The organism is Blautia sp. MSK.18.38, from assembly GCF_024460535.1.
Lineage (GTDB): Bacteria > Bacillota > Clostridia > Lachnospirales > Lachnospiraceae > Blautia_A > Blautia_A fusiformis.
This window is the reverse complement of sequence record NZ_JANFYP010000017.1, coordinates 1-90,707: the sequence shown is the minus strand read 5'-3', so window position 1 is coordinate 90,707 and position 90,707 is coordinate 1. Positions and strand designations below refer to the sequence as shown.

Genomic DNA, 90,707 nt, shown 5'->3' with positions numbered 1-90,707 from the left:
CATGGAATCGAGGTGTCTTTCTTTTATGCAAAATCACGAACTTGCTCATTTATAGTTAAATATCTGTAATGTCATCGCAGTTCTTTTTTCACTGACTACATTGATCTGCTTAAATGGAATTCATAGAAAAACATTTTCCTCAGTTCTTTCAACACTGTGTGTTCTGTTTCTAATCATGGCATTGTTTGAATTTTCTATTTATATGTACGGAGATCTGGATTATTCCAATCTGGAATACCTTGGAAGTACAGGCAATTCAGCAGATATATTCTGGGCAGATATTATGCTGACAGGACTTGGTGCAATTATGGATGTGACGGTGACGATCAGCGCAGCAGTAGGAGAGATCGTGCGGAAAAATCCATCGGTTTCTCTGAAAAGACTGATACATTCCGGTCGTGAAATCGGATATGATATTATGGGAACCATGATAAATGTACTGCTGTTTGTTCTGGCAAGCGGCATGATTCCCATGTTCATACTTAAGATGAATAATGATATGAGCTTTGTAACGATCGTGAGATACCACATTCCATATGATATCTGTCGTTTTCTGATAGAAAGTATTGGAATTGTACTGGCAATACCGGTATCTGTTTTTATTGCTTCAGTGATTATGAAAATACCATCACGGAAAAGGGGTGTCAGAGAATGATCATTTTTCTTGCATTGATTTTAATTTTTCTGGTGATCTTGATTGGCGGAGAGCGTGGAGCCATGTCAATTATGACACTGGCGGGGAATATTGTAATTTTGTTTTTTTCAATTATGCTGATGTCTGCCGGTTTTCCTGTACTGCTCCTGATATTGGTGGCAGGTGCAGGTGTCTGTTATATTTCTCTGTTTTATCAGAACGGAAATAATCCAAAGACGCGGGCGGCTTTTCTGGCTACACTGCTGGTAATGTTACTTTTGTTTATTCCGATTTATATTATTACATGGAGATCAGGAAGCTACGGGTTAAATGAGCTGCAGATTTCGGAAGACGATTTTATGTATTATTACAGTACGGACCTTCATATTAACATGCTTCATGTAGGAATATTTGTAACTGTTTTCAGTACTCTTGGGGCTGTTATCGATACAGCATTATCTGTAACATCTTCTGTATATGAAGTCTGGACTCATAAAAACAGTCTGACAGCGAAAGAGCTTACAGCTTCCGGCTATCAGGTTGGGAAAGAAATTATCGGTACAACGGTAAATACGTTGCTGTTTGCTTATCTTGGAGGAACTATTTTATTATTTTCATACATTCAGACACAGAAATATAGCCTGGAGATCATTCTTAATTCCCAGTTCCTATTCCAGGATGTTGCAGTCATGCTATCTGGTGCGGTAGCCTGCCTTATTACCGTCCCGGTATCGATCAGATGTATTATTCGACAGATCTCATGAAGCATATCTCCACTGCACTGAATACGGAATCCATGGTCCCGATACAGATGTTCTTTACTGTATTCAGCAGACGTGGGCTCTCTTTTATGAAAGCAGTTATTATATTTATGTATTTATGGGAGTGCTTTTACAGGCAGTTCCATTTCTGATCCTGGGAGTCCTTCTATCTTCGGCGCTTCAGACATATGTATCGGAAAAATGGATCGTAAAATTACGGAAAATGTGAAGAAAGTGTGAAATTAGCACTCGCCTATTGACAGTGCTAATAATGCGTGTTATAGTACATACAGAACAAAGGAAGAGAGAAAAAAGAAATCTTCCGGAGAAAGTTCTTACAGAATTTGCAGATGTTTTCAGAAACAGTAAATTAAAAACGCCTGCGCAGCACGCAGCGAATATAGATCAGGAGGAATGAGTTATGTTAATGCCAAGTATTTTCGGAGAAGATTTATTTGATGATTTTATGGGATATCCGACAGGCCGTCAGGCAGCTGCCAATGCTTATCCTCAGGTGAAGGATATGATGAAGACAGATATCCTTGATGTAGATGGCAATTATGAACTGGAGATCGATCTTCCGGGATTTAAGAAAGAGGATGTGAAGATCCAGCTGAAGAATGGTTATCTGAACATTCAGGCAACCAGAGAAGAGAAGAAGGACGAGAAGGATGATAAAGGTAAATATGTTCGCAGAGAACGTTATACAGGAACCTGCAACAGAAGCTTTTATGTAGGCTCGAGCATTAAGCATGAAGATATCCATGCGAAATATGAGAACGGAATCCTTCATGTAACCTTCCCGAAGGAAGAAACCAAGAAAGAAGCAGAAGAGAAGAAATTTGTTTCTATTGATTGATCAGCATTTATTGTGAAGCCCCGGTACTGGATTGCAAGCTCCGGGTGATGGGATATAGCATAATAACAATATCCGGAACAACCCAAACGGATATTGCAAATATTAAAGCTCCAAATTGCACATTGCATTTGTTTATATAAATGAATATAACCCCCTTTTTTCCACCCCTCTGCCAATGTCCGGCAGAGGGGTTCTTTACGTTTCAGCCTGAAGTACAGAGGTGAATTCTGATTACTGTTTACTGGTAATATTCCGCGAAGCGTGTTGCTGAGAACGGAGTGAACAGTAACGAATTCTGATTAACTTTACACTCTTTCCTCACTCTGTTATACTTGGAACAGGTAAACAGCGGAAATTCGGCAATACTATAAAATTGGGGAAAGAGTTTTTACAGAGGTGAATATATGGGAGATAAGATCAAGGTTATCATGGACTGTGATCCCGGAATCGATGACGGGATCGCACTGGCATATGCGGCAGCACATCAGGATGAACTGGAGCTGCTTGCAGTGACGACATCTGCAGGAAGTACCAGGATAGAAAGAGTGACCCAAAATGCACTGGAGCTGGTGGATTTTTACGGACTGAAGGTTCCGGTGGCAGGAGGCCAGGACCGTCCTCTTGTGAAAGCGGCAATTTATGCGGAAGAATTCCACGGAGAGACAGGGCTTGGCCATTGCGTACTGCCGGAAGCAAAATCAGAGGCTGCTTCTGATAATGCAGTGCTTTTTATACGTGACATTCTGAATGCCATTCCGGAGGGCGAGCAGGTAGTAATGATCGAAACTGCACCAATGACTAATCTTGCACTTCTGTTAAAGGTTTTTCCTGAAATAAAGAATAAGATCAGAAAAATTGTTTTTACAGGCGGCGCAGCAAAAGGCGGAAACATCACACCGGCAGCGGAATTCAACATCTACGCAGATCCGGAGGCGGCAAAGATCGTATTCGATTCCGGAATCCCACTGATCATGTGTGGACTGGATGCTACCCTGAAATGTAATCTTACCAGAAACCAGATCATGAAGCTGTGCCAGTCCGGTGATCCGGCAGCCAGAGCCTGTGGAGATATGGCTGGCTACGTACTTGAAAATTTTTCCAAATATCGCTGTGTGGCAAGTATCCATGCTGCTGTACCGTTTATGTATCTCATCCATCCGGAGTTCTTTAAAACAGAAAAAGTATTCCTGGATGTGAATTGTTCAGACGGTGCCGGACGGGGTGCCACATTATGCGATTTCCGCTGGTGGCTACACGAAGAAGACGAAATGAAAGATATGATTCTGACAGATGCAGATACAGAAAGCTTCCAGCAGGAGCTGTTTGAAGCGATTTATTCTGTGTCCGAATGCAAAAATATGAAATAGCCGGACAACGATCCGGAAACAGCTGCATTTATGAAGCAGCTGAGCAGTCAGATAAGAGGACAGAAAACCCATGAACTATATTGTATTTGACCTGGAATGGAACCAGAATCCGGATGGAAGAAGACATCCGGATAGTCGGCTCCCGTTTGAGATCATAGAGATCGGGGCAGTAAAATTAAATGAAAAAAGAGAGATCGTTGATACCTTTCAGTGCCTGATCAAGCCCAAAGTGTACCACTGGATCCACGACAGTATCCATGAAGTGATCCACGTGGATTATCATGAACTGGAAAAAGGCATCCCTTTTCCAAGGGCAATCCGCAGATTTCTGGAATGGTGCGGGGAGGAGTATCGCTTTTTTACCTGGGGAGACCAGGATGTGATGGAACTCCAGCGCAATATGAAATACTATAATCTTCTGAAGCTGATGCCAGGGCCGGTGCATTACTACGATGTGCAGAAACTTTTCAGCATAAAATTCGAGGATGGAATATCCAGGCGTTCCCTGGAATATGCTACAGACTACCTGCAGCTTCCCAAAAACCGGGATTTTCACCGGGCACTGGCAGATGCCAGCTATACTGCCAGGATACTCCTGGAGATCGATGAAGCCTGCATGATCCGCCATCCGTCCCTGGATGTATATCAGAATCCAAAATCCAGAGACAGCGAGATCTATATTTCCTATACAGACCATGACAAGTTTGTGTCCAGGGAATTTGTATCAAAGGAGCGTCTGATGAAGGATCGTACCATGGTAAGTACCATGTGTCCTATTTGCAGATGCCCTGCCAAGAGGAAGATCCGCTGGTTCAGTACCAACAATTCCAAGGTGTATTACAGCCTTGCCCTTTGCCATGAGCATGGACCTGTTGCCGGAAAGATCCGGATCCGAAAAACCGATGAGGGAAAATATTTCGGGGTGAAGACCCTGAGAGCAGAAGATACAGAAGCGGCGGATGAGATCCGTGAAAAGCACGAATCTCTCCGCCGCAGGAAAATGTTACGAAGCCAGGAGAAGATCTGATACGATGTTTCGTTCGTATTGCATTCCCCATCCGACCATTTGTTTCTTATAATAATATTTGCTTTTCAGACGCAGTGGGCCGACAGCATTCTGAAGAACGGCCTGGCGTTTGTTAAGCTGTGATTTTTTGATACCTTTTGGAAGAGTCACATAAACCTTTGTCTGATAATAAAACGGATAGGTGTTTCCGTTATTCTTAAGGATATATTTGTCACAAGGGAGTACCTTAAACGGGACTGGCTCCATGGACACCTTCATATCCACCTTTTCAAAATTTTCAAAACCATAATTAAAAAGAGAAGCGGTATCGCTGTAAGCATTTGCCGCGGAAGTAGAATTCAGGATCACGGCTACCAGCGTTATATTTCCTCGTTTGCAGTAGGTGACAAGTGTGTTGCCGGATGCATCCGTGTAGCCTGTTTTTCCGCCACGGACGCCTTCATAATAATATTCGCCGTTTTTCATCATCTTGTGATGATTGAGCAGCTGGCGGGCTTCCGCAAATTTATTGGTAGGCGGGATCTCGTAATAACGTTTGGTGCAGTATCGCCGGAAAAGAGGATTCAGCCAGGCGGATTTGGCGATCTTTGCCATGTCGGAGGCTGTGGTGTAATGATTCTCATCCGGAAGACCGTTGGGATTGTTAAAGTGTGTGTTCTTGCAGCCAAAAAGCTTGGCGCGCCAGTTCATGAGTTCTGCGAATTTCTTTACAGAGCCGGAAACTTCTTCCGCAACGGCGACAGACATTTCATTAGCGGACTGGAGCATGACAGCCATCAGGGCCTGATCCCTGGTGAATTCTTCACCGGGAGCAGCATAAATACTGGAATCTCCGGCAGTTACACTGGTGGAAGCGTTCTCAGATACGGTAATGTTTGTCTTAGTATTCAGATTTTCGCAGGCAAGCAGTGTAGTCAGGATCTTCGTGATGCTGGCAGGGTAGAGCTGTGTGTCCGCATTTTTGGAATAAAGAACGGCTTCTGTATTTACGTCCATAAGGACTGCAGCCTGTGCTTCGATGCCGGGACCTTTGGGCCATCCGTCAATGGAATCGGTGTCGGCAGCCTGTGAATAATAGCTGGAGTGAGCAGGCGTGACTGCTGCGGCCTGACCATCAGGAACCGGTGTGGCAGTGACGATAGGATCACCATATTCATCGTATCCATAGGCAGCCGCCGCGCAGGGAGCTGCGCCTGTGAGCAGGATCCCTATGCCGAGAATGCCTGCAAAGATCCGGCGCAAGGATCGTTTTTTCATATTTTTCATAACAAGATACCTTTCAGTGATAAATCCGGGCGAGAAGGTTATTATTCATTTGAGGATCAGTAACCGAAAAAATCTTGCCCGTTTTGTGATGAGGTGCAGTATTTCATTAATTATAGCATTGTATTAATGAAACGCTGTATTTTTGCCCTCAAGATTCTGTAGTAGTATACCACTTTCCTCCCGGAAAAACCACTTGCAGTCTGTGAAAATTCCATTAAGAAGAAGTGAACATACATATAAAAAGAAAAATCCATGAAAACACTTGACATATGGATTTTCCCCAACCTATAATAGACAGCGTATATAGAAAAAGCTGTGATGGAGACAGTAGGCCATATGGAAAGCTTGTAGCGAACCGGGGATGGTGGGAGCCCGGGACGAGTAAATATGGCGGAATATCACTCCTGAGCTTCAGTTCCGAAGTTGTCCGGCAACAGCCGGAAGAATATCTGATATACAGATGATCATTAAGTAAGAACTGACGGATTTCCTCCGTTACAGGGAACATATATCGGCAGATACAAAGAATTGTCCGCCATGAACAGACATGGAACAACAGCCCGCGCCATAACACAGAGCATAAGAACACAGCAGAAGACGCAGGGATCCGGACACAGGCCCGTATAATGTAACAGGTGGTACAGCGAATCAGACTTCGTCCTTTTACAGGATGGGGTCTTTTTTTATAAGTGCCCGAAGTATTGGCACGAACAGGTATCTGTGAAGAAACAATCCGCTGTGGCCTTACAAATGAGGCAGCAGCCAGTAATCAGACACAGGAGGTAAATATTGTGTATCGTAAAGTTGACACGAATCTGAATTTTGTTGACCGTGAAAAAGAAGTCGAGAAATTCTGGAAAGACAACAAGATTTTCGAAAAGAGTATGGACAGCCGTAAAGAGGGCGAGACATACACATTCTATGACGGACCGCCTACCGCAAATGGTAAGCCACATATCGGACACGTTCTGACACGAGTTATCAAGGATATGATCCCGAGATACCGTACAATGAAGGGGTACATGGTTCCGAGAAAAGCAGGATGGGATACTCACGGACTTCCGGTTGAGCTTGAGGTTGAGAAGAAGCTTGGCCTTGACGGCAAGGAGCAGATCGAGGAGTACGGAATGGAGCCGTTCATTCAGCAGTGTAAGGAGAGCGTATGGAAATACAAGGGAATGTGGGAGGATTTCTCATCTACCGTTGGTTTCTGGGCTGACATGGAGCATCCGTATGTAACATACGACAACAATTTCATCGAGTCCGAGTGGTGGGCGCTGAAAGAGATCTGGGAAAAAGGTCTTCTTTATAAAGGCTTTAAGATCGTTCCTTATTGCCCACGCTGTGGAACTCCGCTTTCCGCACAGGAGGTTTCTCAGGGCTACAAGACTGTTAAAGAGCGCTCTGCGATCGTACGTTTCAAGGTTGTTGGTGAGGACGCATACTTCCTGGCATGGACAACAACACCATGGACACTTCCGTCCAACGTTGCACTTTGTGTAAACCCGGATGAGATCTACTGCAAGGTAAAAGCAGCAGACGGCTATACCTACTACATGGCAGAGGCACTTCTGGACAAGGTTCTCGGCAAGCTTGCAAAGGATGATGAGCCTGCATATGAGATCCTTGAGAAATATAAAGGAACAGACCTTGAGCGCAGAGAATATGAGCCGCTTTTTGCATGTGCAGGAGAGGCAGCAGCAAAACAGCACAAAAAAGCTCATTTCGTAACCTGTGACAACTACGTTACCATGAGTGATGGTACCGGTATCGTTCATATCGCACCTGCATTTGGTGAGGATGACAGCCGTGTCGGACGTGAGTATGACCTTCCGTTCGTACAGTTCGTAGACGGACAGGGTAACATGACCAAAGAGACACCATACGCAGGTGTATTCGTAAAGAAAGCGGACCCGATGGTTCTCACAGACCTTGACAAAGAGGGCAAGCTTTTTGACGCACCGAAATTCGAGCATGATTATCCGCACTGCTGGAGATGTGACACACCGCTTATCTACTATGCACGTGAGTCCTGGTTCATCAAGATGACTGCAGTAAAGGATGATCTGATCCGTAACAACAATACTATCAACTGGATTCCGGAGAGCATCGGTAAGGGACGTTTCGGTGACTGGCTTGAGAATGTTCAGGACTGGGGTATTTCCAGAAACCGTTACTGGGGAACACCACTGAATATTTGGCAGTGTGAGTGCGGACATATGGAATCCGTAGGAAGCCGTCAGGATCTCTATGAGAAGAGTGGTGACGAGCGCGCGAAGACCATCGAGCTTCACCGTCCATACATTGATGATATCACCATGAAGTGTCCGGACTGCGGCAAGACCATGCACCGTGTACCGGAGGTAATCGACTGCTGGTTCGATTCCGGAGCAATGCCTTTTGCACAGCATCATTATCCATTTGAGAACAAAGACCTGTTCGAGCAGCAGTTCCCGGCAGACTTCATCTCCGAGGCTGTTGACCAGACAAGAGGATGGTTCTACTCCCTTCTTGCTGAGTCCACACTCCTTTTCAACAAGGCTCCGTATAAGAATGTAATCGTTCTGGGACATGTACAGGATGAGAACGGACAGAAGATGAGTAAGTCCAAGGGAAATGCAGTAGATCCGTTTGATGCACTGAACAAATACGGCGCAGATGCAATCCGCTGGTATTTCTACATCAACAGTGCTCCGTGGCTCCCGAACCGTTTCCATGGCAAGGCAGTTGTAGAGGGACAGAGAAAGTTCATGAGCACTCTGTGGAACACCTACGCATTCTTCGTACTGTATGCGAACATTGACAATTTTGATGCAACTAAATATACTTTAAATTACGATAAGCTTCCGGTTATGGATAAATGGCTGCTCAGCAAGCTGAATACCATGGTGAAGACTGTCGATGCGGATCTTGATTCCTACAAGATTCCGGAGGCTGCAAGAGCACTCCAGGAATTTGTTGACGATATGAGTAACTGGTATGTAAGAAGAAGCCGTGAGCGTTTCTGGGCAAAGGGCATGGAGCAGGATAAGATCAATGCTTACATGACACTTTACACAGCACTGGTAACAGTTGCCAAGGCTGCAGCTCCGATGATCCCGTTCATGACTGAGGATATCTACCAGAACCTTGTAAGAAGCATTGATGCAGACGCTCCGGAGAGTATCCATCTTTGCGATTACCCGGAGGTAAACGAGGCATGGATCGACAAGGATCTTGAGGCAAACATGGAAGAGCTTCTTGAGATCGTTGTTCTCGGACGTGCATGCAGAAATACCGCAAACATCAAGAACCGTCAGCCGATCGGAACCATGTATGTAAAGGCTGAGAAAGCTATGGATAAATTCTACACAGATATCATCGCAGATGAGCTTAACGTAAAAGAAGTGAAATTCGCAGATGATGTAGAGTCCTTCATTTCCTACAGCTTCAAGCCGCAGCTTCGTACAGTAGGACCGAAATACGGCAAGCTTCTGAACGGCATCCGTACCGCACTCTCCGAGATCGACGGAACCGCAGCAATGAAAGAGCTGAGAGATAATGGTGTTCTCGTTCTTGACATTGACGGAAACAGAGTCGAGCTTGCAGAGGAAGACTTATTGATCGAAACAGCCCAGAGCGAGGGCTATGTGACAGAGACAGACGGTGAGACATCCGTTGTCCTTGATACAAACCTTACACCTGAACTGATCCAGGAGGGCTTTGTCCGCGAGATCATCAGCAAGGTTCAGACCATGCGTAAAGAGGCTGGTTTCGAAGTCATGGACAAGATCATTGTCTATGCAAAAGATAACGATAAGATCATGGATATCATGAAAGCAAACCAGGATGAGATCAAACGTGAAGTACTGGCAGAAAACATTATTCTGGGAGAAGCAGAGGGTTACACCAAGGAGTGGAACATCAATAAAGAGGCTGTAACACTGGGAGTATCCAAAGTACAGGAGGAAAACTAATGATTGACAAGCAGTTTGAGAAAGAGGAATTCAAAAAAAGTGTAAAAGAAAACGTAAAATTCCTTTATCGAAAAACACTGGAAGAGGCTACACAGGAGCAGATCTTTCAGGCTGTAAGCTACACTGTGAAGGACGTGATCATTGACAACTGGCTCAAGAGCCAGAAGGCGTATGAAAAACAGGATCCGAAGATCGTATATTATATGTCCATGGAGTTCCTTATGGGCCGTGCCCTTGGAAACAACCTGATCAACCTTGGTGCATACGGCGAGGTTAAGGAGGCTCTTGAGGAGCTTGGACTTGACATTAACTGCATCGAAGACCAGGAGCCGGATCCGGCTCTTGGAAACGGTGGACTCGGAAGACTGGCAGCATGCTTCCTGGATTCTCTTGCAACTCTCAACTACTGTGCATACGGATGCGGAATCCGTTACCGTTATGGTATGTTCAAGCAGGAGATCCGTGACGGTTATCAGGTAGAGGCACCGGATAACTGGCTGAAGAACGGCTATCCTTTCGAGCTCCGTCGTCCGGAGTATGCAAAAGAGGTTCATTTCGGCGGATATGTACGCGTTGAGTGGGATCCGGTGAAGAACGAGAATAAATTCATCCATGAAGGATATCAGGCAGTTAAGGCTGTTCCTTACGATATGCCGATCACAGGTTATAACAACGATGTTGTAAACACACTTCGTATCTGGGATGCAGAGCCGATCGTAGACTTCAACCTTGACTCTTTTGACAAGGGTGATTATCACAACGCAGTAGAGCAGGAGAACCTTGCACGTACTATCGTTGAGGTACTTTATCCGAATGATAACCATATGGCAGGTAAAGAGCTTCGTCTGAAACAGCAGTACTTCTTCGTATCTGCCAGCCTTCAGGCAGCGATTGCCAAATATAAGAAAACACACGATGACATTACCAAGCTTCATGAGAAGGTTGTATTCCAGATGAATGATACTCATCCGACAGTTGCAGTTGCAGAGCTGATGCGTATTCTTATCGATGAGGAAGGTCTTGGCTGGGATCAGGCATGGGATATCACAACAAAATGCTGTGCTTACACCAACCACACCATCATGTCCGAGGCACTTGAGAAATGGCCGATCGAGCTGTTCTCCAGACTGCTTCCGCGTGTATACCAGATCATCGAGGAGATCAACCGTCGTTTCATTCTTGAGATCCAGCAGAAATATCCTGGAAACTTCGAGAAGATCAAGAAGATGGCGATCATCTATGACGGACAGGTTAAGATGGCTCACCTTGCGATCGTTGCAGGCTACTCTGTAAACGGTGTTGCACGCCTTCATACCGAGATCCTCAAGAATCAGGAGCTGAAGGATTTCTATGAGATGATGCCTGAGAAGTTCAACAACAAAACAAACGGTATCACACAGAGACGTTTCCTTGCTCATGGAAACCCGCTTCTGGCTGACTGGGTAACGGACAAGATCGGACCGGACTGGATCACAGATCTTTCCCAGCTTTCCAAGCTTAAAGTTTACGCAGACGATGAGAAGGCTCTTCAGGAGTTCATGACCATCAAGTTCAAGAACAAAGAGCGTCTTGCAAAATATATCCTGGAGCACAATGGTGTTGAGGTTGACCCGCACTCTATCTTCGATATCCAGGTTAAGAGACTTCATGAGTACAAACGTCAGCTTCTTAACATCCTGCATGTGATCTATCTGTACAACCAGATCAAGGCACATCCGGAGATGGATTTCTATCCAAGAACATTTATCTTTGGTGCAAAAGCTTCCGCAGCTTACGCACGTGCAAAGAAGATCATCAAGCTGATCAACTGTGTGGCAGATGTTGTAAACAATGATGCTTCCATCAACGGCAAGCTGAAGGTTGTATTCATCGAGAACTACCGTGTATCCAACGCTGAGATCATTTTTGCGGCAGCAGATGTTTCCGAGCAGATCTCCACAGCAAGTAAAGAGGCTTCCGGTACAGGTAACATGAAATTCATGCTGAATGGTGCTCCGACACTTGGAACCATGGATGGTGCTAACGTTGAGATTGTACAGGAGGTTGGCGAGGAGAATGCATTTATCTTCGGTATGAGCTCCGACCAGATCATCAACTATGAGAACAACGGCGGTTACGATCCGGACTTCATCTACAACACAGATCCGGAGATCCGTCAGGTACTGATGCAGCTGATCAACGGAACCTTCTCCAGCGATACAGAGATGTTCCGTGACATCTACAATTCACTTCTCGACAAACGCAACATGCCGAGACCTGACCAGTACTTCATCCTTGGCGACTTCCGTTCCTATGCAGAGGCACAGAAGCGTGTTGAGGAAGCATATAAGGATGAGAAACGCTGGGCTAAGATGGCACTTCTCAATACAGCATGCAGCGGTAAGTTCACATCCGACAGAACTATCCAGGAGTATGTAGATGATATCTGGCATCTGGATAAGGTTATTGTGAAAGAGAACTAAGATATAGAAAGTAATCTGCAAAGTATTACCATAAAATAAATTTCCACACAAAAACAGGGCTCGTCAGGAGTAGCGACGGCCCTGTTTTTTGTGTGGAAATTATGCCGGATTGATGACGATCCGGTTCCGTCTGGCCAGTGCAATGGCGATATGGCAGCCTTCCGCGATGGCGCAGGCTTTATCGGCAAAGCTGATGATCCAGGCTTCCCTATTGCGTGGAAGAGGTCCCAGAGGGAACATATGTGAGAGTATCGCATCCAGCTCTCTGTCTGTGACATCAAAGTGTGCGGCACTGTTGTCTGCGGCAGCCTTCGGGTGATAAAACGCCTGATGCTCACCGGTCGGTGTCTCCGCCCTGAAGTCATAGGGACAGAAATCGTGGAGAAGCCCTGCCCTTGCGGCGGCTTTCTCGTCACATCCCAGCTTCCTGGCAATGAACCAGGAGAGGTAAGAAACATTGATACTGTGCATGAGCCGTGTGGTCCACTGGTGGTGGGTGTACAGGCTCAGCTTCAGGAACTCTCTGTTACAGAGGATGTTCTTCACAAGCGCATGATATTCCTGTGAGACCTCATCCGACACCGTGATATCCATCGGCAATCACCTTCTTTCTTTTGTTTATAATTTCATTATGACGATTATGGAGAAAAATGCAATAAAGTTTATATTTTTTTTATAAATTAGTTGAGACAAATTTTTTCAGAATGGAATCTTCTGTTTTTCATCTGTTTTCCATGACCGGAGATATGGTATAGTAATGAACAGAATTGGTGTCAGTGAAAATATTATGAAAAGACGGAGGAGAGAGAACGAATATGAAACCAGAAAAACTGATTGAAGTACTTTCTGTTGCAGAACGATTAAAAGATGCAGTGCGTCATTGCTATACATCCGGAGGCAGGCGGGAGAGTGTTGCGGAGCATTCCTGGAGAATTTCTCTGATGGCATATTTTGTCAGCGACGAGTTTCCGGAGGCAGATCTTCTGAAGATCATGAAAATGTGTCTGATCCATGATATGGGAGAAGCTTTTACCGGGGATATCCCAGCTTTTGAAAAAACAGTAAAAGATTCAGAAAAAGAAGCCGATGTGCTGGGTGAATGGGTGAAAACTCTGCCGGAACCATTTGATAAAGAGATGGCAGAACTGTATCAGGAAATGGAAGCACAGCAGACTCTGGAATCCAGAATCTACAAAGCTTTGGACAAACTGGAAGCGCTGATCCAGCACAATGAATCCGACATCAAAACCTGGATCCCACTGGAATATAACCTGCAGATGACCTACGGAAATGAACAGGTGAAATTCTCAGATTATCTGACGGAGCTTCGGGAGCAGGTAAGAGAAGATAGTGTGCGGAAGATTGAAAAATCTGTACACTAATTTGCACATCTCCATCAGAAACATTAAAAAAGAGGGAACCATTTTACGTGGTTCCCTCTTGTAAAAATTCCGATTTTATGCGGATTTCTTATTTACCAAAGTATCTCTTAAGCAGACCTGCGAATGCTTTTCCGTGTCTTGCCTCGTCCTTAGCCATCTCATGTACTGTGTCATGGATTGCGTCAAGGTCAGCTGCTTTCGCACGTTTTGCAAGGTCGAATTTACCTGCTGTAGCGCCGTTTTCAGCCTCTACACGCATCTGAAGGTTCTTCTCTGTGCTGTCTGTTACAACCTCACCAAGGAGCTCTGCGAATTTAGCTGCATGCTCTGCTTCCTCGTAAGCTGCTTTTTCATAGTACATACCAACTTCCGGATATCCTTCTCTGTGAGCAACTCTAGCCATTGCAAGATACATACCAACCTCAGAGCACTCGCCCTCGAAGTTCGCTCTCAGGTCTGCAAGGATGTCCTCGCTGACACCTTTAGCTACACCTACAACGTGCTCAGCTGCCCATGAGAGCTCGCCTTCCTGTTTCTGGAATTTAGAAGCTGGTGCTTTACATACTGGACAGGCTTCCGGTGCCTGCTCGCCTTCATAAACATATCCACATACTGTACATACCCATTTAGCCATAGTAATGATCTCCTTTTCTTTTTTGAAATATATTGTTTGTTTTTGTTTCTTCTAAATTAATAATAGTAATTATTACTATTTTATAATACCATGTGATCTTTGTTTTGTCAAGCTTGTTTTTCTTCTTTTTTCAGGCATTCCTTGCAGATCCCATAGAAGCTTGCATCTACGTCAAAGACTTTTCCGTGGATAAATTCTGCAGCTGCCTGTTCAAGAATTCCGTTAAGGCTGTCTGACTGCATATCGATCACCCGGTTGCATCTGGTACACATGAAATGTGAGTGTGGTGCGACCCTTCCATCGTAGCGATCCGCGCTTCCGAAATTGGTCAGCTTCCGGATCTCACCGATGTCACTGAGAAGAGAAAGATTACGGTAGACAGTTCCGAGACTGATATTCGGGTAGATCTGTCGAAGATTCTCGTATACTGTATCTGCCGTTGGATGATCTGTTCTGGATCTCAGAAATTCCTTGATGGATTCTCGCTGACGGCTGTATTTAAGTGCTGCCATAATGTTTCCCCCTTTCAGTAATAGTAATTATTACTGATATTATAATACATGGCAGAGGGAAGTTTGTCAAGAGGTTTGGATATGATTATCCTGAAATATTTTCATTTTATGAGCTGGATGTAAATGAGTATTTTTACGCTGCGGGTGTAGGGGATATTTGCAACCCTGCAGAGGACTTACTTGATTCGGTTAAATGGTGAGAACTGGCAGTCGGATGTCTGACAGAGTGTTTATTATAAGGAATATTGTGCCCTTAATGATAGGATTTTATCAGTAAAAATTCTCAGTGAAAATTTATAAAAATAAGTTGACAGAGACTAACTTTGGTAGTATATTTACAACAGTTAGAGAAATCTAACTAACATGTAAAGGAGAATGCAAATGACTTGTGAAAAATTTGAATCTGTCATGGGTTATCATTGTTCCCCTGTATTAATGGGAATGAAACCGGCGAATCTTGTTTCCTTTTCCAAGGAAAAAATGCCGGAGCTGCCGGAGATCATTTCGGATTATGAGGAGAGTCTTGAACGGGAAGGTATCCGTATGGAGATCATCTGTGGATGCAGGAAGCATTATCTTCTTCTGGTGTACCGGCCGGATATGCTACAGGAATATCTTAAGCAGGATGAAGCCAGGAAACTTTTGCTTCAGGATGGGTATAATATAGATAGTTCTTTGGATGAGATGATCGCCCGTTTGAAGGAGAGATTTTTTCATAAGACGGAGTTTCCTCATGAGATCGGACTTTTCCTGGGTTATCCCATTGAAGATGTGAAGGGCTTCCGGAAGTTCGGAGGCAGTGGCTGCAAGATGTGTGGTTACTGGAAGGTTTATGATGATGTGGAGCAGGCTCGCAGGATTTTTGACAGCTACGATAAGTGCCGGGAGTTTACTGCGGCGCAGATCCGTGCGGGGTATTCGATTTTGCAGGTTGTTGGTATGAAGCATCTCTGTACATCTCAGATGTGCGTATAATATAAAGTTTAAAAACAGGAGGTTTTTGAGATGAGCAAGGTAGGAATTATTTACTGGTCTTCTACAGGTAACACAGAGGCTATGGCGCAGGCTGTTGAGGAAGGTGCCAAGGCTGCCGGTGCGGATGTTGAGATTATGGAAGTGGCTGATGCGGATGTGGATAAAGCGCTTTCTTTTGATGTTCTGGCTCTTGGTTGTCCGGCTATGGGGGATGAGGAGCTTGAGGAGGGTGAGTTCGAGCCATTCTTCTCTGATCTGGAAGGCAAACTTTCCGGTAAGAAAGTTGCGCTTTTCGGTTCCTATGACTGGGGCGACGGAGAGTGGATGAGAACATGGTGCGGCAGAGCAAAAGACGCAGGCGCAGAGCTTGTTGAGGATGAAGGACTCATTGTAAACAACACACCTGATGATGAAGGACTTGCAGCTTGCCGTGAACTTGGCGGAAAACTTGCATAAGATCTATTAGATTTCAAATAAATAAAAACTGAGCAGAGCATTGGATTTTCAAACACAAACACCATCCGGACAGAAGGGATAGATATCTTTTTTGTCCGGGTGGTGTTTTATTTTGAGCGAAAATATCTGCTTATTACTTTGAGAAAATATAGAAGAAATGAATATTAAGACAAAAAATCCTTGTTGATTTTAATATTTACGTGTCCTAAAATAGATAAAAATGAAATAAAGCAGGAAAGTGAGGGATGCCGGATGACGCGGGAGGAAGCGGAACAGTATTTATATTATGCGATGACAATTGGTGAACAGCTTCTTTGCTGCGGAGCAGAGGTTGGACGTGTGGAAGATACCATACGGCGGATCTGCCTGGCATATGGAGCCACCCGGGCAGATGTTTTTTCTATCACATCCAGTATTGTGACGACTATTTATGGAGAGGATTTCGGTATTTGCACCCAGACGCGGCGTGTGCCGGGAATGTCCAATGATCTGGGACGGCTGGATGACCTGAACCAGCTTTCCAGATACATCTGTGAGTATCGGCCGAAGCCGGAGGAGATTCAGAAGGGGCTGGAAAAGATCCGGGATAAACAAGGATATTCTTTTAAAACGCAGATTTTGATCTATGCTGTAATTTCAGGCTCTTTTTCCGTGTTTTTTGGAGGAGATGTCAACGATATGATTGCTTCTGCGCTGATTGGTATCGCCCTGAAGCTGTTTGAGGCTTTTGTAAAAAAGGGCGCATTAAACTCGCTGCTGACAGTGCTTCTTTGCTGCGGAGCCGGCGGAGTACTTTCCAATCTTACAGTTCTGATCGGGCTTGGACATCATGCGGATCTGATCAGTATCGGAAATATCATGCTTCTGATACCGGGAATTGCATTTACCAATTCATTACGCGATATGTTTTCAGGAGATACCATTACAGGTTTGATCCGATGTATGGAGGCGCTTTTGCTGGCACTGGTCGTGGGCCTTGGTTTCACGGTGGCGAATCTGTTGTTTTAACCGAATCAGGGAAGTTCTCTTGAAGGTTACGAAAAGCAATAAGCAGTGAATGAGGAGTTCACATACTGCATCAATTGCGGAGTAGCGAAATGCAGCAGATAATGGGAGTATTTGAGAGTAGTTATGATTTATTCAGGAGGAAAATATGCGGGAAATCATACAGCTGGTCGTATCCTTCACAGGATCCCTCGGCTTTGCGGCATTATTTAATATCCATGGAAAAAAACTCTGGTTTGCGGCATTGGGTGGATGTCTGTCCTGGGCTGTATATCTGGCAGTAGAGTTCATAACGCCAAGTCCGTATGCGTGCGGTTTCTGGTCAACAGTAGCTATTACTTTGTATGCAGAATGTATGGCAAGAATTCATAAAACGCCGGTAACTGTATTTCTGGTTTCCGCGACAATTCCGCTGATTCCGGGAGCAGCACTTTACCGGACAATGAACTGGATGTTGATGAAGGACTGGGCAAAATTCCAGAAAGACGGAATCTATACGATCCTTTTTGCGGTGAGCATGGCAGCAGGAATGACGCTGACAACCATTGCGTTCCGGATGGCGTGGCGGTGGATGTACAGGCAGAGGAGAATGTAATACAGTATCGAAATTCCCCGTTTACAAACCATCGGAAATGTGTTACGATTTTCCCATATGGAAAACTCATGGAAGAAGAGAGTACATGTGTACACCGTACTACAGGGAAATCCCCGGAGGACTTTTTAGATGCAGGCTGTGACGCAGTTGATGTCATAGATCTGCGGCAGAGTGAATGGTAAAGGTTCACTTTATGCAGGAGTTCCGAGACTGAGAGGGATGTGCAGGCGCAGATGGAAGATGGCTTCGGAGAGGCATTGCTGAACCGGTTTAAACGCGATAAGCGAAGTGCGAATGTCCGATTTAACGGACACCGGCAGGCAGTGACAGGACCGCCTGTTATAGCGGAAGGGTATAGAGCTTGCTGTACCTGATGAGGTTTTTGCCGCGAGGCAGGAACGAAAAGAAGTGGTAACACGGGTAATAACTCGTCTTCTCATATCATTATGGTATGAGAAGACGTTTTTTTATGTCGCTGAGAATTACTTGGTAATCTTCCAATGTCCCCGGACAGGAAATTTCCTGTTTTGACGGAATATATTTTCAGTCCGTTATGAGTAAGTACACAATTTATTTTTATATTTATGGAGGAAAGAAAAGATGGAAAAGCAGAGATATTATATCAGCACTGCCATTGCGTACACATCCGGTAAACCGCATATCGGAAATACCTATGAGGTCGTTCTTGCGGATGCGATCGCACGTTTTAAAAGACAGCAGGGTTATGACGTATATTTTCAGACAGGTACTGATGAGCATGGCCAGAAGATCGAGCTGAAGGCTGAGGAAGCTGGTGTTACACCAAAGGAATTCGTAGATAACGTTTCCGGTGAGATCAAACGCATCTGGGATCTGATGAACACATCCTATGATAAATTCATCCGTACAACAGATAAAAACCATGAAGAGCAGGTCAAAAAAATCTTCAAAAAAATGTATGCAAAGGGAGATATCTACAAGGGTCATTATGAAGGAATGTACTGTACACCATGTGAGTCCTTCTTCACAGAGTCCCAGCTTGTAGATGGCAAATGTCCGGACTGCGGACGTCCATGCGTACCTGCCAAGGAAGAGGCATATTTCTTCAAAATGAGTAAATATGCAGATAAGCTTATTGACTACATCAACACACATCCGGATTTCATCCAGCCGGAGTCTCGTAAAAACGAGATGATGAACAACTTCCTTCTTCCGGGACTTCAGGATCTCTGTGTATCCAGAACATCCTTTAAATGGGGAATCCCGGTAGATTTCGATCCGAAGCACGTTGTATATGTATGGCTGGATGCCCTGACAAACTATATCACAGGTATCGGCTATGACTGCGACGGAAACAGCAGCGATAAATTCAACAAATACTGGCCGGCAGATCTTCACCTGATCGGAAAAGATATCATTCGTTTCCATACCATTTACTGGCCGATCTTCCTGATGTCTCTGGATCTTCCGCTTCCGAAACAGGTATTCGGACATCCATGGCTGCTTCAGGGCGATGGAAAAATGAGTAAATCCAAAGGAAATGTAATCTATGCAGATGAGCTGGTTGAGTTCTTCGGTGTAGATGCTGTCCGTTATTTTGTACTCCATGAAATGCCATTTGAGAATGACGGTGTGATCACATGGGAGCTGATGGTTGAGAGACTGAATTCCGACCTTGCAAACACACTTGGAAATCTTGTAAACCGTACAATTTCCATGTCTAACAAATATTTTAACGGAGTCGTTGAGAATAAGAATGTTACTGAGCCGGTTGATGAGGATCTTAAGAGCTTCATCCTTCAGGTTCCGAAGAACGTTTCCGCAAAAATGGACAAGCTTCGTGTGGCAGATGCTATCACAGAGGTATTCTCTCTGTTTAAACGCTGCAACAAATATATCGACGAGACAATGCCATGGGCACTTGCAAAGGATGAGACAAAGCAGGATCGTCTTGCAACCGTTCTCTACAACCTGGTTGAGGGAATCTGCATCGGCGCATCTCTTCTGAAATCCTTTATGCCGCGTACAACAGAGCGTATTCTTGTACAGCTCAACGCAAACGAGAGAACTCTTGAGGAGATGGAGCAGTTTGGTCTTTATCCTTCAGGAAACCGCGTAACCGACAAACCGGAGATCCTTTTTGCGAGACTTGACCTGAAAGAGGTTCTTGAGAAGGTTGAGAAGCTTCATCCGAAGAAAGAAGAGCCGAAAGAAGAGCCGAAGGAAGAGGTAGAAGAGGAGAAAACAGAGAATGTGATCGATATCGAGGCAAAGCCGGAGATCACTTTCGATGATTTTGAGAAGCTGCAGTTCCAGGTTGGTGAGATCATTGCCTGTGAGGAGGTTAAGAAATCCAGAAAACTTCTCTGCTCTCAGGTTAAGATCGGAAGCCAGGTTCGTCAGATCGTATCCGGAATCAAGGCTCATTATTCCGCAGAGGAAATGGTGGGCAAAAAGGTTATGGTCGTTACAAACCTGAAGCCTGCCAAGCTTGCCGGAATCCTCAGCGAGGGTATGATCCTCTGTGCAGAGGATGCAGACGGAAATCTTTCCCTGATGGTACCGGAGAAAGAGATGCCTGCAGGCGCTGAGATCTGCTAAGTATAGACAGATATGGAATTGAATCATTTTGATAAAAACGGCAATGCTGTTATGGTGGATGTGTCCGACAAACCGGTCACTCACCGTACGGCAACAGCCACGGGTTCCATTCAGGTAAGCCCGGAGATCATGGCCGCGGTAAAAAGCGGAAATGTGAAAAAGGGTGATGTACTTGGTGTGGCCCGTGTGGCAGGTATCATGGGTGTGAAGCGTACTTCTGAGCTAATCCCCATGTGCCATCCACTTCCCATCCAGAAGTGTTCTGTGGATTTTGAGACCGATGAGGATGCGGGAGTGATCCGTGTATTCTGCACGGTAAAAACAGAGGGAAAAACAGGCGTGGAGATGGAGGCGCTGACAGGTGTTCAGGTGGCGCTTCTTACCATTTATGACATGTGCAAGGCAATTGACAAGCACATGGTCATGTCTGATATCCATCTGGAAGAAAAAACAGGAGGCAAAAGCGGAGATTTTCGTTTTGAGGAAAAATAATGATAGACAGGTGCGGAAGAAATATTGATTATCTCAGGATTTCCGTAACTGACAGATGTAATTTGCGGTGTATTTATTGTATGCCGGAGGAGGGAGTGCAGCATGTGGAGCGCTCCCTCATTTTGCAGGAAGAGGAAATTTTGAGGATCTGCCGGGTGATGGCAGAGCTGGGTATCCGGAAGATCAAGCTGACCGGCGGGGAACCGCTTGTACGGCCGCGGATGCCTCAGCTGGTGGAAAAACTGAAAAATATGCCGGGGATCGAGAAGGTGACTCTGACTACAAATGGTGTGTTTCTGAAAGATCAGATGAGTGATTTTGCCCGGGCGGGGCTGGACGGATTGAATATCAGCCTGGATACGCTGGATGAGGCCTGCAGCAGGCGGATCACGCGGCGGGATGAACTGGGGCGGACGCTGGAAGGGATTTCGGAGGCAATGAAGTATCCGGAGATTTCACTGAAGATCAATTGTGTGCCTCTTGGGATCCCGGAGCAGGATCTTTGCCGGGTGGCGCTTTTGGCCAGGGATCACAGGGTGCATGTGCGGTTTATTGAGATGATGCCCATTGGGATGGGAAAAGAATTTCATGGGGTGTCGGAGGAGGAACTGCTTCGGATCCTTGGGGAAAAGCTTCCGCGGTTTTCGCCGTATGTTGGGGAGCCCCTTGGGAATGGACCGTGTCATTATTATGATGTGGATGGTTTTTCCGGAAAGATCGGGTTTATCAGCGCGGTGAGCCATAAGTTCTGTGGGAAGTGTAACCGGATCCGGCTGACTTCTCAGGGCTTTTTGAAGACCTGTCTGCAGTATGCGGCGGGAAGGGATCTTCGGGAGGTGATCCGCAGTGGTGGTTCGGATGAGGTGCTGAAGGCTGTGATCCTGGAGGCTTTGGCGGAGAAACCGGACGGGCATGTTTTTGGCGGAGGTCTGGAGAAACAGAAGGATGATAAGACGGAGAAGCTTTGTATGGCTCAGATCGGAGGTTGAGTGATGAAGAGAGTTGCTGTGATCACTTCTAGTGATAAGGGGTACAGAGGAGAGCGAGAGGATCTTAGTGGTCCTGCTGTGAAGGAGATTATGGAGGCGGCCGGGTATGAGGTTGTTTCTGTGGATGTTTTGCCGGATGACCGTGGGATGCTTGGGAGCCGGATGACTGAGATCGCAGATCTGGGGCTTGCGGAGCTGATCCTGACTACGGGTGGTACCGGGTTTTCTCAGAGGGATGTGACACCGGAGGCTACGGAGGATGTGATCGAGCGGCGTGTGCCGGGGATTCCGGAGGCGATGCGGGCGTTTAGTCTGACGATCACGAAGAGGGCGATGCTGAGCCGGGCTACGGCCGGGATCCGGAAGGGGACGTTGATCGTTAATCTGCCGGGGAGTCCTAAGGCTGTCAGGGAGTGCCTGGAGGTTATTATTGAGGCGTTGGGGCATGGGATTGAGATTTTGACTGGCGAGACTGGAGAATGCGGACGGTAGTGTGCGGTGTATACTTGTATTAACGAACGGACGCCCAACGGAGGCAAGGCCAGTACGGTGACACGCTGCGCGGCCTGTTCGGCTGCGTCGCTGGTTTGCTACCATTCGCGCCAACTCGCCTGCGGCTCAAACAGGGCGCTCGGTGGCAGCAGCTATACTCGCCTTTCGACGGCCACTCCGCTAACGTCACCGTACTGGCCCTGCCTCCGTTGGGCTGGTTGTTGAATGTGGTAGGTTTTATGATTAAAATTCATCTCCAGCGATTCATAATTCCTGAGGCTTGAGAGTTACATGTGGTAGGTTTTGGAAATCAATATTGCTGGTGTGATATAGGAATAAATTTGGTAATGATGTGTGATTAATAGGAGTTTGCTATGGGAAAAGTACTTGCGGTTTGTATCAGTGAGAAGAAAGGAACACAGAAGAAGAATGTCGGGTCTGCGGTTTTTGTGGAGGACTGGGGGCTTGAGGGGGATGCTCATGCTGGGAAGTGGCATCGGCAGGTGAGTCTTCTTTCCGGTGAAAAGATCGATGCATTTCGTGCAAAGGGCGCAGAGGTTGAGGATGGTGCTTTTGGTGAGAATCTGGTTGTGGAAGGGATTTATTTTGCAAAGCTTCCGGTTGGCACCAGATTTCGTTGTGGTGAGGTTGTGCTGGAGCTGACTCAGATCGGAAAGGAGTGCCACAATGGCTGTGCTATTTTTCAGAAGATGGGTGAGTGCATCATGCCCCGGGAAGGTGTGTTTACAAGAGTGCTGAAAGGTGGAAAAGTTTCCGTCGGTGACGAGATGACTGTGGATAAAGCTATGATTTTTGATACTCATGCACATTACGATGATGAGGCTTTTGATGAGGATCGTTTTGCCATGCTGGATAGTATGCAGGAGAACGGGATCGGGCATATTGTGGATGTGTGTGCTTCTGTGGGACATTTTGACCGGGTTTATGATCTGGTTGAGAAGTATCCTTTTGTTTATGGCGCAGTGGGTGTTCATCCGGATGATGCGGATAAGGTGGATGCAGCTGTGCTGGATGAGATCCGCAGATATTGTGACATGGAAAAAACGGTAGCTGTAGGCGAGATCGGCCTGGATTATTACTGGCATAAGGAGAAGGAAGAGCATCTTCTCCAGCAGAAGGTATTCCGCCAGCAGATGGACATTGCCCGTGAGAAAAAGCTTCCGTTTATCATTCATAGCCGTGACGCTGCGGAGGATACGCTGAATATCGTGAAAGAATATATGAAGGACGAGATGTATGGTGGAATTATCCATTGCTTTTCCTATAGTAAGGAGATTGCAAGAGAGTATCTGAATATGGGACTTTATCTGGGAATCGGTGGAGTGGTTACTTTTAAGAATTCCCGGAAGTTGAAAGAGGTGGCAGAGTATGCGCCGCTGAATCAGATCCTGCTTGAAACCGACTGCCCCTACATGGCACCTGTGCCGAACCGTGGAAAAAGAAACAGCTCCCTGTATCTGCCGGAGGTTGTGAAGACCATTGCGGAGATTAAGGGAATCAGCTGCGAGGAGGTTGTGGCTGTGACGGAGAGTAATGCGTTGAAGGTGTTGAATTTAATTTGATAAACTTGGGAAAAAGTGCTTTGTTATGAGCAAATAGCCGAATGTTCATTTGAGTTTAGTAATATGAAATGAAGAAGGAGCCGTTGTATAGTAGATGAAACATCTGTTTAACAACGACTCCTTTTCAGATCAACAAGGAAATCACCCGGCAGGCGTGCCATTCTCCTGCATCTCTCAGAACTTAAAAGAAAGCTCTTGTCAGTACCGGCGGCGCATGGTTGACACGAAAGTTTACCACCACGGGGAATTTCTTTTGTCAGGGTTCCAATATGGGGCTATTATAGAAATTATAGATTAATAGTTAACAATCTAAATTTACATTCCAAAATGTTAATCCTATTCTTTATATATTATATATGATATAAGCATAAAATTAAAGAAAAAAATATTAGTGCCATTAGAATGTTATCTATTTTACGTATTGATTTAGGCTGTGATATATGATATTTTAGAAGAAGGAAAACAATTTAATTAATTACCATAGAGGGGAGGAACAAGATGAATGAATTAAAATTGGAATTTCAGCTGGAGACAACTGAAATTCCGGCAGAACTGGACAAGGTTTTGGTAAGCTTTCTGAAAGCAACAATAGAGAATTATTCTCCGGCACTTTTTGAAAAGCTTTATAATAAAAATTCGTCCATATTAAAAAAATATACCTGGGCAACATACCTGCCTGGGGCAAGATTTACACAGGAAAAAACATTACTTAACCAGAACCGATTTACTATGACATTTTCAGATGCAGACATAGGGGAACTGATTGAATTTTATAATGCATTTATACTTATGAAATATAAGCCATATTCTATGAATCAGAACTCTATGCGATTGATGGCAGTAAAGATACGAAACATTCCAGAAATACAGGATACAGAACTTATTATAAAAATGAGGAGTGCACTTATTGTTCGTAAGCATGATTCTATAAATAATAGTGATAAGTATTACACATGTAAAGATCTGGAATTTGGAGAAATGGTGAAGGAAAATCTGAGTATTTTTCTTGAAAAATTGAATTTGGAAATGGATATTAGTGATTTTTCAATAACCCCATTGAAAGGGAAAAAAGTGGTAACAAGGACATGGGGTCGCTTAGTAGATGGAAGTATCGGGATATATAAGATAACAGGAAATTTAGAACTATTGAATTTTCTGCGTGCGGCAGGATTGGGAACAAGAAGATCGATTGGAAAAGGGATGTGGGAAGTCATATATTAGGAGGTAAATTATCATGGAAAAATATGTGATTACTCTTGGTGATTTCCTGAAGAATGCCGGAATTGTGGGATTTCATTACATGCTTGAAACAGCAGGGGCGAGAGAAAATATTGATTTTGGTCATTCCGAGGATGATCAGGCATTGTGGGTCAGCATGGATTTTGCACAGAATGCTGACTGGACGGATATGTATTTTAAAGCCTTTATCAGGTATTTTGGACCATTCAGCACGTATCAGGGAATTAAGGATAAAATTCAAATATGTATTGAAAAAATAGAAGCTGAAAATTGGAATCCGGGAAAACAGGAAAAAGATGATTTAAAATTTATCAATGACAAGCTGCAGTCAAACAGCTATCAGGCTGGTTTTGCAAATATTCAAAAGAAAATTGAAAATCCGGAAATCTATGAGAAATTAAAAAAAAATAAACTTAGTGATAAACTGTCAGCAGAAGAACTGAAAAACAGATTAGAAGAACTTCTGGATTTTATAAATCAGCCGGAATGCAGCGAAACTTTTGCAATGAAAAGTATCATATATACTTATATAAATCGGTTCTGGAATGGAAAATGTTTTCTTTTACGTCCTAATGCAAAAAAAGATATGCGAGAGGTGTTTGAAAAAGATTTTTCCGAACCATTTCGAAAGTATCTGAGTGCGGATCATAAGAAGTCAAAAGATCTCTGTATTGATTGTGGTGATCCAATAGGACCGAAAGAAAAGGTTTCAATAGCATTTATGAATGAAGTTGGAGATGATTTTACAAGAAAACGATCTGCGTTTTGGAATTGTAAAGTAGATGCTTTTCTTTGTCCGGGTTGTGCTTTTATATATGCGCTCAGTCCTCTGGGATTCCGGTTGTATGCAAACAAATTTGTTTTTGTAAATATAAATGATAGCATTAGTACTTTGTTATATGCAAATCATAAAAAAGGAAGAATAGATGAAGAAGGAGAAAAAACTGAAAATAAAAAATATTCTCAGTGGTTTGCAGAGACAATCAATATTTTACTGAAAGAGAAACAGAAGGAATTATCAAATGTCCAAGTAATCTTACGCGGAGTAAGTGCAGATGCCAGATATGTATTGAGCATTATTCACAGAAGAATAATAGAAATTATCCGGGAACCAAGAATATCTGATGCATTAACTGCTTTAGCCAAAGCTCCGGTTACGAAAGTTAGAGATAATTTTGTAAATATACATGAAACAGTGGTTATGAATCTTTTACAACATCGGGAACAGTATCAGTTGTTAAATTGTCTATTTAAAGAAAATATAAAAGAAGAATCGAAGAATTTTTATATTTTCTGGGTATATGAGGTGCAACTTTGGACGGAACTTGTAGTAGCATATTCTTCGGATAGAGATAAAAGAAGGGAGATTTCTATGAGCTGTGGAGCTATGAAAAAAAGTGGAGCGGATTTGAGAAAAGCAATTATGGTTGCAAAGGGTATGACTTCCAGTGAAGGCTTGAGAGGTATTGAATATCAGTTGTTAAATGCTTTAGCTGTAAGAAACGTAAATAAATTTATGGATGTTGTAATGCGTTTGTACAGTGCATATGGTTCCAAGAGAAATGAGGATGGACATGAACTTTTGATACCGACTGGATTTGTTCAGATGTTAAATGACAAACAGAAATTTACAGAATATGGATATGCGTTTGTAATGGGATTAGTAGGATCTTACGAGCCTAAGAAGGAGGAAGCATGATTATGAAAAGAGAAGGTTTAACATTTACAGTAATTTTTCTGGCAGAAAGTGCGAACTATGGGGAAGGAATTGGAAATATTTCATCACTGAAAAAAATGACCAGAGGAAACTATGAAGAGTATTCTTATATTTCCAGGCAGGCACTGAGATACAACATGGTACAGCAGGCAAAATGGGATACAACGCCTGTAGATGGAAAAAGTGGAGTAGTACAGTTTGCTCCCTCTGCAACAATTGAAGATTACCCGGAGATTGATCTGTTTGGATATATGAAAACAACATCCAAAGGAGAAGACCAGAATGGTGGAGCTTCTACAAGAAGTGCAGTTGCTAGACTCAGTAATGCTATTGCGCTGGAACCATTTCAGGGAAATCTTGAATTTTTGACAAATATGGGGCTTGCTTTGAGAGGAAATCTGCCGAATGGAATTGCTCAGAGTGAGATGCATCGTTCTTATTATTCTTATACTATGTCTATAGATCTGGACAGAGTTGGTGTAGATGGTGAAATTAATATTGCAGAAGAGGATAAAGCGGAAAGAGTGAAAGTTCTCCTGGATTCTGTTCATTATTTGTACAGAGATATTAAAGGAAGAAGAGAAAATCTCAGTCCATTATTTATAATTGGAGGCAGATACAGCAGAAAAAATCCATTTTTTGAGAACAGAGTAAAAGTAGATGCAAATAAGATTAATGTAAGTACACTGCAGGAATTACTTGAGGATGATAATATCAGAAATTATACGTATGCAGGTGTTACAGCGGGTATTTTTGATAATGAAGATAAATTAAAAGATGTATTAAAAGCAGAATCAGTAGATGCAGTATTTAATCATCTGAAAAAGGAAGTGGAGCAGTATTATGGAGAGGGCAATCAGGATTAAGTGTTTCCAGAATCTTGTAAATTATAGAAAACCCGGAAGCTTTATTATTAAAGAGACGTTTCCTCTTCCGCCATATTCTACAGTTCTTGGGATGATCCATGCAGCTTGTGGTTATACAGAATTTCATCCAATGAAGCTCTGCATACAAGGAACAAATAGTGGGACGGTATCAGAACTTTATACAAGATATTCATTTTCAGCAGGTACGAAATATGAAGAAGGACGACATCAGATCTGTGTTGAAGATGGAGAAAAATATGGAATTTTCAGAGGAATTGCCAATGTTGAACTGGTCTGTGACAATGATATGGTGATACATGCAATTCCAGAAGAGGAAGATTTTGAGAAAGTATATAATTCACTGAAATATCCGCCAAGATATTTATCACTTGGACGATATGAAGATCTGCTGGATATTGAGCGGGTGGATATTGTGAATATTCATCAGGAAGATGAAGTGGCAATAAAGAGAGATATGTATATACCGGTGAGTTACGGAAGTGAGTTGGGGGCCAGACGCGGAACAATATATAATCTTACAAAAGAATATGAAATTACAAAACAGGGGTTGCGCCGCTGGAAAAAAGAAAATGGAAGAGTAAAGGCTTATTATTGTTCTGAAGGAGTAGTAATAGACGAAGGAGCGTATGTGGATGATTTTGAGAAAGATGCAGCGCTGATATTTTGCTGATTAACAAATAAGAAAGTTATCAGCAATGAGATTGGTTTGGAAATGCGGTGGATTATGGATAGGTTTACAAGGAGGCAGGACAAATATCCTGCCTCCGGAAGGAGAAAGCTATGGAGTATTATGCAAAATCCAGACAAAAGATCTTGACTCAGGGAGAGATAGATAAAGTCAAAAATGAACTAGAAGATCTTATAATGAATCTTGAAGGTGAATTTACAGAAACAGATCTTAAAATTATCAGAAATAATATATCTCATTTGCAGGATACAGAAGAAGAGGGACAGAAAACGTTAAAGGAACATCAGAATGACATTGTAAAATGTGCAGAGTTGTTTTTTGAGGAATATGGCGAATATTTTACAGAAAAAGAAAAATGTTTGGTTATAGAAGCTTGTAGAATGCATGATTGGGGAAAAGCGAATCTGATTTTTCAGGGGTTAGTAAATTCAGCTCAGGTTAAAGAACAATATTCTGATATAGGACGGATTACACAGATTCCGCATGGATTTTTAAGCGCAGTTACCATATCAAGAAATGAATTCAAAAAATTATCGGAATTATTTTCAGAAGCAGATTTCAGACCATTTATCACAGCGGTATATCATCATCACGATAGAGAAGACATTTATGAGGGAGATGAAATCCAGGAATATGCAGCAAAATACTATGCAGAACAGATAAGCGAATATTTAAAGAAGGATATCAAAAAATTATATTGTAGTAACCAGAATAAATTGTTGTATCGCAATAATTCTTATGCCTGTGAAACTCCAATTGAACCTAAGATGTGGGAAGAGTATCTTTTGATCAAGGGCTTGCTTAATAAATTTGATTACACAGTAAGTGCAGGGTATGAGAGGGCAGAAATTGCGCCAGATTTGCGAGAGAAAAAACTGAAAAAAAATATAGAAGTTTATCTTCAGAATAAAGAATTGCGGCCTTCACAGAAATTTATGATGGAACACAGAAATGAAAATTTGGTTGTTGTAGCACCTACAGGTTCTGGTAAAACAGAAGCAGCATTGTTATGGCTTAATGGAGAAAAAGGATTTTATACTCTTCCATTGAAGGTATCTTCTAATGCAATTTATTCTCGTATTAAAAATAATTATTCTTATGAGAATGTTGCGTTGTTACATTCTGACAGTATGGCAATGTACTTAAAAGAGTATAAAGAAAATGATTTAGACATTAATGAAAAATATGATCGTGCAAGAATGCTTGCACAGCCATTAACCGTTTGTACGGTTGATCAGCTTTTTAAATTTGTTTATAAAGCATTAGGGACAGAAATTTTTGCAGCAACTTTGAAGTATTCTAAATTAATTTTGGATGAAATTCAATCATATGAACCGGCAGTTATTGCGATTATTATATATGGATTAAAGACAATCCAGGAAATGGGAGGGCGTTTTGCAATTATCACGGCAACATTTCCGCCAGTTCTTAAGCATTTTATGGAAGAAAATGGTTTGATAGAAAATAAACAGTATATTTTTAAGGATTTTACAGGAGAAGAATACTTAACAAATCAGGTTGTGCGACATAAGATTCGGATTAGAAAATCAGAAATGGATATTGATGAAATATTAGAGCAGGGCAGAAATAAAAAGATTTTGGTTATCTGTAATACAGTTTCCCGAGCACAAAAGATTTATAAAGAAATGCAGGAAAAATCAGAAAATGTTTATTTGTTGCATTCGCGTTATATAAGAAGAGACAGAGCTTTTCTGGAAAGACAGATTATGGATTTTGCGGAATCAGAAGAAGCTGGCATATGGATAACAACGCAGATTGTGGAAGCGAGTCTGGATATAGATTTTGATGTACTTCATACGGAGATGTGTACAGCAGATAGTCTTTTACAGAGAATGGGGCGTTGTAACAGAAAAGGAAGATATTTTCCGGAAGAAGCAAATGTTATCATATATGATAATAGAAATGGCGTTGGAAAAAATGGCATTTATGATTCGGTTATGTATGATCGTTCGCTTAAATTGCTTGCTCAGTATGAAAATTTAGAGTTTGTAGAAAGCATGAAAACGATATATATGAATCAGGTTTATGATTCAGATGAAATAAAGGGAACAGGCTATTATGAAGAAATTGAGAAATGTCTGAACAAACTTTCGGAGATTCATCCTGTAGATTATAAACTGAAGGATGCTGAAATAAGGAAAATCAATAGTGTAACAGTTGTACCGGAAGAGATTTATCAAGAAAAAATGGATTTGTTTGAATGTGGAACAGATTTTCTGAGAAAATCCAATGTGAGTAAAGAAACTAAAAGTCTTATAAGATCTAAGTTGGAGGATATGACATTAAATTTAAGTATTTACAGGAATAAATATCCGGAAAATGTAGATAGAGTTTCTGTTGGTTTTAAAAATTGCAAAAAAGTTACAGATATTCATCGTACAGAATATAAATATGAATTTGATCCTAAAACAGGAAAAGGTCAGGGATTGTTGACATCTGAGATTCTTGAGCAGTGTGGATATTTTATGTAGGAGAAAATGTATGGATGAGAGAATCACTGGTGTGATGATTTATTATTATTTCGTCTGTAAGCGGAAATTATGGTATTTTTGTCATGATATTCGGATGGAAACGGAGAATGAAGATGTAATGCTTGGTAAGATTCTGGATGAGAGCAGTTATAAGAAAAAGGATAAACATGTAAATATCGATGATATTATAAATATTGATTTTATTAGTGAGCATAAGGAACTGCATGAGATTAAGAAGAGTAAGGCGGTGGAAGATGCTGGAATCTGGCAGGTGAAGTATTATCTTTATTATTTGCAGAAACGAGGGGTGAGCGGACTTAAAGGGAAGATTGATTATCCGTTGCTGAAGAAGTCGATAATTGTTGAATTGTCGGAAAAAGATGTGGAAATTCTGGAACGGATTATTACTGAGATTACAGATATTAAACATCAGGAGATTATGCCGGTTTCTGGTAATAGTAAATTATGTAAAAAATGTGCTTATTATGATTTATGTACTATATAAACTCTGGATTTGTATCGGGGGAAAAGCATGAAGCAAAGTTTTTATGTTTATAATAACGGGGATTTGAAACGGAAAGATAATACGCTTCAGTTTACAAATTATGATGGTGAGAAGCGGGATATTCCTATTGAGCGGATTTCAGATATTTATGTTATGTCTGAGATGTCGTTTAATACGAAGTTTATTGATTACATATCTCAGTACGGGATTCCGATGCATTTTTTCAATTATTATAATTTTTATATGGGAAGTTATTATCCGAGAGAAAGTCTGCTGGCGGGCCAGCTGTTGGTGAAGCAGGTCAGCTATTATACAGATTATGAGAAAAGGCTGGTTCTTGCAAGAAAATTTATAGAGGCGGCAGCAGATGGTATTTATCGGAATCTCCGGTATTATAATGGACGGGGAAAAGATGTGTCGGAATATCTCAGAGATGTGGATTCTCTTCGTAAACAGCTAAGTAGTGTGACAACGATTGAAGAGCTGATGGGAATTGAGGGGAACATCAGGAGAAGATATTATGCTGCGTGGAATGTGATTGTTAATCAGGAGATTCAGTTTGAAAAGCGTGTAATGCATCCACCAGATAACATGATTAATTCTTTGATTTCTTTTGTAAATACACTAATTTATACGAAAGTGCTTAGCGAGATTTATCATACACAGTTGAATCCTACGATCAGTTATCTGCATGAACCTGGAGCAAGACGGTTTTCATTGAGTCTGGATATTGCGGAAGTGTTTAAACCATTGATTGGTGACAGGTTGATTTTCTCGTTGTTAAATCGGAATCAGATTACGGAGGATAGTTTTACGAAGGAACTAAATTTTCTTCATTTGAAAAAAGATGCTTCTAAACTGATTGTATCTGAACTTGAAAAGAATCTTAAAAAAACTGTGATGCACAAGAATTTGGGAAGGCAGGTTTCTTATCAGTATTTACTTCGGTTGGAGTGCTATAAGTTGATAAAGCATCTGCTTGGTGAAAAAGAATATGAAGGTTTCAGGATATGGTGGTGAATTATGTATGTAGTTTTGGTTTATGATGTAAGTCAGCAGGAAAATGGTTCGAAGCGTTGGTCGAGGATTTTTAAGATTTGTAAAAGGTATTTAACGCATATCCAGAATTCTGTTTTTGAAGGTGAAATTTCTAAGGCTCAGTTGGCACAGTTACAACAGGAATTTAAGTTCTGTATAGATAAAGAATTGGATTCTGTGATTATTTTTAAATCAAGGCAGGAAAAATGGTTGGATAAGGAATTCTGGGGACGGAAAGATGATGCAACCAATTTTATTTTGTAATTGTCAACCTACGATATGGGAAAAATCCCGGGAGGTTGACAAAGCCTTTATTTATAAGGAAAATGGAAGTTTTATAGAGTGTTATAATATCTATTTTGTGTATAAAATAATTGTAAATGACAAGGTCGACAGAAAATGGTAAAATAAACGATGTATTATAGGTGAATGTGGAGCACGGGTATTAATAGAAACATTGTGGAATGTAAAGAAGCTTACAGTAATCTCAAGATGTTCACCAAACACGTATTAATAGAAACATTGTGGAATGTAAAGTGTTGTAGTTTACGCCCTGGATAGCTTCCCTGGTTTCGTATTAATAGAAACATTGTGGAATGTAAAGGTCCGTTTTTTCTCTGAACCGGTTCGCCTGGATAACGTATTAATAGAAACATTGTGGAATGTAAAGTATATAATCACTTCTTTATTTCCCCAGTCAATATCTGTATTAATAGAAACATTGTGGAATGTAAAGTCGGAAGTACCTGCTGCCTGGCCACTTCCAGAAGCTGTATTAATAGAAACATTGTGGAATGTAAAGCATCATCCACCATTGTCAGCAGTCCTCTTCGTCTCCATGTATTAATAGAAACATTGTGGAATGTAAAGCAGGGCATGGAGAACAGACGAAAAGAAATGAACTTAGTATTAATAGAAACATTGTGGAATGTAAAGACTCTTTCTTTGACTGTCCACTCGTGCCGCTGCTAGTATTAATAGAAACATTGTGGAATGTAAAGTCAGTAGACCATCTACAGGTGGATTTTTCTTTGCGTATTAATAGAAACATTGTGGAATGTAAAGTCGGGATTGCTTTGACCTGTCTTGAGTGTTCCGGCTAGTATTAATAGAAACATTATGGAGTGTCAAAGATCAAGAACAATTTTTTACATAGGCATTCTTCCCCATTTCCCCCCCTTAATGTTAACCCCACGTTAAACCTTCGCAAAGTCCATTGTATTCCAATTTTTCCATCCCGATAATATACGCAGATAAAGCAGTTTCAGGAGTTGATGAGATCTGAATCTGAAGAAGCTGGCTGGCAGATCAGAGCTCATATATCAGAGTTCGTGTAAGGGAAGAGAGATGGATAGCAGTATGGACAAAGTTCTGACGGTGATCGTACCTGTCTACAATATGGAAAAATATATCCGGCAGTGTCTGGAATCTCTGGTAATCGGGGAGGTGCTGGACCGGATCGAGGTGCTGGTGGTGTTGGAGGGCTCCAAGGATGGTTCTGCGGAGATCGCGTATGAGTTTGTGGAGCAGTATCCGGATACCTTACGGATCATTTATAAGGCGAATGGTGGTCATGGTTCAGCGATCAACACAGGTCTTATGATGGCGTCCGGTGAGTATGTGAAGATCCTGGACAGTGATGACTGGGTAGAAAGGGATGCTTTCTGCAGGCTGGTGGACTGCCTTGAAACGGAAGGGACGGAGCCTGCCAGACAGGCGGGGCGGAAGATCGATGAAAACTGCTACTACGTTGATGTAGAATTTGTCATGTATCCCATCACTGAGGTAGAGCCGAGTCTGTCAGGCACCGGAGACATAAAACAGGGGATCCGGAAATCCAGGATCGTATTGTATTGTTTTTACAGCGATTTCAGCACTTTAACAAGCCGTGAATTATCCTCCGGCATCATAATACAGAATCGTACAAATTCCCCGTCCAGGCACTGGAAGGAAGAACAGTCACGGATCATCATGCCTTGTCTGATGCAGGCTTCAAATACGTCATAGGAGGTCAGTCCGTTTTTCAGGATTCGGAGCAGGATAAAGTTTGCATAGGCGGGATAGATTTTGTAGGTGTCTGTATCCCTCAGCTCCCGGATCATCCGGTCGCGTTCGGAAAGGACCAGATTTCTGGTTTCTTTAATATAATCTTCATCCTGCAGCATGATCTCTCCTGCAAAGGCACCAAGGCTGTTAAGTGACCATGGTGTCTGTTTTTCGCGCATTTTTGCAAGAAATTCCATATTTCCGGTGATGCCGTAGCCCAGGCGCATTCCGGGAGCAGCGAAGAATTTGGATACGCCGCGGAGTACCATGAGATTGGTGAATTCCCGTGTCAGCGGAACTGCGGTGATGGCGTTGATATCCGGGGCAAATTCCACGTAGGTTTCGTCGATCATCACGAAGATATTTTTTTCTGCACAGAAACCGATAAGTCTGCGAAGCTCTTCCTGGGTGATGGCAGAGGAGGTCGGATTGTTGGGGTTGCAGAGGATGAGAAAATCATAGCCCTGCTCCAGCTTCCGGCAGAGATCTGGAATGTCCGGCTCGAAATCATTGCTTTCCTGAAGGTGGTAGTATTCCTGGGTACTTCCGGAGAAGGAGAGCTCTCTGGAGTATTCAGAATAGGTAGGCCCAAGGATCAGAGTGTGCTTCGGGGCACGCTCCTGGATCAGAAGGGAGATCAGCTCACTGGAGCCGTTTCCCGGAAGGATGAAATCAGCGGGAATATTGCAGTAGCTGGAAATCGTATTCCGAAGGGATGTGTATTCTCTGTCCGGGTAGGAGGAAAGGATATCCACGTGTTCTGCAATGGCTCTGCCGGCTTTTGGGGAAAGTCCCAGAGGATTGACATTTGCACCGAATTTGACGATGTTTTCTTTTTTCAGATTGTAGTAGCTGCAGATCTTTTCTATATCACTTCCGTGAAAAACGGGTTTGGTATCCATTTTTGTCACCTCACATTTTTATTTTTTTGTAAAAAATTTATATCCAGTATACATCAGAATCCGGGACAAAAAAAGACGGGATAAAAAGTTTCTGTATTTTTTTCGAATAGGATATTATTGAAAATTGATTTCTGGAAATGTATGGGAATATTTGATACAATGAGCAGGTAGCGAATGTAGATTGTGAATATCCATGCTGTTTGTTAATGCGGACCGCGAATATCCACATTTTTTCCGGGGCGGGTAAGTTTTCAGGGAGAAACAGCAGGAAAGGAAACAGAAAATATGAATACAGAAGAGAAAAAGATCGCAGTGATCGGAATTGGTGGTGTTGGTGGTTACATAGCCGGGCTGCTGGCGAAGGCGTATCCGCATGTGACGATGGTTGCACGTGGCGCCAGGGCAGAGAGCATCCGGAAAAAAGGCCTGGTGCTTCACAGTGATTATAAGGGTGAGATCGTGGCGAAGCCAGAGCGGGTAGTTCCAATTCAGGATATGGGACAGCAGGATTATATTTTTATCTGTGTAAAAAATTATTCTCTGGCTGAGGTGTGCGAAAGTATCCGGGACATGGTCACGGATGACACAGTGATCATTCCTGTGATGAATGGTGTGGACCCGGGAGAAAACATCCGCCGTCTGGTTGGTAAGGGAACGGTAGTGGATTCGCTGATCTATACGGTGGCTTTTGCCAATGAGGATTTTTCCATTTCCCAGCAGGATACGTTTACGTGGCTTTGTATTGGAATCAAAGATGCGGATGAACGGCAGCAGAAGAAAGTTGCAGAAGTGGCAGGGATCCTGAAAGGTGCGGATATTGACTATAAGGATCAGGGGGATATCGAGGTGGAGATCTGGAGAAAGTATATCCTCAACTGTGCCTTTAATGTGATGACTGCTTTTTATGATAATACCATCGGGGAGCTCCGCAGAGATCCGGTGAAAGCGCAGCAGTATGAGAAGCTTGTATGGGAAGCTGCCAGTGTAGGTCAGGCCAAGGGGGTTGCGCTGACGGATGAGCACATCAATGAGGTGATCTATAAATTCCGCCATGTACATGCAGATAATGCAACCAGCTCCCTGCAGAGAGATTTTCGCATCCGGAGAAAACAGACGGAGCTGGAAACCTTCAGCGGCTATATTGTGAAAGAAGCGAAGAGACTTGGTGTTTCCATTCCGCTTTCCGAAAAAATATATCAGGGACTTATGGAAATGGCAGAAAAATTCTGACCGAAAAGGTGAGTTTTTCTGGTGGAATCCTGTATGCTCTGGTACAATGGGGATATAAAAAATTCTGTATCGCAGGCTGAAAGGTTATCTGTGATACCGGAAGGGAGGAAAAGAGATGAAGAAAGTATTTTTGGCTGTTATTGCAGTGATCGTGGTCCTTGCTGGAGGACTTATGCTCAGTTACAACGGGCTTGCCGGAAGTAAAGAAGCTGTGGAAACTGCAGAGGCTGATGTGGATACCATGCTGCAGAGACGTGCAGATCTGATCCCGAATCTCGTCAGCACGGTAAAAAGTTACACGAAGCATGAGACGGAGGTTGTTGACAGGGTTCTGGAGGCGCGGGACCAGCTGATGAATGCAGATACCGTGGAAGAGAAATCTGAGGCAGATCAGCAGATGGACAGTGCACTTTCCGGTCTGAAGGTTGTGGTGGAAAATTATCCGGAACTGAAAAGCAATACTACTTATGTGGGCCTGATGGATGAACTGTCCGGAAGTGAAAACCGGATCTCTGTAGCGAGAAAAGATTATAATGAGGCTGTGAAAGCTTATAACACAAGGCTTGTGAAATTCCCCGGGAATGTATTTGGTTCCATGCTTGGCTTTGAGAAGGCGTCATATTTTGAGGCCGATGATTCAGCAGCAGATACGCTGGATGTAGGGGATATGCTGGCAGAGTGATAAGATCAGACCATTGTTCTGATGAAATGAAAGAATGGATAGAGGGAGAATATCCTATGAAAAAATGGATCGGACGGATGGCTGTGCTGCTGGCTTTTGTATTGACGCTGTCCGGAAGTACGCTGGCAGCTTTCGGGGAGATCCCGTCTGCCACAAAAGAATTCTATGTTAATGATTATGCAGGGGTTTTCAGCGATACCTGGAAGGAAGAGCTTTGCAAGGCTGGTGAGCAGCTGTATGAGGATACCACAGCGCAGCTGGTTGTCCTTACCGTGGATACCACCGATGGGGAAGACATCAGTGATTATGCAGTGGAAACCGGCCGCAAATGGGGAATTGGTTCAAAGAAGAAAAATAATGGTGTCCTGATTGTCCTTTCGGTTTCGGACCGTAAAGTCTGGGTATCTGTCGGCTACGGTCTTGAGGGAAAGCTGCCTGATTCAAAGACCGGACGACTTCTGGATGAATATGCAGTTCCTTCCTATAAAGACAATCAGTTTGAAAAAGGTACCGTGGAGCTTTATTATGCACTGCTAAATGAGATCCGTGAGGAATACGGCCTGGAGAAGATAACAGCTCCCAGATATGAGAAGGTGCAGCAGGATGTGGACGACGATGAGGATGAGGGAACTGTCTGGGAGATCGCGCTGGGGCTTGTGATGATCGTTTTGCTCATGGTGGGCGCATATCTGCTGTGCGTGATGCTGCCTGTATTTCTTATCGTAACTATGGTTCTGGTTCTGAAGGGCCTGATAATGAAATTGTCGGGAAAGGATACCGCAGACTACTGGAAAAAGAATTTCAGCCGTATGAGTGTACTGCACCGGCTCTTTAATTCCCTGTTTCCGCTGAGCTGGATCCTGGGAAGAGGGGGAAAAAGCAGCGGCGGAAGTTCCGGTAATGACGATGACAGAGATGATGATTATGACAGCTACGACAGCGGAAGCTCCGGAGACGGAGGAAGCTTCGGCGGTGGCGGTGCAGGCAGGGATTTCTAGTGGTGTCGGCAGGAATCGCCGGTTCTCTTGTACAGCACAGGCGGAGCTTTCTAATGCTCTTGACAAAATTTCTCAACTTTGCTACAATGACGAAAATCAATTCCGTGAGGGAGTAATTCGCGTGTAGACGTGGTTTGTCAACATACTGGTGCATGCACCTGGCAAATCTTAAAGAATGAGACTCATGTATATTTTATTTCTGTTACAGAGATAGAGTATACGTGGGTCTTTTTTTATGGCTTCGGAGCGGATGAATATGCAAAGGAGAAGAAAAATGCTGTTATTTATGAAAGTGCTTTTTACCCAGTTTATTGCGGAAATGGGTGACAAAACACAGCTGATGCTGGTGGCAATGACTTCCAGGTTCAAGCTGAAGGATATTTTGCTTGGAACCGGTGTTGCTGTCCTGGTGCTCAACGGACTGGCAGTGCTTGCAGGAGGTATTATCAGTACCGTGGTCCCTACCTGGCTGATCCGTCTGATCGCAGGTGCAGCGTTCCTGTTTTTTGCGGTGACAACGCTGAAGGGTGACGATGATGAGGAGGAGAATGTTAAGGATCGCAAGATCAAATTTGCACCGCTGTCTGTATTCTGTACATTTTTTGTTGCGGAGCTGGGGGATAAGACACAGCTTACCGCAATTACATTTGGTGCCAATGAGGGACTGAGTTCAGCGGTTGTGGTATGGCTTGCCTGTTCACTGGGACTTTTTGCAGCGGATGTGATCGGACTTCTGATCGGATATCTTCTGAAAAGCAAGGCACCGGAGGGAATCCTCAATACAGTTGCATTTGTTATTTTTTCCATCTTTGGAATCCTAACGCTGAGACAGGGCTTTGGCCTTCTGCTCGGGGCGGGCTCTTCTATGATCCTTCCGCTTACCGTAGCGGTTACGGTTGTGTTTGTGATCGTCTGTCTTGTGCTTTATAAGCAGGCGAAAAAGAATTAAATTATTATAAGGAGCTTTGCACAGAATAGGGCTCATACCTGAAAAAGCCTCCGCATACACTGTAAAAAAGCGTCTTCGGGGGCTTGGCAGTGAAGGATTATATTGAAGAACGTGCAGTTGAGATCGCAGGATATATTGTTGAAACAAAGGCTACGGTGCGGCAGGCAGCTAAGAAATTCGGGATCAGTAAGAGTACGGTACATATGGAAGTAACAATATAGAACGGTTCGTTTGGGTAATAGAATAAGAAAAACCAAGGAGGAACGAACCATGAAGGATTTGAAAACAAGAATTACGGAGAATGGCATTGATTATGTACTTGTCGGGGATTATTATATCCCAGACTTGAAGCTGCCGGAGGAAAAGCGATCTATCGGTAAGTGGGGACGAATGCACAGGGAGTATCTGAAAAAGCAGTGCTACGGTAGATATTCCAGTTTACTGCTGACCGGAAAACTTTGGAGCTATCTGGAGGATTTGGACGAACAAGCGGAGGAACGGTTTACGTGTATTGTTGATCAGATGAAAGCGGCTGAGGGAGTGACGGAGGAATTGAAGCGGAAAGATGCTATGCTTTGGGTACAACGGTGTAATAATATTAGAAACAGAGCAGAAGAAATTGTACTGAACGAAATGGTTTATATTTAGTATGGAGCAGTCAGCCGAAAGGCTGGCTGTTTTTCTTTTCCTAGCGACAGAAAATGATTGACAATGTTATAAGACTGTGGTAGTCTGAAAACAAGAACAGACTACTGTAGTCTTATAGGAGGCGAAACAAGTGACAGAGGAAAATATCAAACTTTTTGATTCGGAATTAAAGGTAATGGATGTTCTGTGGAAGGATGGTGACGTGCCAGCGAAATATGTTGCAGATACTTTAAACAGAGAAGTCGGCTGGAATAAAAACACAACGTATACATTGATTAAGCGGTGTATCAATAAAGGCGCGATTGAACGAACGGAACCGGGATTTATGTGCCATGCGCTTATAGCAAAAGAACAGGTACAGGATCTGGAAACAGATGAACTTATTGATAAGATATATGATGGATCTGTTGACAAGTTGTTTGCGGCACTTCTTGGCAGAAAAAAACTTTCTATGGAGCAGATTAAGAACCTGAAGCAGATCGTCAGTGAATTGGAATGAGGTGATGTATATGAGCCTGCTGCAAATGAGTTTTCTGGGAACGGTTATTATTTTACTTATTGTGGTATTAAGGGCTGTGCTTATCAACAGATTACCGAAGAAAACATTTTTGATTTTATGGTGGATTGCATTAATACGGTTATTAGTTCCATTTTCCATAAAATCAGTCACAAGTATTTATTCTCTGTTGCAGAGTATTTATTCTGATATAAACCCAGTGAGAACGGCGCAAACGACAACATTTTTACCCATTCATGGGAATATGCCTGAGATAGCAAATGGATTATCAGAGGCTATGGTACAGAGAACAGAATCCATTTCGATTTTGAGTGTAATATGGCTGGCAGGTCTGTTACTTTGTTTTGGATTTTTTGCGGTTTCCTATATAAAATGTTATCGGGAATTTCGATTTTCGCTGCCTGTTGAAAATGATATTTTGGAAGCATGGAAGGAAAAACATCCACTAAAAAGGAGTCTATCCATCCGGCAGACAGAAACCATAGCTGCACCACTTTCTTATGGTGTGATTCGCCCAGTTATTTTAATGCCGAAAAATACAGAATGGAAAAATATTTATCAGCTTCGTTATGTGTTGGAACATGAATATGTGCATATCAGACGGCTTGATATGCTTACAAAGCTGATAATGATTGCTGCAGTATGCATTCATTGGTTTAATCCTCTTGTGTGGGTAATGTATATTCTTTTTAACAGAGATTTGGAATTATCCTGTGACGAAACCGTAGTCCGTAGATTTGGAATGGATATAAAGTCGGTATATGCAACTGCTTTAATATCTATGGAAGAAAAAAAGAGCGGACTGACACCATTATGTAACAGTTTCAGTAAAAATGCGATTGAAGAGAGGATAAGAGCAATTATGAAGATAAAGAAGACATCTAAGTTTGCAGTAATTATAAGTGCAGTATTGGTAATTTGCGTGACAGGTGGATTTGCAACTTCCGCATCATCCTTGGAGAAAAAGACAGAGACAGCGCAAGAAAACGGTGAAACAACAGTTGCTTTAAACGAAGTGAATATCCGGGAAGATGAATCACTTTCAAGTTCGGATGTGGAATGGTGGACAGCAGAAGAGTATGCGAAATGGCTGGACGAGGAAAAAGAAGTTCTGCAGTCTATGATTGGTGAAAAAGCTTATACAGGCGGCGACGGATGGTTTGTATGGACACAGGAAAAGGTAGATGAGACGATTGCACTTTATGAGGATAATCTTCAAAAAATAAAAGATGGGATGAAGTTGTCGAAATCATCTGATGATGCAGTGGGAATTACAATGGCATATTCTCCGGAAAATATAGAATATGCGAAGCAGGAAGCAGAAACGGTCACCGAAAATAAAGACAGTAATGAAAATGTATTCAGCGAAGAACAGCTTTCTGAATATGCAAAAGCGGGAATAACTTACCAGAAAGAAACAGGATTTCTGATGTATGATGGAAAGACCATTGGATATTTCCGGGATGAGTTTAAGCCGGGTACTTATACAATAAGTTCCAAACGTGGAGGTACGCTTCGAGTTGAAGTGCAAAGGGAAAACTATGGCACCATCACAGACGTAAAGGCAGAACCGTTATCAGATGATTTTTGGTCAGAACCGGCAGTATTGGTTGAAAGTTCCGGCGGAGAAGCTGTAACTGCAGATGAAATGAAAGGATCTGTTTTTGAAGAAGGAGGAAGTGAGAACATAGCGGCTGATGACATGGGCGAATATAGCAGTGAAGAGGGAAAAGGTCTTAATATTGCTGTTCCACAGGAGTATGCTGATTATGGAGTATCTTGTGATGCTCAAGGAAACTGGGTTTATAATGGTAAGATTATAGCAGATTTATATGATGAGGGAAGGGGAATCTTTTCTAACAGCAACGGAACTATGTACATTGAAGTAACGAGAGACAAAAGTGGAAAGATCAGCAGCTTTCAAAAAGTAAGCAAAAATAGAATGCAGGAATTATTTACTGAATTTAATCCGGAAGCGGAAACATTTGATGGATATACTTCAGAGGCGAAACATTAAGTTAGTATTAAATGAAACGAGGACGATTAGGTGGGAAAAATATTGCTGGTATCATTCGAGGGAGCTGAGGAAGATTTGGTAAATTCTGTTATTTCTGTGTTAGATTCCGGCAGAGAGAAATTTCTTTTTCAGGAAATACAATTTCAATCGAAAATATGGCATAAGGGTATAGCGATTGATTTGAAACGGAGAGAAGTCGTTCGTGATAATAGAAAAATAGAATTAACTTACACCGAGTTTGAAATCCTGCAGTTATTAGCACAAAATCCAGGAAGAGTATTTAGTAAAGAACAGATTTATGATATAGTCTGGAAAGAATCCTATTTTGGCGATTACAATATAGTAATGAGCCATATCAGTCATATTCGTGAGAAAATAGAAGATGATCCGGGTAACCCGGTATATATTCAAACCGTCTGGGGTGTAGGATACAAGTTCAATGAGAAGGCAGGCAGCGAGTAAATTCGCTGCCTTTCCTTTACAGGGATGGATTCAGATTTTGCTGAGTTTTAAGATAATATTGCTCTGCTGATACAACCAGTCTGTGAATTCTGTCGGACTGGTTGTTCCTGCCTTTACAGCTTTCTTACGCCGCAGAGCTTCTTTCTTAAAAAGGTCAAACGCAGTTTTCATTTCTTCCAGACGTTCAATCGGAAAATCAGCAGTTTTTTTGGATTTATTGATTTTATTACGCCAATTCTGGCATTCATTTTTATAAAGCAAATCATAGTTATTTTCTCTGGCTCGTTCATCAAATTCCCTTTTATTTTGAAGTGCCTGTGCTTTACGGCACTTATCACTGCATAGTTCATAACGCTGGTTTTTTGCCAGAAAATATTTTCCACAGACTTTGCACTGACGGAAACAAAGGCCCCAGTCATTCAGCCGATTCAAGTAATAAGTGATAAGCGGATAAAAAGAGCTGTAGGCAGCTACGCATTCTGTTCTGCGCCTATTATCCGGAAACCAAAGTTCAAGTCGAGTGATTTCAGCAGGAGTGTTGCGGAAATAAAGACTGCCAGTATGAAAACGTTCTGGTTTTCCGGTATCAGAATTAAAATTCATGACATTTTCTGTTTGGAATGCCTGAGTCAAAATTTGGATTTTTTCTATAAAACGATCACAGGCAGTATTACGGTCACGATATTCCCTTGTAACAAGATATTCATTCCAAATACGGAATGTAGCATACATTCTCACCGGATCACCGGTGAGATATTTTTTTGCCAGAAAATCACCAGCAGTCTGTTCCAGTGCAGGCTGTTTCCAACGGTTAGTGTGCAATGCATCACGTAGGGGAGCAAGTCCATATATATTCCAGTTCTTTTCTTTATCATATTCAAAATCTATCAGAAAACGTCCTAGAGGACGTGTTATATCATATATGACATCGTTATCTTTATTTCCGTCCAGTCGAAAACGGATTTGCTGTTCTGTTCCGATTAAAATTCGCTCCTTCATTTTGCCCCTGTCCAGTGCCAGAACGAAGAGGATGCGGTCATAGCAAGGCTCTTGCCTTATAAATTGATAAGCCATTTCTATTTACTCCTGCCTTATATGGTAATTTTAAAAACTATAATATTAGTTACATTTATGGTATCTCGGAAATATTGAAAAGTCAAGATAAGATTGATATGATGCGGATGCGTGGTAATTTTGTACTATGCAGTATGTTTTGACAACTTTATAACCGTCTAACCTGAGATAAACCGCCATGACCTTCGATAAAAGAAGCGAGCGCATCCGAATGGATGACGTGTTGTATGCCTTGATAGCAGTATGACTTAGGAAACAGGAAAGATAAAACGGCAACGAAAAGCTAAAAAAATGAAATCAAAAATGGAGGAACAACATGAGTGAAAATAAGAGATTAAACAATTATGATGAGCTGCCTCTTGTACTGGATGTGGTTGATATTCAGCGGATTATGGGGATTTCCAGAGTAACGGCTTATGAACTGGTTCATACACCCGGTTTTCCGGCATTTCGAAGCGGCAGACTGATTAAGGTTAGTAAAATTGCTTTTTTCGAATGGATGGCAAAGGGGAATGGAAGGGTGCCGGAGAATAGTAACTAAATCTGGAGCAGAGCGGAGAGCGAAGTCTTTTGTGCAGGTTAAGGGCGGCAGCCATTGCCCAGTGAGTTGATGCGTGCGTCTACTCGTACTGGGTATTACCTGACGCAAATTCACGCAGGTTTGCAGCTTCGCTGCCTTATTTAATTTGGAAAAACGTGAAAAAGGAGGGCAAGAAAATTATTGAAAGCAACAAGACACAATGGACGCTCCGGGAAAAATGGCACTTATAATCCCAGGCATAATGATCGCCGTTTCGACTTGGAAAACAGTGAACATATTGATGCTGGAAGAGTCAGAGAAAATATTTACTGGGACTGTTACCGTGGCTATACCACAATGCAGAACAGGGAAGAAGATTCTCAGGATATCAGTTTTGAGAAAATTGAATGTACTTTTTATCAGGAACATTATGGAATGCATATAGAAGCGCAGAATGAAAGAAATGCAAGAACCCGTCATACAGAGCGTAACCGATCTGTGGAAGATTTACTAAAAAACAATAAAACCTGTCCAGAGGAAACTATTTTTCAAATAGGAACAGTAGAAGAATCTGTTTCCTATGAAATATTGCTTGCGGTCGTACAGGACTTTACAAAGCAGTTTACAAATCGGTTCGGTTCTCATGTACATATTCTGGACTGGGCACTGCACTTGGATGAGGGAACACCGCACATCCATGAACGTCATGTATTTGATTGTGAGAATAAGTACGGGGAAATCTGTCCTCAGCAGGAAAAAGCACTGGAAGAATTAGGGATTCCACTTCCAAAACCGGATAAACCCAAAGGCCGCAATAATAATCGAAAGCAGACTTTTGATGCTATTTGCCGGACAATGCTTTTTGATATAACCCGAAAATACGGGTTGCATCTGGAAGAAGAACCGTCTTATGGAGGGCGTGACTATCTTGAAAAACAGGATTATATCCTGTTTAAGCAAAAGGAACAGATGAAAAACCAGACGGAAATACTGGATAGACTTACTTTGAAAGTTGAGGATGCGGAAGCTCTGATCGATGAAGTTTCAGATATTGCTTACGACAAAGCTGTGGAGGTTGTGACGGATGAGGTCAGAGTGGAAACCCATAAAGAAGACATTCGTCTGGTAGAACAGTCAAAGGCGTGGGTGCTTTCCCCTGAGCGCAAGGCTTCCCAAAAAGAAAGGACTTATGCTGCAAGCCGATTGGATGGAGTAATTACCAAAATTACAAAAGCTATGCAGACAGCAGTTAAAACAATTCAGACCACGCTGATAAAACCAGAAGTCAAAAAGGCGAATATCGAGCAGATTAAGAAAAAAGCCAGAAGTTCCATTCTGGATAGGCTGACAAAAGCGAAAATTACTGCGGAACAGGAGAACCGGGAGCGATGGGAACACGAAGGAAGAATTAAATTAGGAAGAAACGATATGGAGTTGTGATGTAAAGGAAAGAGGAAAAGGATGAATATATTTGAAGCGGTTAAACAGTCTGTGACTACCCGGCAGGCTGCAGAATGCTATGGAATACGGGTAAACAGGAACGGAATGGCAGTCTGCCCGTTTCACCGTGACAAGAATCCAAGCATGAAAGTGGACAGGCGTTTTCATTGTTTCGGATGTCAGGCAGATGGGGATGTGATTGATTTTACGGCACACTTGTACAATTTAAAACCGAAAGAGGCGGCAGAGAAACTGGTAAGGGATTTTTCTGTACATTATGAGAACATGGGGCACAGCCCGCCACAGAGAAAACAAATCAAACGACAGCTAACACAGGAACAGAGGTATCTGCAGGCAGAAAATAGATATTTCCGTGCATTGGCGGATTACCTGCATTTGTTGAAACAGTGGAAAGAAGAGTATCCGCCGAAACAGATGGAAGATGTCTGGCATCCGCTGTTTATGGAGGCATTGGAAAAAATATCAGAAACAGAGTACCTGCTGGATATATTATTAGCAGGCACATTAGAAGAACGAGTTGCCGTAGTGGTAGCTCATGGGAAGGAGGTGACAGCGATTGAACAGAGAATTTCAGACTTTAACACCACAGACACGACAGGAATTGTGCGAAGTAATGGAGATAATGGAAGCGGAGTTGACAGTAGAGGAAATCAGAGAACAACTGGAAATGACACAGAAGGGTGCTGTGAAAAACAATCGGCATAACTGTAAGCTAATTTTAGAACATGATCCTCTGTTAAAAGGTGTATTCCGGTATAATATTTTGACTGAGCAGACAGACCTTGTAAAACCTGTGTGGTGGGAACGGATAAGCCCGGCATTCACAGATATGGATTTGAACTATATTATGCTTTATCTGGAAGAAACGTATGGTTTGACGATGGATAAGGTTGTGCAGAAAAGTATTGTCCATCAGGCAGATCGGAACAAATATCATCCTGTCCGGAATTATCTGAATAGTTTGCAATGGGATGGACAGGAGCGTATCCGCTATGTGCTGCATCATTTCTTGGGCGCACCTGTGGATGAGTTGACGTATGAAAGTATGAAAATGTTTTTGCTGGGAGCTATTGCCCGTGCGTTCCGCCCTGGAATTAAGTTTGAATATATGCTTTGCCTGGTTGGTGGTCAGGGTGTAGGAAAATCTACATTTTTTCGGTTCATGGCGGTAAAGGACGACTGGTTCACTGATGACATTGGCAAGCTGGATTCGGAAAAAGTTTATTGCCAACTTCGTGGTCATTGGATGATTGAAATGTCTGAAATGGTCGCAACGGCACGCTCTAAGAGTATTGAGGAAACCAAGAGCTTTCTGAGCAGGCAGAAAGAGACTTATCGGGATTCTTATGCAGTATATGCTCTTGATCGTCCGAGACAATGTGTATTTGGAGGAACATCCAATATTAAGCGATTCCTGCCGTTTGACCGTACCGGAAATCGAAGATTCGTTCCGGTTCAGACGAACCGGGCAGAGATGGAGGTTCATATCCTCGAAAATGAGAAGGAATCCAGACAGTATATTGATCAGGTGTGGGCGGAAGCAATGATGTTGTACCGTAATGGGAATTTTAAACTGGCGTTTTCAAAGGAAACAGAAACACAGCTTGATAAACTGCGGCAGGAGTTCATGGCGGATGATACGGAAGCCGGAATGATACAGGCATGGCTGGATGAACATGAAGACAGAAAAGTCTGTTCATTGATGCTTTTTAAAGAGGCACTGGACAATCCTTATGTAAAGCCGAAGAAGGCGGAGACAGACCGCATCTGTGAAATCATGAATACAAGCATTGTGGGTTGGAAACAGGGGACGATGACAAGATTCAAGGATTACGGTACACAGCGTTCGTGGGTATGTGTAAACGAAAACTGTAAACGAGACGCAAAAGACTTAAAAAATGAAAATGACTGGCATCCGGTTACTGAGGAGGAAGCCCGGCAGATGGAGTTATCCTTCCAGTAAAATGCCAGTCAGGTTTACGGTAGTTGGCGTGTTGTTTACGCTTTTATCTATGGTTATTGCTTTGAGTTGTAGAATTTGTAAACAGTAAACAGATATATAAGAGTAATTTGGTATTGAGGAAAGAAAACTGAAAAAACAAAAAGAATTAGATTTTTTGGAGTTTGTTTACAGCGGTGGTTTACAACAGGGATGCCCCTTTGACTGGCATCTATTTAAGTTGAACAGGAATGACATTTAGCAGGACTATTTCAAAGAACATTTTCATAGTTATGGACAAGGATATACGGGAGGAGGTGGGAATTCCGCTATGAAAAAGAGAAAACTTAATTATCGATTCCATAATCCAAACACTGCGGAAGTAACCGCCGACTATCTGTTAAAGATATTGATTGAAGCAAATGCAAGTAAGGTGGAACAGGCAATACAAGAAGCAGCGGATGAGCTTCCCAATGAACCAAAACATGATGGAGGGTGTCCTGCGTAGCGCGTGGGATGCCTTTTATTTTTTTGCTATTGCTTGTGTTCTGTCTGAAAATCAGTTAAAATTAGTTCTAGAAAGTCATAGATTAGTCATAGAATTTAGTCATAGAAAATTTTGAAAGGCGGAAGAATATGATATATACGGATAGCCAATTAAAAGAAAAGATTGTTCGCATGATAGAATCCTTTGAAAATGAAGTTGTAGAATTTAAAGAAGCACGCACAAATTATTCGTTTAATGACATTGGTAAATATTTTTCTGCACTTAGCAATGAAGCAAATCTTCGGGGATTACAGGAGGCGTGGCTGATTTTCGGAATTTCGGATGATAAACGATATGTAGGAACGGAATTTCGGAAACAGGGAAGTCTGCAAAGTTTGAAAAAGGAAATCGTAAATGGAACCAATGAACGATTGACATTTCTGGAGATATACGAACTGACAATGGAAAAATGTCGAGTGATAGCATTTCAAATTCCTCCAGCTATTAGGGGGATTCCGACAACATGGCAAGGGGCAGCGTATGCCAGAGAGCATGAATCTGTATCGCCGCTTCCGATGAATAAAGTAGATCTACTTAGAAATCAGATAGGAATGGATTGGTCAAAAGAAATTGTAGAAGATGCTACCATAGAAGATTTGGATGAAGAAGCGATTAAAAGAGCAAGAGAACTTTTCTCAAAACGTCAGAGTGATCGAAAAAAAGCACAGGAAGTTTTAAAGAAACTGTCTGATATTGAGGTTTTAAATAAAGCTGGTATTACAATAAAAGGAAAAATAACCAGAACGGCGTTATTGTTATTAGGAAAAAGTGAGGCTAAATATTTCTTTGATGGCTTTATTCCTAGAATTACCTGGACACTTTATAATGCAGATAATTCGGTAAAAGCTTATGAACATTTTGATATACCGATGTTAATGGCAGTGGATAAGGTATATTCCAGGATCAGAAATGTAAAGTATCGCTATATTGCCGGACAGCAGACTTTGTTTCCGGATGAAGTAGATCAATATGAACCAGAGCTGATCAAAGAGATTATTAATAACTGTATTGCTCATCAGGACTATCGCTTGCGTGGAAAAATCAACGTAGAGGAATTTGAGGACAGACTGGTATTTATCAATGAGGGGGCTTTTATACCAGAAACTATTGAACAAGCACTGGAACCGGGATATAAACCACCGTATTATCGAAATGTGTTTTTGTGTAACGCAATGGTAAATCTGTATATGATTGATACAAATTCAATGGGAATACCAATGATGTATCAGATACAGCGTGATAAATGCTTCCCATTGCCGACATATGATTTGAACACAATTAATAGAGTTACAGTGACTGTGTACGGAAAGATATTGGATAAGAATTATACTCAGCTTTTATATTCCAATGAAGATTTAGATATGAGAACTGTATTTTTGTTGGATAAAGTTCAGAAACAGGAAGTAGTTTCTAAAGAAAGCTTTAAGGATTTGAAGAAAAAAGGTCTTGTGGAAGGACGTTATCCTAATGTTTTTGTATCTTTCAAGGTGGCAGATATTGTCGGACAGAAAGCTGCTTATGTTCGAAATAAAGGGTTAGATGATGATATTTGCAAGCAGTTAATTATAAAAGCACTTCAGTCAATGGGAGAAGCCAGCAAAAGAGATTTAATGGAAGTACTGGAAAAAGCATTGCCAGAAGTACTTAGCGATGAACAGAAATCGAAGAAGGTTTCTAATTTGTTACAGGCAATGAAAAAGGATGGAATTGTTGTTACAACAGGAACTAATAGGTATGCAAAGTGGTACTTGATAAAAAAATGATTGATTTACAAAAATGCGAGGGGGATGAAAAATGAAATATATTACACAAGATTGGACATCTACTAAGGATGGATATTTATTTTTTGTTCAAAGACTACAAGAAATGTTGTTTCATTATTCAGATGATATTGTTAAAGCGCCTGTTCATAATACACAAACATTATTAGAAGAATATGTTGATACTGAAAAAGATGTGGTGAAAGGGAGTATTAAGCAATATCAATTAGATATAATTGCAAAAGAGATTAAGTCGAGTTTAATGACAGACGTTATTGTTCGAGAGTTGTATAAATATGAAGTTATTGAAGAGATGGCAAAATTTTTAGATAAAGATCAAAGAACAGCGGTACATTATATATTCAATAAGATACCAAAGAAAAAGTACTATGAAATATGTTGTAAATACTTGAAAGAAAATTTGTCGGAATCAAACCGTAAAACAGAAATTGAAAAAGGACTTCGTGCTTGGCTTGCTTTTTTGCTATGGCATGGATATTCATCGGAATATATATATAGATTCCTGAGAAATATATTTGAGGAAAGTATAAATGATCCAGAAAAAAAAGCACAGATTTTTTTGAATAGGTTTGATTTTGAAATTGGTAAATACAAAGTGTACTTTGTTTTTTATGAAAAATTAAAGCCATATCAAAAGTTGTTAAATGAAAGATTGCATATTTCGTTTGAAGATGATGGTTGCTTTAAACAGATTAAAAGAAAGCAAAAGTCCTTTATAGGGGTTATGGAAACAAAGGCATATGATAATTATTCAGCAATGAAACGAGCGTATTCTGCATTAGAAATTTTTTTGAGATATTTAGAAGTTTTTTTGAATGATAATATCAGTGTAATAGGTAAAAACGGATTGGTAATTCGACAAGATACCCAAGAGGGAATAATTCTTCCCGTAAAAGCGTTTGGGTATAAAAGTATCAAGCCTGAGCCACGAGAAAATTTTAAAACTGAAATAGATACAATTGTTTTGGGATGCCAAGAAAAAGGAAAGGAAACTTATTCTCAGCTTAATAAGATTGTTGATTTGCATAATGCGGCATTAAATCAACAAGACTTAAATGATGCATTTCTTAATTTGTGGTCAGCGTTGGAGGTTGCAAGTGTTACAGATAGTTCAAAATCCAAAATTGAAAGCGTTACTGATAATATAGTTTCCATTCTACAAAATGACTATTTCGAATGCATATTTTCTAATATACTTGACGATTTGAAAAATAATTTAGGTAATCGAAAAGTAAGTTTGTTGCTTAAAGATATAACAGAATTCGATAAAGAGATTTGTAAAATCGCAGGCTTTATATTTCTTGAAAAATATGAGAAATATCGAGAAGATTATTTTGCGAATGAGCTTAAGTATTATCCCAATATACGTTATAAAATATATAACTTATATGAGCAAAGAGAAAATCGCGAAAAATTATGGCATCTTTCCGAAAAGTATTGTCAAAGAATTGAATGGCATCTTTATCGCTTATATAGGCTTAGAAATGCTATTGTTCATGCAGGGGAAAGCCATAAACGAATACAAATGTTAGGAGAACATTTGCATATCTATGTGGATCGTGTAATTCTTGAGTTGATGGTTAAATTAGCAAAAGATAAATGCCTTGGGACGATACAAGATGTTTTTACAGATACATATTTGTTATTGAATAAAAAGAAAAAAAATTTAAAAGAACCAGGTAATGTTGATGAACAATCCATTATGCTATTGTTAGAAAATTTTTTTATCGAAGAGTAATGCATATAAGGAATATTCTGAAGAAAGGGTATTCCTTATTTTGCTATTTACAATTATATTTTAGATGGTACAATAAAGTTGTAACAGAACGACTTAAATATAACAGAAAGGTATTAGATATGAATATAGCTGCTTATTGTCGTGTCTCCACTGATAAAGCTGATCAGCTCAACAGTCTGGAAGCTCAAAAGCAATTTTTCTCTGAGTACACCCAGCGTACTGGTGACAACTTAGTTAGATTATATGCAGATGAGGGTATTTCAGGCACGAAAATAAAAAATCGAAAAGAATTTTTACGCATGATGGCTGATGCTGAACATGGACTATTTGATATGGTAGTAGTAAAGGACATCTCTCGCTTTGCCAGAAATACTGTAGACCTTCTGCAGAATGTCCGCAAACTGAAAGCATTAGGAATCGAGACACAGTTTTTGACGGCCAACATGACCAGCATGGGAAACAGTGAATTTGTTCTGACAATCTTCGGTGCATTGGCGCAGGAAGAAAGTGCCAATACTTCAAAGCGTGTGAAATTCGGCAAGAAAATGAATGCTGAAAAAGGACGAGTTCCGAATATTGTGTACGGATATGATAAAACCATTGGAGATTACTTTAATTTGGCAATCAACGAGGAAGAAGCAGCTGTTATCAGGCAGATTTATAAATGGTATATCGAAGAAGGATATGGTGCCGCCAAGATTGCAAACATGCTGAATGCGAAAGGTATCCGAACAAAGCGTAATTGTCAGTGGAGCCAGAATGCGACGTGCCGGATTTTAACGAATGAACTTTATACCGGAAAAATTATCAACGGCAAGCAGGAAGTAGCTGACTTCCTGACTGGACAGAGAACGGAAAAAGACGAGACGGAGTGGATGGTAACAGAACGTCCGGAACTGCGGATTATTGAGCCGGAAATGTATGAAAAGGCACAGGAGATTTTGGAGTGCAGAAGCAAGACTTTTAAATTAACAAAGGAACGGCAGAGCAATAAGTATTTGTTTTCTACTCTGATTAAATGTAAGGAATGTGGCTGGTCATTTCGACGAACTGTTCGTACTTATAAGAATACTTATATTCGCTGGGTATGTTCCGGTCATAATGGACGTGGGGCGGATAGCTGCCCGAATGCTCAGACAGTGGACGAGGAAGAGTTGATTGAAGTTCTGTCCGAATACTTTTCCGAGCTGCTGAAAGCAAAGAAAAATGTAATTCGTCACGTAACAGGCGAATTCCAGAGGGTTTACAAAGCCAAGGATGAGAACCTGAATTACGAAAAGGAATTGAACGCACAGCTTCACAAGCTTCAAAAAATGCGTCAGAAATACATGGATATGTACACCGATGACCTCATTACACGTGAGGAACTGAATGAAAAAATCGGCGGCACAAAACAGGAAATCGAGCGTCTGGAGAATGAGTTGAAAATGGTTGCTTATCACCTGACAAAAGGTGAACAACTGGAAATAATCTTGAATCGCACGTTTAAAGAGATTGAAGATATTTCCGATGTTCACCAGATGACCAATGCACAGCTTAAACGGATTATCCAGAAAATTGAAGTAGACAAGGATGGTAACGTAGATATTTACTTACGAATCTTCGGTGATTTAGGCTTAGATGAAACCGTTCTAATTAGTGACAACCAAACATAAGGATTGCGTAGAACGCCTGAAAGTGATCAATCCGGCTCTGGCCATAGAAGTTCGCAAGGTACTGGATGTAAACAAGCAGGAGCGACATATCCGGGGAGGTATCGCTACCCGGGAAAAATATCTCCATGCTCACATGCGGTGAACAGGCGGGCCGGGTTAAATGCTGATCATAAAATATCAGTGTTTATGGAGCCGGGTAAACTAAAATATGAATGTCTGTGTTATTATCCGGCTTGCTCTGGTTGACATACCTGATAAGATGTGCGAAGATTTATCATACGATAGAACAGCAAAATAAAGCACATAGGAAAGAGAGGATTTTATCATGCTGAAACAGTTATCCATCTATGCAGAAAATAAAAAGGGTGTTATGCAGAACATTACCGGTATCCTGAAGAACGAGGATATCAACATTCTGGGCTCTGTGACTAATGACAGCGCAGAGTACGGAATCGTACGAATGGTAGTTTCGGAGCCGGATAAGGCAATGGAGGCTCTGATCGCTGCAGGATATCTCTGCCACGTGATCGAGGTGATCGGAGTGGAGGTTGAGGATAAGACTGGAAATCTGAATGATCTGCTTCTTACACTGAAGGACAGTAATGTGAGCGTGGATTATCTGTACCTCTCCTTTAACCGTGATTCCGGCAAGCCGATCATGGTATTCCATACCGAGGATATCATGGAAGTGAGATCCTGCCTGAAATCCAGAGGCTATACCGTTTTATAAAAACAGGATTTTACCGTGTGGTAGAGGCTTTTATCCGTTTGATAAATATTAAAATATTCTATATTATAAACACGAAATATCAATTTTACAAATGTATATGGCCATGCTATCATATATCCATAATAGTTCTTAACCTGTAAACAGCCACCTCAGGATATGTGAATATCCGTATCATACAGGCTGGGAATTAAAAAACTCATCACATAAAGTTAATAATTACACCCATGAAGAGATCTGTGGATCAGCGTACACAGATTCCTTCAGAAAGAAGCTGTTACGTCGGCGGAGTTTTCTGTGTCTCCAAGGATGTGACAGCTTTTTTCTTTTGCTCTGAAAAAATTCGCAGTAATTTCACAAAAACATGATACAGTAGGAAAAAACGACGGAAAAGAAATAACAGTATTTCAGAAAATAACAGCCGATAGATAATTCAGCTGTCCAGAACAGAACGGCCTGGAATTGCTGCAGACAGACGAGGAAATGAAATGAGACCAATAAGAATACAGAAAGCGGAAAAAAACAAAAAACAGGGAAACAGAGGGTGGATCTATCTCCTGGCGTTTCTGTTTCCGGTGCTGATCTTTACGCTGGGCTTTGCATTGAAGGGTGTTTATCCTTTTGGAGAGAATTCGGCGCTGGTGGTAGATGGAGTCCATCAGTATACAGCCTTTTACAGGGAACTTTCAGAGCAGCTTGGAAAGGGAACGGGCTGGACCTGGTCCGCACATGCCATGGGATATAATTTTTACGGATTGTTTTGCTATTATCTCTGCAGTCCGTTCAGCTTCCTAATACTGCTGTTTATGAAATTCATGTATGTAAACGAGGCTATTACTGCGGTGATCCTGATCAAGGCAGGGCTTTGCAGCGTATCCATGGCATGGTATTCCGGGAAAAAATATCCGGGCAGAGGAAGTATGGCAGTTTCTCTTGGCTGTATGTACGCACTGTCTGATTTTCTTATAGGCTATTACAGCAATGTGATGTGGCTGGACTGTATCATGCTTCTTCCGGTGCTTGCATATCTTATTGAACAGCTGGTGCATACCGGAAAATGGCGAGGGTATTGTCTGGTGCTGGGGTACTGTATTTTAACCAGCTATTATATGGGATTTATGTTATGCACATTTGCTGCTTTTTATTATCTGGCAGAGCTGGCTGCGGCAGAATCCGGTCGGCGGCCGGAGAAAATCCGTTTTTCATTATTGAAATTTGCCGGGGCGTCTGTTGCCGGAGCCGGACTTGCAGGAATCACGCTGATCCCCGGAATTGCTGCGGTATCCAGAACAGCAGCGGCGGAAGAGGCAGGCACCGGACTTTCGGGAGTGTACGGAGATATCTGGAAACAGCTGGGCGCATTATTCGAGGATTCCCTGTCCTTTGTAAAATCCGGCGACCAGGGAGATGTGAACCTTTACTGTGGCTGTGCAGTGCTGCTTTTTGCCGGGATTTATTTTCTGAATAAAGAAATCCGCACAGCAGAAAAAATCGTAACAGGTATATTGATCGTTTTGTATTTTGCGGGGATCCATATCACAGCGCTGAATCTGCTTTTTCACGGATTGCATAAACCTGTGGGAATCCCCAATCGTTTTGTGTTCATCCTGATATTTCTGCTGTTGAAAATGTCCTGTGATGCATGGGGAAATGTGGAAAATGAAAGCACAGGAAGAATTTTTGCCGGACTGATCGCTGCAGAGGGCTTCTGTATCGTTGTGGGGATCAAAAGCGGAAATATCTGGGGACTTCTGCTTACAGCAGGGGTTCTTGCAGTATTCTTTCTGGTTATGTGGACGGAACGGTGTATCTGTGGAAAACTGTCCGGTCATGCCTTCTGCTGTGTGGAGATCCGAAAGCTGGGATGTCTGGTGCTGGCAGTGCTGATCCTTGCAGAGACAGGAATTCACGGAATCGTCAGTATTACAGATAATGGAACCGCAAACCGTGATATTTATGTGGAAAGTGAGCAGGAGGTTTGTGGATTACTGGAATCTGCCGGTGTGGATCAGGTGGATTACCGTGCCGCCATCGTAAATCCTCTTGTGAGGAATGAAGAGATGCTGTATCAGCTGAACGGGATATCTATGTATTCCTCTACTAATACAGAGGAAATGTGGGATTTTGTAAAAAACATGGGCTTTGAAAATCTGGAAAATCGTTTTCAGTATGCAGGATCCACGGAAGTGACGGATATGCTTCTGGGAATACGATATCTGTTTTGCAGGAATACAAGAAAGCTTCATATTGTTTATAAAAAAATCGGAGAAAGCCAGTCCTTTGATCTCTATGAGAATCCGAGAGCACTGAAAGCAGGATATATGGTCAGTGATTCTGTACTGGACTATGTAATGGAAGGAACAGATCCACTTGAAGTTCAGAACCGGCTGCTCAGCGGTATTGCGGGAAAAAGACTGTACAAAATGCAGACGGTGTCTTCAGAAGCAGTATGGGCCGGGACTGTGGATTTTGATATTTCGCTGAAAAAAGGGGAGCATGGGTATCTCTATATTCCGGGGACAGAGCCGGAAACTGTAACGATCAACGGCCAGGAGCAGAAATCCGATTACTGGAATAATAATTTCCTGGATCTTGGCACTTATGATACGGATACGGTTGTGCATGTAACTGCGGAAACCGGAATGCAGGAAGCGGTTCTGGGAACTTACCGGGAATCGGACCTGGATGAGATCTATGAAATGCTTTCTTCCCAGCAGATGGATCTGAAGAATGGAAAGGGTACCATAGCTGCAGCAAAGGATGGAATGCTCCTTCTCAGCATATTTTATGATCCTGATATGCAGATTTATGTAGATGGGAAAAAGGTCGATGGGAAAAGCATCCAGGGGCTTACCGGTGTAAAGCTTTCGGCCGGGCCACATACGGTTACTATGAAATATCGGACTCCGGGGCTGCAGGCGGGAGCAGTTCTTTCTATATTAATAGCAGGAATACTGGGAATACTCTGGTATATCAGCAGAAGAAAAATGGGTATTTCCGGCAGGTTGTGACATCTATGGAGAAAACCGTGTAAAACCCCTGTAAAATCAGCAAAAATTCTTTATAAAACACCTTGACAAGCCCTGTATTTACGGTCTATAATGAGCAAGCGTGCGAATGAAACGTTATATTTTTGCATGCCGTAATTTGTAAATAGCAACCGCAAGGCCCCATGGGAAAGCCCATGGAGAAATAAATCGGGAGGTGAAATGGAATGCCAACATTCAACCAGTTAGTAAGAAAGGGCCGTCAGACAGCTGTTAAAAAATCTACAGCACCGGCTCTGCAGAAAACATACAACTCTTTAAGAAAGAAAGCAGTTGATCAGGCTGCTCCACAGAAACGTGGTGTTTGTACTGCTGTTAAAACAGCTACTCCTAAAAAGCCTAACTCAGCTCTTAGAAAGATCGCCAGAGTTCGTCTTTCCAACGGTATCGAGGTAACAAGTTATATTCCAGGAGAGGGTCACAACCTTCAGGAGCATAGCGTTGTTCTTATCCGTGGAGGAAGAGTTAAGGACTTACCTGGTACAAGATACCACATCATCAGAGGTACTCTTGATACCGCAGGTGTCGCTAACAGAAAACAGGCTCGTTCCAAATACGGAGCTAAGAGACCTAAAGTTAAAAAATAATTTTTGTAGATCAGAAATCTACGCCGCTTCCTGATTGCAGATAATCAGGAGGATTACAAAGATATTATTCATCTAATGTATTACAGCGGAAGACTATAAGGATTTGTACGGTATTCCATATACCCTGTCGGTTGCGGGTTAAATATAGGACCTTACCAGTGCGAACATGCAATAGTTTTACTGCGTGAGTACCGATGATATAATCAATATGATTAAGGAGGGAAGTAACGTGCCACGTAAAGGACATACTCAGAAAAGAGACGTTCTGGCTGACCCGATGTACAATAACAAAGTGGTTACCAAGCTTATCAATAACATCATGTTAGACGGTAAGAAAGGTGTTGCTCAGAAAATTGTATACGGTGCATTCACCAGAGTAGAGGAAAAAGCTGGTAAACCAGCAATTGAAGTATTTGAAGAGGCTATGAACAACATCATGCCAGTTCTCGAGGTAAAAGCAAGACGTATCGGTGGTGCTACTTATCAGGTTCCGATCGAGGTAAGAGCAGACAGACGTCAGGCACTTGCTCTTCGTTGGCTTACAATGTTCTCACGTAAGAGAGGCGAGAAGACAATGGAAGAAAGACTGGCTAATGAGCTTCTGGACGCAATGAACAACACAGGTGCATCCGTTAAGAGAAAAGAAGACATGCACAAGATGGCTGAGGCAAATAAAGCATTTGCTCACTATCGCTTCTAATTCGAGGAGGAAAATTCATTGGCTGGAAAAGAAGGAAGAGAATATCCATTAGAGAGAACCAGAAATATCGGTATCATGGCGCATATCGATGCTGGTAAAACAACTCTTACAGAGCGTATTCTTTATTACACAGGTGTTAACTACAAGATCGGTGATACTCATGAAGGTACAGCGACAATGGACTGGATGGAGCAGGAGCAGGAGCGTGGTATCACAATCACATCCGCTGCTACAACATGTCACTGGACTCTTGAGGAGAACTGCAAACCAAAGCCAGGTGCTCTTGAGCATCGTATCAACATCATTGATACACCAGGACACGTAGACTTCACTGTTGAGGTTGAGCGTTCCCTTCGTGTACTTGATGGTGCTGTCGGCGTTTTCTGTGCTAAGGGTGGTGTTGAGCCGCAGTCAGAGAACGTATGGCGTCAGGCTGATACCTACAATGTACCTCGTATGGCATTCATCAATAAGATGGATATCCTTGGTGCAAACTTCTACGGTGCAGTAGAGCAGATCAAGACTCGTCTTGGTAAAAACGCTATCTGCCTTCAGCTTCCGATCGGAAAAGAGGATGACTTCAAAGGAATCATCGACCTTTTCGAGATGAAAGCATACATCTACAACGATGACAAGGGCGACGATATCTCTATCGTTGATATCCCGGAGGATATGCAGGAAGATGCAGAACTTTATCATACAGAGCTGATCGAGAAGATCTGCGAGCTGGATGATGACCTCATGATGGAGTATCTTGAGGGAGATGAGCCTTCTGTAGACAGACTGAAAGCTGTCCTCAGAAAAGCTACATGTGAGTGTACAGCAGTACCGGTTTGCTGCGGTTCCGCTTACAGAAACAAAGGTGTTCAGAAGCTTCTGGACGCAATCCTTGAGTATATGCCGGCTCCTACAGATATCCCGGCTATCAAGGGTGTTGACCTTGACGGCAACGAAGTTGAGAGACATTCATCTGATGATGAGCCGTTCTCCGCTCTTGCATTCAAGATCATGACTGACCCATTCGTAGGAAAACTTGCTTATTTCCGTGTTTATTCAGGAACAATGAACTCCGGTTCTTATGTACTGAATGCCACAAAAGATAAAAAAGAGCGTGTTGGACGTATCCTTCAGATGCACGCTAACAAACGTATGGAGCTGGATAAGGTTTACTCCGGTGATATCGCTGCAGCGATCGGATTCAAATTCACTACAACAGGTGATACAATCTGTGACGAGCAGCATCCGGTAATCCTTGAGTCCATGGAGTTCCCGGAGCCAGTTATCGAGCTCGCGATCGAGCCTAAGACAAAAGCTGGACAGGGCAAACTTGGTGAGGCACTTGCTAAGCTTGCTGAGGAGGACCCGACATTCCGTGCTCATACAGATCAGGAAACTGGACAGACCATTATCGCTGGTATGGGTGAGCTTCACTTGGATATCATCGTTGACCGTCTTCTTCGTGAGTTCAAGGTTGAGGCTAACGTTGGTGCACCTCAGGTTGCTTACAAAGAGACAATCACCAAGCCTGTTGATGTAGACAGCAAGTATGCTAAACAGTCTGGTGGTCGTGGACAGTATGGTCACTGTAAAGTTAAATTCGAGCCTATGGATGCCAACGGAGAAGAGCTGTACAAGTTCGAGTCCACAGTTGTTGGTGGTGCTATTCCGAAGGAATACATCCCGGCAATTGGCGAAGGTATCGAGGAAGCTATGAAAGCTGGTATCCTCGGAGGATTCCCGGTAGTTGGTGTACATGCAAATGTATATGATGGTTCTTACCATGAAGTCGATTCTTCTGAGATGGCATTCCACATTGCAGGTTCTCTTGCATTCAAGGATGCTATGCAGAAAGCAGCTCCGATTCTTCTTGAGCCAATCATGAAGGTCGAAGTTACTACACCAGAGGATTACATGGGTGACGTTATCGGTGATATCAACTCCCGTCGTGGACGTATCGAAGGTATGGAAGATATCGGTGGCGGTAAGATGATCCGTGGATATGTTCCGCTTTCCGAGATGTTCGGATATGCTACAGACCTTCGTTCCAGAACACAGGGACGTGGTAACTACTCTATGTTCTTCGAGAAATATGAGCAGGTTCCGAAGTCTGTACAGGAGAAGATCCTTTCCAAAAAGGACTGATCTGATATAAAATAATAAAATGCTTGCAAATAACCTTGGTTTGCAATATAATCAAGGTTAGCAAGTTTAAATCTGAAAAAATGCTCTAATTTTGATAGAGCCAAGTTTTAAGGAGGACATTTTAAAATGGCAAAGGCTAAGTTTGAGAGAACAAAACCGCATTGTAACATTGGTACCATCGGACACGTTGACCATGGTAAAACAACATTAACAGCAGCTATCACTAAAGTTCTTGCAGAGAGAGTTCCAGGAAACGTAGTAGAGAACTTTGAGGATATCGATAAAGCTCCAGAGGAAAGAGAGCGTGGTATCACAATTTCTACAGCTCACGTTGAGTATCAGACAGAGCGTAGACATTACGCACACGTTGACTGCCCAGGACATGCTGACTACGTTAAGAACATGATCACAGGTGCAGCTCAGATGGATGGTGCTATCCTTGTTGTTGCTGCTACAGACGGTGTTATGGCTCAGACTAAAGAGCATATCCTTCTTTCCCGTCAGGTAGGTGTTCCTTACATCGTTGTATTCATGAACAAATGTGATATGGTAGACGATGAGGAGCTTCTTGAGCTCGTTGAGATGGAGATCCGTGATCTTCTTTCCGAGTATGACTTCCCAGGAGATGACATTCCGGTTATCCAGGGTTCTGCTCTTAAAGCTCTTGAGGATCCGGCTGGCCCATGGGGAGACAAGATCATGGAGCTTATGGATGCTGTTGATGAGTACATTCCGGACCCACAGCGTGACACAGATAAACCGTTCGTAATGCCTGTAGAGGACGTATTCTCCATCACAGGACGTGGTACAGTTGCAACTGGTAGAGTTGAGGCTGGTGTTCTTCACGTATCTGAGGAAGTTGAGATCGTTGGTATCAAAGAGGAGACTCGTAAAGTTGTTGTAACTGGTATCGAGATGTTCCGTAAACTTCTTGATGAGGCTCAGGCTGGTGATAACATCGGAGCACTTCTTCGTGGTGTTCAGAGAAACGAGATCGAGCGTGGACAGGTTCTTGCTAAACCAGGAACACTTACATGCCATACAAAATTCACAGCTCAGGTTTACGTTCTGACTAAAGACGAGGGTGGCCGTCATACACCATTCTTCAACAACTATCGTCCGCAGTTCTATTTCAGAACAACAGACGTAACAGGTGTTTGCAACCTTCCAGAGGGAACAGAGATGTGCATGCCTGGAGATAACATCGAGATGACAATCGAGCTGATTCATCCGATCGCTATGAGCCAGGGTCTTACATTCGCTATCCGTGAAGGTGGACGTACTGTAGGATCAGGACGTGTTGCTACAATCATCGAGTAATCGTTAATTAGTATAACATCCTTATTTAATATATATTGCGTACCGTTAGGTACATTGTGTCCAAGCGTAAGATGCCCGTAGAACTTCGGTTCTACGGGTTTTTCTGTTGGAAGGATAAATATTTTTCGCAAATCCAATAATAGAGAGAGTAGATTTACCTATGAAGCAGAAATGTGATTAAGGATTATGTCAGATTATACGTTTTAATGACATTATCTCAAGTTTCATGTCCTGCATTTGTCAAGGTATTTTGATTCCTATCATTTACATAAAATAAAGCTTTCTTTTACGAAAAGACAGATGATATAATGAAGATTGTTGAGGGAGAGAAAATATGAAAAAGCTAGAGTTTAGAGGTGGCGGAAGAGATGATTATATGGTGAAAAGACCACAGGAAAATATTCTGATATATTTTGGAAAAATGTATCGAAAGGTTTTTATTGTTGGAGTAGTAGCCATATTATATTGCGTGATATATTTAATATTCAAATGCAGCTCAATAATTAGTGCTTTCAATGTTGTAAATTGGTTGTGGGATGTGGGAGAATTTCTTTTTAATATAGCTATTTCTTTAATTGCTGCAGAAATATTTTTTATTTTTCAGGTTATCATACCAGAGTATAAAAAGGCTCCAGCAGTGAATGAGGCACTATGCCAGGAACTTTACCGATATGTTATAACACCATGTTTTAAACTAAGGGAAAATTATAATAATGATTTGGCTAAGGATTATGAGATAAGAGAAGAAATAATAAATTCTATTCAAAAAATTTTAGTTGTATATACAATTCAAGTTGACTTGTTTGATACATTAATGAATTTAAAAGGCTGTGGATATTTGGAAAGAGCAGCAATAGAAAATACAGAGGATTACATTATTGAATATCATAGAACAGGAAAGGAACTGTTAGAAGAATTTGATTCATATTGCATGATAATTTCTCAATATTGTAGAGAGCAGCAGGAATGGATACGTGTTAGTTCGATAGAGTATAAAAAATTGATCAGTAGAAGAGTTGGGCGTAAAAAATGAAGAATAAAAAGATGATTATTAAGAAGACCCTCGGAACCGTAAGATTTCCGGGGTTTTTCTGTTCTATAAAATATGCTAAAATAAAAAAGTATATTTAAAAATCTAGGTAAAGAAGAGAATATTTATAATATTTAATATTGTTTGGAGAGAATGCTGTTAAATATATTTGGTGCTAGAGAGTTTATATAACAGAGGGGTAATATGAGTATAAAATCAAAAACTGGCTTTTCAGGAAAGCTTCTTTATATAAATAAAGTAGAAATGGATAGTAGGGCAGAAATAAGTATTAATAAATTTTATCAAGGTATGATTACGCTTTACAGAGTTTCAAGAGATATTGTAAATTTGGTGAGAGAAGAAATAAACCAATATTTGGTAATTGAATTAGAAGAAGGAGAAATGATAACGGCAGTTGGATTGAATTTCAAATCAGCGTCAGGAGGAATGGATAATTATTTTAAACTTGAACTGCAGGCAGATATATTGTTTAAGGGTGAAAGGGCTTATACAAATACATCTAAATTTCAAGAGATTCGCTTTGAAATAACGGAGGGAAATGAGTTAATTGGTTTATGCCCGTATGACATGAATAAAAATTATATGGATATTTTATTTTATCATAAAATTGATATACCAATTAATATAGAAAATAAAGTTGTGCAGTTAGAAAACGGGGAATTAACATTTTGTGTTTATCCGAGATATCAATATAGAAAAGAATCTTTTTCCATTGGATTTGCACATTATATTATATGGAAGTTTAATTCAGCTATAGATATGGAGGAGATAAAAAGAAATTTATATATAATAGTGGACTTTTTTTCGGTATTGGCAGGAGAAAATGTTACTGTTAATTCTTTAAATTGTACTGAAAGTAATAAAATGGTAGAAGTTATAGGAATTTGTAATTTTCCGAAAGAAAAGCTAAATGTATTGAAAAATGATACGATGGATTCTATATCTTTTAAAAGGAGTAGTTTATATAAGATAACAGATTTTCAAAATTTAGAGCAAGCAATGAAGTATTGGTTCTCTAATTATAGAAAAATATATAATGCACAGCAAGCGTATGGAAGAATTCTACTTGATGAAGATGTGAAAATTGTAACAATAAACAAATTTTTAGCTGCAATGCAATTGATTGAAGGGTATACTCAGGCATATACAGATGAGGAAAAAGAAATTAAAGAATTTGAAGAAAAGAAGAAAGAATTAATGAGTAAACTTGAAAATGAAGACGAAAAAGAATTGGTTGAAAAGGGGCTTGGATATTCAGGTATATCATTTAGAAAAGCGGTGAAAGATTATTTATATAAAGGTTGCAATTGTTTTATAGAAATATCTAAAACTAAATTTGTAGGGGAAAAGGAAAAACTTATAAATGATATTGTGAATGATAGGAATTTTTATACTCATTCTTCTAATAGAGTACCGGTGACAATGAAATTTGATGATTTATTGAATGTTGCCAGTCTGTGTAAGGAATTGTATAGAATCATAAGCTTAAGGGATATGGGACTCGATACAGAGAAAATTAAACAAAGATCACAAACTAATAGGATGTGTTCTTGGTTGATGAAAAGTATAATGAAAGTTGAGATTGAAAAAGATACTTTACAATGCGGAGAGTTTGATAATGCGATGCGTCTTTTTTCAGAAAGTAAATAGCATGAGAACAGGAAAAGAACTATGTGCATACCATACAATACATTAGTCTGGTTTTGCAAGGCAGGGGAAGTAGTATTATGAAATCCTAGTAGATAAGAAAAATTTGGCATGGATATATTATGCAATTCGAAAATAAATGCAGATAAGTATATAATAGGAACCTAAATGATTTGAGTTCCTATTTTAGTTTCTTGAATAATATTTGAGTTCCTTGAATAAACTTAAATATAATGTTAGAATATGAAAAAAATGGAGGAACTAAAATGACAAACGAAGAATTAATTGAAAAATTAGAATTGATTCAGAAATTTAAGTGTGAAACTCCTACATTAGAGATAAAAAGTGCAGAACAAGGGTGCCCCAAACATTTGTATGATTCATTGTCTAGTTTTTCCAATCAGGATGATGGAGGAATTATTATTTTTGGTGTGGATGAAAAGCAAAATTTTAAAGAAGTGGGAGTATATGATCCGCAAGATATCCAGAAGAAAATAAATGAGCAATGTTTGCAGATGGAACCAGTTGTTAGACCACAGCTTACAGTTGCAGAAAAAAATGGAAAATATTTTGTTTCTGCTGAAATACCTGGTGCAGATATTTCAGATAGACCGGTTTTTTATCGTGGAAGGGGAAGAGTAAAGGGCTCGTTTATACGTGTAGGAGACAGTGACGAGCCTATGACAGAATATGAAGTATATAGTTATGAGGCTTATAGAAAAAAATATCAGGATGATATAAGGGTAATTGAGAGGGCTTCATTTGCTTCATTGGATCAGGTGCTATTAGCAGAATATATTGGATTATTGAAGAAAGGAAAAGCACGCTTGGCAGTTATACCAGACAATGAGATTTATGAGTTGATGAGTATAAAACGGAATGATGGGATTACATTAAGTTCTGTAATGAATTTTAGCCCATATCCCCAAGCTTATTTTCCTCAATTATGTATTATTGCAACAGTTATTCCAGGAAAAGAGATGGGAGAAATCGGTGAGCAAGGAGAGAGATTTTTAGATAATCAAAGAATAGAAGGAAATATATCGGACATGCTTGAGGGAGCAATGAAGTTTGTAAGTAGAAATATGCGAATGAAGACCATTATTAATCCTTTGACAGGAAAACGTGAGGATCGAACGGACTACCCAATTACAGCAATTAGAGAAGCAATATTAAATGCTTTAGTACACCGTGATTATAGTATTCATACAGAGGGCATGCCGATACAATTAATAATGTATGAGGATAGAATTGAAATCAAAAATCCAGGTGGATTGTATGGAAGAATACGAATTGATCAGTTGGGAAAAGTGCAACCAGATACCAGAAATCCAGTAATTGCCTCGGAATTAGAGGTGATGAAAATTACAGAAAATCGATATTCTGGAATTCCAACAATTCGCAGAACGATGCAGGAGTACAATTTACCACAACCTGAATTTTTAGATGAAAGAGGTTGTTTTATTGTAAAACTGTATAAATATGGAGAAGAAAAAAATATTCCTGAATCAGTAGAAAATAGGGAATTAATTCTTTTTTGTAAAACGCCGCGAACAAGAAAAGAAATATGTAATTATTTAGGTTTAAGTTCTGTTACTTATGCAATTCAAACGCATATAATGCCTTTAGTTGATAAAGGAATAATAAAAATGAGTATACCAGATAAACCTAAAAGTCCTAAGCAGCTGTTTTATACGGAGCTGTTTGATTGAAAAATATATAGAAATAATGTTGGTATTGGTGGCGGCAACGGATGTTATTCCACCGGCAGCCACACAACCGCTTTCGCACCAGCAGGGACATTCTGGCAGAAGAGGGTCTTTCCACCGTGGGCTGTGGCAATCTGTTCTACGACGTGGAGCCCCAGAATGTGCGGTGTATTATCGGGTGTTTCGTCAGAATGAAGAGTTGCGAGAACTTCCGGAGGATAGCCTTTTCCGTTATCTGTTACTGTCAGGCGGAAAAGATTCTCTGCTATTTCTATCTCTGTGTGAACAGAAATTTCCACAAGACCAGAAATTTCTATAAGATCAGTATTATGCCGGATGCTGTTATTCAGAAGATTTTCCAGCAGGCGACTGAGAAGGGCGCGGTCTGCGGAAAGTTGTGCGTGTTCAGCAGCATCGGACTGTACCAGAGAAATTTCGCAGTTTTCAGCCAGAGGGGTGTCATAAAACTGTGCGATCAGATTACGGAATAATGGACCGGCAGCAAAAGCTTCTTTTCTGAGAGGCTGTGCGCCGTATTCCAGCTTGCTGGTCAGGTTCAGATCATCAATCAGGCTGCGTAATTTTTCGCACTGGGTGCGGATATCGGCAGCTTTCTGACGGGCGGCATCAGGGAGCGCAACATCATGCTCCAGCTGTTCTCCACATCCAAGGATCAGGGCCAGAGGTGTGCGGATATCGTGACTGACACCTGCGATCCACTGTGTTCTTGTATTATCACGTCTTGTAAGCATTTCATTTCTTTTTTGCAGCTGCGCACTGGTCTGGTTTAATTTTTCAGCCAGTTCTCCGGTGAAGCCGTTCGTTGGCAGTTGTACTGTCTGTCCTTCTGCAAGGGAATCTAATCCCGTTGCCACAATTTTCAAGCGTTTTGTCCCGCGCCATCCAAGCCAGAGACAGAAGATCAGTCCCAAAAGCAGCAAGCTCAGAAACATCATAGGAACGTTATGGGCTATATCGCGTAGGACTTCCGGAGAATTATAAAGACTGTATTTCCAGAGACTTCCTTTTGGAAGACCGATCACAAACAGTCCATAACTTTCCTTCCAGCAGAATACGGGATAATCATCCAGGTACCAGCGGGCGAAACTTGCAATATCACCGGAAGTATAGTGGTGGTTTAATTTGTCAGGCAGCAGATAATTCCATTTCACATAACCATCAATTACCATAGCCCAGGAGTAACCATCCATCCACTCTTGAGGAGTATGAGCAGAACCAAAGCTAAGCCCGTTCTTGTTTTCCGCCATGGAATCAGCGATTTTGCTGGCGGTATATTCCTGTTGTGGCAGACGGCTACCTTCCCGCCAGCTGATCCAGACGATCATCCCGGTTCCAAGAAATAAAAACAGTAGAACAACAGCTATAGCAGTCAGTACATAGCGCCGGATCAGGCGGATAAAAGTTTTCATGTCAGACCTCCTTTGCCAGTTTGTAGCCAATGCCACGTACTGTGATGAGATAATGAGGCTGGCTGGGGTTTTCTTCCAGCTTCTGGCGCAGGTGTCGGATATGTACGCCAAGGCTGTTTTCATAGCCATAATAATCGGCGCCCCAGACAGCGGAGCAAAGCGCGTCGTAAGTTACAATATGGCCGCGGTTTTCTGTCAGTTTACGCAGCAGAGAAAGCTCCGTGGCGGTCAACGCAGTGCGGCTTCCGTCCGGTAAAAAAACAAGAGCATCATTGAGATTTACACTTCGGTCGCCAAGTTTCAGCGTTATCATTTGGGCGGAAGAGAGTTCTGTGCGGTAAGAACGCTGAAGAATATGCTGGACACGAAGGAGGAGCTCCTGTATCAGAAATGGTTTGGTAAGGTAATCGTCTGCACCCAGACCAAGTCCGAATAAACGGTCTGCGTCTGCATCACGGGCGGAAAGAAATAATGCCGGAGTATCAGCTTTAGCCCGCAAAGTTCGAAATAAGGAAAAGCCATCGCCGTCCGGCAGGTTGATATCCAGGATCATCAGCTGAGGCTGTTCATTCAGGAAAGCAGCTTTTGCGGTTGCACAATTTGTGGCAGTTTGGATATGCTGGTAGCCTGCGCCGGATAGCTGTTCACAGAGCAGATGGAGAAGGTCTTGGTTGTCATCTACGATTAAAATTTGAGTTTCATATATAGTGTTCATTGTTGTGGTCCTCGTCTTTCCTGGTGGAATAAAATGCAAGTTAAAGAAAAACTGCGTATTGGCAAGCGGATATACCAGGAGGAGTACAAAATCTTCCTGATAAGCTCAAAATGGTTGTCTGATAAGAACTACGTAGTGAATGTAGATTGAGAATATCCAGTCATGTTGCTTTAATATGTACTGGTTTTACTATAACATACTTTATGATTAATACTATCTATCCCACAAAAACTTAAGCCAAATTTAAGCTAAGCAACAACTGAGATTAAGGCAACAGATATAAACTAAATTCATTCCAAAAAACAAAAACAATCAAAAAACAGGAGTGAACATTATGAAATCTGTTATTGAAACTCACAATCTCTGTAAAAGTTACAATGGCCGAATAGTCGTAGACCATCTGAATCTCTCCGTTCCACAGGGCTGTGTGTATGGCTTTCTGGGACCGAACGGTGCAGGGAAATCTACCACTATGAAGATGCTTCTTGGTCTGGCGCATCCTACCAGTGGAAGCGTTCAGTTGCTTGGAAAAACCATGGATCAGGAAAATCGTATAACATTATTGAAACAGACAGGAAGCCTGATCGAGTCTCCATCCGGATATCTGCATCTCACAGCACGGGAAAATCTCTCTATTATTGCAGACCTGAAAGGAATCACCCACAAAGACATTGACCGGGTATTGGAAGTGGTTGATCTGACTTCTGATGCAAACCGGAAAGTCGGTCAGTATTCTCTTGGCATGAAACAGCGTCTTGGTATTGCAATGGCACTACTTGGAAAGCCAAAACTTCTGATCCTGGATGAACCAACCAACGGTCTTGATCCGGCAGGAATTCAGGAAATGCGAAGTCTGATTGCTTCCATGTCGGAGAGAACGGGAGCGACTGTCATGATCTCCAGTCATCTATTGGGGGAGATCGAGCAGATGGTCACACAGATCGGAATCTTAAATCATCATGGAAAAATGCTCTTTGAAGGCTCTCTGAAGGAACTTCAGAAGCACAGCCGGGGTGGTATTCTGCTTCGTGTTCTTGACGTCCAAAGAAGCATCACTATTTTGCAGAAGCAGGGAATCAAGGCAGTTACAGCAGAGCACCAGCCAGACGTTTTACAACTGCCACCTCTTTCTGACCAGGTTCTGGCAGCCCTTGTCAGCGTTCTGGCGCAAAGTGGCGCGGGAGTTGTGGGAGTAACTTCCCAGACAAAAAATCTGGAGGAAATTTTCCTCAGTCTGACGCAGGATCGTGGGGAGGTGGCGTGACATGACCAAAGCATTTCAGGTAGAACTTAAGAAAGCCCGCCACAGGCACGACCTTCTGCTTTGTCTGTTGGTGCCGGTGCTTATGATAATCTGGGTAGGCGGCCTGTCACCGTCCAGTCCGGAGGAACTGGCTAATGGATACAGCGCATTATTTTACAGCGTTCCTGTTATCAATACGATCATTTTGCCCGTCATGATGTCATTGCTGTCCAGCCGGTTGTGGGATATGGAGGTTAAGGGAAATACCACGAAACTGCTTTATACGCTGCAAAGCCGCAGAAATTTATTTATGGGGAAAGCATTGTTCGGAATCCTGGAGATTCTGTTGATAACAACTCTGGAAATGGGAAGCGTAGTTTTTCTTGGAAAAATCCATGGATATACGGAAGTATTTCCTGTAGACCAGTTTCTTTATATGACAGTGTGTATCCTGGCAGTGAACCTGATGCTTTTTTTCTTGGAATTTCTTCTTATATTAATATCTGGGAATCCGGTGCTGGCGCTTTGCGTTGGAATTGTGGGTGCATTGGTGGGACTGTTTTCTGCATTTATGCCGCAGATTGTTAGTTACTTTGTGCCGTGGGGATATTTTGTTCCGCTGGGGGCTTACGAAGTGGCAAACTGGGATAAAATTACTCATATGGTTACTTATGGTACACGGCCATTTAACTGGGGCCTGCTGATCTTTACCGTTGTGCTGGGAGCCGTGTTGTTTTATGTGGCATGGCGAAAAGTGCAGAAACAGGAGGTGTAGAAGATGTTAAAACGATGCATTGCAGCAGAAAACCGGAAACTTCACGCGTCCCCGATCTGGGCGATGTTTTTTCTCCTGCCGGTGATCTCTGCCGGATATGGAACTTTCAATTATTTGCAGAATCTGGAAATCCTCAAGGACGGATGGTACAGTCTGTGGACACAGCATACGTTGTTTTATTCCATGTTTTTCTTTCCAGCCATGGTTGCGGCCTATGCAGCATATCTGTGGCGGCTGGAACATCTTGGGCATAATTGGAATCTGATCATGGCAAGTCCGGTAAAGCCGCTGGACCTGTTCATAGCGAAATTTGCGGTGGTGGCAAAACTGGCTCTGCTTACACATATATTTGTATTTGTACTGTATGTATTTTGTGGAAAAATCTTCGCACATCTGTCAGGCTGGCCATCAATGAGACTGCCATTTTTTCTTCTGAGAGGAGCTGTGGGAGCGCTGGCTGTTATTGCTGCACAGTTGGTTCTTGCTATGATGATCCGAAGCTTCGCAGTGCCGATCTTTCTGGGATTGGTGGGAGGTGTTACCGGCATGTTTGCAGGATCGAAAGGTTTTGCACTGGCCTGGCCGTATTGTCTGATGCAGGCTGGGATGAATGCGAATAAAAAAGAGGATGTGCTAAGCGGCGGTTATGGACTGTTTGTTCTGAGCTGTGTTTTGTGGCTGATGGTGTTGTTTGTACTGGCCGGGTGGATCTTGAAGAAGAAGGATGTACGGGCGTGAGGATGTGCGTCAGGATTGCAAAAAGTCTCGAGATTATAAAAATTTCGGGGCTTTTTGTTTTTTCTGATGCACCGGCTATGCAACCATGTTACAATTATAGAAATCTGGGAAATTAACCGAACTAGGAAGGGTTACTGCTACAATTGTGAAGAAATATAAGCAATGGCTTAGGCGTACATATTTTTTATATAAACTGCGGAAAAGTTATTCGGTTATGAGCAAGCAGCGAATGCGGATGATTTTATCCGCTTATTGGAAAAATATGTTAAAAGAGTTATTAACAGATATAAAGAAAGCAGGTGAACCATGAACACAAAAGCAAAGAAAAATCCTGAAAGTGATCGGCATTATCATTCTTGCGATCGTGCTGATCCTGGCGGTGTACATTATCTATCTTTATGCCAGCTACCACCGCATCGAGGACAACCAGGAACTGCAGGTTGAGACAATTTCAGACAACACATCATTAGGTGATGCCATTACAACCGGGGAAAAATACTCCGCACTTACATATAATATCGGTTTTGGTGCCTACACCCCGGATTTCAGCTTCTTTATGGATGGCGAAAAATCCTCCTGGGCGAAAAGCAAGGACAGTGTAAAGGAAACGATCAAGGGTGCCGGTGGATAACGGAAAAGAACTGGTGATCTTTGAACTGCATATGTCTGCTTACGGAAACAGCGATGCTATCCGGGAAGGCCAGATCCGGATGCTCAGTGAAGATATGCAGAAAGAGTATGAGGCTGGGAATTATGTGATCTGCGGTGGGGATTTCAACCATGATCTGAAGGCTGCGGATACGCAATCTGCAGAATCGAAAGAATCAGATGAAGCCAACGAAAGCAGCGATACGCAGGCAGATACTGACGATTCAGAGGAAGCAGAACCTGAATCCTGGGCCTACCCATTTCCGCGGTCAGAACTCCCGGAGCATTTTTCCTTTTGTCTGGATCAGCTGTCCGAAGATGAAAAAAAAGATCTCTGGAACAGTGCCCGCAACGCAGATATGGAATATGTACCCGGTGAGACGTATACCGTGACGCTGGACGGATTTATTATTTCAGATAATGTGGAATGTACAAAATATGAAAATGTAAATACCGGATATTCCTATTCCGATCACGATCCTGTATACATGGAATTTTATCTGAAGAAATAAAAAATATTTTTTATGCAAAATAATATATGAGCCGGTGGCGAATGTAGATATTTTATCCGCATTTGTTGCCGGCTCATTGACTTTCCTGAAAAAAAGTCTTAAATTATATGAGAAAAATAATCAAATATTTCACATAAAGAATGGAGGCTTTTTAAAATGTCTGGAGCAGCGGAGGACAGTCATTTACAAAGTAACAGAAAATTACCGGTGATCAGAGGAGAACTGGCGCTGGTAATCGTGATCCTGATCAACAGCCTGGGAGTAGTGCTTATGCTTTATTCCGGGTCGGGCATTTCAGCGATATCAAGTGTGCCTTATGCTTTTTCGGAAGTATTTCCACATGTTACACTTGGAACCTGGACGTATATTTTTCAGGGACTTCTGATCTTATCACTGATGATCATGCGGAAAAAATTTGTGGTACCATATTTGTTCAGTTTTGTTGTGGGATTTGCATTCAGCGAGATGCTGGATCTCTATGAATCGGAGATCAATATACTGCCGACGGCAATGGGATTCAGAGTGCTTTATTTTGTGATCAGCTATCTTCTGATCTGTTTTGGAATTGCTCTTTCCAACCGGTGCGGTCTGCCGATCATCCCAACCGATCTGTTTCCGAGAGAACTTTCGGATATCACGAAATTCAAATATTCCCAAATTAAGGTCAGCTTTGATGTTACCTGTCTTGCAGTAACCGGACTTATGACAGGCATTATCTTTGGTCATCTGGACGGACTTGGGATCGGTACGATCCTTGCGGCTTTTACTATGGGAAAAGTGATCGGATTAATAGGGGATGAGCTGGATCGTCATGTGAGATTTGTATCTTTTCTGACAAAGAAAACAGCCTGATAAGCGGGATGCTTATGTTAATAGAAAAATAAAACCGAAAAAAAGTCTGAACTTCAGCTTACGTAAAAGAAACGTAAGATGGAATTCAGACTTTTTTTATATATAAGCATCTCATTATTGAGCGCAAATAAACACCCATTTCAGATATTTCAATGTTTTATGGCCCAAAATCCGCTGGATTTAGCTATATCCGCCCACAAAATTGCTCGAATTATATATTTTTTTGTGAAAATCACCAAAACCCTCTCGACTTTACACCACGTTAATGCTATACTTATACAGATGTTTAACGTTTTAAAGCAAAAAATAAAAGCGAAAATACAGGAAAGAAGATAGAAAATGAAGATCGTTGTATGTATGAAGCAGGTACCGGCAACTTCCAAGGTTGATATCGATCCGGAAACCGGTGCCATGAAACGTATGTCCGGTGAGACAAGGACTAATCCATATGATCTGTTTGCACTGGAAACAGCCCTTGCGATCCGGGAAAAAACAGGCGGAACTGTAACCGTTCTTACTATGGGACCGCCTCAGGCGGAAGAGATGATTCGGGATGCTTATACCATGGGTGCTGATGAGGGCGTGATCCTTTCAGACCGAAAATTTGCGGGAGCGGATGTTCTGGCAACCTCTTATGCGTTAGCACAGGGAATCCAGGTGATCGGCGGTGCAGATCTGATCATCTGCGGAAGACAGACCACAGATGGTGACACAGCCCAGGTTGGACCGGCCATTGCAGAGCATCTGACCATCCCACATGCTGCATGGGTAGCTGAGATCATGGACGTCAATGAAAAAAGCATTCAGGTCCGTCAGGATCTTGTCAGTGTTTCCCAGGTTTCCGAGATTCCGTATCCATGTCTTTTAACCATTGACAAGGATACCTGCGTGCCACGTCTGCCATCCTATTTATTAAAGAAGGCAACTGCAGACCGTCCGGTACGGATCCTAAGCTTTGAAGATATGCCGGATCAGGATCTGAGCCGTTACGGACTGATCGGTTCCCCCACCTCTGTGGAAAAAATGTTTGCGCCGGAGGAAAGCGAAAAACAGGTTTATCTGGAAGGAACTGCAAAGGAAAAGGCAGACAAGCTTGTTGCTCTCCTGACCGGAAAGAAGATCATATAGGGGGAAGCGGAACATGGAATTTTTAAAATTTGATATAAACAAATGCGTACTCTGCGGAGTATGCGTGGAGAAATGTCCTTTTGGGGCCCTCACCATAGAGGGAAATGGAATTGTTGTAGGCGATGCCTGTCGTATGTGTGGGCTTTGCGTTCGTAACTGCCCGGAGAAAGCTATCCGGTTTGAGCAGAAGGCGAAATCCTTTGACAAGGATAAATGGAAAAACTTTCTTATCTATGTGGAGCAGGAGAGAGGAGAAATCCATCCGGTTACCTTTGAGCTGATCGGGGAAGCGAGAAAGATGGCGGTCAAAGTCGGTTATCAGGTTAACTGTGTGATCGTCGGAGGAAAAGGAACAAAAGAAAATGCGGAAAAGCTTCTTCCATATGGCGTAGACAATGTGTACGTATATGAGCATGAAGGCTTCGAAGGCTTCCGCGCAGATTGTTACACAGATGCAGTTGCAGACTGTATCGCAGCAAACAAGCCAAGCTCTGTGCTGATCGGAGCTACTGCGCTGGGACGTTCCCTTGCGCCGAGGCTTTCAACCAGATTCCATACGGGACTGACTGCAGACTGCACAACTCTGGATATCCGTTCCAACACCGATATGATCCAGATCAGACCGGCTTTCGGCGGAAATATCATGGCTCAGATCGGCATCACCAAATCACGGCCACAGTTTGCCACGGTCCGTTATAAGGTTATGGACAAGGCAGAAAAAGTAAAAAATCCGCATGGTCAGGTGGTCGTATGTCCGGTAAACGAAAAAATGGCAGATTCCAGGATCAAGATTCTGTCATCCAGGGTCATTGATAAGGTAAAGAGCCTTGAGGAAGAGGATGTTCTGGTAGTAGCAGGCCGTGGTGTCCGGAATGAAAAGGATGTGGAAATGTGCCGGGAGCTGGCAGATGCCCTTGGCGGACAGCTTGCCTTCACCCGTCCTATGGTAGAAAACGGATTCGGAGATGTTGCACATCAGATCGGACTTTCCGGAAGAACTGTCCGTCCGAAGCTGATCATCACCTGCGGCGTATCCGGTGCCATCCAGTTTACCTCCTGCATGACAGGATCTGACTGTATCGTGGCGATCAACAATGATCCGGAGGCACAGATCTTTAATGTTGCAGATTACTGCATCGTGGATGATCTGTATCAGGTTGTACCGGAGCTGACAGAGCTGATAAAGAATCGGAAGGAGGATTAAGTCATGGCATATCCCTATAAAAAAATGGCTTCAGAAGATTTTGACTACATCCGTTCTGTGACTGCTTCAGATCGTGTATGGGTCGGCGATGAGATCGCAAAAGAATATTATCGTGATGAGATGCCGGAGTACGGAGTTTTTCCTCCGGAGCTTTATGTGGAGGTTTTAAATAAAGAAGAGATCTCAGCCATCATGGCTTACGCATATAAAGAAAATATCCCGGTGGTATGCCGTGGCGCAGGAACCGGACTTGCAGGCGGAGCAACCTGCAAATATGGTGGAATCATGCTTTCTGTGATGCGCATGAACAAGATCTTTCCGATTGACAGAAAGAACCAGACCATCACAGCGGAGCCGGGAGCACTTCTCATCGATATCCAGGCGGCAGCAGCGGCAGGAGGACTTTTTTATCCGCCGGACCCGGGCGAAAAAACAGCTTCCATCGGCGGCAATGTTATCACAAATGCCGGTGGCATGAAAGCGGTACGATATGGACTGACCAGGGATTTCGTCCGTTGTATCGAGGCAGTTATGCCGGATGGTTCCATCATGAATTTTTCATCCAACGTTGTGAAGAACACAACGGGATATGATGTAAAAGATCTGGTGATCGGCTCGGAGGGAACCTTATGTATTCTGACTCAGGTAACGCTGAAGCTTCTTCCCGCACCGACCTGCACCTGTACCCTTGTAATGCCGTTCAGGAGTCTTGAGGAATGTGCAGACATGGTCCCGAAGGTTCTGGAGCTGCCGTTTGTGCCAACAGCCATCGAGTTTCTGGAAAGAGAACTGATCGATATCGTAGAACGCAATCTGAACAAAATGTTCCCAGTAAAACAGGGAGAAGCAGTGCTGATCGTTATGTATGATGCTTCCAGTAAGCAGGAGCTGGACAGCGCAGTGGAGGCAGCAGCGGAAGCAGCTCTGGCAAACGGAGCCCTGGACTGCTGTATCGCAGGCACACCGGAGCGTGCCGGAGCCGTATGGAGTGTCAGAGGCGGGATCCTGGAAGGAATGAAAGCAGATTCTGTCGCACAGGAGGAGTGTGACGTAGTTGTTCCGCGTGCAAGGATCGCAGAGTATGTAAAAGCAGCCAAAAAGATCGCAAGTGCACATGGCATCCGTGTAGAGCCCTGCGGACATTGCGGAGACGGAAATATCCATACAGAGATGCTCCGTGGACCGGAAATGAGTGACCAGGAGTGGAAGGAAGCCACTCACGCAAGTCTGGTAGAGCTGTATGCACTGTCCAAGGAACTGGGCGGACAGCTTTCCGGTGAGCATGGCATCGGAAACGGACGTCTGGAATTTCTGGAAGAATTTGCGGGACCGAGAATGATCGCTCTTTATAAAGCCATCAAGCTGGCTTTCGATGATAAACTGATCCTGAATCCGGGAAAAGTCATCGAATATAATAAATAAAAAATGGGGGAAAGAGAGATGAGTCAGAATAAATCATTACAAAGTAAAATGCCTCTGGCTATGGGACTTGCGTTCGTCGCATTTACCACACAGTTCGGAGGCGGATTCGCATCAGGAGCGCAGATCTATCAGTACTTTATCAACTACGGTATCTGGTGTCTGATCCTGCCGGCAGTGACACAGGGATTGTATGCACTGTTTTTCTGGTATGGAATGCGCTATGCTTATAAACACAAAACCTACGATTACAGAAGCTTTTCCGACAGTCTTTACGGAAAAACGAAACCGGTTATGTCCAATCTCTATGAGATCTGTTACCTGATCATGATCGGAACTGCATCAGCAGCAGCCTTTGCAACCGGCGGTTCCACACTGCAGACACTGTTCGGGATCCCATACTGGCTCTGTACACTGATCATTGCAGCATTTATCTTTGTGATCGCACTTTTCGGAACCAATGTTGTAAGAAAATGTGCTTCTACCTTAAGTGTGCTGATCATCATCGGTCTTGTACTGGTACTTGTTCCGAATATCATTGCACAGTGGGGAGATATCACAGCTTCCATCCATACTATGTCCTCCGGAGAAATGACTGTACTTTCCTCCGAGAGCGGAGCCTTTGGACCGGCGCTCTATTCAGCAGTCCTTTATTTCTTCTTCCAGCTGGCATCTGTTTCTGTTATGTACCAGCACATGGAGGATGTAACGGACGAAAAACAGATCAACAAAGCAGCGATCTGGATGTTTGTATGCAATTTCTGTGCAATGGAGCTTTCCATCCTCGGACTTCTTGCCATTGCATATGTAAATGAACTGGCATCTGCATCGGTACCGATGCTGGTACTGGTCCAGAACGGTGTAGGCGCCGGTATCCTGACACCGATCATTTCTCTGCTGATCATCCTTGGAGCTATTTCCACAGCAGTAAATATGATCTCCGGTATCGTAACACGTTGCGTAAACGCAGTAGAACGCCGTATGGACAGCCCGGAGAAAAAATCTCAGGGACATCTTGGAAGAAATGCAGTTTTTACAGCGATCTTCACATTTCTGGCATTTGCCATCGCACAGTTTGGTCTGATGACAGTTGTCAAAAAAGGTTACGCATACCTTGGATATGCGGCATTTATCACATTGTTTGTACCGTTTGTAGTACATGCCATTGCTACAAAAGGAAAAGAGATCTGAAGAATAAAAAGCTGAACAGAAAATCCCCCGTTGATCCGTCTGGCAGGATCATCAGGGGACTTTGTCAAAGCTCACAAAAATATTATAAATATTTTATTAAATATTCCAGATAGACAACATATATTTTTTCTGATATTATTACGTACAGTTATTAAATAGTTACGAATCAGAAGGATTGTTACTGAAATATTTATTTATCGTCAGGCAAGACCTTATAGTAGTATAGGAATAGGTTTTCTATATACTGTAATGGTCTTTTTTTATTTGTCTGGCAGCGGGGGAACAGGAATATGGTTATCCATAAGATTTTGAATAATAATCTGATACTGTCCAGGGATGGACAGGGACATGAAGTTATTGTAAAGGGCTGCGGAATTGCCTTTCAGAAAAAGAAAGGACAGCAGGTGGAGGAGTCCAGGATCGAGAAGATCTTTACTGCGGAAAATGCCCAGATCAGCAAGGAGATACAGGGTTATCTGACTGCTATTCCGGAAAAATATTTGGATTTTGTGGAAGCTTTTGTAAATGAAGTGAAGGAAAAAGAGGGGATGAAATTAAATGACAGTATTTATTTTTCCCTTAGCGACCATATCATGGGTGCGATCTCTAGACTTGAAAACGGGATCCGCCTTCAGAATATGCTGCTTCTGGATATCAAGCAGCTTTATCATAAGGAATATGAGATCGGCTTGGAATTACTGAAAAAGGTAAATGAGATGTTCGAGGTAGATCTTTCTGCAGATGAAGCAGGATTTTTTGCATTGCATTTTGTGAATGCGGAAGATGGCGGCAAGACGGACAGCTATCAGATTTCCATTATCGTACATCAGATCCTGGACATCGTGGAGAAGTATTATGACAATATGGAATTTCAGGAGGATAATCTGTATTATCAGCGGTTTCTCACGCATCTGAAATATTTTGCCCAGAGATTCCTTCATAAAGAGCTTCACTATGATGAGAATCAGGAGCTTTTCAAGATCATCAAGGAGCAGTATAGAGAAGCTTACGGCTGTGTAAAAATGATCTATCTTATGATGGAAGAGGAATATAAATACGCTATGACTGAGGACGAAATGCTGTATCTGACGATTCATATCCAGAAGATCACAGAAGACCATAAACGTCTGAAAAATCTGTGAAAAGAGATTGTTTTATAAATTAGGTGTTAATGGATTGTTACTGAAATACGTGCCATGTGCGTATCTTTTCAGGCAAGACCTTTAATATAAATTTCAATATTTATTATTAAAGGAGGTCCCCAAATGAAAAAGGACTATGCAAAAACTGCAGACACACTGATTGCAGCGCTGGGCGGAAAAGATAATATCACCCGTCTGTTCCACTGCATGACAAGGCTTCGTTTCTATGTGAAAGACAGATCGAAGATCAACGAGAAAGAGATCTTAAAGCTTTCTGAGATCTCCGGCGTTAACTGGCATGAAGACCAGTTCCAGGTTATCGCAGGAAACGAAGTAAACGCTGTTTACAAGGCATTGGAAGACAAAGGCGTTCCTACCGATGATGCACCGGCAGCGAACTCTGACAGCTCAAAGAGTGTTGTTTCAAAAGTTATCGATGCCATCACCGGATGTATGACCCCGATGATCCCTGCCCTGACTGCAGCCGGTATGATCAAAGTTGTACTTACCCTGCTGACAACTTTTCATCTGGTATCAGAAACAAGCAGTACCTACCAGGTGATCAGTTTTATCGGAGATGTTACTTTCTACTTCATGCCGTTCCTGATCGCAGCAAATGCTGCCAAGGTTTTCCGCGTGAACCAGTCACTGGCGCTGTTTATTGCCGGTGTTTACTTAAGCCCTACCTTTGTAACTATGGTAGCTGGTGATGCGGCCATCACACTGTTTGGTCTGCCGATCACAAAAGCAACTTATTCTTATTCCGTTATTCCGGTTATCCTGATGGTATGGATCACACATTATATTGAGATTCTGGTTGATAAGATCACACCGAAAATGGTAAAACTGATCCTGAACCCGACACTGGTAATTCTGATCAGTGCACCGATCGCCCTGATCGTAGTTGGACCGATCGGAACAATTATTGGTAACGGACTTGCGGTAGCCATCAACTTCCTGTCCGTAAAACTTGGTTTCATTATTGTAGGTATCCTTGCAGCAACCTTCCCGTTCATCGTTATGACCGGTATGCACCATGCGCTGACACCGATCGGACTGAATGCCATTGCAACCGGTGGTACCGATACACTGATCTTTGTATCTCAGGTATGCTCTAACCTTGCACAGTCCGGAGCTTCTCTTGCAGTAGCTGTAAGATCCAAGGACAGCAACATGAAACAGCTGGCAAGTGCAGCCGGTGTTTCCGCTCTTATGGGTATCACAGAGCCTGCTCTGTATGGTGTTACACTGAAACTGAAAAGACCGGTTGTAGCAGCTTCTATCGCAGCCGGAATCGGTGGTATCGTAGGAGGACTTCTTCAGGTTTCTCTTTACATTGCACAGAATTGTATCATGGCGATCCCGGCGTTTATCGGCGAGAAGGGATTAATCAATCTGATTTATGGAATCATTATGATCGTGGTATCTTTTGTAGCTGCTTTTGTTCTTACGCTTATCTTCGGATTTGAGGATGTAAAGGCTGAGACAGAGGATGAAGTGCAGAACACAGATACAGAAAAACAGCCGGCACAGCAGAACGCTCCGCTTGTAGATAAGATCGAGCTTTGTGCACCGGTAGCAGGAACTGTAAAAGCACTTTCCGATGTTCCGGATAAAACTTTTGCTGATAAGGTTTTAGGTGACGGAGCAGCAATCGTTCCATCAGAAGGAAAGGTTTATGCACCGGCAGATGGTACGGTGGCAAATATCATGGACAGCAAACATGGAATCATGTTTGTGACAGAAAGTGGAGCAGAAATTCTGATCCACATCGGACTTGACACTGTAAATTTAAATGGTAAATATTTTAAATCCCATGTTTCTGATGGAGATAAGGTAAAAAAAGGAAAGCTTCTTGTGGAATTCGATATGGATGCCATTAAGAAAGAAGGATATGATCTGATCACACCGGTTGTTGTGACCAATATTTCTGATTATATCAAAGCAGTATGCATGGAAAAAGAAGATGCAGCTGTAAATGCAGGAGATAAATTCCTGACTATTGTATAAGAATAACAACGAAACATCAGGCGGAGATAACAGATCCGCCTGATATTTGTAAAAAGGAGAAAATTAAAATATGAAAAATTATAACCGTATGCCGGAAAACTTTCTCTGGGGCGGAGCAACCGCTGCAAACCAGTATGAAGGCGGTTGGGATGAGGATGGCAGAGGCCCGTCCATTGCAGATATCCTGACAGGAGGAAGTGTGGATAAGGAACGTCGTCTTACACCGCCGGCACCGTTACCGGAAGAATTTTATCCCAATCACCAGGCGACTGATTTTTATCATCACTGGAAAGAGGATATTGCTCTTTTTGCAGAGATGGGATTTAAGGTATATCGTTTTTCTATTTCTTGGTCCAGAGTGTTCCCAAATGGGGATGAGGAAACTCCAAATGAGGAAGGCCTTAAGTTCTACGACAATGTGATCGACGAACTGAGAAAATATAACATTGAGCCGCTGATAACGATCTCTCATTATGAGAATCCCCTTCATCTTTCTCTGGAGTATGGCGGATGGAAAAGCCGTAAGATGATCGATTTCTATCTTCGATTTGCAAAGGTTTTATTTGAGAGATATAAAGGTAAGGTAAAATACTGGTTGACTTTTAATGAGATCAATATGCTGACGCAGGACTTTGGTGCGGTATTCTGTGCAGGAATGCTGGACCCGAAGGATGTATGTGAGCAGAGCCGTTATCAGGCAATGCATCACCAGCTGGTAGCAAGTGCACTTGCAGTTTCCATGGCTCATGAGATCGATCCGGAGTTTATGCTTGGCTGTATGCTTGCTTATCACAATGGTTATCCATATACCTGCCATCCGGATGATATCTTATATGCACAGCAGTTTGGGCAGATCCACAATTCCATTGCCGGTGATGTTCATGTAAGAGGATATTATCCGGGATTTGCAGCGAGATACTTTGAGGAGCACGGAATCCAGCTGGAGGTTCTTCAGGAGGATAAAGAGATCCTCAAGAAGGGTACGGTGGACTTTTTCACCATCAGCTATTATTCCAGCAGCTGTGTCAGCGTGACAAAGGACGGAGAGACAACGGCCGGAAATGGAAGTGACAATCTGAAAAATCCATATCTGAAAGCTTCCGACTGGGGCTGGCAAATCGATGCAACCGGTCTTCGCTATGTTCTGAACCAGATCTATGACCGCTATCAGATTCCGATCATGATCGTGGAAAATGGTCTTGGGGCCGTGGATCAGCTGACAGAGGATGGAAAGATTCACGACGATTACCGTATTGAATATATGCGCCGCCATATAGAGCAGATGAAGGAAGCAATCCATGACGGAGTAGATCTGATCGGCTACACCTGTTGGGGCTGTACAGATCTTGTCAGTGCCTCCACCGGAGAATTCAAGAAGCGTTATGGTCTTATCTATGTAAATAAAAATGATGACGGGACCGGAGACTTTTCCAGAATCCGCAAAGATTCTTTTTACTGGTACAAAAAAGTGATTGAATCCTGCGGGGAAGAGCTTTAACTGAATCAACTGCGAAACAGTTATCTGGTGTAGAATTATGTAGCGAATGCGGCTGCTTTTATCCGGTTGACGACAAAATCCTGGAGTATGACAATATACTCCGGGATTTTTTTGGAAGGTTGACTTTTACATGGTAAAGTGTAATACTTATTACAAGCGACGAATGTGAGGAGTGGTTTTTATGCCGGATGAAAAAGTACTGCAGGTGGCAATACTTATATGGGGATGTGCATTTTGCGCCATAGCAGCATTATGTATATTTCTGAGCAGTAATTATAACAGGGAAAAGCGGCGGTATCTTGTCCTGATGGAGAGTTTTGCTTCCCTGTTATTGCTGATGGATGCCCTGGGGCATATTTTCAGCGGATATCCCGGAGTTCCGGGCAGTGTGATGGTCCGTATTTCGAGTTTTCTCGTATTTCTTTTAAGTGACGTAGTCCTGGTGTGTTTTCATATTTATATGTGTGTTTATCTGTTTTCGAAAAAAGAGCGGAGAACATTAAAAAGAGTAAAAGCCGGATATGTTATTGCTGCCGTGGAGGCTGCTTTTGTGGTGCTCTCACAGTTTACTCACTGGTATTATTACATAGATGGGGATAATTGTTATCATCGGGCACCGTTATATATTATGTCAATCCTTCTTTCGGCAGCAAGCTTGCTCATTGATCTTACGCTTCTGCTCCAATACAAAAAGAGAGTCAGCCGGAAGCTTCGGTTCTCTATGCTGTCATGCGTTGTACTTCTGGCAGTGGCGGCAGTTGTGCAGGTATTCTGGTATGGAATATCGCTGATCGATTTTTCTGTTGGTATTTCCATGATCATTATGTTTATCGTGACGATGACGGAGCTGAATCAGGAAATGTATCAGCTGATAAGCAGAGAGGGCAAGATAAAGGAAAGACTTGAGATCGCAACGATACTGAATAAATGTATTGCGGAGCTGATATCAGGAGAAGATGAAGATGCGGCGATTTCCAATCTGCTGCGTATTATCAGCGGGTATTTTGATGGAGATCGCAGTTATATTGTTCAGATCGATGAAAAGAGGAATGTCTGTACAAATACCTATGAGTATGCCATGAACGGAGTGACTGCTGAGAAGGATAATCTTCAGGAGGTTCCCATGGAAATGCTGGATATCTGGATGGACAGCTTTCGGAAAAATGGCCTGTATTATATTCCGGATATTGAGGAGGAGCAGGGGCAGCCGTATTATGAGACTCTGAAGATGCAGGACATTACCAGGCTGCTGGCCGTTCCTTTAAACAGTGACGGAAAGATCATAGGATTTCTCGGGGTAGATAATCCGAGGCTGCATTATGAGGATCATACGCTGCTGTCGTCCATACAGTACTTTTTAACGGACAGCCTGAAAGCCAAGGAGCGAAAGGCGCGTCTGCAGTACATGAGCTATCGTGATATGCTGACGACCTTGTATAACAGGAACAGGTATATTCAGGTTCTGGAAGGCATGCAGGCAAAAACAGTGATAAAAACAGGAGTAGCATATATTGATATCAATGGTCTGAAACGGGTGAATGATCTTTACGGACATGAGGCTGGAGACAGGCTGATCATAAATACAGCGCGTTCCATGCTTGCGATTCTGCCGGAAAATGCTTACCGGGTAGGTGGCGATGAATTTGTACTCATCTGTTTTGACATGGATGAGAAGATTTTTCGGAGTAAGGTCAGGGATATCTGTGACAGCATTGCTGCTAAAAAGATCAGTGTTTCTGTTGGCGTTGTCTGGGAGGAAAGCTCTTCGGAGCTTGAGACAATGCTGAGAAGAGCGGATGATCTTATGTATGCGGAAAAAAAGAAATATTATGAAAAGCATGGAACGATGTGAAGGTATGCAGCAGAGTGTAAGAGGAGGTCAGAAGAAAATTCTGATAATGCTGTGCCCGGTATTTTTATACCGGGCATTTCGTTTGTGCTAAAAGAAACGCCGGAATAAAAATATCGGACGAAATTTTGAAAGATTTTCTGTAACGTTTTTGAGATCAGTGCGTCTTATAAGTGAGAAGGGAGGAAAGAGAAAAACCGATGAACATAGAGGAACTTTACCGGACATATTTTGACATTGTATATCGGTATATCCGTTCTGTCTCACGTGATGGAGCGCTGGCTGAGGAAGTGACCCAGGAGACGTTTTTTAAAGCGCTGAAAAAAGCAGATCAGTTCCGCGGAGACTGTGATGTGCGGGTGTGGCTCTGCCAGATCGCAAAGAATACGTTGTACGATCATTTGAAAAAGCAGAAAAAGCAGCTTCCCGGAGAGGAGCAGCCGGAAATAGCAGAAAGCCATGGCGGAGAAATTTTTGAGGAAAAGCTGGCACAGCGGAGTCAGGCTATGGAGATCCACAAAGTTTTGCATGGCCTTTCGGAACCGTATAAAGAAGTTTTTTCCCTGCGGACATTCGGAGAGCTGAACTTCCATGAGATTGGAATGCTTTTTGGAAAAAGTGAAAACTGGGCGCGGGTGACTTATTATCGTGCAAGAGTAAAGATCAGAGAGGAGCTGGAACATGAAGATCACATGTGATGTAATACAGGATCTGATGCCGTCTTATATAGATGGGATCTTAAGCGAAGACAGCAAGGCGCTGGTGGAAGAACATATGGGTACCTGTCAGGAATGCAGAAAAATGTTGGAGATCATGAAAGAAGAGCAGGGAAAAGAGCAGGCCCGGATAAGATCATCTGTAGCTTCTGTAGCAGGATGTGGAACTGGTGGGACGGAAAATACTGAAAGTAATGCAAATACCGGAAGCGTAGCCGCACTGAAAAAAATCCGGAGAAAATTAATAATACGCAGAGTGCTGACAGCAGCAGTGGCAGTTATCCTGACACTCATCGCTGCGGCAGCAGGCTACAATCACTGGTATTTCAACGAAAAATACATGACCCTGGAAAATAGCGGAATGTACGTAAAAAATAATAGATTGTATTCTTCCAATAATCTCATCAACCGAATGAAAGTACAGTACACGGAAGATGGAAAAACAGAGTTCGTCTACGCCATTGACGCGCCATATGCAGGAACTCTGGAACTGAAAGGCGATGACATGCTGCTTCAGGATTTTTCCAAAAAGACAGAGGAAGTATCACCGGAAGATGATAGCATCCCGGAAACGGTAACAGAGGTTTATTATATGAGTGAGGAGGCCGGAAAGAAGAGTCTGGAATTAACAGAGCTGGAAGCAAAGGGAGATCTGGATGCAGCGGAGAAAATTGTGGATGAGATGAAACAGGAATCGAAGCTGATATGGTCGGAACAAGAGGATAGAAATACCGCATCGTCTATGTTAAAATAAAACCTGGACAGTACAGTGAAAAAGTTCTATAAAAATTCTGTGCTGTAGGCAAAAAAAAAGACAGCAGTGAATTTACGTATTTACTGCCGAAGAACAGGGGGACATAAGATGTTATTTGTATGCTATCCAAAATGCAGTACCTGCAAAAAGGCTCAGAAATGGCTGGATGAGAGTGGCGCAGAATATACTTTGCGTGATATTAAGACGGACAATCCAACTGCAGAGGAACTGAAAGCCTGGTGGGAAAAAAGCGGTCTTCCGCTGAAGCGTTTCTTCAATACCAGTGGAAATATTTATAAAGAGATGAAACTGAAAGATAAACTTCCGGAGATGAGTGAGGAAGAGCAGCTTGCGCTTCTTGCAACAGACGGGATGCTTGTGAAACGACCAATCCTTGTTGGGAAAGACAAGGTGCTGGTGGGCGCTAAAGAAAAAGAATGGGAAGAGTATCTGAAATCATGAAAAAGAAACTGAATTATGCGGATATCGTTAAGGAAACCGTGATTCTCACCGTAGCAGTGGCGATCATCGCAGCAGCGGTATATTTTTTCCTGGTGCCAAGCCATACGTCGGTCAGCAGTATTTCCGGTCTTGGAATCGTGCTTTCCAACTTTGTGCCGCTGCAGCTGTCGGCGATTACCATGATCCTGAATGTGGTATTGCTGATCATTGGATTTTTTACCTGTGGAAGAGAGTTTGGAGTTAAGACGGTTTATACCAGTGTAATGCTGCCGTTGTTTCTGGGATTGTTTGAGATCATTTTTCCAAATTTCGGTTCCATGACAGATAGCCAGGAACTGGATGTTCTGTGTTATATTCTGGTAGTGAGTGTGGGACTTAGCATTCTTTTTAACCGGAATGCATCCTCAGGCGGACTGGATATCGTGGCGAAGATCATGAATAAGTATCTCCACATGGAACTTGGAAAAGCCATGTCTCTTTCCGGTATGTGCGTGGCACTTTCCGCGGCGCTTGTGTATGATAAAAAGACGGTGGTCTTAAGTATTCTGGGAACGTATTTTAACGGAATCGTTCTGGATCATTTTATTTTTGACAATAATATCAAGCGGCGTGTCTGCATCATCACGAAAAAGGAAGAGGAGCTGAGGCAGTTTATCATTCATGACCTGCACAGCGGAGCCACGATCTATGAGGCCATCGGAGCCTACAACATGGAAAAACGCCGTGAGATCATCACCATCGTAGATAAAGGTGAATATCAGAAGCTGATGAAGTTTATAAACCAGGAGGACCCGAAAGCGTTTATTACGGTTTATAATGTATCGAATATGCGGTATCAGCCGAAGAAATAAGAATATTTTGCTGGAATAAAAAAACTCCCGGGACAAAACTCCCGGGAATTTTTTTGCCATATTTTACAGGAAAATATATTTCAGGATAAACAGCACTGCCAGTACATACATCAGAGCGCTGATCTTCTTTTCTTTTGCCTTACCTGTGATCAGGTTGATGGCTACGTATGTGATAATTCCCATGGAGATACCTTCGGAAATGCTGTAGAAGAACGGCATTGCGATGATACATACATAACATGGGATCGCCTCGGACATATCGCTGAAATCAATGCTGATAACATTGCTGAGCATGTACAGACCGACGATCACCAGAGCCGGAGCTGTGGCAAAGGACGGGATTGCCAGGAAGATCGGAGACAGGAACAGGGACAGGCCAAATAAGATGGCAGTTGTCACTGCGGTAAGTCCGGTTCTTCCGCCTTCGGATACACCGGAAGCACTTTCTACGAAGGTAGTGGTTGTGGATGTACCAAGAACTGCACCGGCAGTTGTTGCAACTGCATCTGCAAGAAGTGCGCCCTTGATGTTAGGAAGCTTGCCATTTTCATCCAGCATGCCTGCTTTAGAAGAGACACCAACGAGAGTTCCAAGAGTATCAAAAAGATCTACAAATAAAAATGCAAACAGGATAACAAGGAAATCCAGTGAGAAAACTCCGTCAAACTGCAGCTTCGCAAAGATCGGAGCAAGACTCGGGATAGAGAGTCCGTTGCTGAAATCCGGGAGCAGGCTGTAGAAGCCGATCTCCGGGTTCGGAACATAAAGTCCGGCGAACTGACAGATGATTCCAAGTCCCCATGTGATCAGGATACCCCAGAGGATGTTTCCCTTTACATTCTTAACAACCAGGATTCCAGTTACGATGATACCGATCAGAGCCAGGATAACGGTGATCCCAACGTTGTTGAAGGAAGCCTCCACACCCTTGGCTGCGTTGTAGCCATCTACAGAGAAAAGCTGCAGCAGAGTGGAGCCGCCGATCACGATATTGGCATTCTGTAATCCTACAAATGCGATGAAAAGACCGATACCAACGCTGACTGCGGATTTCAGGTTCAGAGGGATCGCATTGAAGATCGCTTCACGTACATTGGTAAGTGAAAGAACGATAAATACGATACCTTCTGCAAAAACTGCGGTCAGTGCATACTGCCAGCTGTATCCCATACCGATAACAACTGTATAGGCAAAGTATGCGTTCAGACCCATTCCGGGTGCCAGTGCGAACGGGTAGTTGGCGAAGATCGCCATCAGCAACGTTCCCAGGAAGGCTGCCAGTGCGGTAGCTGTGAATACAGCTCCGGAATCCATGCCGGTTGCGGACAGGATGTTCGGGTTAACTGCCAGGATATAGGCCATTGTCATGAAGGTGGTGATACCTGCCAGAACCTCTGTTTTGGCGTCCGTTTTATTTGCGGACAGCTTGAAGATTTTTTCTAACATATTTCTTTCCCTTTCTTAAATATGTTTTTGGACAACATGTCTATTTTATCATATAAAAATTTCGTATGCAATCGTTAGTGCTTAACAGATATTGTTATGTAAGGTAATTTTTTGCAAAATACTTTTACAAGCAGGTAATTTGTGTGTAAAATACAGAAAAGAGAGTATTCGATTTACAGACGGGTTTATTTTGCAATGAAAGGGGGATGGATAATGTCTGAGAAAAAACTGCGGAATATTACAGATGTGCTCTGCTTTTTGATGATCCTTGGGTACGTGATGTATCTTGTGGCCACCTGGGGAAATCTGCCGGAGAGGGTGCCGATCCATTTTAATGCGCATGGGATCCCGGACCGGTATGGAAAGAAGGGCAGCCTTCTTCTGGAGCCGATTTTGGGGCTGCTGATCCTGGCACTTCTGATGTTCTGTCAGAGATTTCCACAGTGGTGGAACTATCCAGTTGAGGTGACAGAGGAAAACAGAGAGCATATCTTTGAGATTGCGTCAAAAATGATGTCTGTGATCAAGCTGTTATCCATTGGAGTATGTCTTTATGCCGGGATCAGCGGGAATCTGGGAACGGCACCTATGTGGCCGGTGTGGATACTGATCACAGGGATTTTCGTGACATTGATCCTGGGGATCCGGGGGATATATAAGGCTGGTAAAGAAACTGGCATGGATGAGGATGATAAATCGTGAAGCGGTTGCGTTTGTGATCATGCAGAAGAGTGGAAGGGAAATGTTCGATTTATTGTACTGAATATGGATGGAACCAGCGAAAGCGGATCGCGAATATCCGCTTGGCGAAATTATAATAAAAACAGGAAAGGAATCTCAGGAGCATATGGCAGATACAAGAACAGATGAGCTTTACAGAGCGCTTCAGGATAAGGGCTATCCCGATGAGCTGTGCCGGGAAATCGCCTATAAACATATGAATACCGATTACACAGCTACACGGATGCTGGGGTATTTATACAGGGTGACAAGTCCCAGAGTGGAGGATGTGATCGATGAGATGCTGGCGATCTTAAGTGACAGGGAAGCCATCGTCCGGAAGAAAGAGCTGGAGCACGCCCAGGCTACGATCAACAGCGTGTATCGGGAGGGTTTGTAACGGAAATCCCGGAGCTTTGCCAGTGCTGGCGGATCAGAAGCTTCATCCTTTAAGGAAAATCAGGAGATCATGGCTCTGGAGCATCATCTCCTTCCGCAGAAATTCATCATTGATAACTACATCAATATGAACGCACACTTTAATTTTATCCGTTTCTTTTAAACAGTATTGTTATTACGGTAGTGATTACTCTGATCGTAATTTATGCAAGTAATTGAAGATGGACAAAATAGTAATTGTATTAACTGATAAACCATAGTATAATACAAATATGAACACAACATATAAATCAAACAACAATGTCGTCTATTCCTG

Annotated in this window: 78 protein-coding genes, 4 pseudogenes and 1 CRISPR repeat array; of the genes and pseudogenes, 73 read left to right on the top strand and 9 right to left on the bottom strand. The window is 42.4% G+C overall.

Going from position 1 to position 90,707, the window contains the following annotated elements; translation table 11 throughout:
- Positions 1-61: 61 nt before the first annotated feature.
- From NE638_RS11745 to NE638_RS11725, 5 genes are all read left to right on the top strand, one after another.
- Positions 62-655, top strand: coding sequence for a YibE/F family protein (locus NE638_RS11745; RefSeq protein ID WP_330603445.1), 594 nt, complete (start codon positions 62-64; stop codon positions 653-655).
- Positions 652-1,398, top strand: a complete 747-nt coding sequence (locus NE638_RS11740; protein WP_173746231.1) for a YibE/F family protein — start codon at positions 652-654, stop codon at positions 1,396-1,398. The genes NE638_RS11745 and NE638_RS11740 overlap by 4 nt, the downstream gene beginning before the upstream one ends.
- Before the next feature lie 418 nt (positions 1,399-1,816).
- On the top strand, positions 1,817-2,254 hold the full coding sequence (locus NE638_RS11735) for an Hsp20/alpha crystallin family protein (protein WP_021650081.1): 438 nt from the start codon (positions 1,817-1,819) through the stop codon (positions 2,252-2,254).
- A gap of 404 nt (positions 2,255-2,658) precedes the next feature.
- Positions 2,659-3,621, top strand: coding sequence for a nucleoside hydrolase (locus NE638_RS11730; protein ID WP_114002475.1), 963 nt, complete (start codon positions 2,659-2,661; stop codon positions 3,619-3,621).
- A 70-nt stretch (positions 3,622-3,691) separates the two neighbouring features.
- On the top strand, positions 3,692-4,648 hold the full coding sequence (locus NE638_RS11725; protein WP_021650273.1) for a 3'-5' exonuclease: 957 nt from the start codon (positions 3,692-3,694) through the stop codon (positions 4,646-4,648).
- On the opposite strand, the gene NE638_RS11720 is transcribed toward NE638_RS11725, so the two are convergent.
- Positions 4,625-5,914, bottom strand: a complete 1,290-nt coding sequence (locus NE638_RS11720; protein ID WP_173746230.1) for a D-alanyl-D-alanine carboxypeptidase family protein — start codon at positions 5,912-5,914, stop codon at positions 4,625-4,627. The genes NE638_RS11725 and NE638_RS11720 overlap by 24 nt on opposite strands.
- Before the next feature lie 791 nt (positions 5,915-6,705).
- Between NE638_RS11720 and ileS the strand changes: the two genes are divergently transcribed.
- Together ileS and NE638_RS11710 are read left to right on the top strand one after the other, a co-directional pair.
- Positions 6,706-9,870: an isoleucine--tRNA ligase gene (ileS, locus tag NE638_RS11715; RefSeq protein ID WP_114002504.1), complete on the top strand. Its 3,165-nt coding sequence runs from the start codon at positions 6,706-6,708 to the stop codon at positions 9,868-9,870.
- The gene (locus NE638_RS11710; protein ID WP_059086602.1) at positions 9,870-12,332 is read left to right on the top strand and encodes a glycogen/starch/alpha-glucan phosphorylase; all 2,463 of its coding nucleotides are present in this window, start codon (positions 9,870-9,872) and stop codon (positions 12,330-12,332) included. Before ileS ends, NE638_RS11710 begins: the two co-directional genes overlap by 1 nt.
- 99 nt (positions 12,333-12,431) lie before the next feature.
- Here NE638_RS11710 and NE638_RS11705 read toward each other — a convergent pair whose 3' ends face one another.
- Positions 12,432-12,926 carry an HD domain-containing protein gene (locus NE638_RS11705; RefSeq protein ID WP_173746229.1) on the bottom strand — a complete coding sequence of 165 codons (495 nt, stop codon included), beginning with the start codon at positions 12,924-12,926 and terminating at the stop codon, positions 12,432-12,434.
- A gap of 221 nt (positions 12,927-13,147) precedes the next feature.
- Here NE638_RS11705 and NE638_RS11700 point away from each other — a divergent pair, with 221 nt between their 5' ends.
- Positions 13,148-13,714 carry an HD domain-containing protein gene (locus tag NE638_RS11700; RefSeq protein ID WP_173746228.1) on the top strand — a complete coding sequence of 189 codons (567 nt, stop codon included), beginning with the start codon at positions 13,148-13,150 and terminating at the stop codon, positions 13,712-13,714.
- 88 nt (positions 13,715-13,802) lie between these two features.
- On the opposite strand, the gene NE638_RS11695 is transcribed toward NE638_RS11700, so the two are convergent.
- Both NE638_RS11695 and NE638_RS11690 read right to left on the bottom strand, forming a co-directional pair.
- The gene (locus NE638_RS11695) at positions 13,803-14,348 is read right to left on the bottom strand and encodes an NADH peroxidase (protein WP_015526390.1); all 546 of its coding nucleotides are present in this window, start codon (positions 14,346-14,348) and stop codon (positions 13,803-13,805) included.
- Between the two features lie 107 nt (positions 14,349-14,455).
- On the bottom strand, positions 14,456-14,860 hold the full coding sequence (locus NE638_RS11690; protein WP_015526389.1) for a Fur family transcriptional regulator: 405 nt from the start codon (positions 14,858-14,860) through the stop codon (positions 14,456-14,458).
- A gap of 381 nt (positions 14,861-15,241) precedes the next feature.
- Here NE638_RS11690 and NE638_RS11685 point away from each other — a divergent pair, with 381 nt between their 5' ends.
- The 19 genes and pseudogenes from NE638_RS11685 to NE638_RS11590 all read left to right on the top strand — a co-directional run.
- Positions 15,242-15,835, top strand: a complete 594-nt coding sequence (locus NE638_RS11685) for a DUF3793 family protein (RefSeq protein ID WP_022426572.1) — start codon at positions 15,242-15,244, stop codon at positions 15,833-15,835.
- Between the two features lie 30 nt (positions 15,836-15,865).
- Positions 15,866-16,291, top strand: coding sequence for a flavodoxin (locus tag NE638_RS11680; protein WP_118515241.1), 426 nt, complete (start codon positions 15,866-15,868; stop codon positions 16,289-16,291).
- Between the two features lie 252 nt (positions 16,292-16,543).
- Complete coding sequence (locus NE638_RS11675) at positions 16,544-17,299, top strand: threonine/serine exporter family protein (protein ID WP_021653091.1); 756 nt, start codon at positions 16,544-16,546, stop codon at positions 17,297-17,299.
- 145 nt (positions 17,300-17,444) lie between these two features.
- Positions 17,445-17,891 (top strand): threonine/serine exporter family protein, encoded by a 447-nt coding sequence (locus NE638_RS11670; RefSeq protein ID WP_092073405.1) that lies wholly within the window; start codon positions 17,445-17,447, stop codon positions 17,889-17,891.
- Complete coding sequence (locus tag NE638_RS11665; protein ID WP_092073402.1) at positions 17,864-18,073, top strand: hypothetical protein; 210 nt, start codon at positions 17,864-17,866, stop codon at positions 18,071-18,073. Before NE638_RS11670 ends, NE638_RS11665 begins: the two co-directional genes overlap by 28 nt.
- Before the next feature lie 418 nt (positions 18,074-18,491).
- Positions 18,492-20,471 (top strand): methionine--tRNA ligase, encoded by a 1,980-nt coding sequence (gene metG, locus NE638_RS11660; protein ID WP_114002702.1) that lies wholly within the window; start codon positions 18,492-18,494, stop codon positions 20,469-20,471.
- 12 nt (positions 20,472-20,483) lie between these two features.
- Positions 20,484-20,963 (top strand): cyclic pyranopterin monophosphate synthase MoaC, encoded by a 480-nt coding sequence (gene moaC / locus NE638_RS11655; protein WP_021653088.1) that lies wholly within the window; start codon positions 20,484-20,486, stop codon positions 20,961-20,963.
- Complete coding sequence (gene moaA / locus NE638_RS11650; RefSeq protein WP_173746227.1) at positions 20,963-21,952, top strand: GTP 3',8-cyclase MoaA; 990 nt, start codon at positions 20,963-20,965, stop codon at positions 21,950-21,952. Before moaC ends, moaA begins: the two co-directional genes overlap by 1 nt.
- 3 nt (positions 21,953-21,955) lie before the next feature.
- Entirely contained in the window at positions 21,956-22,444 is a 489-nt protein-coding gene (locus tag NE638_RS11645; RefSeq protein ID WP_173746226.1) for a MogA/MoaB family molybdenum cofactor biosynthesis protein, read from the top strand.
- A gap of 374 nt (positions 22,445-22,818) precedes the next feature.
- Positions 22,819-24,027 carry a TatD family hydrolase gene (locus tag NE638_RS18445; protein ID WP_180212105.1) on the top strand — a complete coding sequence of 403 codons (1,209 nt, stop codon included), beginning with the start codon at positions 22,819-22,821 and terminating at the stop codon, positions 24,025-24,027.
- A 498-nt stretch (positions 24,028-24,525) separates the two neighbouring features.
- Complete coding sequence (gene cas6, locus NE638_RS11630) at positions 24,526-25,248, top strand: CRISPR-associated endoribonuclease Cas6 (protein WP_173741726.1); 723 nt, start codon at positions 24,526-24,528, stop codon at positions 25,246-25,248.
- A 13-nt stretch (positions 25,249-25,261) separates the two neighbouring features.
- On the top strand, positions 25,262-26,965 hold the full coding sequence (gene cas8a1 / locus NE638_RS11625; RefSeq protein WP_202031302.1) for a type I-B CRISPR-associated protein Cas8b1/Cst1: 1,704 nt from the start codon (positions 25,262-25,264) through the stop codon (positions 26,963-26,965).
- A gap of 2 nt (positions 26,966-26,967) precedes the next feature.
- Positions 26,968-27,849, top strand: coding sequence for a type I-B CRISPR-associated protein Cas7/Cst2/DevR (cas7i, locus tag NE638_RS11620; protein WP_173746225.1), 882 nt, complete (start codon positions 26,968-26,970; stop codon positions 27,847-27,849).
- The gene (gene cas5, locus NE638_RS11615) at positions 27,827-28,540 is read left to right on the top strand and encodes a CRISPR-associated protein Cas5 (RefSeq protein ID WP_173741728.1); all 714 of its coding nucleotides are present in this window, start codon (positions 27,827-27,829) and stop codon (positions 28,538-28,540) included. Before cas7i ends, cas5 begins: the two co-directional genes overlap by 23 nt.
- Before the next feature lie 110 nt (positions 28,541-28,650).
- On the top strand, positions 28,651-31,050 hold the full coding sequence (cas3, locus tag NE638_RS11610) for a CRISPR-associated helicase Cas3' (protein ID WP_173746224.1): 2,400 nt from the start codon (positions 28,651-28,653) through the stop codon (positions 31,048-31,050).
- Positions 31,051-31,060: 10 nt separating this feature from the next.
- On the top strand, positions 31,061-31,555 hold the full coding sequence (gene cas4, locus NE638_RS11605; protein WP_173746223.1) for a CRISPR-associated protein Cas4: 495 nt from the start codon (positions 31,061-31,063) through the stop codon (positions 31,553-31,555).
- A gap of 27 nt (positions 31,556-31,582) precedes the next feature.
- Positions 31,583-32,575, top strand: a complete 993-nt coding sequence (cas1b, locus tag NE638_RS11600; RefSeq protein WP_173746222.1) for a type I-B CRISPR-associated endonuclease Cas1b — start codon at positions 31,583-31,585, stop codon at positions 32,573-32,575.
- Positions 32,576-32,578: 3 nt separating this feature from the next.
- Positions 32,579-32,857: a CRISPR-associated endonuclease Cas2 gene (gene cas2 / locus NE638_RS11595; RefSeq protein WP_173746221.1), complete on the top strand. Its 279-nt coding sequence runs from the start codon at positions 32,579-32,581 to the stop codon at positions 32,855-32,857.
- Positions 32,858-33,035: 178 nt separating this feature from the next.
- A CRISPR array of direct repeats spans positions 33,036-33,725; the repeat unit is 30 nt; unit sequence GTATTAATAGAAACATTGTGGAATGTAAAG.
- Between the two features lie 215 nt (positions 33,726-33,940).
- A pseudogene (locus tag NE638_RS11590) lies at positions 33,941-34,282 on the top strand (glycosyltransferase family A protein); the annotation flags it as partial.
- 170 nt (positions 34,283-34,452) lie between these two features.
- Here NE638_RS11590 and NE638_RS11585 read toward each other — a convergent pair.
- Positions 34,453-35,541: a pyridoxal phosphate-dependent aminotransferase gene (locus NE638_RS11585; RefSeq protein WP_173746220.1), complete on the bottom strand. Its 1,089-nt coding sequence runs from the start codon at positions 35,539-35,541 to the stop codon at positions 34,453-34,455.
- Between the two features lie 285 nt (positions 35,542-35,826).
- Here NE638_RS11585 and NE638_RS11580 point away from each other — a divergent pair, with 285 nt between their 5' ends.
- The 9 genes and pseudogenes from NE638_RS11580 to NE638_RS11540 all read left to right on the top strand — a co-directional run bounded on the left by NE638_RS11580 (position 35,827) and on the right by NE638_RS11540 (position 43,044).
- On the top strand, positions 35,827-36,771 hold the full coding sequence (locus NE638_RS11580; RefSeq protein WP_173746219.1) for a ketopantoate reductase family protein: 945 nt from the start codon (positions 35,827-35,829) through the stop codon (positions 36,769-36,771).
- 115 nt (positions 36,772-36,886) lie between these two features.
- On the top strand, positions 36,887-37,453 hold the full coding sequence (locus NE638_RS11575; RefSeq protein ID WP_173746218.1) for a LemA family protein: 567 nt from the start codon (positions 36,887-36,889) through the stop codon (positions 37,451-37,453).
- A gap of 56 nt (positions 37,454-37,509) precedes the next feature.
- On the top strand, positions 37,510-38,451 hold the full coding sequence (locus tag NE638_RS11570; protein WP_173746217.1) for a TPM domain-containing protein: 942 nt from the start codon (positions 37,510-37,512) through the stop codon (positions 38,449-38,451).
- A gap of 274 nt (positions 38,452-38,725) precedes the next feature.
- Positions 38,726-39,400, top strand: coding sequence for a TMEM165/GDT1 family protein (locus tag NE638_RS11565; protein ID WP_118752649.1), 675 nt, complete (start codon positions 38,726-38,728; stop codon positions 39,398-39,400).
- Positions 39,401-39,489: 89 nt separating this feature from the next.
- Positions 39,490-39,615 (top strand): annotated as a pseudogene (locus NE638_RS11560) (sporulation transcriptional regulator SpoIIID); the annotation flags it as partial.
- A 55-nt stretch (positions 39,616-39,670) separates the two neighbouring features.
- Complete coding sequence (locus tag NE638_RS11555; protein WP_008707145.1) at positions 39,671-40,048, top strand: TnpV protein; 378 nt, start codon at positions 39,671-39,673, stop codon at positions 40,046-40,048.
- A gap of 130 nt (positions 40,049-40,178) precedes the next feature.
- Complete coding sequence (locus NE638_RS11550; RefSeq protein WP_008707144.1) at positions 40,179-40,547, top strand: BlaI/MecI/CopY family transcriptional regulator; 369 nt, start codon at positions 40,179-40,181, stop codon at positions 40,545-40,547.
- A gap of 4 nt (positions 40,548-40,551) precedes the next feature.
- A complete protein-coding gene (locus tag NE638_RS11545; RefSeq protein WP_244092593.1) occupies positions 40,552-42,582 on the top strand; it encodes a M56 family metallopeptidase in 2,031 nt (676 codons plus the stop codon).
- Between the two features lie 30 nt (positions 42,583-42,612).
- Positions 42,613-43,044, top strand: a complete 432-nt coding sequence (locus NE638_RS11540; protein ID WP_020993285.1) for a winged helix-turn-helix domain-containing protein — start codon at positions 42,613-42,615, stop codon at positions 43,042-43,044.
- 30 nt (positions 43,045-43,074) lie between these two features.
- Here the strand turns inward: NE638_RS11540 and NE638_RS11535 are convergent, their stop codons facing one another.
- On the bottom strand, positions 43,075-44,118 hold the full coding sequence (locus tag NE638_RS11535) for a DUF6076 domain-containing protein (RefSeq protein ID WP_173746216.1): 1,044 nt from the start codon (positions 44,116-44,118) through the stop codon (positions 43,075-43,077).
- A 316-nt stretch (positions 44,119-44,434) separates the two neighbouring features.
- Between NE638_RS11535 and NE638_RS11530 the strand changes: the two genes are divergently transcribed.
- From NE638_RS11530 to NE638_RS11445, 18 genes and pseudogenes are all read left to right on the top strand, one after another.
- Positions 44,435-44,659 (top strand): helix-turn-helix domain-containing protein, encoded by a 225-nt coding sequence (locus NE638_RS11530; RefSeq protein ID WP_022388634.1) that lies wholly within the window; start codon positions 44,435-44,437, stop codon positions 44,657-44,659.
- A 180-nt stretch (positions 44,660-44,839) separates the two neighbouring features.
- Complete coding sequence (locus tag NE638_RS11525) at positions 44,840-46,078, top strand: hypothetical protein (protein ID WP_118609695.1); 1,239 nt, start codon at positions 44,840-44,842, stop codon at positions 46,076-46,078.
- Between the two features lie 21 nt (positions 46,079-46,099).
- Positions 46,100-46,804: a CHC2 zinc finger domain-containing protein gene (locus NE638_RS11520; RefSeq protein WP_118045004.1), complete on the top strand. Its 705-nt coding sequence runs from the start codon at positions 46,100-46,102 to the stop codon at positions 46,802-46,804.
- Entirely contained in the window at positions 46,713-48,062 is a 1,350-nt protein-coding gene (locus NE638_RS11515; protein WP_173746233.1) for a virulence-associated E family protein, read from the top strand. Before NE638_RS11520 ends, NE638_RS11515 begins: the two co-directional genes overlap by 92 nt.
- A gap of 307 nt (positions 48,063-48,369) precedes the next feature.
- A complete protein-coding gene (locus NE638_RS11510) occupies positions 48,370-48,546 on the top strand; it encodes a hypothetical protein (RefSeq protein ID WP_171030313.1) in 177 nt (58 codons plus the stop codon).
- Positions 48,547-48,674: 128 nt separating this feature from the next.
- Positions 48,675-50,348: an RNA-binding domain-containing protein gene (locus NE638_RS11505; protein WP_022388874.1), complete on the top strand. Its 1,674-nt coding sequence runs from the start codon at positions 48,675-48,677 to the stop codon at positions 50,346-50,348.
- 31 nt (positions 50,349-50,379) lie between these two features.
- Positions 50,380-52,104 (top strand): hypothetical protein, encoded by a 1,725-nt coding sequence (locus NE638_RS11500; RefSeq protein WP_015541718.1) that lies wholly within the window; start codon positions 50,380-50,382, stop codon positions 52,102-52,104.
- A 119-nt stretch (positions 52,105-52,223) separates the two neighbouring features.
- A complete protein-coding gene (locus NE638_RS11495; protein ID WP_118137600.1) occupies positions 52,224-53,759 on the top strand; it encodes a recombinase family protein in 1,536 nt (511 codons plus the stop codon).
- Positions 53,746-53,901: pseudogene (locus NE638_RS11490) on the top strand (sporulation transcriptional regulator SpoIIID); the annotation flags it as partial. The gene NE638_RS11495 and the pseudogene NE638_RS11490, both read left to right, overlap by 14 nt.
- 183 nt (positions 53,902-54,084) lie before the next feature.
- On the top strand, positions 54,085-54,489 hold the full coding sequence (locus NE638_RS11485) for an ACT domain-containing protein (RefSeq protein ID WP_015526362.1): 405 nt from the start codon (positions 54,085-54,087) through the stop codon (positions 54,487-54,489).
- A 485-nt stretch (positions 54,490-54,974) separates the two neighbouring features.
- The gene (locus NE638_RS11480) at positions 54,975-57,497 is read left to right on the top strand and encodes a YfhO family protein (RefSeq protein WP_173746215.1); all 2,523 of its coding nucleotides are present in this window, start codon (positions 54,975-54,977) and stop codon (positions 57,495-57,497) included.
- 203 nt (positions 57,498-57,700) lie between these two features.
- A complete protein-coding gene (rpsL, locus tag NE638_RS11475) occupies positions 57,701-58,120 on the top strand; it encodes a 30S ribosomal protein S12 (RefSeq protein ID WP_015526360.1) in 420 nt (139 codons plus the stop codon).
- A gap of 229 nt (positions 58,121-58,349) precedes the next feature.
- Positions 58,350-58,820, top strand: a complete 471-nt coding sequence (rpsG, locus tag NE638_RS11470) for a 30S ribosomal protein S7 (protein ID WP_059086633.1) — start codon at positions 58,350-58,352, stop codon at positions 58,818-58,820.
- An 18-nt stretch (positions 58,821-58,838) separates the two neighbouring features.
- Positions 58,839-60,962: an elongation factor G gene (gene fusA / locus NE638_RS11465; protein WP_227588849.1), complete on the top strand. Its 2,124-nt coding sequence runs from the start codon at positions 58,839-58,841 to the stop codon at positions 60,960-60,962.
- 126 nt (positions 60,963-61,088) lie between these two features.
- Complete coding sequence (gene tuf / locus NE638_RS11460; protein ID WP_015526359.1) at positions 61,089-62,282, top strand: elongation factor Tu; 1,194 nt, start codon at positions 61,089-61,091, stop codon at positions 62,280-62,282.
- 334 nt (positions 62,283-62,616) lie between these two features.
- On the top strand, positions 62,617-63,315 hold the full coding sequence (locus tag NE638_RS11455; protein WP_118608964.1) for a hypothetical protein: 699 nt from the start codon (positions 62,617-62,619) through the stop codon (positions 63,313-63,315).
- Positions 63,316-63,516: 201 nt separating this feature from the next.
- Entirely contained in the window at positions 63,517-64,983 is a 1,467-nt protein-coding gene (locus tag NE638_RS11450; protein ID WP_118608965.1) for a HEPN domain-containing protein, read from the top strand.
- Between the two features lie 263 nt (positions 64,984-65,246).
- Complete coding sequence (locus tag NE638_RS11445; RefSeq protein ID WP_118608966.1) at positions 65,247-66,692, top strand: ATP-binding protein; 1,446 nt, start codon at positions 65,247-65,249, stop codon at positions 66,690-66,692.
- A 44-nt stretch (positions 66,693-66,736) separates the two neighbouring features.
- Here NE638_RS11445 and NE638_RS11440 read toward each other — a convergent pair whose 3' ends face one another.
- Positions 66,737-68,119 carry a sensor histidine kinase gene (locus tag NE638_RS11440; RefSeq protein WP_173746214.1) on the bottom strand — a complete coding sequence of 461 codons (1,383 nt, stop codon included), beginning with the start codon at positions 68,117-68,119 and terminating at the stop codon, positions 66,737-66,739.
- A gap of 1 nt (position 68,120) precedes the next feature.
- A complete protein-coding gene (locus tag NE638_RS11435; RefSeq protein ID WP_118608968.1) occupies positions 68,121-68,834 on the bottom strand; it encodes a response regulator transcription factor in 714 nt (237 codons plus the stop codon).
- 334 nt (positions 68,835-69,168) lie between these two features.
- Between NE638_RS11435 and NE638_RS11430 the strand changes: the two genes are divergently transcribed.
- The 17 genes and pseudogenes from NE638_RS11430 (at position 69,169) to NE638_RS11350 (ending at position 87,826) form a co-directional block, all read left to right on the top strand.
- Positions 69,169-70,098: an ABC transporter ATP-binding protein gene (locus NE638_RS11430; protein ID WP_118608969.1), complete on the top strand. Its 930-nt coding sequence runs from the start codon at positions 69,169-69,171 to the stop codon at positions 70,096-70,098.
- A 1-nt stretch (position 70,099) separates the two neighbouring features.
- Positions 70,100-70,852, top strand: coding sequence for an ABC transporter permease (locus NE638_RS11425; RefSeq protein WP_118608970.1), 753 nt, complete (start codon positions 70,100-70,102; stop codon positions 70,850-70,852).
- A 3-nt stretch (positions 70,853-70,855) separates the two neighbouring features.
- A complete protein-coding gene (locus tag NE638_RS11420) occupies positions 70,856-71,590 on the top strand; it encodes an ABC transporter permease (protein WP_118608971.1) in 735 nt (244 codons plus the stop codon).
- A gap of 328 nt (positions 71,591-71,918) precedes the next feature.
- A pseudogene (locus tag NE638_RS11415) lies at positions 71,919-72,750 on the top strand (hypothetical protein).
- Between the two features lie 156 nt (positions 72,751-72,906).
- Complete coding sequence (locus tag NE638_RS11410) at positions 72,907-73,602, top strand: DUF6198 family protein (protein ID WP_118608972.1); 696 nt, start codon at positions 72,907-72,909, stop codon at positions 73,600-73,602.
- A gap of 339 nt (positions 73,603-73,941) precedes the next feature.
- Positions 73,942-74,730 carry an electron transfer flavoprotein subunit beta/FixA family protein gene (locus NE638_RS11405; protein ID WP_021976223.1) on the top strand — a complete coding sequence of 263 codons (789 nt, stop codon included), beginning with the start codon at positions 73,942-73,944 and terminating at the stop codon, positions 74,728-74,730.
- 13 nt (positions 74,731-74,743) lie between these two features.
- Positions 74,744-75,934 carry an electron transfer flavoprotein subunit alpha gene (locus NE638_RS11400; protein ID WP_092072303.1) on the top strand — a complete coding sequence of 397 codons (1,191 nt, stop codon included), beginning with the start codon at positions 74,744-74,746 and terminating at the stop codon, positions 75,932-75,934.
- Positions 75,935-75,937: 3 nt separating this feature from the next.
- Complete coding sequence (locus tag NE638_RS11395) at positions 75,938-77,356, top strand: FAD-binding oxidoreductase (protein WP_173746213.1); 1,419 nt, start codon at positions 75,938-75,940, stop codon at positions 77,354-77,356.
- Between the two features lie 18 nt (positions 77,357-77,374).
- A complete protein-coding gene (locus NE638_RS11390; protein WP_173746212.1) occupies positions 77,375-78,544 on the top strand; it encodes a YkvI family membrane protein in 1,170 nt (389 codons plus the stop codon).
- 290 nt (positions 78,545-78,834) lie between these two features.
- Positions 78,835-79,686, top strand: a complete 852-nt coding sequence (gene licT, locus NE638_RS11385) for a BglG family transcription antiterminator LicT (RefSeq protein WP_059086637.1) — start codon at positions 78,835-78,837, stop codon at positions 79,684-79,686.
- Positions 79,687-79,809: 123 nt separating this feature from the next.
- Positions 79,810-81,696: a beta-glucoside-specific PTS transporter subunit IIABC gene (locus NE638_RS11380; RefSeq protein WP_021650624.1), complete on the top strand. Its 1,887-nt coding sequence runs from the start codon at positions 79,810-79,812 to the stop codon at positions 81,694-81,696.
- A 70-nt stretch (positions 81,697-81,766) separates the two neighbouring features.
- Positions 81,767-83,194 carry a glycoside hydrolase family 1 protein gene (locus NE638_RS11375; protein WP_173746211.1) on the top strand — a complete coding sequence of 476 codons (1,428 nt, stop codon included), beginning with the start codon at positions 81,767-81,769 and terminating at the stop codon, positions 83,192-83,194.
- Positions 83,195-83,375: 181 nt separating this feature from the next.
- Positions 83,376-85,046 (top strand): sensor domain-containing diguanylate cyclase, encoded by a 1,671-nt coding sequence (locus tag NE638_RS11370; RefSeq protein ID WP_173746210.1) that lies wholly within the window; start codon positions 83,376-83,378, stop codon positions 85,044-85,046.
- A 197-nt stretch (positions 85,047-85,243) separates the two neighbouring features.
- Complete coding sequence (locus NE638_RS11365; RefSeq protein WP_173746209.1) at positions 85,244-85,741, top strand: RNA polymerase sigma factor; 498 nt, start codon at positions 85,244-85,246, stop codon at positions 85,739-85,741.
- Positions 85,725-86,513: a zf-HC2 domain-containing protein gene (locus tag NE638_RS11360; protein WP_173746208.1), complete on the top strand. Its 789-nt coding sequence runs from the start codon at positions 85,725-85,727 to the stop codon at positions 86,511-86,513. The genes NE638_RS11365 and NE638_RS11360 overlap by 17 nt, the downstream gene beginning before the upstream one ends.
- 108 nt (positions 86,514-86,621) lie before the next feature.
- Positions 86,622-86,975, top strand: coding sequence for an arsenate reductase family protein (locus NE638_RS11355; protein WP_015526336.1), 354 nt, complete (start codon positions 86,622-86,624; stop codon positions 86,973-86,975).
- The gene (locus tag NE638_RS11350) at positions 86,972-87,826 is read left to right on the top strand and encodes a YitT family protein (RefSeq protein WP_015526335.1); all 855 of its coding nucleotides are present in this window, start codon (positions 86,972-86,974) and stop codon (positions 87,824-87,826) included. Before NE638_RS11355 ends, NE638_RS11350 begins: the two co-directional genes overlap by 4 nt.
- 63 nt (positions 87,827-87,889) lie before the next feature.
- On the opposite strand, the gene NE638_RS11345 is transcribed toward NE638_RS11350, so the two are convergent.
- Entirely contained in the window at positions 87,890-89,272 is a 1,383-nt protein-coding gene (locus tag NE638_RS11345; RefSeq protein ID WP_015526334.1) for an NCS2 family permease, read from the bottom strand.
- Between the two features lie 213 nt (positions 89,273-89,485).
- Here NE638_RS11345 and NE638_RS11340 point away from each other — a divergent pair, with 213 nt between their 5' ends.
- A complete protein-coding gene (locus NE638_RS11340; RefSeq protein WP_173740140.1) occupies positions 89,486-89,974 on the top strand; it encodes a DUF1648 domain-containing protein in 489 nt (162 codons plus the stop codon).
- 145 nt (positions 89,975-90,119) lie between these two features.
- Positions 90,120-90,392 (top strand): hypothetical protein, encoded by a 273-nt coding sequence (locus NE638_RS11335; RefSeq protein ID WP_059086966.1) that lies wholly within the window; start codon positions 90,120-90,122, stop codon positions 90,390-90,392.
- Positions 90,393-90,707: the final 315 nt, after the last annotated feature.

Excerpts from the sequence above, each read along its gene's own strand:
- NE638_RS11740 (WP_173746231.1), top strand. The coding sequence starts at position 652 with ATGATCATTTTTCTTGCATTGATTTTAATTTTTCTGGTGATCTTGATT.
- NE638_RS11735 (WP_021650081.1), top strand. The coding sequence starts at position 1,817 with ATGTTAATGCCAAGTATTTTCGGAGAAGATTTATTTGATGATTTTATG.
- NE638_RS11730 (WP_114002475.1), top strand. The coding sequence starts at position 2,659 with ATGGGAGATAAGATCAAGGTTATCATGGACTGTGATCCCGGAATCGAT.
- NE638_RS11725 (WP_021650273.1), top strand. The coding sequence starts at position 3,692 with ATGAACTATATTGTATTTGACCTGGAATGGAACCAGAATCCGGATGGA.
- NE638_RS11720 (WP_173746230.1), bottom strand. The coding sequence starts at position 5,914 with ATGAAAAATATGAAAAAACGATCCTTGCGCCGGATCTTTGCAGGCATT.
- NE638_RS11710 (WP_059086602.1), top strand. The coding sequence starts at position 9,870 with ATGATTGACAAGCAGTTTGAGAAAGAGGAATTCAAAAAAAGTGTAAAA.
- NE638_RS11705 (WP_173746229.1), bottom strand. The coding sequence starts at position 12,926 with ATGGATATCACGGTGTCGGATGAGGTCTCACAGGAATATCATGCGCTT.
- NE638_RS11700 (WP_173746228.1), top strand. The coding sequence starts at position 13,148 with ATGAAACCAGAAAAACTGATTGAAGTACTTTCTGTTGCAGAACGATTA.
- NE638_RS11695 (WP_015526390.1), bottom strand. The coding sequence starts at position 14,348 with ATGGCTAAATGGGTATGTACAGTATGTGGATATGTTTATGAAGGCGAG.
- NE638_RS11690 (WP_015526389.1), bottom strand. The coding sequence starts at position 14,860 with ATGGCAGCACTTAAATACAGCCGTCAGCGAGAATCCATCAAGGAATTT.
- NE638_RS11685 (WP_022426572.1), top strand. The coding sequence starts at position 15,242 with ATGACTTGTGAAAAATTTGAATCTGTCATGGGTTATCATTGTTCCCCT.
- NE638_RS11680 (WP_118515241.1), top strand. The coding sequence starts at position 15,866 with ATGAGCAAGGTAGGAATTATTTACTGGTCTTCTACAGGTAACACAGAG.
- NE638_RS11675 (WP_021653091.1), top strand. The coding sequence starts at position 16,544 with ATGACGCGGGAGGAAGCGGAACAGTATTTATATTATGCGATGACAATT.
- NE638_RS11670 (WP_092073405.1), top strand. The coding sequence starts at position 17,445 with ATGCGGGAAATCATACAGCTGGTCGTATCCTTCACAGGATCCCTCGGC.
- metG (WP_114002702.1), top strand. The coding sequence starts at position 18,492 with ATGGAAAAGCAGAGATATTATATCAGCACTGCCATTGCGTACACATCC.
- moaC (WP_021653088.1), top strand. The coding sequence starts at position 20,484 with ATGGAATTGAATCATTTTGATAAAAACGGCAATGCTGTTATGGTGGAT.
- moaA (WP_173746227.1), top strand. The coding sequence starts at position 20,963 with ATGATAGACAGGTGCGGAAGAAATATTGATTATCTCAGGATTTCCGTA.
- NE638_RS11645 (WP_173746226.1), top strand. The coding sequence starts at position 21,956 with ATGAAGAGAGTTGCTGTGATCACTTCTAGTGATAAGGGGTACAGAGGA.
- NE638_RS18445 (WP_180212105.1), top strand. The coding sequence starts at position 22,819 with ATGGGAAAAGTACTTGCGGTTTGTATCAGTGAGAAGAAAGGAACACAG.
- cas6 (WP_173741726.1), top strand. The coding sequence starts at position 24,526 with ATGAATGAATTAAAATTGGAATTTCAGCTGGAGACAACTGAAATTCCG.
- cas8a1 (WP_202031302.1), top strand. The coding sequence starts at position 25,262 with ATGGAAAAATATGTGATTACTCTTGGTGATTTCCTGAAGAATGCCGGA.
- cas7i (WP_173746225.1), top strand. The coding sequence starts at position 26,968 with ATGAAAAGAGAAGGTTTAACATTTACAGTAATTTTTCTGGCAGAAAGT.
- cas5 (WP_173741728.1), top strand. The coding sequence starts at position 27,827 with ATGGAGAGGGCAATCAGGATTAAGTGTTTCCAGAATCTTGTAAATTAT.
- cas3 (WP_173746224.1), top strand. The coding sequence starts at position 28,651 with ATGGAGTATTATGCAAAATCCAGACAAAAGATCTTGACTCAGGGAGAG.
- cas4 (WP_173746223.1), top strand. The coding sequence starts at position 31,061 with ATGGATGAGAGAATCACTGGTGTGATGATTTATTATTATTTCGTCTGT.
- cas1b (WP_173746222.1), top strand. The coding sequence starts at position 31,583 with ATGAAGCAAAGTTTTTATGTTTATAATAACGGGGATTTGAAACGGAAA.
- cas2 (WP_173746221.1), top strand. The coding sequence starts at position 32,579 with ATGTATGTAGTTTTGGTTTATGATGTAAGTCAGCAGGAAAATGGTTCG.
- NE638_RS11585 (WP_173746220.1), bottom strand. The coding sequence starts at position 35,541 with ATGGATACCAAACCCGTTTTTCACGGAAGTGATATAGAAAAGATCTGC.
- NE638_RS11580 (WP_173746219.1), top strand. The coding sequence starts at position 35,827 with ATGAATACAGAAGAGAAAAAGATCGCAGTGATCGGAATTGGTGGTGTT.
- NE638_RS11575 (WP_173746218.1), top strand. The coding sequence starts at position 36,887 with ATGAAGAAAGTATTTTTGGCTGTTATTGCAGTGATCGTGGTCCTTGCT.
- NE638_RS11570 (WP_173746217.1), top strand. The coding sequence starts at position 37,510 with ATGAAAAAATGGATCGGACGGATGGCTGTGCTGCTGGCTTTTGTATTG.
- NE638_RS11565 (WP_118752649.1), top strand. The coding sequence starts at position 38,726 with ATGCTGTTATTTATGAAAGTGCTTTTTACCCAGTTTATTGCGGAAATG.
- NE638_RS11555 (WP_008707145.1), top strand. The coding sequence starts at position 39,671 with ATGAAGGATTTGAAAACAAGAATTACGGAGAATGGCATTGATTATGTA.
- NE638_RS11545 (WP_244092593.1), top strand. The coding sequence starts at position 40,552 with ATGTATATGAGCCTGCTGCAAATGAGTTTTCTGGGAACGGTTATTATT.
- NE638_RS11535 (WP_173746216.1), bottom strand. The coding sequence starts at position 44,118 with ATGGCTTATCAATTTATAAGGCAAGAGCCTTGCTATGACCGCATCCTC.
- NE638_RS11530 (WP_022388634.1), top strand. The coding sequence starts at position 44,435 with ATGAGTGAAAATAAGAGATTAAACAATTATGATGAGCTGCCTCTTGTA.
- NE638_RS11520 (WP_118045004.1), top strand. The coding sequence starts at position 46,100 with ATGAATATATTTGAAGCGGTTAAACAGTCTGTGACTACCCGGCAGGCT.
- NE638_RS11515 (WP_173746233.1), top strand. The coding sequence starts at position 46,713 with ATGGAGATAATGGAAGCGGAGTTGACAGTAGAGGAAATCAGAGAACAA.
- NE638_RS11510 (WP_171030313.1), top strand. The coding sequence starts at position 48,370 with ATGAAAAAGAGAAAACTTAATTATCGATTCCATAATCCAAACACTGCG.
- NE638_RS11505 (WP_022388874.1), top strand. The coding sequence starts at position 48,675 with ATGATATATACGGATAGCCAATTAAAAGAAAAGATTGTTCGCATGATA.
- NE638_RS11500 (WP_015541718.1), top strand. The coding sequence starts at position 50,380 with ATGAAATATATTACACAAGATTGGACATCTACTAAGGATGGATATTTA.
- NE638_RS11495 (WP_118137600.1), top strand. The coding sequence starts at position 52,224 with ATGAATATAGCTGCTTATTGTCGTGTCTCCACTGATAAAGCTGATCAG.
- NE638_RS11485 (WP_015526362.1), top strand. The coding sequence starts at position 54,085 with ATGCTGAAACAGTTATCCATCTATGCAGAAAATAAAAAGGGTGTTATG.
- NE638_RS11480 (WP_173746215.1), top strand. The coding sequence starts at position 54,975 with ATGAGACCAATAAGAATACAGAAAGCGGAAAAAAACAAAAAACAGGGA.
- rpsL (WP_015526360.1), top strand. The coding sequence starts at position 57,701 with ATGCCAACATTCAACCAGTTAGTAAGAAAGGGCCGTCAGACAGCTGTT.
- tuf (WP_015526359.1), top strand. The coding sequence starts at position 61,089 with ATGGCAAAGGCTAAGTTTGAGAGAACAAAACCGCATTGTAACATTGGT.
- NE638_RS11455 (WP_118608964.1), top strand. The coding sequence starts at position 62,617 with ATGAAAAAGCTAGAGTTTAGAGGTGGCGGAAGAGATGATTATATGGTG.
- NE638_RS11450 (WP_118608965.1), top strand. The coding sequence starts at position 63,517 with ATGAGTATAAAATCAAAAACTGGCTTTTCAGGAAAGCTTCTTTATATA.
- NE638_RS11445 (WP_118608966.1), top strand. The coding sequence starts at position 65,247 with ATGACAAACGAAGAATTAATTGAAAAATTAGAATTGATTCAGAAATTT.
- NE638_RS11440 (WP_173746214.1), bottom strand. The coding sequence starts at position 68,119 with ATGAAAACTTTTATCCGCCTGATCCGGCGCTATGTACTGACTGCTATA.
- NE638_RS11435 (WP_118608968.1), bottom strand. The coding sequence starts at position 68,834 with ATGAACACTATATATGAAACTCAAATTTTAATCGTAGATGACAACCAA.
- NE638_RS11430 (WP_118608969.1), top strand. The coding sequence starts at position 69,169 with ATGAAATCTGTTATTGAAACTCACAATCTCTGTAAAAGTTACAATGGC.
- NE638_RS11425 (WP_118608970.1), top strand. The coding sequence starts at position 70,100 with ATGACCAAAGCATTTCAGGTAGAACTTAAGAAAGCCCGCCACAGGCAC.
- NE638_RS11420 (WP_118608971.1), top strand. The coding sequence starts at position 70,856 with ATGTTAAAACGATGCATTGCAGCAGAAAACCGGAAACTTCACGCGTCC.
- NE638_RS11410 (WP_118608972.1), top strand. The coding sequence starts at position 72,907 with ATGTCTGGAGCAGCGGAGGACAGTCATTTACAAAGTAACAGAAAATTA.
- NE638_RS11405 (WP_021976223.1), top strand. The coding sequence starts at position 73,942 with ATGAAGATCGTTGTATGTATGAAGCAGGTACCGGCAACTTCCAAGGTT.
- NE638_RS11400 (WP_092072303.1), top strand. The coding sequence starts at position 74,744 with ATGGAATTTTTAAAATTTGATATAAACAAATGCGTACTCTGCGGAGTA.
- NE638_RS11395 (WP_173746213.1), top strand. The coding sequence starts at position 75,938 with ATGGCATATCCCTATAAAAAAATGGCTTCAGAAGATTTTGACTACATC.
- NE638_RS11390 (WP_173746212.1), top strand. The coding sequence starts at position 77,375 with ATGAGTCAGAATAAATCATTACAAAGTAAAATGCCTCTGGCTATGGGA.
- licT (WP_059086637.1), top strand. The coding sequence starts at position 78,835 with ATGGTTATCCATAAGATTTTGAATAATAATCTGATACTGTCCAGGGAT.
- NE638_RS11380 (WP_021650624.1), top strand. The coding sequence starts at position 79,810 with ATGAAAAAGGACTATGCAAAAACTGCAGACACACTGATTGCAGCGCTG.
- NE638_RS11375 (WP_173746211.1), top strand. The coding sequence starts at position 81,767 with ATGAAAAATTATAACCGTATGCCGGAAAACTTTCTCTGGGGCGGAGCA.
- NE638_RS11370 (WP_173746210.1), top strand. The coding sequence starts at position 83,376 with ATGCCGGATGAAAAAGTACTGCAGGTGGCAATACTTATATGGGGATGT.
- NE638_RS11365 (WP_173746209.1), top strand. The coding sequence starts at position 85,244 with ATGAACATAGAGGAACTTTACCGGACATATTTTGACATTGTATATCGG.
- NE638_RS11360 (WP_173746208.1), top strand. The coding sequence starts at position 85,725 with ATGAAGATCACATGTGATGTAATACAGGATCTGATGCCGTCTTATATA.
- NE638_RS11355 (WP_015526336.1), top strand. The coding sequence starts at position 86,622 with ATGTTATTTGTATGCTATCCAAAATGCAGTACCTGCAAAAAGGCTCAG.
- NE638_RS11350 (WP_015526335.1), top strand. The coding sequence starts at position 86,972 with ATGAAAAAGAAACTGAATTATGCGGATATCGTTAAGGAAACCGTGATT.
- NE638_RS11345 (WP_015526334.1), bottom strand. The coding sequence starts at position 89,272 with ATGTTAGAAAAAATCTTCAAGCTGTCCGCAAATAAAACGGACGCCAAA.
- NE638_RS11340 (WP_173740140.1), top strand. The coding sequence starts at position 89,486 with ATGTCTGAGAAAAAACTGCGGAATATTACAGATGTGCTCTGCTTTTTG.
- NE638_RS11335 (WP_059086966.1), top strand. The coding sequence starts at position 90,120 with ATGGCAGATACAAGAACAGATGAGCTTTACAGAGCGCTTCAGGATAAG.